The 115,343-nt window shown below is 54.2% G+C and carries 100 protein-coding genes, 1 tRNA gene, 6 rRNA genes and 1 pseudogene (2 of these 108 cut by a window edge); 78 read left to right on the top strand and 30 right to left on the bottom strand.

The features are described from left to right. The 3 genes from rpsF to rplI form a co-directional block, all read left to right on the top strand. On the top strand, positions 1-211 hold the 3' portion of the coding sequence (gene rpsF / locus CFELI_RS13050; RefSeq protein WP_277104269.1) for a 30S ribosomal protein S6. 77 nt of this gene lie to the left of the window's left edge; the window shows 211 of its 288 coding nt (coding positions 78-288); its start codon lies off the left edge, out of view; its stop codon occupies positions 209-211. 193 nt (positions 212-404) lie between these two features. Next, positions 405-998, top strand: a complete 594-nt coding sequence (locus CFELI_RS13045) for a single-stranded DNA-binding protein (protein WP_277104270.1) — start codon at positions 405-407, stop codon at positions 996-998. Positions 999-1,156: 158 nt separating this feature from the next. Next, the gene (rplI, locus tag CFELI_RS13040; protein WP_277104271.1) at positions 1,157-1,609 is read left to right on the top strand and encodes a 50S ribosomal protein L9; all 453 of its coding nucleotides are present in this window, start codon (positions 1,157-1,159) and stop codon (positions 1,607-1,609) included. A 58-nt stretch (positions 1,610-1,667) separates the two neighbouring features. Here rplI and CFELI_RS13035 read toward each other — a convergent pair whose 3' ends face one another. Continuing rightward, entirely contained in the window at positions 1,668-1,802 is a 135-nt protein-coding gene (locus CFELI_RS13035) for a hypothetical protein (protein WP_277104272.1), read from the bottom strand. A gap of 631 nt (positions 1,803-2,433) precedes the next feature. Here CFELI_RS13035 and CFELI_RS13030 point away from each other — a divergent pair. From CFELI_RS13030 to CFELI_RS12995, 8 genes and pseudogenes are all read left to right on the top strand, one after another. Next, positions 2,434-3,102 carry a hypothetical protein gene (locus tag CFELI_RS13030; protein ID WP_277104273.1) on the top strand — a complete coding sequence of 223 codons (669 nt, stop codon included), beginning with the start codon at positions 2,434-2,436 and terminating at the stop codon, positions 3,100-3,102. Between the two features lie 95 nt (positions 3,103-3,197). Continuing rightward, complete coding sequence (locus CFELI_RS13025; RefSeq protein WP_277104274.1) at positions 3,198-3,584, top strand: hypothetical protein; 387 nt, start codon at positions 3,198-3,200, stop codon at positions 3,582-3,584. Between the two features lie 318 nt (positions 3,585-3,902). Then, positions 3,903-4,163: pseudogene (locus tag CFELI_RS13695) on the top strand (IS1634 family transposase); the annotation flags it as partial. An 846-nt stretch (positions 4,164-5,009) separates the two neighbouring features. Further along, positions 5,010-5,222, top strand: coding sequence for a hypothetical protein (locus CFELI_RS13015; protein ID WP_277104276.1), 213 nt, complete (start codon positions 5,010-5,012; stop codon positions 5,220-5,222). Between the two features lie 246 nt (positions 5,223-5,468). Next, positions 5,469-7,235, top strand: coding sequence for a glycoside hydrolase family 15 protein (locus tag CFELI_RS13010; RefSeq protein WP_277104277.1), 1,767 nt, complete (start codon positions 5,469-5,471; stop codon positions 7,233-7,235). A 29-nt stretch (positions 7,236-7,264) separates the two neighbouring features. After that, positions 7,265-8,836, top strand: a complete 1,572-nt coding sequence (gene dnaB / locus CFELI_RS13005) for a replicative DNA helicase (protein ID WP_374724707.1) — start codon at positions 7,265-7,267, stop codon at positions 8,834-8,836. Positions 8,837-8,874: 38 nt separating this feature from the next. Then, entirely contained in the window at positions 8,875-9,447 is a 573-nt protein-coding gene (locus CFELI_RS13000) for an META domain-containing protein (protein WP_277104278.1), read from the top strand. 32 nt (positions 9,448-9,479) lie between these two features. Then, positions 9,480-10,052: a hypothetical protein gene (locus CFELI_RS12995; RefSeq protein ID WP_277104279.1), complete on the top strand. Its 573-nt coding sequence runs from the start codon at positions 9,480-9,482 to the stop codon at positions 10,050-10,052. Positions 10,053-10,166: 114 nt separating this feature from the next. On the opposite strand, the gene CFELI_RS12990 is transcribed toward CFELI_RS12995, so the two are convergent. The 3 genes from CFELI_RS12990 to CFELI_RS12980 all read right to left on the bottom strand — a co-directional run bounded on the left by CFELI_RS12990 (position 10,167) and on the right by CFELI_RS12980 (position 14,524). Then, positions 10,167-11,489, bottom strand: a complete 1,323-nt coding sequence (locus CFELI_RS12990; protein ID WP_277104280.1) for an MFS transporter — start codon at positions 11,487-11,489, stop codon at positions 10,167-10,169. A gap of 352 nt (positions 11,490-11,841) precedes the next feature. Continuing rightward, the gene (locus CFELI_RS12985; RefSeq protein ID WP_277104281.1) at positions 11,842-14,109 is read right to left on the bottom strand and encodes a heavy metal translocating P-type ATPase; all 2,268 of its coding nucleotides are present in this window, start codon (positions 14,107-14,109) and stop codon (positions 11,842-11,844) included. 214 nt (positions 14,110-14,323) lie between these two features. After that, entirely contained in the window at positions 14,324-14,524 is a 201-nt protein-coding gene (locus tag CFELI_RS12980; protein ID WP_277104282.1) for a heavy-metal-associated domain-containing protein, read from the bottom strand. A 149-nt stretch (positions 14,525-14,673) separates the two neighbouring features. On the opposite strand from CFELI_RS12980, the gene trxA reads away from it, so the two are divergent. After that, positions 14,674-15,036 carry a thioredoxin gene (gene trxA, locus CFELI_RS12975; RefSeq protein ID WP_277104283.1) on the top strand — a complete coding sequence of 121 codons (363 nt, stop codon included), beginning with the start codon at positions 14,674-14,676 and terminating at the stop codon, positions 15,034-15,036. Positions 15,037-15,131: 95 nt separating this feature from the next. Continuing rightward, entirely contained in the window at positions 15,132-16,013 is an 882-nt protein-coding gene (locus tag CFELI_RS12970; protein ID WP_277104284.1) for a PspA/IM30 family protein, read from the top strand. A 116-nt stretch (positions 16,014-16,129) separates the two neighbouring features. On the opposite strand, the gene CFELI_RS12965 is transcribed toward CFELI_RS12970, so the two are convergent. Beyond that, entirely contained in the window at positions 16,130-17,623 is a 1,494-nt protein-coding gene (locus CFELI_RS12965; RefSeq protein ID WP_277104285.1) for an NYN domain-containing protein, read from the bottom strand. 325 nt (positions 17,624-17,948) lie between these two features. Between CFELI_RS12965 and CFELI_RS12960 the strand changes: the two genes are divergently transcribed. The 10 genes from CFELI_RS12960 to rrf (CFELI_RS12915) all read left to right on the top strand — a co-directional run bounded on the left by CFELI_RS12960 (position 17,949) and on the right by rrf (CFELI_RS12915) (position 32,484). After that, positions 17,949-18,323, top strand: a complete 375-nt coding sequence (locus CFELI_RS12960; RefSeq protein ID WP_277104286.1) for a GntR family transcriptional regulator — start codon at positions 17,949-17,951, stop codon at positions 18,321-18,323. A 13-nt stretch (positions 18,324-18,336) separates the two neighbouring features. Beyond that, entirely contained in the window at positions 18,337-19,236 is a 900-nt protein-coding gene (locus tag CFELI_RS12955) for an AAA family ATPase (protein WP_277104287.1), read from the top strand. Then, the gene (locus CFELI_RS12950) at positions 19,233-20,381 is read left to right on the top strand and encodes a hypothetical protein (RefSeq protein WP_277104288.1); all 1,149 of its coding nucleotides are present in this window, start codon (positions 19,233-19,235) and stop codon (positions 20,379-20,381) included. Before CFELI_RS12955 ends, CFELI_RS12950 begins: the two co-directional genes overlap by 4 nt. A gap of 493 nt (positions 20,382-20,874) precedes the next feature. Continuing rightward, positions 20,875-22,391 (top strand): 16S ribosomal RNA (locus tag CFELI_RS12945). Positions 22,392-22,776: 385 nt separating this feature from the next. Continuing rightward, positions 22,777-25,863, top strand: a 23S ribosomal RNA gene (locus CFELI_RS12940). A gap of 106 nt (positions 25,864-25,969) precedes the next feature. Then, positions 25,970-26,086: ribosomal RNA gene (gene rrf / locus CFELI_RS12935) — 5S ribosomal RNA — on the top strand. Positions 26,087-26,381: 295 nt separating this feature from the next. Next, positions 26,382-26,690 (top strand): hypothetical protein, encoded by a 309-nt coding sequence (locus tag CFELI_RS12930; protein ID WP_277104462.1) that lies wholly within the window; start codon positions 26,382-26,384, stop codon positions 26,688-26,690. A 579-nt stretch (positions 26,691-27,269) separates the two neighbouring features. Further along, positions 27,270-28,791: ribosomal RNA gene (locus CFELI_RS12925) — 16S ribosomal RNA — on the top strand. A 386-nt stretch (positions 28,792-29,177) separates the two neighbouring features. Next, positions 29,178-32,264 (top strand): 23S ribosomal RNA (locus tag CFELI_RS12920). Positions 32,265-32,367: 103 nt separating this feature from the next. Then, positions 32,368-32,484: ribosomal RNA gene (gene rrf, locus CFELI_RS12915) — 5S ribosomal RNA — on the top strand. The 16S, 23S and 5S rRNA genes sit together here, the layout of an rRNA operon. Positions 32,485-32,569: 85 nt before the next feature. On the opposite strand, the gene ltrA is transcribed toward rrf (CFELI_RS12915), so the two are convergent. Beyond that, positions 32,570-33,892 (bottom strand): group II intron reverse transcriptase/maturase, encoded by a 1,323-nt coding sequence (gene ltrA / locus CFELI_RS12910; RefSeq protein ID WP_290258975.1) that lies wholly within the window; start codon positions 33,890-33,892, stop codon positions 32,570-32,572. Between the two features lie 632 nt (positions 33,893-34,524). After that, a complete protein-coding gene (locus CFELI_RS12905) occupies positions 34,525-35,547 on the bottom strand; it encodes a pseudouridine synthase (RefSeq protein WP_277104233.1) in 1,023 nt (340 codons plus the stop codon). Between the two features lie 134 nt (positions 35,548-35,681). Here CFELI_RS12905 and CFELI_RS12900 point away from each other — a divergent pair, with 134 nt between their 5' ends. From CFELI_RS12900 to CFELI_RS12885, 4 genes are all read left to right on the top strand, one after another. Further along, positions 35,682-35,837 (top strand): hypothetical protein, encoded by a 156-nt coding sequence (locus CFELI_RS12900; protein WP_277104232.1) that lies wholly within the window; start codon positions 35,682-35,684, stop codon positions 35,835-35,837. A gap of 338 nt (positions 35,838-36,175) precedes the next feature. Further along, a complete protein-coding gene (locus CFELI_RS12895) occupies positions 36,176-37,069 on the top strand; it encodes a universal stress protein (protein ID WP_277104231.1) in 894 nt (297 codons plus the stop codon). 513 nt (positions 37,070-37,582) lie between these two features. Beyond that, complete coding sequence (locus tag CFELI_RS12890; RefSeq protein WP_277104230.1) at positions 37,583-37,840, top strand: GlsB/YeaQ/YmgE family stress response membrane protein; 258 nt, start codon at positions 37,583-37,585, stop codon at positions 37,838-37,840. A gap of 176 nt (positions 37,841-38,016) precedes the next feature. Continuing rightward, positions 38,017-38,649: a TetR/AcrR family transcriptional regulator gene (locus CFELI_RS12885; protein WP_277104229.1), complete on the top strand. Its 633-nt coding sequence runs from the start codon at positions 38,017-38,019 to the stop codon at positions 38,647-38,649. A 48-nt stretch (positions 38,650-38,697) separates the two neighbouring features. Here CFELI_RS12885 and yidC read toward each other — a convergent pair whose 3' ends face one another. Then, on the bottom strand, positions 38,698-39,930 hold the full coding sequence (gene yidC, locus CFELI_RS12880; RefSeq protein ID WP_277104228.1) for a membrane protein insertase YidC: 1,233 nt from the start codon (positions 39,928-39,930) through the stop codon (positions 38,698-38,700). A 159-nt stretch (positions 39,931-40,089) separates the two neighbouring features. Here yidC and CFELI_RS12875 point away from each other — a divergent pair, with 159 nt between their 5' ends. Together CFELI_RS12875 and CFELI_RS12870 are read left to right on the top strand one after the other, a co-directional pair. After that, positions 40,090-40,953, top strand: coding sequence for a class E sortase (locus CFELI_RS12875; protein WP_290259056.1), 864 nt, complete (start codon positions 40,090-40,092; stop codon positions 40,951-40,953). Beyond that, positions 40,953-41,105 carry a hypothetical protein gene (locus CFELI_RS12870; protein ID WP_277104226.1) on the top strand — a complete coding sequence of 51 codons (153 nt, stop codon included), beginning with the start codon at positions 40,953-40,955 and terminating at the stop codon, positions 41,103-41,105. Before CFELI_RS12875 ends, CFELI_RS12870 begins: the two co-directional genes overlap by 1 nt. A 62-nt stretch (positions 41,106-41,167) precedes the next feature. On the opposite strand, the gene CFELI_RS12865 is transcribed toward CFELI_RS12870, so the two are convergent. Next, the gene (locus CFELI_RS12865; RefSeq protein WP_277104225.1) at positions 41,168-41,767 is read right to left on the bottom strand and encodes a DUF2020 domain-containing protein; all 600 of its coding nucleotides are present in this window, start codon (positions 41,765-41,767) and stop codon (positions 41,168-41,170) included. A gap of 85 nt (positions 41,768-41,852) precedes the next feature. On the opposite strand from CFELI_RS12865, the gene CFELI_RS12860 reads away from it, so the two are divergent. Together CFELI_RS12860 and CFELI_RS12855 are read left to right on the top strand one after the other, a co-directional pair. After that, positions 41,853-43,085 carry a sensor histidine kinase gene (locus tag CFELI_RS12860; RefSeq protein ID WP_277104237.1) on the top strand — a complete coding sequence of 411 codons (1,233 nt, stop codon included), beginning with the start codon at positions 41,853-41,855 and terminating at the stop codon, positions 43,083-43,085. A gap of 256 nt (positions 43,086-43,341) precedes the next feature. After that, positions 43,342-43,980, top strand: coding sequence for a LuxR C-terminal-related transcriptional regulator (locus CFELI_RS12855; protein WP_277104224.1), 639 nt, complete (start codon positions 43,342-43,344; stop codon positions 43,978-43,980). Between the two features lie 225 nt (positions 43,981-44,205). Here the strand turns inward: CFELI_RS12855 and CFELI_RS12850 are convergent, their stop codons facing one another. Together CFELI_RS12850 and CFELI_RS12845 are read right to left on the bottom strand one after the other, a co-directional pair. Then, positions 44,206-44,526 carry a histone-like nucleoid-structuring protein Lsr2 gene (locus CFELI_RS12850; RefSeq protein WP_277104223.1) on the bottom strand — a complete coding sequence of 107 codons (321 nt, stop codon included), beginning with the start codon at positions 44,524-44,526 and terminating at the stop codon, positions 44,206-44,208. 593 nt (positions 44,527-45,119) lie between these two features. Next, positions 45,120-45,749 (bottom strand): DUF6474 family protein, encoded by a 630-nt coding sequence (locus CFELI_RS12845; RefSeq protein ID WP_277104222.1) that lies wholly within the window; start codon positions 45,747-45,749, stop codon positions 45,120-45,122. A 94-nt stretch (positions 45,750-45,843) separates the two neighbouring features. On the opposite strand from CFELI_RS12845, the gene CFELI_RS12840 reads away from it, so the two are divergent. Further along, positions 45,844-47,385 (top strand): TM0106 family RecB-like putative nuclease, encoded by a 1,542-nt coding sequence (locus tag CFELI_RS12840; protein ID WP_277104221.1) that lies wholly within the window; start codon positions 45,844-45,846, stop codon positions 47,383-47,385. A 55-nt stretch (positions 47,386-47,440) separates the two neighbouring features. On the opposite strand, the gene msrA is transcribed toward CFELI_RS12840, so the two are convergent. Beyond that, complete coding sequence (gene msrA / locus CFELI_RS12835) at positions 47,441-48,100, bottom strand: peptide-methionine (S)-S-oxide reductase MsrA (protein ID WP_277104236.1); 660 nt, start codon at positions 48,098-48,100, stop codon at positions 47,441-47,443. A gap of 579 nt (positions 48,101-48,679) precedes the next feature. Here msrA and CFELI_RS12830 point away from each other — a divergent pair. The 3 genes from CFELI_RS12830 to CFELI_RS12820 all read left to right on the top strand — a co-directional run bounded on the left by CFELI_RS12830 (position 48,680) and on the right by CFELI_RS12820 (position 52,707). Then, a complete protein-coding gene (locus CFELI_RS12830) occupies positions 48,680-49,282 on the top strand; it encodes a superoxide dismutase (protein ID WP_277104220.1) in 603 nt (200 codons plus the stop codon). A 245-nt stretch (positions 49,283-49,527) separates the two neighbouring features. Then, complete coding sequence (locus CFELI_RS12825; RefSeq protein ID WP_277104219.1) at positions 49,528-50,724, top strand: MFS transporter; 1,197 nt, start codon at positions 49,528-49,530, stop codon at positions 50,722-50,724. A gap of 120 nt (positions 50,725-50,844) precedes the next feature. Then, entirely contained in the window at positions 50,845-52,707 is a 1,863-nt protein-coding gene (locus CFELI_RS12820; RefSeq protein ID WP_277104218.1) for a cupredoxin domain-containing protein, read from the top strand. A 50-nt stretch (positions 52,708-52,757) separates the two neighbouring features. On the opposite strand, the gene CFELI_RS12815 is transcribed toward CFELI_RS12820, so the two are convergent. The 3 genes from CFELI_RS12815 to CFELI_RS12805 all read right to left on the bottom strand — a co-directional run bounded on the left by CFELI_RS12815 (position 52,758) and on the right by CFELI_RS12805 (position 54,730). Continuing rightward, entirely contained in the window at positions 52,758-53,453 is a 696-nt protein-coding gene (locus CFELI_RS12815; protein WP_277104217.1) for an HAD family hydrolase, read from the bottom strand. Positions 53,454-53,632: 179 nt separating this feature from the next. After that, a tRNA-Pro gene (locus CFELI_RS12810) sits at positions 53,633-53,709 on the bottom strand. 124 nt (positions 53,710-53,833) lie between these two features. Beyond that, positions 53,834-54,730, bottom strand: a complete 897-nt coding sequence (locus tag CFELI_RS12805) for a metallophosphoesterase (protein ID WP_277104235.1) — start codon at positions 54,728-54,730, stop codon at positions 53,834-53,836. Between the two features lie 96 nt (positions 54,731-54,826). Between CFELI_RS12805 and CFELI_RS12800 the strand changes: the two genes are divergently transcribed. Continuing rightward, the gene (locus tag CFELI_RS12800) at positions 54,827-55,288 is read left to right on the top strand and encodes a GatB/YqeY domain-containing protein (protein ID WP_277104216.1); all 462 of its coding nucleotides are present in this window, start codon (positions 54,827-54,829) and stop codon (positions 55,286-55,288) included. 174 nt (positions 55,289-55,462) lie between these two features. On the opposite strand, the gene CFELI_RS12795 is transcribed toward CFELI_RS12800, so the two are convergent. After that, entirely contained in the window at positions 55,463-57,841 is a 2,379-nt protein-coding gene (locus CFELI_RS12795; RefSeq protein ID WP_277104215.1) for a transglycosylase domain-containing protein, read from the bottom strand. 328 nt (positions 57,842-58,169) lie between these two features. Here CFELI_RS12795 and CFELI_RS12790 point away from each other — a divergent pair, with 328 nt between their 5' ends. From CFELI_RS12790 to CFELI_RS12775, 4 genes are all read left to right on the top strand, one after another. Further along, on the top strand, positions 58,170-58,520 hold the full coding sequence (locus tag CFELI_RS12790) for a WhiB family transcriptional regulator (RefSeq protein WP_277104214.1): 351 nt from the start codon (positions 58,170-58,172) through the stop codon (positions 58,518-58,520). 197 nt (positions 58,521-58,717) lie between these two features. Next, positions 58,718-58,873 (top strand): Sp36 family protein, encoded by a 156-nt coding sequence (gene sp36 / locus CFELI_RS12785; protein WP_277104213.1) that lies wholly within the window; start codon positions 58,718-58,720, stop codon positions 58,871-58,873. Then, positions 58,874-59,332, top strand: coding sequence for a RidA family protein (locus tag CFELI_RS12780; RefSeq protein WP_277104212.1), 459 nt, complete (start codon positions 58,874-58,876; stop codon positions 59,330-59,332). A gap of 82 nt (positions 59,333-59,414) precedes the next feature. Next, positions 59,415-60,227, top strand: coding sequence for an MBL fold metallo-hydrolase (locus tag CFELI_RS12775; protein WP_277104211.1), 813 nt, complete (start codon positions 59,415-59,417; stop codon positions 60,225-60,227). Positions 60,228-60,426: 199 nt separating this feature from the next. Here the strand turns inward: CFELI_RS12775 and glxR are convergent, their stop codons facing one another. Both glxR and CFELI_RS12765 read right to left on the bottom strand, forming a co-directional pair. Beyond that, complete coding sequence (gene glxR / locus CFELI_RS12770; protein WP_277104234.1) at positions 60,427-61,110, bottom strand: CRP-like cAMP-activated global transcriptional regulator GlxR; 684 nt, start codon at positions 61,108-61,110, stop codon at positions 60,427-60,429. Between the two features lie 239 nt (positions 61,111-61,349). Further along, positions 61,350-61,523, bottom strand: coding sequence for a hypothetical protein (locus CFELI_RS12765; protein WP_277104210.1), 174 nt, complete (start codon positions 61,521-61,523; stop codon positions 61,350-61,352). 43 nt (positions 61,524-61,566) lie between these two features. On the opposite strand from CFELI_RS12765, the gene nth reads away from it, so the two are divergent. The 4 genes from nth to CFELI_RS12745 all read left to right on the top strand — a co-directional run bounded on the left by nth (position 61,567) and on the right by CFELI_RS12745 (position 64,955). Further along, on the top strand, positions 61,567-62,340 hold the full coding sequence (nth, locus tag CFELI_RS12760; protein ID WP_277104209.1) for an endonuclease III: 774 nt from the start codon (positions 61,567-61,569) through the stop codon (positions 62,338-62,340). A 40-nt stretch (positions 62,341-62,380) separates the two neighbouring features. Beyond that, on the top strand, positions 62,381-62,980 hold the full coding sequence (locus tag CFELI_RS12755) for a TlpA family protein disulfide reductase (protein WP_277104208.1): 600 nt from the start codon (positions 62,381-62,383) through the stop codon (positions 62,978-62,980). Continuing rightward, positions 62,977-63,678 (top strand): NUDIX hydrolase, encoded by a 702-nt coding sequence (locus CFELI_RS12750; protein WP_277104207.1) that lies wholly within the window; start codon positions 62,977-62,979, stop codon positions 63,676-63,678. Before CFELI_RS12755 ends, CFELI_RS12750 begins: the two co-directional genes overlap by 4 nt. 98 nt (positions 63,679-63,776) lie before the next feature. After that, a complete protein-coding gene (locus tag CFELI_RS12745) occupies positions 63,777-64,955 on the top strand; it encodes a MarP family serine protease (RefSeq protein WP_425551786.1) in 1,179 nt (392 codons plus the stop codon). 158 nt (positions 64,956-65,113) lie between these two features. On the opposite strand, the gene CFELI_RS12740 is transcribed toward CFELI_RS12745, so the two are convergent. Beyond that, positions 65,114-66,040 (bottom strand): alpha/beta hydrolase, encoded by a 927-nt coding sequence (locus tag CFELI_RS12740; RefSeq protein ID WP_277104205.1) that lies wholly within the window; start codon positions 66,038-66,040, stop codon positions 65,114-65,116. A gap of 277 nt (positions 66,041-66,317) precedes the next feature. Continuing rightward, the gene (locus CFELI_RS12735; RefSeq protein WP_277104204.1) at positions 66,318-66,818 is read right to left on the bottom strand and encodes a phage holin family protein; all 501 of its coding nucleotides are present in this window, start codon (positions 66,816-66,818) and stop codon (positions 66,318-66,320) included. Positions 66,819-66,899: 81 nt separating this feature from the next. On the opposite strand from CFELI_RS12735, the gene CFELI_RS12730 reads away from it, so the two are divergent. From CFELI_RS12730 to CFELI_RS12710, 6 genes are all read left to right on the top strand, one after another. Next, positions 66,900-67,631: a hypothetical protein gene (locus CFELI_RS12730; protein WP_290259055.1), complete on the top strand. Its 732-nt coding sequence runs from the start codon at positions 66,900-66,902 to the stop codon at positions 67,629-67,631. Between the two features lie 432 nt (positions 67,632-68,063). Beyond that, positions 68,064-69,173, top strand: coding sequence for a transposase (locus CFELI_RS12725; protein ID WP_290259054.1), 1,110 nt, complete (start codon positions 68,064-68,066; stop codon positions 69,171-69,173). Then, positions 69,103-69,576 carry a transposase gene (locus CFELI_RS13660; RefSeq protein WP_353959546.1) on the top strand — a complete coding sequence of 158 codons (474 nt, stop codon included), beginning with the start codon at positions 69,103-69,105 and terminating at the stop codon, positions 69,574-69,576. The genes CFELI_RS12725 and CFELI_RS13660 overlap by 71 nt, the downstream gene beginning before the upstream one ends. A gap of 234 nt (positions 69,577-69,810) precedes the next feature. Next, the gene (locus tag CFELI_RS12720; protein ID WP_277104333.1) at positions 69,811-70,521 is read left to right on the top strand and encodes an ATP-binding cassette domain-containing protein; all 711 of its coding nucleotides are present in this window, start codon (positions 69,811-69,813) and stop codon (positions 70,519-70,521) included. Between the two features lie 382 nt (positions 70,522-70,903). Continuing rightward, complete coding sequence (locus CFELI_RS12715) at positions 70,904-71,641, top strand: hypothetical protein (protein WP_277104330.1); 738 nt, start codon at positions 70,904-70,906, stop codon at positions 71,639-71,641. A 9-nt stretch (positions 71,642-71,650) separates the two neighbouring features. After that, on the top strand, positions 71,651-72,223 hold the full coding sequence (locus tag CFELI_RS12710; RefSeq protein WP_277104329.1) for a hypothetical protein: 573 nt from the start codon (positions 71,651-71,653) through the stop codon (positions 72,221-72,223). A 93-nt stretch (positions 72,224-72,316) separates the two neighbouring features. Here CFELI_RS12710 and CFELI_RS12705 read toward each other — a convergent pair whose 3' ends face one another. Continuing rightward, the gene (locus CFELI_RS12705; RefSeq protein WP_277104332.1) at positions 72,317-73,123 is read right to left on the bottom strand and encodes an HAD family hydrolase; all 807 of its coding nucleotides are present in this window, start codon (positions 73,121-73,123) and stop codon (positions 72,317-72,319) included. Positions 73,124-73,900: 777 nt separating this feature from the next. On the opposite strand from CFELI_RS12705, the gene ssd reads away from it, so the two are divergent. From ssd to CFELI_RS12670, 7 genes are all read left to right on the top strand, one after another. After that, positions 73,901-75,046 carry a septum site-determining protein Ssd gene (ssd, locus tag CFELI_RS12700; protein WP_277104328.1) on the top strand — a complete coding sequence of 382 codons (1,146 nt, stop codon included), beginning with the start codon at positions 73,901-73,903 and terminating at the stop codon, positions 75,044-75,046. A 240-nt stretch (positions 75,047-75,286) separates the two neighbouring features. Then, entirely contained in the window at positions 75,287-76,417 is a 1,131-nt protein-coding gene (locus CFELI_RS12695; protein WP_374724750.1) for a TadA family conjugal transfer-associated ATPase, read from the top strand. Beyond that, positions 76,414-77,268: a type II secretion system F family protein gene (locus tag CFELI_RS12690; RefSeq protein WP_277104326.1), complete on the top strand. Its 855-nt coding sequence runs from the start codon at positions 76,414-76,416 to the stop codon at positions 77,266-77,268. The genes CFELI_RS12695 and CFELI_RS12690 overlap by 4 nt, the downstream gene beginning before the upstream one ends. After that, on the top strand, positions 77,265-77,861 hold the full coding sequence (locus CFELI_RS12685; RefSeq protein WP_277104325.1) for a type II secretion system F family protein: 597 nt from the start codon (positions 77,265-77,267) through the stop codon (positions 77,859-77,861). Before CFELI_RS12690 ends, CFELI_RS12685 begins: the two co-directional genes overlap by 4 nt. A gap of 37 nt (positions 77,862-77,898) precedes the next feature. After that, a complete protein-coding gene (locus CFELI_RS12680; RefSeq protein WP_277104331.1) occupies positions 77,899-78,090 on the top strand; it encodes a DUF4244 domain-containing protein in 192 nt (63 codons plus the stop codon). 19 nt (positions 78,091-78,109) lie between these two features. Beyond that, entirely contained in the window at positions 78,110-78,424 is a 315-nt protein-coding gene (locus CFELI_RS12675) for a hypothetical protein (RefSeq protein WP_290259052.1), read from the top strand. Positions 78,425-78,435: 11 nt separating this feature from the next. After that, a complete protein-coding gene (locus CFELI_RS12670) occupies positions 78,436-78,765 on the top strand; it encodes an Rv3654c family TadE-like protein (RefSeq protein WP_277104323.1) in 330 nt (109 codons plus the stop codon). On the opposite strand, the gene CFELI_RS12665 is transcribed toward CFELI_RS12670, so the two are convergent. Next, complete coding sequence (locus tag CFELI_RS12665; protein WP_310127953.1) at positions 78,762-81,152, bottom strand: DEAD/DEAH box helicase; 2,391 nt, start codon at positions 81,150-81,152, stop codon at positions 78,762-78,764. The two genes, CFELI_RS12670 and CFELI_RS12665, sit on opposite strands and share 4 nt — an antisense overlap. 381 nt (positions 81,153-81,533) lie before the next feature. On the opposite strand from CFELI_RS12665, the gene CFELI_RS12660 reads away from it, so the two are divergent. The 4 genes from CFELI_RS12660 (at position 81,534) to CFELI_RS12645 (ending at position 88,084) form a co-directional block, all read left to right on the top strand. Continuing rightward, positions 81,534-81,737, top strand: a complete 204-nt coding sequence (locus CFELI_RS12660) for a cold-shock protein (RefSeq protein WP_277104321.1) — start codon at positions 81,534-81,536, stop codon at positions 81,735-81,737. A 591-nt stretch (positions 81,738-82,328) separates the two neighbouring features. Continuing rightward, positions 82,329-85,271 (top strand): type I DNA topoisomerase, encoded by a 2,943-nt coding sequence (gene topA / locus CFELI_RS12655; RefSeq protein WP_277104320.1) that lies wholly within the window; start codon positions 82,329-82,331, stop codon positions 85,269-85,271. 405 nt (positions 85,272-85,676) lie between these two features. Then, positions 85,677-86,315, top strand: coding sequence for a DUF3558 family protein (locus tag CFELI_RS12650; RefSeq protein WP_277104319.1), 639 nt, complete (start codon positions 85,677-85,679; stop codon positions 86,313-86,315). Continuing rightward, positions 86,312-88,084: a hypothetical protein gene (locus tag CFELI_RS12645; protein WP_290259050.1), complete on the top strand. Its 1,773-nt coding sequence runs from the start codon at positions 86,312-86,314 to the stop codon at positions 88,082-88,084. Before CFELI_RS12650 ends, CFELI_RS12645 begins: the two co-directional genes overlap by 4 nt. Before the next feature lie 64 nt (positions 88,085-88,148). On the opposite strand, the gene CFELI_RS12640 is transcribed toward CFELI_RS12645, so the two are convergent. Further along, positions 88,149-88,580 carry an NUDIX hydrolase gene (locus CFELI_RS12640; protein ID WP_277104465.1) on the bottom strand — a complete coding sequence of 144 codons (432 nt, stop codon included), beginning with the start codon at positions 88,578-88,580 and terminating at the stop codon, positions 88,149-88,151. Positions 88,581-88,951: 371 nt separating this feature from the next. Here CFELI_RS12640 and CFELI_RS12635 point away from each other — a divergent pair, with 371 nt between their 5' ends. From CFELI_RS12635 to CFELI_RS12605, 7 genes are all read left to right on the top strand, one after another. After that, positions 88,952-89,905, top strand: coding sequence for an L-lactate dehydrogenase (locus CFELI_RS12635; protein ID WP_277104466.1), 954 nt, complete (start codon positions 88,952-88,954; stop codon positions 89,903-89,905). 267 nt (positions 89,906-90,172) lie between these two features. After that, the gene (locus CFELI_RS12630; RefSeq protein WP_277104467.1) at positions 90,173-90,394 is read left to right on the top strand and encodes a PspC domain-containing protein; all 222 of its coding nucleotides are present in this window, start codon (positions 90,173-90,175) and stop codon (positions 90,392-90,394) included. A 143-nt stretch (positions 90,395-90,537) separates the two neighbouring features. Continuing rightward, a complete protein-coding gene (locus tag CFELI_RS12625; RefSeq protein WP_277104468.1) occupies positions 90,538-91,278 on the top strand; it encodes a glycerophosphodiester phosphodiesterase family protein in 741 nt (246 codons plus the stop codon). 62 nt (positions 91,279-91,340) lie between these two features. Further along, positions 91,341-92,252 (top strand): DUF5926 family protein, encoded by a 912-nt coding sequence (locus CFELI_RS12620; protein ID WP_277104469.1) that lies wholly within the window; start codon positions 91,341-91,343, stop codon positions 92,250-92,252. 433 nt (positions 92,253-92,685) lie between these two features. Further along, the gene (locus CFELI_RS12615; RefSeq protein WP_277104470.1) at positions 92,686-94,182 is read left to right on the top strand and encodes an alanine/glycine:cation symporter family protein; all 1,497 of its coding nucleotides are present in this window, start codon (positions 92,686-92,688) and stop codon (positions 94,180-94,182) included. A 208-nt stretch (positions 94,183-94,390) separates the two neighbouring features. Further along, positions 94,391-95,383: a permease gene (locus tag CFELI_RS12610; RefSeq protein WP_277104471.1), complete on the top strand. Its 993-nt coding sequence runs from the start codon at positions 94,391-94,393 to the stop codon at positions 95,381-95,383. After that, positions 95,380-96,084, top strand: coding sequence for a hypothetical protein (locus CFELI_RS12605; RefSeq protein ID WP_277104472.1), 705 nt, complete (start codon positions 95,380-95,382; stop codon positions 96,082-96,084). The genes CFELI_RS12610 and CFELI_RS12605 overlap by 4 nt, the downstream gene beginning before the upstream one ends. A 235-nt stretch (positions 96,085-96,319) precedes the next feature. Here CFELI_RS12605 and CFELI_RS12600 read toward each other — a convergent pair whose 3' ends face one another. From CFELI_RS12600 to CFELI_RS12590, 3 genes are all read right to left on the bottom strand, one after another. Further along, complete coding sequence (locus tag CFELI_RS12600; RefSeq protein WP_277104487.1) at positions 96,320-97,645, bottom strand: LCP family protein; 1,326 nt, start codon at positions 97,643-97,645, stop codon at positions 96,320-96,322. A gap of 85 nt (positions 97,646-97,730) precedes the next feature. Further along, a complete protein-coding gene (locus CFELI_RS12595; protein ID WP_277104473.1) occupies positions 97,731-98,474 on the bottom strand; it encodes a CPBP family intramembrane glutamic endopeptidase in 744 nt (247 codons plus the stop codon). Further along, on the bottom strand, positions 98,462-99,685 hold the full coding sequence (locus CFELI_RS12590) for an amidase (protein ID WP_277104474.1): 1,224 nt from the start codon (positions 99,683-99,685) through the stop codon (positions 98,462-98,464). Before CFELI_RS12590 ends, CFELI_RS12595 begins: the two co-directional genes overlap by 13 nt. 42 nt (positions 99,686-99,727) lie before the next feature. On the opposite strand from CFELI_RS12590, the gene pheA reads away from it, so the two are divergent. Then, complete coding sequence (gene pheA, locus CFELI_RS12585) at positions 99,728-100,666, top strand: prephenate dehydratase (RefSeq protein ID WP_277104475.1); 939 nt, start codon at positions 99,728-99,730, stop codon at positions 100,664-100,666. Between the two features lie 224 nt (positions 100,667-100,890). Here pheA and CFELI_RS12580 read toward each other — a convergent pair whose 3' ends face one another. Further along, entirely contained in the window at positions 100,891-102,087 is a 1,197-nt protein-coding gene (locus CFELI_RS12580) for a Fic family protein (RefSeq protein WP_277104476.1), read from the bottom strand. A 371-nt stretch (positions 102,088-102,458) separates the two neighbouring features. On the opposite strand from CFELI_RS12580, the gene CFELI_RS12575 reads away from it, so the two are divergent. Together CFELI_RS12575 and CFELI_RS12570 are read left to right on the top strand one after the other, a co-directional pair. After that, positions 102,459-103,136 carry a histidine phosphatase family protein gene (locus CFELI_RS12575; protein WP_277104477.1) on the top strand — a complete coding sequence of 226 codons (678 nt, stop codon included), beginning with the start codon at positions 102,459-102,461 and terminating at the stop codon, positions 103,134-103,136. A 227-nt stretch (positions 103,137-103,363) separates the two neighbouring features. Further along, positions 103,364-103,981, top strand: a complete 618-nt coding sequence (locus CFELI_RS12570) for a hypothetical protein (protein ID WP_277104478.1) — start codon at positions 103,364-103,366, stop codon at positions 103,979-103,981. 11 nt (positions 103,982-103,992) lie between these two features. On the opposite strand, the gene CFELI_RS12565 is transcribed toward CFELI_RS12570, so the two are convergent. From CFELI_RS12565 to CFELI_RS12555, 3 genes are read right to left on the bottom strand one after another with little or no spacing between them, the layout of a single operon-like run. Next, positions 103,993-104,340: a metallopeptidase family protein gene (locus tag CFELI_RS12565; RefSeq protein ID WP_277104479.1), complete on the bottom strand. Its 348-nt coding sequence runs from the start codon at positions 104,338-104,340 to the stop codon at positions 103,993-103,995. A gap of 22 nt (positions 104,341-104,362) precedes the next feature. Then, the gene (locus CFELI_RS12560; protein ID WP_277104480.1) at positions 104,363-105,385 is read right to left on the bottom strand and encodes a septum formation family protein; all 1,023 of its coding nucleotides are present in this window, start codon (positions 105,383-105,385) and stop codon (positions 104,363-104,365) included. A gap of 11 nt (positions 105,386-105,396) precedes the next feature. Further along, entirely contained in the window at positions 105,397-106,146 is a 750-nt protein-coding gene (locus tag CFELI_RS12555; protein ID WP_277104481.1) for a GntR family transcriptional regulator, read from the bottom strand. A 113-nt stretch (positions 106,147-106,259) separates the two neighbouring features. Here CFELI_RS12555 and serS point away from each other — a divergent pair, with 113 nt between their 5' ends. The 7 genes from serS to CFELI_RS12520 all read left to right on the top strand — a co-directional run. Then, complete coding sequence (gene serS / locus CFELI_RS12550) at positions 106,260-107,519, top strand: serine--tRNA ligase (protein WP_277104482.1); 1,260 nt, start codon at positions 106,260-106,262, stop codon at positions 107,517-107,519. A gap of 169 nt (positions 107,520-107,688) precedes the next feature. Continuing rightward, positions 107,689-108,543 carry a lysophospholipid acyltransferase family protein gene (locus CFELI_RS12545; RefSeq protein ID WP_277104483.1) on the top strand — a complete coding sequence of 285 codons (855 nt, stop codon included), beginning with the start codon at positions 107,689-107,691 and terminating at the stop codon, positions 108,541-108,543. 45 nt (positions 108,544-108,588) lie between these two features. Further along, entirely contained in the window at positions 108,589-109,404 is an 816-nt protein-coding gene (locus tag CFELI_RS12540) for an HAD family hydrolase (protein ID WP_277104484.1), read from the top strand. After that, complete coding sequence (locus CFELI_RS12535) at positions 109,397-110,224, top strand: helix-turn-helix domain-containing protein (protein ID WP_277104485.1); 828 nt, start codon at positions 109,397-109,399, stop codon at positions 110,222-110,224. The genes CFELI_RS12540 and CFELI_RS12535 overlap by 8 nt, the downstream gene beginning before the upstream one ends. A gap of 160 nt (positions 110,225-110,384) precedes the next feature. Then, positions 110,385-110,795, top strand: coding sequence for a VOC family protein (locus tag CFELI_RS12530; RefSeq protein WP_277104486.1), 411 nt, complete (start codon positions 110,385-110,387; stop codon positions 110,793-110,795). A gap of 284 nt (positions 110,796-111,079) precedes the next feature. After that, a complete protein-coding gene (locus CFELI_RS12525; RefSeq protein WP_290258967.1) occupies positions 111,080-112,633 on the top strand; it encodes an IS1380 family transposase in 1,554 nt (517 codons plus the stop codon). Between the two features lie 266 nt (positions 112,634-112,899). After that, on the top strand, positions 112,900-115,343 hold the 5' portion of the coding sequence (locus CFELI_RS12520) for a DUF5979 domain-containing protein (RefSeq protein WP_338078740.1). 607 nt of this gene lie beyond the right edge of the window; only the first 2,444 of its 3,051 coding nucleotides appear in the window; it begins with the start codon at positions 112,900-112,902; its stop codon lies beyond the right edge, outside the window.

Raw genomic sequence — 115,343 nt, 5'->3', positions numbered from 1 at the left:
CTTAGAAGTTGTCCGCAAGGAAAACGGCACCGTGGAAAAGGTTGACATCTGGGGTAAGCGCCGTCTGGCCTACCCAATCGCTAAGAAGGACGAGGGCATCTACGCTGTCGTCAATCTGAACTGCGAATCCGCTACCGTTCAGGAACTTGACCGTGTTCTGAACCTGAACGACGGTGTTCTGCGTACCAAGGTTCTGCGCGGCGACAAGTAAAACACGCACCCACCCACACAACGGTGCGCAAAGAAAAGCGAAAAATTTCATTTTCTGCTCATGAATTTGCCACTAGGGTGGTTGGTGACTTGTTGTTCAACGCAACACCTTGAAAGCGTAAGAAAAATTCACCGTAATCCACTTACGCACCACTTTTCACGTAGATTGCACCAAAGAAAGGCAGTACAAAACCATGGCACAAGGAGATGTCAACATCACCATCGTCGGCAACGTTGTTGCTGACCCGGAACTCCGCTTCACCCAAACCGGTGCGGCGGTAGCGACTTTCCGCGTTGCGTCCACCCCACGCCGGTACGACTCACAGTCGAACCAGTGGGTTGACGGCGAAGCCATGTTTATGACCTGCAATATTTGGCGCCAAGCTGCCGAGAACGTCGCCGAAACCCTGTCGAAGGGTATGCGCGTGATCGTGACCGGCCGACTCCGCCAGCGCTCCTACGACACCCGCGAGGGTGAGAAGCGCACCGTGATGGAGTTGGAAGTTGATGAAGTGGGACCATCCTTGCGTTATGCAACTGCGCAGGTGAACCGCAATCCTCGTGAGGGCGGCTACAACCAACAACAGGGTGGTTATGCCCAAGGTGGAAACGCTGGCGGAGGTTTCTCCGGCGGCGGCGGATTTAATCAGGCGAACAACCACAGTGGTTTCAGCGGCGGCCAGTACGGCGGCGCTGCACCACAGCAATCCGCTCCTGCCAATGATCCATGGAGCAGCGCACCACCAGCTGGTGGATTTGGGGGCGCAGATGATGAGCCACCGTTCTAATAATCATCACGGTTAGAACTCTTGAAAGCTCATTGTGAGCGCCTGAAAAGAAAACCACAGATATAAATCTTTCCTACTTCCCACTGTGTGAACTAATACCGCGCTACTTCTGTGGCGTTGTGTGGGGGTGGGGTTAAAAACCACGAAAGGCAGGGATCATGAAGCTGATCCTCACCGCTGCCGTTGAGAACCTCGGTGTCGCAGGCGACATTGTTGAGGTTAAGGACGGTTACGGACGTAACTTGCTGCTTCCTCGCGGCCTGGCCATCGTTGCCACCCGCGGTGCAGAGAAGCAGATCGAGGGCATCAAGCGTGCCCAAGAGGCTCGCGAAATTCGCGACCTCGATCACGCTCGCGAAGTCAAGGCACAGCTGGAGGCACTTGAGGGTGTTTCCGTTTCTGTGCGCACCTCTGAGAAGGGTAAGCTCTTCGGTTCTGTATCCACCGAAGATATTGCTGCAGCTGTGAAGGCAGCTGGCGGCCCTAACCTGGATAAGCGCAACATTGTACTGCCAAAGGGCCTGGTTAAGGCTACCGGTAAGTACAAGGTAGATGTGAAGCTGCACTCCAACATCGCAGCATCGGTGAACTTCGAGGTCGTTGCTGCCTAATTTTTAGGCATACAGCAAGCAACGACGGTCACACATAGGTGACCCAACGACAACAGCATTAAAGAAGCGAAGGTATCTTACCCACTTTGTGTGGAGAAGGTAGCTTCGCTTCTTTGTTTTTAAGATCAACACCGGTAAAAGCTTCGCGGTTTTTCATCCCCTGTTGGGCAATACTGATGGCATTATCAGCCACTACTGGGGATGGTTGTGAGTAACTTGCTTGGCACTGTGGATAAAAGGGTGGTCTGATGTGGGTTTTCACTCTCGACTGGGTGAAAAACCTGTGTAAAGCACGGTTTCTGGCACAATTTTTCAACCACGAGCGATAAGATTTTCACAGCCCTGAAACAGGCGATAACCTGCAGTTTTCAATAAGCACTTCACATTTTATCCACAGCTTTGCACAGTTTATCCCCATCTTTTTCTTGTTGTGCACAGCCGATGAACAGAGTTATCCACAACCCCCTGTGGATAACTCGCTTATGGCGGGTGTTTTCCCTGCCGTACATCCGGTTTTCACCGATTTTTACTTCCTGCGCCTAAGTGCTCGTCGGGGTTCAGTTCTTTTAAAATTTCACGAGTCGCTGCTAACTAAACCCCCACACACCAACTTCCGGCGTTACTCACAGGAGTAGTTGTTGTGGAACTTGAGCACAGTTTTCTCTCAACGACGGTTGTGCTGCAATTGTGCCGATCATACAAGACTCACGGGCAACGAAGTGAATATGATCACCATTGGTGATTTCTAAAGTTAAATAAAATATAATACTTTTATGTAAAAACATTGGCTCCGCGCACTTGTAGGTTTCATTACGGTTGCCTTTATGCTTGCCCCTCCAGCCTTTGCGCAGGCTCAGAACATGGAGGATTCTCACGTCGTTGAATTTGATATGGACGACGACGACATTTCATTCGAGGACTTTGATGCCGATTTCGAATTTGTTGCAATTGCCTTAGTCCCTGAAAGTGAACTGGTTGAACACTCACAGTTTGGGTTACCGCCTAATGTTCAACTTCCCAAACTCCCTTCATCCTCTATTCCACATGTGGGAGCTTTGGGTGAGGCATTGACAAAACTTGCTAGTGGCTCGTCGAACGTAAAAATTCCTGATGCCCTTGGGAATTATCATGGCTATCGGGAGGTGCCAGTACACTGCAAAGGCATTTTAGATCGGCCTCACCAGTCTTTTCATAAGCCCAAGACGATCAATACGCAGGCCAGGGTAAAATTTGATAGAACAATGGCGGAAATCTCCGGTGAGGTCACGCTGACAACAGTAGGTGTTGGATCAATTTCTTCTGGTGTGAGAACTGTACACGATCGCCGGAGGTGGAAGCACAATGTTGCTCGTTCATGCGATTACGTGACTCGGGATTACCGTTCGACTGTCCGCATTAAGTGGCGAGCTCATGCACCTGGACGTCCACGGGAAGGCACACTTGAATATTCTGAAGAAGCAAGTATCGCGTGCAAGACCATTTTCGACCCATAAGGGGATGAGAATGTTTCATGGAGTAGCGAGGCGGCGTGATAATCTCCAAAGAATTATCACCTATCTAGCGCCAATCCTGAGTGGAAGGAAGAACAATGGCTTTAACTGTTAAGGATTATGATCCAGATCAGCTCAAGTCCCCTTTTGAAATTCACCCGTACCGCGAACCCCACTATTTGGTGGTGTTTTGGGAACTGCGGGATGATCCCACAGGCTTTGGGGACAAATACTGGCATGAATTCATGTACCTTGTCAGTGGTGCAAAAAATGTGCTTGAGGTCATCGAGTGGGAGAAAGCGCATGCGGATAATCGCCCCTCCGCAACCTTTGGGCTATTCCGTGACGATATTATGACTTTGCCAATGGGGAGAGAATGGACACCTGTGGAAGGGCAGTCACTTGGTCTTGATCTCACGCTGTTGCTTCATGGTGAAATTCCCGTTGGGCGTCGGCTGAATGAGACAAATTTCTTCGAGTTTTAACAATGGGTGTGGCACGTGGAAAGCCACCAGCGTTGATGCTTCACAGAAAGGTTTGCGCTGGGTAGGCATTCCACGTGCTTTTATCGTGAGGTGAGTAAACGCATACCGCGAATGTTAGGCGAATCTGTGTGGCCTGACTTGTGACATTTTGGTGTGTTGTATTTCGTATTGACACTGTGGCCTTGGTGTTTGGTTGTGGGGTGGGGTGAAATTCCTGACTAATCGGGTAGTTGTGGGGGTAGTCGTAAACTGTTGAGTATGTCACTGCCGAGGATTCGTATTGTTCCGACTGCTTCTGGGGCTTCAGCGGTGTAGGTTCTGTGGCGGTATGTTGATAACAAGCCGGTGTTGGATCATATTGGTTCTGCGCATACGCCTGAAGAGCTTGCGTTGTTGAAAAGCCAGGCTCAGCGTTTGATTGATGGTGATCAGTTAGGGCTGGATTTTGGTGTTGCTAGTGGGGGCACAGGTGGGGTGGATGATCCTGTGCCTGTGATAGGGCAAAAGGCTGGGGATTTGTTAGATGCGATCCGGTCTGCGTTTGTTCATCTAGGTTTGGATGCTGCTACTGGAAGGGATCTATCGGGACACCACTACCGCCAGAAATCACCAGACTGCTCTATAGAATCTCGAAACCTGACTAAAATGTCACAAGTCTGGAAGAAGCACGTGTGGAGTGCAAGAACATTCTCGATCCATAGTGTGTGAGCATGTTTCTTAGAATGATGAAGTGAAACGGCTTGATTATCATGCAGGATTATCACCACATTGACCGAAAAACCTGAGTGAAAGGAAAAACCATGGCTTTAACTGTTAAGGATTATGACCCGGATCAACTCGCCTCTGTTGCGAACGTGTAATTCGTAGCGGTGTGGTAACTATCGTGTAGCGCTTGGGTGAGGATCGCGTAGCGCTTTTCATCGCCAGTGATGTGACCTTTGGAGTAGCACCCAGCAACCCGGTTGCACGCGTTACATAGAAAGTTGCCTACCGTGATTCTTAGCAGTTGCTCAGGGCGTTGCTGTTACAAGGCATGTCTTACTGCGACATTATTGCCTGAACTCGCGCATCACGTTGTGACGGAGTCTATCTTGAAAAGGCTCATCGGTGTGATGATCCCAACATGCGCCTGAAACCGACAAGCCACAACTAAAGCAAAATCACCCTTAAGTCACCGCGGAACCTGACCCCGTTTAGTAGATCCAAAGGTGTCTTGAGGGTGCTACGCGATACTCACTCTGGCGCTACTCGATCGTTACCACACCGCTACGAAAAGCTCGTCCGGAACATCGCCTCAGTTTTTGAAATCCACCCGTACCGTCAACCCCACTATTTGGTGGTGTTTTGGGAACTGCGGGATGATCCCACAGGCTTTGGGGACAAATACTGGCATGAATTCATGCACCTTGTCAGTGGTGCAAAAATGTGCTTGAGGTCATCGAGTGGGAGAAAGCGCATGCGGATAATCGCCCCTCCGCAACCTTTGGGCTATTCCGTGACGATATTATGACTTTGCCAATGGGGAGAGAATGGACACCTGTGGAAGGAAAATCACTTGGTCCTGATCTCACGCTGTTGCTTCATGGTGAAATTCCCATTGGGCGTCGGCTGAATGAGACAAATTTCTTCGAATTTTAATAATGGGTGTGGCACGTGGAAAGCCACCAGCGTTGTTGCTTCACAGAAAGGTTTGCGCTGGGTAGGCATTCCACGTGCTTTTATTGTGAGGTGAATAAACGCACACCGCGAAAATTAACTGGATGGGTGTGGGGGTAAGAAAAAGGTGTGTGGGTTCGCATCAGCACAGCGTGGACAGATAGGGTTGAGCACCACAACACACAGCATCCACACGTTTCGTGGGCGACGGGAAGGGGAATTGAGTAGGTGCCAGCAATCGAAGATTATGCCCTCATCGGCGCAGGTAACACACTCCTGTTGGAAAATCGCAACGGCAGCATCGACTGGCTATGCGCACCTTATCCCCACAGTGCGGCAATCTGTGCCGCACTGCTGGGCACCCGTGAACACGGATACTGGCAGATGAGAGTGGATGGACAAGTGGAAACCACGCGCCGCTACACAGATGCTGGCATGGGCGTGGAAACAACCTGGATTACTGATAATGGTGTGGCGAAACTGCATACCCACATTCGAGTGGAAAGCGGAAGTGCTGTGCTTGAGCGCAGCATCGAATGTATGAAGGGTGAGTGTCATGTTTCCAGTATTTTTCACCCCCTAGGTGGGTACGGATCAACACCGGCGCAGATCACCACCCGTGAAAACGGTAGCTATCAGCTCAGTTTTGCAGAAGGACTCACCACGGATTTCACAGCACCGAAAGCCACGCAGTGCAATGAGGGAGCCCTTGAGACACATGTGCGTTTAACAGCGGGGGAGAAGGCCAGTTGGGTGCTGTCCTGGCAGTGTGATTCAGCGCAGTCGGATATTCCTGTGTCAGCTGTCGGCCAGGCCATGAATAGCCAAGTACCCACGCGCTGGGCGCAGATGGTATCCCGTAGCGTGCAGGTATTGACACAACTGTGCCAACCTAGTGGTGCGATTCTTGCCGCGCCCACCACCTCCTTGCCGGAGTTTTTCGGCGGGGTGCGTAACTGGGATTACCGCTACTGCTGGCTGCGCGATAGCGCTTTGACGGTTGAAGCGCTGCTTATTGCGCGGCACTGGGGCTTTGATTGCACGGACTATGCCATAAGGTGGCGTGAGTGGATCACCACCCAAATCCTTAACGATCCCGAGAATATTCTCATCATGTATGGGATTAACGGGGAGCGAGAACTTGAGGAAAAAGAACTCGCGCACCTGCCGGGCTTCGCCCACTCACGCCCCGTGCGCATCGGCAACGGAGCCTGGAATCAGTATCAAGCCGATGTTGCCGGTGAAGTGCTGTTATGCTTCGCGCAGCTGCGGCACGCAGGGATTATGGACACCCCACAAAGCTGGCTAGCGCAAAAATACTTAGCTGATTTCATGTGCGCCCACTTCGACCGACCCGATCACGGTATTTGGGAAATGCGCGGGCAACTTCAGCACTTTACCCATTCACGGGCAATGATGTGGGCAGGTTTTAACCAGCTACTCCACGCGGTCAGCGCGTATCCCGATACCCCAAGCGAGCAGATTCACCAGTGGGAGCTGTTTCGTGATCGACTTGAAGAAGAGATTCTCACATTCGGCGTGCACCCCACGCACGGCTATTTCACCCAAACCTTCGGCGGGGAAGAAGTCGATGCATCCTTATTGCAACTACCCCACACTGGGCTTATAGCTTGGGATGACCCACGCATGCGCGCCACAATTGAACGGATTGAGCAGGAACTCGGCGACGATAACGGCTTTATTTGTCGCTACCATACGCAGGTGGATCAGGCTGGAATTGATGGGATTGCTGGTGGCGAGTACCCGTTTGTGATCTGCAATTTTTGGCTGGCCGAAGCTTATGCGCACAGTGGTGAGATGATGAAGGCTCAGGCGCTCGTGGACAGGCTGTGTGATTGTGCGAACGATCTCGGGTTGTTAGCTGAAGAATATGATCCTGAAACACAGCGTTTAGCGGGCAATTTCCCCCAAGCGTTCTCCCATGTGGGCTTAATCAGGGCAGTTGCCGCCTGTGCGATTAACATGGGAGAGTGAAATTACGCATCTTAATTGGAGGGTTTTGAGTGAGTGACGATTTTTCGGCGGCAAGTTTCGACGACGCCCCCGCACAGCCGGTGTATTCCCAGGCTGTGCCGGCACCGGCGTTTGAAGATTTCGCCCTCGAAGACTACATCCCCCCTGAGCCCCACGACGAACCCGTGGGTGAAGATGTTGCGCCTCTTATCGCACCGCCTGTTGCGGCTTTTGGGGGCGGGAATTCGGCGTCGACACGCAAAAAATACGACGATAAGCACAAGCGCTACGACGATTATCGCCAGCCCCCGCACGATAATGAAGCGGAGCAAGGCGTGCTCGGGGCGATGCTGCTCAGCCCCAACACCGTGGTCGACATTATCGAAGTGCTCAGCCCCGACGATTTCTACCGCCCCGCCCACCAGTTGATTTACACCGCAATCATCGACCTGTTCTCCGATAATAAGGAGATCGACCCCGTCATCGTTGCTGCCCGGCTTGACCGCAACAATGACCTCGAACGGGTCGGCGGCGCACCCTATCTGCACACCCTGATTTCCTCCGTGCCCACCGCGGCAAACGCCGTGTACTATGCCGAAATCGTCGCCGAAAAAGCGATCCTACGCAAGCTTGTCGACGCCGGAACCAGGGTGGTGCAGCTGGCTTACGAAGGCACCGAAGGCGCCGAAATTGATGCCGTGATCGACATGGCACAGCAGCAAGTCTTCGCCATCGCCCAAAAAAGCAGCACCGAAGACTACGCTTTGCTGCAAGACCTGCTGCAGCCAACCATGGACGAGCTGGAAAGCATCGAAACCGGCGGTGGGCTCGCCCAAGGTGTGCCCACCGGCTTCTATGAGCTTGACCAGCTCACCAACGGTTTGCACGGCGGACAGATGATCATTGTTGCCGCCCGCCCGGGTGTGGGTAAATCCACCATCGCCCTCGACTTCGTGCGCTCCTGCGCTATTAAACACAATAAAGCTGCCGTCATTTTCTCTCTAGAAATGTCCAAGAGCGAAATCGTGATGCGTATGCTCTCCGCCGAAACCGAAATCAAACTCTCAGACATGCGTGCTGGACGCATGCAGCCGGGGGATTGGGAAAAACTCGTCAACCGCATCGGGCAGATCGAACAAGCTCCCATCTTTATTGACGACTCCGCGAACCTCACCATGATGGAAATTCGCTCCAAAGCCCGAAAGTTGAAGCAAAAGCACGACCTGCAGATGATCGTCGTCGACTACCTCCAGCTGATGAGCTCCGGTAAGAAAACCGAATCCCGCCAGCAAGAAGTCTCCGAATTCTCGCGTTCCTTGAAGCTTCTCGCCAAAGAGCTTGACGTCCCACTCGTGGCGATCTCGCAGCTCAACCGTGGACCCGAGTCCCGCACTGACAAACGCCCACAGATCGCTGACCTGCGTGAATCCGGCTCCCTTGAGCAGGATGCCGACATGGTCATGCTGCTCTATCGCCCCGACTCCCAGGAGAAGGAAGACCCTCGTGCCGGCGAAGCAGACGTCATCTTGGCAAAGCACCGCGGCGGGCCCATTGACACCGTCACAGTGGCACACCAGCTCCACTTCTCCCGATTCGTTGACATGCCACGACACATGGGGTAGTAAATTACCTATAGTTTAAGATTTCTAAGGAGTTTCTTGTGCTCACTAAACTTTTGGCACTGATCGTTTCAGTTTTTAGTGCGATCGCCGCTTTCTTAGGCGGCACCATCGGACCAGTCATCCCGTCCAATCCTGCCCTTGCAGGCTCCGCTAAGTTCATTGACAACTACCATGTGGGTTCACCACTTGAGGTGACACTTCCTGCCGACGCGCAACCAGTCGATGCTGAAAACCTTGGCAAAGTACGACGTGGCACCTGGATTTCCACCCAGCGCCCCACCACAACCGCGATCAGCTTCGAGGAAATCGGCGATGTGGACACAGACGGAATCAAAGAAGAACTGAACAATCAACTGCCCGCAGACCTCCAGCTGATCACCGGTGTCACAGGCTGTAACAGCGGGTACCGATTCGTCTGGTTCGACAACGCAACCCTGCGCATGAGCACAACCGGCATGCTCACCGATAAAGCCTGCAGCCCACTTGAAAACGCACGCCAGAAAGAACTCTTAAGCTTCCTCGAAGCACGACCTGTCGCGCACCTCGATGGACAAGGCACCTTGTACCTGGTGCGTCCTGATGGTGTAGCAACCTCTTTTGCGCGCCGTTAAAGTCAGCCCTGGAGTACTTAGGAGATAACTTGTTGGCAAAAATCATTGCGTTGATTGCTTCTGTTTTAAGTGGTCTTGCAGCGTTGTTGATTCCCATCATCGGAAGTGATCTGGCGGAGAAGAGTGGCCTTGCAGGGTCCGTGGCGCGGGTAGATAAATTCCATGTGGGTAAGCCACTGGATGTACCACTTCCTGCCGATGCTACTGTTGCTACCGCCTTGCAGTTGAAGGAAGCGCGCGTGGGTAAATGGGTATCCACCCAACGCCCCAACGTGACGTACATTGATTTTGGCGAGTACAGCCAAGGAATCAACGGCGACCCAATCGCGGAGGAGTTTGAGGGTTCTATCCCTGAGGATTTCCAGCTCATCGGTGGAATCACCGGTTGCAATGTTGGTTATGGCTACGTGTGGTTTGAGGGTGCAACCCTGCGCCTGTCAAAGAATAATTTCAGCACGCTGATGGCATGCGGAGGCTATGATCATGCACGACGAGTAGAGCTGATGGGTTACCTCAAGGCCAAGCCTGAAGTGCGTTTCGACTCGCAGGGAATCATGTATCTCGTTCGCCCTGACGGTAAGGCCGCTGCTTTCCGGCGCGCATAACCACTACTGCAATACAACAAACGATGGTCTTGGGCCATCCCCATAAAAACGCCACAGCCTTAAGATATTCTTTCGGCTGTGGCGTTGAGGTTAAGCAGTGGTTTTCTTTTTGTGTTAGTCGAGTGCCTTCGAGCGTTGTTCGGGGAGGGTGAAAGCCGCGAGAGCGGCAATAGCGAACGCGGTACCAAACAATGCAAACAAGCCACCGGTACCGGCTACAGCAATGACCGGGGGAACGATCAGTGGGGCAATGATAGAAGCGATGCGGCCAAAGCCAGCAGCCGCACCGGTACCCCGGCCACGGATCGCAGTGGGGTAAAGCTCCGGCCCGATCGCATACAACGCGCCCCACGCGCCCAAGTTAAAGAAGGACAAAATACAGCCGGCAGCAATAATCAAGGTGGGGGAATCGGCAAAGCCATACAACCCTGCTGCACAAGCGGAACCGGCAAGGAATACTGCTAGTGTGATGCGCCGACCCCACTTCTCAATCAGCCACGCGGAAACTGCATAGCCTGGCAGTTGGGCGAGGGTGATAATCAATGTGAATTGGAAGCTCTTGACCAGGGTGAAACCGTCGGCAACCAACAGGGAGGGGATCCAGATAAACGCCCCGTAGTAGCTTAAGTTGATGCAGAACCAAATGGTCCACAAGGCGGCGGTACGACGGCGCAGTTGGGAAGACCATAGCGAGTTTTCCGCACCCACGCTATCGTGTACCACGGTAGTTTCGGCAGCATACAGGCGTTGGAGTTCTTCTGCCGGGACGTCCTTTTCAAAGGTTTTCAAAATCGTTTCGGCTTCCTCGTGGCGTCCCTTTGATTCGAGGAATCGGATGGATTCTGGCAATCCCATGCGCACATACAAGGCATAGATTGCCGGGACGCAGCCGAGTGCAAGCGCCCAGCGCCAACCATTTTCACCGGTGGTGACAACGAAGAAACCGATCAACGCCGCCATGATCCATCCCAGCGCCCAAAACGCTTCGAGGATGACCACCATGCGGCCGCGGACAGCGCGTGGCGAAAACTCCGATACAAGGGTGGAGGCAACGGGAAGTTCGGCACCAAGGCCAAGGCCAACAATAAAGCGCAGTGCCATTAAGGCGGCAAGCCCACCAACGAGGGCGGAAGCGCCGGTAGCAAGGCCATAGACAATCAAGGTGAGGGCGAAGATGTGGCGGCGGCCGAATTTGTCGGCCAAAAGCCCACCAAAGGTTGCGCCCACAGCCATGCCCACGAAACCAATGGATGCGAGCATGGAGGTGTGGCCAGGTTCTAAGCCCCAGTGGGTAATCAGGGCGGCCATGATGAAGGAAATCAGGCCGACATCCATGGCATCTAGTGCCCAGCCGATACCGGAACCGACAAGCATCTTTTTGTGGGCGCGGGTTAAGGGGAGCCGATCCAAGCGTTCGTTTCTGCTTAAACTTGTCATGGTGTGGGGAATCCTCCTGTGGGTGAGGGGGTGATTTTTGTTTCTGCCATGGTAAAACACGCTGTTGTGCCCTCGTCAACACGGGGGTGTATGTAATACACTAAGTAGTTCGACGAAAATGCTTCCCACATGCTAAAAGGTGTGAAAATTACACTAACTGCGGGGGTGCTGAGGTGAAGCTGTGAGGGCCGATGGGAAACTATCAGTTAGAGATAGAGCACGTGCTACCTGCAAAACCGCAGGTCAGATTTTGCCCACTGTGCTGAAACTCTAACTATTAAATATGAATCAATCTCGACGCATTCATAGGCACATAGATATTCAGGACAAGGGGGGGGATCCCCCCTGCCGATTAGGCAACAACGGTGGGCTTAAAGGATCTCAACCGCAATGAATTGCTCACCACAAACACCGAAGACAAAGCCATGGCAGCACCAGCCAACATGGGATTGAGCAAGCCCATGGCAGCAACAGGAATAAGCACAACGTTGTAGGCAAAAGCCCAAAACAGATTCACTTGAATGGTGCGCAATGTAGCCCGCGAGAGACGGATAGCATCCACAATGCCCAAAGGCTCCGAGTGCATCAACGTAATATCGCTGGCTTCGATCGCCACATCCGTGCCCGCGCCCATCGCCAGCCCCAAATCCGCCTGAGCGAGTGCCGCGGCGTCATTAATGCCATCACCGACCATCGCCACAATCGTGCCCTGCTGCTGCAGCTTGTTCACCGCAGCAACCTTCTCAGCAGGCAATACGTGGGCTGTGACATCCGATTCCGCAATACCGACCGCGCGGGCAACGGCATGCGCGGCACCAGCGTTATCGCCTGTGAGAAGAAGCGGGCGAAGCCCGAGATCTTTCAGCGCGGCGATAGCCTTTTTCGCGGATTCTTTTGGCTGGTCCGCAAGCACAATCATGCCCGCTACTGCACCGTCTAGGCGCACGAGCACGCAGGTGTGTCCAGCAGCTTCCGCAGCGTTAACGGCGTCTTTCATGGTGTCTGGCTGGGTGGGTTTGCCCACCATAACCCGCCTGCCCTGAACCGTGGCGCTGATCCCAACACCTGGGGTGGTGGAGAAATCAGTTGCTTCTTGTAGCACGTTCTGGCTGCGCGCATGAGCAACGATCGCCTGTGCGATAGGGTGTTCCGAGCCGTGCTCCACCGCAGCAGCGAGCCCGAGAAGCTCATTGGCGCTCAGCGGCGAATTGGTGGCTGGGACAACATCGATAACACTCATGGTTCCGGTGGTGATGGTTCCGGTCTTATCCAACACAATGTGGGTGACACGCTTTGTGTTTTCCAGCACCTCAGGTCCCTTAATGAGCAAACCTAGCTGGGCACCGCGCCCAGAGCCCACCAGCAGCGCAGTGGGGGTTGCAAGTCCCAACGCACATGGGCATGCGATGATCAGCACGGCAACAGCTGCGGTAAAGGCATCCGCGGTCGGGGAAGCGAACACATACAGGTGGGTGAGCAGGGTGGCTAGTGCAATGAAAACGACGGCGGGCACAAAGAACTGGGAGATGGTATCGGCAAGTTTCTGCACAGGTGCTTTCTTCGATTGCGCTTCCAGTACCAGCTTCGCCATCTGCGCCAAAGCGGTATCGGCCCCCACTTTGGTGGCACGCACCTTCAGCAACCCTGACGTGTTCATCGTCGCCCCAAACACCGTGCTGCCCTCAGTGACCTCCACTGGCACCGATTCACCGGTGAGCATCGATTGATCCACGCCGGATGCACCTGCGATTACGACTCCGTCGGTGCTAATTTTCTCCCCCGGGCGCACGACGAAAACATCGCCCACGTGCACCTGGTCGATCGGGGTGAGCTTTTCGACGCCGTCGACAAGCACCCGCGCCTGCTTCGCGCCGGAGTCTAGCAGCGCCCGCAGCGCCTGGGAACTACGCCCTTTTGCGCGTGTTTCAAACCACCGTCCCAGCAGTAAAAACACCAACACCATGGCGGTGGATTCGAGATAGATTTGATCGGTGCCGGCGTGGGCGTGCGCGGAGAAGCTCATGTGCATCCGCATGTGATTGTCGCCAGCAGTGCCGAAAAATAGTGCCCAGACGCTCCAGAAAAATGCCGCGGAGGTGCCCAACGACACCAAGGTGTCCATGGTGAAGCTGCCGTGGCGAAGGTTTTTTAGCGCCGCAGTGTGAAATGGCGCGCCCCCGTAGAAAAACACAGGAGCGCTCAGTGCGAAGCACAGCCACTGCCAATTATCGAATTGCAGTTGGTGGAACATTGACAACAGGAACACCGGCGTGGCGAGCAGTGCGGAAATGATCAGCCGCTTCTTGATGCTGTCTGCGTGCGCATCGCGGGCTTGATCCTGCTCACTCACGGTATCGGGGGTCGCATCGACAGTGTCGGGGAGTTCGGGGCTGAGCTCGAAGGCATCGTAGCCGGCATCCTGAATGACGTGGATGAGCCGAGCACGATCGATGAGCTGAGGGTCGAAACGTACAAAGGCGGTTTCTGTGGCGAAGTTGACGGTTGCCTCAACCCCCTCCAATTTATTGAGTTTGCGCTGCACCCGGCTAGAGCAGGAGGTGCACGTCATGCCTGTTACCCCAAAATCGGCCTCGTCAAAGGCCTGAGTCGTGGTGTCCATGTAGTCCTTTCGCACATCGGTTTATTACAACCGGCACTTCGGTCACTGTACTGAATAAATCCTAGACTCAAAGCACAAAGCCACCGCACAACCATCCCCCCCGCAGCAGCAATGCTGCGCACCTAGAGGGTTGTACGACGGCATTGTGGGGAAACAGCGCATGCCCACATGAGATGCCACAAGCGCGAAATAAATGTGGGTTGTCACACCTGTCCTACTGCTTCAAACTGAAACCAGCCTCAGTGACTGCGGCAAGAACATCAGCGTCCGAAAAATCTTCGCCGGTGATTGTGACTCGGCCCGTTTCCAAATCCACATCAACGCCTTGAGCGCCGGGAATCTCGTTGATTTCCTCGGTAACCGAAGCGACGCAGTGCTGGCAGGTCATGCCCTCAACGTAGTAGTTTTTGGTCATAATTGATAACGTCCTTTCACGTTTTAGGGATTACGTATCCCCTTCAGGGGTGGAAGCAGTTCTGCCCACACGCCCACTTTTAGAATATGCTTAGGGCTGTGTTACTGAATTAGAACACAGAAAAGTACGAAAAAGGAGTTTAATTCCCAATGGCACTCATTGATGTAACCGAAGACACATTTGAGGCAACTGTTGATGCCCCAGGTATCGTTCTCGTGGATTGCTGGGCTGAGTGGTGCGGGCCGTGCCGCAGTTTCTTGCCTATTTACACCAAGGCTGCGGAAAAGCACGAGGACATTACTTTTGCCAAGCTCAACACTGAAGAAAACCAAGGTTTAGCTGCAGCATTACAGATCATGTCCATTCCTACTTTGATGATCTTCCGCGATGGTATTTTGGTTTTCCGCGAGTCCGGTGCGCTGCCAGCAGCGGCCCTGGACGATTTGATCGCGCAGGTACGCGCTCTTGATATGGATGAGGTCCGCCGCCAGATCGAGGCGGAGCAGCAGTAACCCCGTGTGGAAAAATGCCCACCCCCTGTGGGCATTTTTGCTATTAGACTTGGGGGTACATATGCCCACGAGTTGAAGAAAGTAGGCCGCATATTATGGCAAACCCATTAAGCAAGGGCTGGAAGTATCTCACCTCAGCATTGGACGCGAAGATTGACGAAAACGCCGACCCGAAGGTGCAGATCCAACAAGCCGTGAATGCGGCCAAGCAAGCGCACCAGGAAATCGCTAAGCAAGCCGCAGCTGTGATTGGTAACAAGAATCAGTTGGAAATGAAACTGAATCGCCTGATTCAGGATCAGCAGAAGCTGCAGGAAAACGCACGCCAGGCTATTACGTTGGCTGATCAGGCGCAGGCTGCGGGCGATAGTGAGAAGGTGGGAACGTTCACTCAAACAGCTGAGGTGTATGCCACCCAGTTGGTCAGTGTGGAAGAAGAGCTGGAAAATACTAAGGCTTTGCATCAGCAGGCTGTTCAGAATGCGGAAGCCGCGAAGGTGCAGCTGCAGCAGTCTGAGGCGCGTTTGACCCAGCAGTTGGCCGAAGCTGAGCAGCTGATGCGTCAGGCGCAGCAGGCGAAGATGCAGGAGTCTGCCACCAAAGCTATGGATCATATGGCGGAATTTACGGTGGATGATAATGTGCCCACGCTTGATAGTGTGCGTGCAAAGATTGAGTCCCGTTACGCTCATGCCCTCGGTGCCCAGGAATTGATGGAGGGCAGCATGGGCGAGCGTATGGCTGAGATCGATGCTGCTGGTACTGATATGAAGGCGAATGCTCGTCTTGATGAGATCCGGGCGCAGATGGCAAGTGAAACTAAGCAGTTGGAAGAAGACAAGCGCCAGCAGGCTCTTGAGGCTGCGGATGAGGTTCTAGCTGAGGCGAATGCCGAGCAGGAGGCAGCGGCCGAGTCTGACGCGGATGCACCAGCTCAGGCTGAATCGCAGGAGACCAACGAGTCTAAGGAATCTTAATCCCTCGCCATATCCCCCCTCATGCATGTCAAACGCCTTGCGGTGACTGCCCCCATACATTCCCACTTTTCATGGTGGGAAGTGACGGGGAGTGGTCACCGCAAGGCGTTCGTGTTTTAGTTGAACTTATTGTTGATTAATACCCCGCGGATTCCTGAGTGGAAACCATCGCGGAGGTTGACGCGCTGGGTTTCGGTCAGGGTGTATTCGTGGAGTGTTTCGCAGGCGAATTGCAGCAGTGGGCGATCGATTTCTGGGGGAAGCCCGCCACCGGAGAGTAGATGTGCGGAATCGCGCTGTTCACTGGTGGCGGCGTTTTCGTACCACCAGATTGCGTATTGCTGTCCCACATCGAATGGTGTGAGGAATCCTGCAGAGGTCCATACTTCGTTGGGGAGTGGGACGTAGCGGGAGCGCAGCTTACGCCGTGGGGCCATCATGGATGGGTTTGGTGCGGGGCGCTTTGGCTGTGTCTCTTCGCATTCTGTCACCGATACGTGGGTGATTTCTTCCACCGTTGTGCTGGTGACAGTAATGGAGTGAACGGTTTCGCATTCTCGCTCCGTGTCCGCTGCCGCTACCGGTGTTGGTTTGGGTGTAGGCGTTGGTTTCGGTTCGGCGCAGTGTTTGTGTTGCGTATCCGATTGCGTCGATTCTTTGGAGGCTGATTTGGCCATATCCATGGGGGTGCGGGCAACGACGGTGGAGTCGGTGCTGTTTACCCTGTGGAGGTTGTTTGGTTCGGGTTTTGGCTCTGCTTTCTGCTGTTCGCTCAGGCGAGGCAGGTCGGCAGGTGTGACTGTGCGTGCCGGTTTGTGTGCAGTCGCTTTCGGTTGTGGTTGCGTGGTGCGTTCGTCGGCAGCAGGGCATGAATCGATTGCTTCGCCCTCGTCGTCCTTGCGGGTATCGCATGGGGTGTCGCAGTCGTCGTTGTCCAAGGAAGATTTGGGGACAACAACAGCGGAGGAGTCGGGGAACTTTGGTTTCTCCAGTTCTTCCAGCGCTTCGAGGTCTTCGACGGTTTCGAGGTCCTCGTCGGTGGGAATCCGCGGAGGGAGGGGTCCTTCGAGAACTTCGATCTGCATGCAATCTTCGAAGTCGAGTCGCGGGTCGAGGATATTGGTGGAGTCGCAGGCGTGCCTTAAGGCAGAGGACATGGAGTCCCAGCCGAATCCGTAGAGGTGTACTCGGATTCCATGGTTGACGGCTTCTTGTACGCCGGGGATCATGTCGGCGTCCCCAGAGACGAGAACGATGTCGGTGACGTCGCGACGAACGGCTGAGAGCACCATGTCGGCGACGAGTCGGGTATCGACTGCTTTCTGGGTGCGGCGTTCCCCCCATTCGATGAGTTGACCTGCGCGAAGTTGTACTCCGTCGCAGGTGCGTAGTGCGCGCTGGTAGCGGTGTGGGCCGGTATCGGGGATGCCGTCGTACCAGTATTGGCGGTGGACTGGTTGCCCTAAATGTTGTTGCACCATGCTCCCCAAAACACGAACGACTTCGGGAAGGTCAATTTCTAATTGCGCGCGTGCTCCTGTCTCCCATGAGTTGTAAAAGCTCGCGAGGAGATAAGAGGTGTCAACATAAATGTGTGTGCGTTCAAGCATGGCTCCTGATATTTCTTTCGTTTCATATGGTGATAACTAATGTTTGTTCATTATCAAGAATGCCTTATTACAGGGTGGAAGTCGATACAGTTCGATAAACCGGCTGTTGATTGGGGGTGTAAAAGGTGGGGTTGAGGCCTGTGCGGTCGCTGTGGGGGTCGAGGGGAGTGGCTGTATGGGTGTGTGTCTTCGGTGATGTGCGGATTTTTCATATGCAGGCGTTGTTAGCGTTTCGACGCCGGTGCTATGGTTGGTTACATAAGTAACGAACCTACGAACCTAGGTTGTGTTGCTGACGCGAAGGGAAAGGAGGTGCCATGCGCTGATGGACGAGCAAACAGCACCCTTGTTTCGGCAAATTGCCACATTTATTGAAGACGCCATCGTCGACCGCTCCCTCAAGCCGGGGGAGCGTGCGCCAAGCACGAATGAATTGGCACGTTTCCACGCCATTAACCCCGCCACGGCCCGCAAGGGTTTGAGTTTGTTGGTGGAGATGAACATTGTGGAAAAGAGGCGGGGGTTGGGCATGTATGTCACCGCGCAGGCACGGGAGATCATTCTTGCTAGGCGGTCGGAGAGTTTCGCCGCTGACTATTTGGCCCCACTGGTGGATGAGGCTGTAAAGCTCGATATGTCTAGGGCTCATCTGCACGAATTACTTGATCGAGTTGCGGAAAGCCGCGGCCTTTATTCTTAGGAGTTGTTTTTTCATGACGAACACCAACCCGTGCATTGCAGCCCGTGCGGCATCGGTCGGCTATGGGCGCACTGTGGTGGTCAAAGACCTGAACTTGAGCCTTGACTATGGGCTGGTCCATGGGCTTATTGGTGCAAATGGTACAGGTAAAACCACAGTGTTACGTGCGCTTGCAGGCCAGATTGCAACCCAAGGCGAACTGACAGTGTTTGGTGAGAATCCCTTTGATAATCTGCGGGTGCTTGATCGCACTGTGCTGATGGGCATTGATGTTCCGCTGCCGACAGGCTGGCGAGTGGGCAAGATCTTTGCGCTTGCCAAGGCGCGGTGGTCGACCTGGGATGAAGACTATAAGGACGAGTTGGTCCATCTTTTCGAAATCCCGACAGATAAGCGCTACTCGCAGCTGTCGCGGGGGCAAAAATCCTGTGTGGGTATCGTGGTTGCGCTGGCCAGCTGCTGCGAACTCGTGCTGTTAGACGAACCCTATCTGGGGCTTGATGTGGACAAGCGCAAAAAGTTCTACACAGTCCTCGGCGAACACGCGGAGCGCACACGCTGCACTGTTGTGATCTCCACGCACCATGTCAATGAGGCGCAACCATTGCTCGATACCGTCACGCTTCTGGGCAGTGCACCGCTGAGCGGAATGGTCGGCGATATCGCAGAGGCATTCCTCGAAGTCAAAGGCACCGCCGCGCAAGTGCACAGCCTGTGCCAGGATGTGGGCATTGATGCCGACGTCGATACGCAGTCAGGTTTAGCAAAAGTTGTGCTCGACTTGCGCGGCGACCAGCAGCGTATCGACGCCGTCTACACCCACGCCGCCACCCTCGGGCTGCGCGTGAACCCCGCCAGCTTGGAACAAGCAGTGCTCACCGTCAGTGCCGATGAAGGGCAGAAACACCCATGAACACCACCTATATCCACCCAGATACCGGAAAACACCCACGTCTGCGCGCCCGCGCACCGCTGTCGCTGGCTATAAGCGGCAACGACATCTGGTACCTAGTGTTTTTGCCCCTGTTTACTGCCTCCATGATGATGCAAGATAACTGGCTGATCTACGGCGCACTCGTGATGCCGCTGTTCGGCCTCAGCGCCGCCATGGTTGCTCCCACCTACTACCGCAGCTTCGGATTCGGTATCGCAGCATGGCGACGCCACAGCACAATAAAAGCAACCTGTGCACTGCTTGTCTACCTGCCCGTCATAGTGCTGGCAGTCTACCTTGACTGGCCAGGGCGCTGGATAGGTCTAGCAGGACTCATCTGTGCCGCTGTCATGATCGCCTTCGTCGGCAAACCCAACCGCTACAGCGACTACAACTGGGAAGATAACCTATTTAGTGATGAAGAAGGCGAGACCGAAGACAGTGAGGAAGAGGAGCAACGCCTCAAGAAAGAACTGCAGCAAGCAGCAACGCAAAGCGCAGCAGAACTGGTGCTGCGCCCCATGCTCACCACTGTTTACCGCATACCGCTAATCGTGATTGCCTGCATGTTTGCACTACTTGCGTGCTGGGAGCTCATTCTCGTGGGCTTTGGTGGGCACGCGCCGGGTGCAGGCTTGGATAAGTGGGGTGCGTGGGCTGTGGTGTGGATCGTCATGATGGGCTTGCCACTGGCGGTAGATGAGCTGGCGACAAGCCTGAATACGTGGGTGGCATTTGGCGGCACGCGCGAGAAGTGGGCGAAAGCGCACCAACGCTGGTCACTGGCTCCAGCACTGGCAGGTGTCGCCGTGTGGGCGGTCTTCATGGGCTTGGAGCGGTTCTACCTCTCTGAACTCTATGCCGGCTTAGGCACGATGATTGGCAACGTCTACTTTATTGTGGGGTTTTTGTACGCGCCTGCGATCATGACCGTTCTGCGTATTTTCCCGCACCGGCGCTGGTTGGCGTACGTCGCTCTGATTGCGGTGGTGGTGCTGGCGAGCGGGCTGGGGTTTGTCCTTGGCGCGTGGGCGGGGCAGGTGTTTGTGGTTGCGCTGTATGTGTTGTGGTGGTTACGCGCATGCAAGATAAGTACATCAATGCCGGTGCTTAGTCTTTCTTAAGCGTGTCGACGGCGGGGTTGTTGTGGTCCCCAGTGTCATGGTTTCCTGCTGTGAGCTGGGGGTTTGTGTTTGTGTGGTGGGGTGTGTAAATTAATTCGAGTCGCCAAGAGCGACGGAAACAAAAATCACAGGTTGGTCTTAGGATTTTATGTGGTTTGTGTTGTTTGAGAACTCAATAGTGTGCCAATGTACTTTTGTTTTTTGTTTGGGTTGTTGGTTTTGTTGTTTGATGGTGGGTTTGGCCGGCAAGTGTGGCTTGCTTGTTAAATTGTTTGCTGTTGGATGACGGGATTGATGATTCGATTCTTTTGCCTTCCCCGTTTTTTGCCCCGTCGGGTTGGGGGAGGTTGTTGTCTTTTTTTGTTTTTTTCAATCATTTTCGCATGGTGCCTGGCTTTTGGGTTGGGTGTTGTGTGGGCTGGTTGTTTGTTTTTTTGCCGGTTTGGTTGGGCTTTTCACGAGCCTTGGGCAGGAATAGTTTTTGTTCTTGTTTTTTGTGGAGAGTTTGATCCTGGCTCAGGACGAACGCTGGCGGCGTGCTTAACACATGCAAGTCGAACGGAAAGGCCTCAGCTTTTGTTGGGGTGCTCGAGTGGCGAACGGGTGAGTAACACGTGGGTGATCTGCCTCGTACTTCGGGATAAGCTTGGGAAACTGGGTCTAATACCGGATAGGACCATCATTTAGTGTTGGTGGTGGAAAGTTTTTTCGGTACGAGATGAGCCCGCGGCCTATCAGCTTGTTGGTGGGGTAATGGCCTACCAAGGCGTCGACGGGTAGCCGGCCTGAGAGGGTGGACGGCCACATTGGGACTGAGATACGGCCCAGACTCCTACGGGAGGCAGCAGTGGGGAATATTGCACAATGGGCGCAAGCCTGATGCAGCGACGCCGCGTGGGGGATGACGGCCTTCGGGTTGTAAACCTCTTTCGACAGGGACGAAGCTTTTGTGACGGTACCTGTATAAGAAGCACCGGCTAACTACGTGCCAGCAGCCGCGGTAATACGTAGGGTGCAAGCGTTGTCCGGAATTACTGGGCGTAAAGAGCTCGTAGGTGGTTTGTCGCGTCGTCTGTGAAATACCGGGGCTTAACTCCGGAGCTGCAGGCGATACGGGCATAACTTGAGTGCTGTAGGGGAGACTGGAATTCCTGGTGTAGCGGTGGAATGCGCAGATATCAGGAGGAACACCGATGGCGAAGGCAGGTCTCTGGGCAGTAACTGACGCTGAGGAGCGAAAGCATGGGGAGCGAACAGGATTAGATACCCTGGTAGTCCATGCCGTAAACGGTGGGCGCTAGGTGTAGGGGTCTTCCACGACTTCTGTGCCGTAGCTAACGCATTAAGCGCCCCGCCTGGGGAGTACGGCCGCAAGGCTAAAACTCAAAGGAATTGACGGGGGCCCGCACAAGCGGCGGAGCATGTGGATTAATTCGATGCAACGCGAAGAACCTTACCTGGGCTTGACATATACAGGACGGCTGCAGAGATGTAGTTTCCCTTGTGGTCTGTATACAGGTGGTGCATGGTTGTCGTCAGCTCGTGTCGTGAGATGTTGGGTTAAGTCCCGCAACGAGCGCAACCCTTGTCTTATGTTGCCAGCACGTTATGGTGGGGACTCATGAGAGACTGCCGGGGTTAACTCGGAGGAAGGTGGGGATGACGTCAAATCATCATGCCCCTTATGTCCAGGGCTTCACACATGCTACAATGGTCGGTACAACGCGTTGCCAGCCCGTGAGGGTGAGCGAATCGCTGAAAGCCTCAGTTCGGATTGGGTCTGCAACTCGACCCCATGAAGTCGGAGTCGCTAGTAATCGCAGATCAGCAACGCTGCGGTGAATACGTTCCCGGGCCTTGTACACACCGCCCGTCACGTCATGAAAGTTGGTAACACCCGAAGCCAGTGGCCTAACCTTTTGGGAGGAGCTGTCGAAGGTGGGATCGGCGATTGGGACGAAGTCGTAACAAGGTAGCCGTACCGGAAGGTGCGGCTGGATCACCTCCTTTCTAAGGAGCTTTTTGTTTCACACAGTTGTGTGAGCTCTATATTTTTTATAAATCCGGGTGGAGCAAACCCGCTTTGTGTGTGATCAGATATCACACGGGGTAACAAAATTGTGATACTTCAAGCAAAAAAATTATATGTGTGTGTTGGCATGCTGTTGGGTGTCTGGGATGACATGTGTGTTTTCCTGGTGGCCGATATCAGTAATTGCTGTGGCTCCTTGTGGGGGTTGTGGTGGTGGTTGGTGTTGGTGTGTTGTGTGAGAACTGTATAGTGGACGCGAGCATTTTTATCTTTATTCTTAATTTTTTTTGATGACAGATGTTCACACACTCTCTTTTTTGTGTGTGGTGTTTGTTTGTCTTAGTGTTTTTTGTCATTTTGGTGTGTTGTTTGAGTAAGAGCACACGGTGGATGCCTTGGCATGCTAAGCCGATGAAGGACGTGTAAGGCTGCGTTAAGCCTCGGGGAGTTGCCAATAGAGCGTTGATCCGAGGGTGTCCGAATGGGGAAACCTGGCTGCAGTTATGTGTAGTTACCCACTAGTGAATTCATAGCTGGTGTGGGGGTTTACGCGGGGAAGTGAAACATCTCAGTACCCGCAGGAGAAGAAAACAATTGTGATTCCGCTAGTAGTGGCGAGCGAACGTGGATGAGGCTAAACCGTATGCGTGTGATACCTGGCAGGGGTTGCGTGTGCGGGGTCGTGGGGTTTGACTTTCTAGGTGCTGTCACACCTGGGCATAATTTATGATGTGTTAGCGGAAGTGGTGTGGAATCGCCCACTGTAGAAGGTGAGAGTCCTGTACGTGAAAGCATGTTGTGTTGTGTTGTTGGATACCCGAGTAGCAGCGGGCTCGTGGAATCTGCTGTGAATTTGCCGGGACCACCCGGTAAGCCTAAATACTTAGTGTGACCGATAGCGGATCAAGTACCGTGAGGGAATGGTGAAAAGTACCCCGGGAGGGGAGTGAAATAGTACCTGAAACCGTGTGCTTACAATCCGTCAGAGCCTGATTTGTTTGGGTGATGGCGTGCCTTTTGAAGAATGAGCCTGCGAGTCAGCGGCATGTCGCGAGGTTAACCAGTGTTGGGTAGCCGTAGCGAAAGCGAATCCTAATGAGGGTGAGTTAGTGGCATGTCCTGGACCCGAAGCGGGGTGATCTACCCATGGCCAGTGTGAAGCAGCAGTAAGATGCTGTGGAGGCGCGAACCCACTTAGGTTGAAAACTGAGGGGATGAGCTGTGGGTAGGGGTGAAAGGCCAATCAAACTCCGTGATAGCTGGTTCTCCCCGAAATGCATTTAGGTGCAGCGTCGTGTGTTTCTTCCTGGAGGTAGAGCTACTGGTTGGTTGAGCGGGACCACAATCTTAGCAATGTCAGCCAAACTCCGAATGCCGGTGAAGTTAGAGCACGGCAGTGAGACTGCGGGGGATAAGCTCCGTTGGTCGAGAGGGAAACAGCCCAGATCGCCGGTTAAGGCCCCTAAGAGTGTACTAAGTGGGAAAGGATGTGGGATCGCGAAGACAGCCAGGAGGTTGGCTTAGAAGCAGCCATCCTTGAAAGAGTGCGTAATAGCTCACTGGTCGAGTGGTTCTGCGCCGACAATGTAGCGGGGCTCAAGTACACCGCCGAAGCCGCGGCAATCAACTCCTTTTGGGGTTGGTTGGGTAGGGGAGCGTCGTGCACGTGTTGAAGCACCCGGGTAACCGCTGGTGTGGAATGTGTGCGAGTGAGAATGCAGGCATGAGTAACGAATGACATGTGAGAAACATGTCCGCCGGATGACTAAGGGTTCCTGGGTCAAGCTAATCTTCCCAGGGTGAGTCGGGACCTAAGGCGAGGCCGACAGGCGTAGTCGATGGACAACCAGTTGATATTCTGGTACCCGTATATGCGCGCCCAATGATGAATCCATGATACTAACCACCCACAAACACACTGATTACTACTTGTAGTGTTGGTGTGCGCGTGCGTGGGATCTGAGTGGGTAGTAGTCAAGTGATGGGGTGACGCAGGAAGGTAGCCAAGCCACTTAGTGGATTGTGGTGTAAGCGTGTGGCCCGCAGAATAGGCAAATCCGTTCTGCATAGAAGGGTGAGGCGTGATGCGTACCCACATGTGTGTGGGGATGTTGGTGATCCTATGCTGCCGAGAAAAGCCTCTAGCGAGTGCATATATGGCCCGTACCCATAACCGACACAGGTGGTCAGGTAGAGAATACTAAGGCGTTCGGGTGAACTGTGGTTAAGGAACTCGGCAAAATGCCCCCGTAACTTCGGGAGAAGGGGGACCACTGCTGGTGACAAACTGGTTGAGCTGGTGGTGGTCGCAGAGAATAGAGGGAAGCGACTGTTTATTAAAAACACAGGTCCGTGCGAAAACGTGGAAGTTGATGTATACGGACTGACGCCTGCCCGGTGCTGGAAGGTTAAGAGGACCTGTTAGCAACACTTGTGTTGCGAAGCGGAGAATTTAAGCCCCAGTAAACGGCGGTGGTAACTATAACCATCCTAAGGTAGCGAAATTCCTTGTCGGGTAAGTTCCGACCTGCACGAATGGCGTAACGACTTCCCTGCTGTCTCAACCACAGGCCCGGTGAAATTGCACTACGAGTAAAGATGCTCGTTACGCGCGGCAGGACGAAAAGACCCCGGGACCTTCACTATAGCTTGGTATTGGTGTTTGGTTCGGTTTGTGTAGGATAGGTGGGAGACTAGGAAACCGCATCGCTAGGTGTGGTGGAGTCGTTGTTGAAATACCACTCTGATCGGATTGAGCACCTTAACCTTGGCCCATGATCTGGGTTGGGGACAGTGCCTGGTGGGTAGTTTAACTGGGGCGGTTGCCTCCTAAAAAGTAACGGAGGCGCCCAAAGGTTCCCTCAGCCTGGTTGGCAATCAGGTGTTGAGTGTAAGTGCACAAGGGAGCTTGACTGTGAGAGTGACAACTCAAGCAGGTACGAAAGTAGGGACTAGTGATCCGGCACCTACGAGTGGAAGTGGTGTCGCTCAACGGATAAAAGGTACCCCGGGGATAACAGGCTGATCTTCCCCAAGAGTCCATATCGACGGGATGGTTTGGCACCTCGATGTCGGCTCGTCGCATCCTGGGGCTGGAGTAGGTCCCAAGGGTTGGGCTGTTCGCCCATTAAAGCGGCACGCGAGCTGGGTTTAGAACGTCGTGAGACAGTTCGGTCTCTATCCGCCGCGCGCGTTGAAACTTGAAGAAAGCTGTCCCTAGTACGAGAGGACCGGGACGGACGTACCTCTAGTGTGCCAGTTGTCACGCCAGTGGCATAGCTGGTTAGCTACGTACGGAAGGGATAACCGCTGAAAGCATCTAAGCGGGAAGCCTGTTCTAAGATGAGGTTTCACTTGAGGTGCCCGGAAGACTACCGGGTTGATAGGCCAGAGTTGCAAACACAGCAATGTGAGAAGACGACTGGTACTAATACACCAACAAACAACCCCCAAAACAAAACACAAAACACAACAAACAAAACACAACACCGCGTCCACTACACAGTCACTGACACAACACAAACACCCCAAAAACACACACAACCCAAAAAAATGTGTCGGTGGTCATAGCGTCGGGGACACGCCCGGTCCCATTCCGAACCCGGAAGCTAAGCCCGACAGCGCTGATGGTACTGCAAACGGGAGTTTGTGGGAGAGTAAGACACCGCCGACCAAAAACTTCACAACAAAAGCCCACCCCCACCAAAGGGTGGGCTTTTCACATATCCACTATAAAAACATCAGACGACTTAAAATCGAGTGCACATTACCCCCGCACTCGATTTTTCCGTCTGAGAAAAAATATTTAATAGAAAATGGGATAGCCACTTACTCTAATAACATTCTTATTTCTTTTTGTTTGGTCTCTCAATTAATTCGGGGGTGAAAAATAATGTGTGACACAGACACATATGTGGAAATAGGTAGGCTGCATGGCACCTGCAGTCAATCAAGGAATGGAGGAGAGAATGAAGAAGCTCTCAACCCTTTTCGTGTCCATCGCAACTGCTACCTCTTTGGGTTTCGCTGCCGCGCCAGCAATGGCTCAAGAAGAACCAGTGGCAGTTGAGCAAACCAGCAAGGACCGTTCTTCGGCCCGCGGTTCCGCTGATCGGAACTTGAGCTCCAAGTTGAGTTCGACTTTGTCTGATAACCCTACGAGCGCTCGCCTCTCGGCAAGCAACTCGTCGGTGATTCGATTCTTCGATTTCATTACTAAGAAGGTTCGCGAACTGATCAACAAGGTCATCAACTGGGTCCAGGGCAAGTCGTCCTAGCGGTTTTGTAAGTATCGCCATGCGCCTTTCTGCATAAGCAGAAAGGCGCATGATCTGTTTCACCACCTTTTAACGCTTTGACCTTTGTGTTTGTGTATGTGTGTTGGGGTGTGTAGATTAATACGAGTCGCCGCGACAGACGGTATCTTCCAAGTTGGTGAAGATAGTTTGTTTGGTTGTGGTGGTTGAATACGATTCCATTGTTTAACAGCTTCCTTGTGTGGGGGTTGGTTGTGATGGTTTGTGTTGTTTGAGAACTCAATAGTGTGCCAATGTACTTTTGTTTTTTGTTTGGGTTGTTGGTTTTGTTGTTTGATGGTGGGTTTGGCCGGCAAGTGTGGCTTGCTTGTTAAATTGTTTGCTGTTGGATGACGGGATTGATGATTCGATTCTTTTGCCTTCCCCGTTTTTTGCCCCGTCGGGTTGGGGGAGGTTGTTGTCTTTTTTTGTTTTTTTCAATCATTTTCGCATGGTGCCTGGCTTTTGGGTTGGGTGTTGTGTGGGCTGGTTGTTTGTTTTTTTGCCGGTTTGGTTGGGCTTTTCACGAGCCTTGGGCAGGAATAGTTTTTGTTCTTGTTTTTTGTGGAGAGTTTGATCCTGGCTCAGGACGAACGCTGGCGGCGTGCTTAACACATGCAAGTCGAACGGAAAGGCCTCAGCTTTTGTTGGGGTGCTCGAGTGGCGAACGGGTGAGTAACACGTGGGTGATCTGCCTCGTACTTCGGGATAAGCTTGGGAAACTGGGTCTAATACCGGATAGGACCATCATTTAGTGTTGGTGGTGGAAAGTTTTTTCGGTACGAGATGAGCCCGCGGCCTATCAGCTTGTTGGTGGGGTAATGGCCTACCAAGGCGTCGACGGGTAGCCGGCCTGAGAGGGTGGACGGCCACATTGGGACTGAGATACGGCCCAGACTCCTACGGGAGGCAGCAGTGGGGAATATTGCACAATGGGCGCAAGCCTGATGCAGCGACGCCGCGTGGGGGATGACGGCCTTCGGGTTGTAAACCTCTTTCGACAGGGACGAAGCTTTTGTGACGGTACCTGTATAAGAAGCACCGGCTAACTACGTGCCAGCAGCCGCGGTAATACGTAGGGTGCAAGCGTTGTCCGGAATTACTGGGCGTAAAGAGCTCGTAGGTGGTTTGTCGCGTCGTCTGTGAAATACCGGGGCTTAACTCCGGAGCTGCAGGCGATACGGGCATAACTTGAGTGCTGTAGGGGAGACTGGAATTCCTGGTGTAGCGGTGGAATGCGCAGATATCAGGAGGAACACCGATGGCGAAGGCAGGTCTCTGGGCAGTAACTGACGCTGAGGAGCGAAAGCATGGGGAGCGAACAGGATTAGATACCCTGGTAGTCCATGCCGTAAACGGTGGGCGCTAGGTGTAGGGGTCTTCCACGACTTCTGTGCCGTAGCTAACGCATTAAGCGCCCCGCCTGGGGAGTACGGCCGCAAGGCTAAAACTCAAAGGAATTGACGGGGGCCCGCACAAGCGGCGGAGCATGTGGATTAATTCGATGCAACGCGAAGAACCTTACCTGGGCTTGACATATACAGGACGGCTGCAGAGATGTAGTTTCCCTTGTGGTCTGTATACAGGTGGTGCATGGTTGTCGTCAGCTCGTGTCGTGAGATGTTGGGTTAAGTCCCGCAACGAGCGCAACCCTTGTCTTATGTTGCCAGCACGTTATGGTGGGGACTCATGAGAGACTGCCGGGGTTAACTCGGAGGAAGGTGGGGATGACGTCAAATCATCATGCCCCTTATGTCCAGGGCTTCACACATGCTACAATGGTCGGTACAACGCGTTGCCAGCCCGTGAGGGTGAGCGAATCGCTGAAAGCCTACTCTCAGTTCGGATTGGGTCTGCAACTCGACCCCATGAAGTCGGAGTCGCTAGTAATCGCAGATCAGCAACGCTGCGGTGAATACGTTCCCGGGCCTTGTACACACCGCCCGTCACGTCATGAAAGTTGGTAACACCCGAAGCCAGTGGCCTAACCTTTTGGGAGGAGCTGTCGAAGGTGGGATCGGCGATTGGGACGAAGTCGTAACAAGGTAGCCGTACCGGAAGGTGCGGCTGGATCACCTCCTTTCTAAGGAGCTTTTTGTTTCACACAGTTGTGTGAGCTCTATATTTTTTATAAATCCGGGTGGAGCAAACCCGCTTTGTGTGTGATCAGATATCACACGGGGTAACAAAATTGTGATACTTCAAGCAAAAAAATTATATGTGTGTGTTGGCATGCTGTTGGGTGTCTGGGATGACATGTGTGTTTTCCTGGTGGCCGATATCAGTAATTGCTGTGGCTCCTTGTGGGGGTTGTGGTGGTGGTTGGTGTTGGTGTGTTGTGTGAGAACTGTATAGTGGACGCGAGCATTTTTATCTTTATTCTTAAATTTTTTTTGATGACAGATGTTCACACACTCTCTTTTTTGTGTGTGGTGTTTGTTTGTCTTAGTGTTTTTTGTCATTTTGGTGTGTTGTTTGAGTAAGAGCACACGGTGGATGCCTTGGCATGCTAAGCCGATGAAGGACGTGTAAGGCTGCGTTAAGCCTCGGGGAGTTGCCAATAGAGCGTTGATCCGAGGGTGTCCGAATGGGGAAACCTGGCTGCAGTTATGTGTAGTTACCCACTAGTGAATTCATAGCTGGTGTGGGGGTTTACGCGGGGAAGTGAAACATCTCAGTACCCGCAGGAGAAGAAAACAATTGTGATTCCGCTAGTAGTGGCGAGCGAACGTGGATGAGGCTAAACCGTATGCGTGTGATACCTGGCAGGGGTTGCGTGTGCGGGGTCGTGGGGTTTGACTTTCTAGGTGCTGTCACACCTGGGCATAATTTATGATGTGTTAGCGGAAGTGGTGTGGAATCGCCCACTGTAGAAGGTGAGAGTCCTGTACGTGAAAGCATGTTGTGTTGTGTTGTTGGATACCCGAGTAGCAGCGGGCTCGTGGAATCTGCTGTGAATTTGCCGGGACCACCCGGTAAGCCTAAATACTTAGTGTGACCGATAGCGGATCAAGTACCGTGAGGGAATGGTGAAAAGTACCCCGGGAGGGGAGTGAAATAGTACCTGAAACCGTGTGCTTACAATCCGTCAGAGCCTGATTTGTTTGGGTGATGGCGTGCCTTTTGAAGAATGAGCCTGCGAGTCAGCGGCATGTCGCGAGGTTAACCAGTGTTGGGTAGCCGTAGCGAAAGCGAATCCTAATGAGGGTGAGTTAGTGGCATGTCCTGGACCCGAAGCGGGGTGATCTACCCATGGCCAGTGTGAAGCAGCAGTAAGATGCTGTGGAGGCGCGAACCCACTTAGGTTGAAAACTGAGGGGATGAGCTGTGGGTAGGGGTGAAAGGCCAATCAAACTCCGTGATAGCTGGTTCTCCCCGAAATGCATTTAGGTGCAGCGTCGTGTGTTTCTTCCTGGAGGTAGAGCTACTGGTTGGTTGAGCGGGACCACAATCTTAGCAATGTCAGCCAAACTCCGAATGCCGGTGAAGTTAGAGCACGGCAGTGAGACTGCGGGGGATAAGCTCCGTTGGTCGAGAGGGAAACAGCCCAGATCGCCGGTTAAGGCCCCTAAGAGTGTACTAAGTGGGAAAGGATGTGGGATCGCGAAGACAGCCAGGAGGTTGGCTTAGAAGCAGCCATCCTTGAAAGAGTGCGTAATAGCTCACTGGTCGAGTGGTTCTGCGCCGACAATGTAGCGGGGCTCAAGTACACCGCCGAAGCCGCGGCAATCAACTCCTTTTGGGGTTGGTTGGGTAGGGGAGCGTCGTGCACGTGTTGAAGCACCCGGGTAACCGCTGGTGTGGAATGTGTGCGAGTGAGAATGCAGGCATGAGTAACGAATGACATGTGAGAAACATGTCCGCCGGATGACTAAGGGTTCCTGGGTCAAGCTAATCTTCCCAGGGTGAGTCGGGACCTAAGGCGAGGCCGACAGGCGTAGTCGATGGACAACCAGTTGATATTCTGGTACCCGTATATGCGCGCCCAATGATGAATCCATGATACTAACCACCCACAAACACACTGATTACTACTTGTAGTGTTGGTGTGCGCGTGCGTGGGATCTGAGTGGGTAGTAGTCAAGTGATGGGGTGACGCAGGAAGGTAGCCAAGCCACTTAGTGGATTGTGGTGTAAGCGTGTGGCCCGCAGAATAGGCAAATCCGTTCTGCATAGAAGGGTGAGGCGTGATGCGTACCCACATGTGTGTGGGGATGTTGGTGATCCTATGCTGCCGAGAAAAGCCTCTAGCGAGTGCATATATGGCCCGTACCCATAACCGACACAGGTGGTCAGGTAGAGAATACTAAGGCGTTCGGGTGAACTGTGGTTAAGGAACTCGGCAAAATGCCCCCGTAACTTCGGGAGAAGGGGGACCACTGCTGGTGACAAACTGGTTGAGCTGGTGGTGGTCGCAGAGAATAGAGGGAAGCGACTGTTTATTAAAAACACAGGTCCGTGCGAAAACGTGGAAGTTGATGTATACGGACTGACGCCTGCCCGGTGCTGGAAGGTTAAGAGGACCTGTTAGCAACACTTGTGTTGCGAAGCGGAGAATTTAAGCCCCAGTAAACGGCGGTGGTAACTATAACCATCCTAAGGTAGCGAAATTCCTTGTCGGGTAAGTTCCGACCTGCACGAATGGCGTAACGACTTCCCTGCTGTCTCAACCACAGGCCCGGTGAAATTGCACTACGAGTAAAGATGCTCGTTACGCGCGGCAGGACGAAAAGACCCCGGGACCTTCACTATAGCTTGGTATTGGTGTTTGGTTCGGTTTGTGTAGGATAGGTGGGAGACTAGGAAACCGCATCGCTAGGTGTGGTGGAGTCGTTGTTGAAATACCACTCTGATCGGATTGAGCACCTTAACCTTGGCCCATGATCTGGGTTGGGGACAGTGCCTGGTGGGTAGTTTAACTGGGGCGGTTGCCTCCTAAAAAGTAACGGAGGCGCCCAAAGGTTCCCTCAGCCTGGTTGGCAATCAGGTGTTGAGTGTAAGTGCACAAGGGAGCTTGACTGTGAGAGTGACAACTCAAGCAGGTACGAAAGTAGGGACTAGTGATCCGGCACCTACGAGTGGAAGTGGTGTCGCTCAACGGATAAAAGGTACCCCGGGGATAACAGGCTGATCTTCCCCAAGAGTCCATATCGACGGGATGGTTTGGCACCTCGATGTCGGCTCGTCGCATCCTGGGGCTGGAGTAGGTCCCAAGGGTTGGGCTGTTCGCCCATTAAAGCGGCACGCGAGCTGGGTTTAGAACGTCGTGAGACAGTTCGGTCTCTATCCGCCGCGCGCGTTGAAACTTGAAGAAAGCTGTCCCTAGTACGAGAGGACCGGGACGGACGTACCTCTAGTGTGCCAGTTGTCACGCCAGTGGCATAGCTGGTTAGCTACGTACGGAAGGGATAACCGCTGAAAGCATCTAAGCGGGAAGCCTGTTCTAAGATGAGGTTTCACTTGAGGTGCCCGGAAGACTACCGGGTTGATAGGCCAGAGTTGCAAACACAGCAATGTGAGAAGACGACTGGTACTAATACACCAACAAACAACCCCAAAACAAAACACAAAACACAACAAACAAAACACAACACCGCGTCCACTACACAGTCACTGACACAACACAAACACCCACAACACACACAACCCAAAAAAATGTGTCGGTGGTCATAGCGTCGGGGACACGCCCGGTCCCATTCCGAACCCGGAAGCTAAGCCCGACAGCGCTGATGGTACTGCAAACGGGAGTTTGTGGGAGAGTAAGACACCGCCGACCAAAAACTTCAATCGAGTAGGGTGCCGGGTTTCCCGGCAGCCCTCTCACACCACCGTACGTGCGGTTCATCGCATACGGCGGTTCCTTACACCAATACAGAGTATTGACTGTGCTTATAGTTCCAATACGCCACGGCTGATACGAGGTTCTGGTCATTCCAATACGCATTAGTAAGCGTGGTTGTAAGCACCCACGAGCCAGCGATACGCCAGTAGGACTTACTGGTATTAGCCCACTCATAGGCCTTTTGTTTATCCACACCCAAGCGGCAGAGGTTCCGTATCCGCGTTCGGATACGTTTCCACTGCTTCCATACGCACATCCGCAGTCGACGACGAAGATGCTCATCCAGCCGGTTAAGAAACACCTTCGCATCCGCCAACGCGAAATAACCAAGCCATCCACGCAAATATTTGTTTAACCGGTCAATGCGATACTCCATCGACACCGACCACGATCTTGCCGTAAGCTCTTTCACTCGGGCTAAAACCCTCACCTTCGTGGCCTTAGTAAGTCGAAACCGATACTGATCACCACGAACCAGATAGAACCCATAGCCTAAAAGCTCCGCCTTAATCGCATGACAAATAGTGGACTTCTCCTGATTAACCCGCAGCTTTAACTTCCCCTCCAGAAACTTCCCAGACTGGGCAAGCGCACGCTGCGCAGCACGCTTGGAACGAACAAAGACCCGAATATCATCAGCATAACGAACAAACTTCGTGCCCTTAGATGCAAGATAATGATCAAAATCATCCAACATGATATTGCTCAACAACGGCGATAACGGTGACCCCTGCGGAGTCCCTGCATCACTACACCGAACAACACCATCAGCCATAATCCCAGCGTTTAAATACGCCCGAATAAGCTTCAACACGCGCTTATCGTCAACCTTACGAGCCACCCTCGACATCAACATGTCGTGATTAACCGTGTCGAAATACTTCGACAAATCAACCTCAACAACCCACACATACCCCTCGTTAAGAAACCCACGTGCGGTCTTTAACGCCATATGTGCGCTACGTTGAGGCCTGAAACCAAAAGACACAGGCACAAACCCCACATCAAAGATAGGCGTAAGTACCTGCGCGATCGCCTGACAAATCACACGATCAACAACAGTCGGAACACCAAGCATACGCCAACCACCCGAAGGCTTTAGGATCATCACCTCACGAACCGGCAACGGCTTATACGTTCCCGCGTCAAGACGCTCACGAATGCCACTCCAGTGTTCACGCAGATAAACGTCAATATCCTCAACACCTACCCCGTCCACACCAGCAGCACCCTTATTCGTCTTAACCCGCTCTAATGCAGTGCGGAGATTGCCACCTGAAAAGACTTGATCCCACAGATCAGCACCCGCACCAGTTGACACTTCCCCTACATCGGCAGACACACAACTAAGCACACCATGGCTATCGTCGGGATTCACCCTATCCTCCCCATAATGCCCACACACACGTGGTTGGCAGCTTTCACCGTTATGCATAACTACAATCCAGGTTCCATACTCAACAATGTAAAGTTCAGTCCTTCCTCGCTCACCCACCATAAGGGCTACCGCGGACCGCGGTGTCTCCCACGAGTACTATGACCTCGGCTGACTCCTACCACACCAACCCACAACAGGGCTTACCACACCTACTTGGCACAGTCTGTGACAGGCCTCCCCGATTAAGAACATGCTCTTTCCTCCTACAACCGCCACATCTACACACTAACCACTTCGATGGAACAGGCTTCGACTTCTTCGGCAGCCTTACCCAGATCAGCGCGCCTTATATGTGATTCGTATACCTCGGTGCAGGATTTCGCTTGAAGCTTCCTCCCCACAACACCTCACGATGCTGCAGTTGCCATCAGCTACATAGTTAAACCACCTTCACTATCAGGGACTCACACCCTTAAGAACATGCCCATGTCGGGCGAACCAACAAAAGCCCACCCCCACAAAGGGTGGGCTTTTGACATATAAACAGTGAAAAAATACTCAGCGAAGGCGCTAAGGCCTTCGCAACAGCAACAAAACTACGACACAGCCCACGACGTCGACAAGCTCAAATCTCGCGATGAACAAAACACCCGCTGCTGACCCGACAACGGATCAGTAAAACGCAACTCGCGGGAAATCAAATGCATCGGCGTAGAAAAATCCTCATAATTCTCCGGCAACACAACAGGATACGCAGGATCGCCCAAAATCGGAACACCCGCCGCCCACATATGAATCCGCAACTGGTGAGTACGCCCCGTCAACGGCTTCAGCTCATACACCGCCTGATCCGGGATATCACCATGCATGCGACGCAACTGAGCCATCATCGACGCATCACACTCAGTCACAGACTCAACCCGCGTAATCGCATTTACCTCACCGGGCACAATCTCACCCTGTACCTGACCGGCAACCTTCTCCATCCGGTGCTCCCACACCGTGCCAGCAGCAACATTAGAACGCGCAGCAACAGCAACATAAGTTTTCTGCGCTAAACGCTGCGCAAACAACTCCTGATAGGGTCCGCGCGCCGCAGCATGCTTGGTAAACACCAGCACGCCGCTGGTGAGACGATCAAGACGATGCGCCGGGGCAAGGTCATTATTTCCTGTCAAACGACGCAACTGCACTGTCGCAGTCTGCGTAATATGCTTTCCGCGCGGCATCGTTGCAAGATACGGGGGCTTATCGACGACGTAAAGATGCTCATCTTCAAAAATCAGCTCACAGCGATACGGCACCTCCACCTCAACCGCAGGCATTCGGTAAAACCACACATCAGTACCCGCCTGCAGCACCTCCTGCGGCGAAAGCGGTTGATCTTCAGGGAAGAAATTGCGGCGCACCTCGCCACGACGAAACGCCTCCAGCAATTCCTCCTGGGTATCGTCTGGATGCTGATGACGCTGAGTAGTTTTGAGCATCCACACAAAATCAAAGGCAGATACCCCAGCATATTCCTCAGGAACCCTAGCCCTCGTTGGATTTAAACCCTCCCTCACGGGAAGGGGTGGACGGCGACGGGGGCGCTTAGTGCGCGCGGGATTTTCCTGCATAAATAATAATCGTACACACCCACCTTGATGCCAAAAATCGTAACAAATATCCCCAGAAACCAGATAAAGTTTTTAAGAAGTATTTCAGATACGCACGCGTACGCATACAGCTGTTTCGAAGGAGCTATGAACCCATGGATATTAATGCGATGATCGAACCGATCCTCAAATTTTTCTCCGAAGGCATCGGGGCCGTTATCGCCTCCATTGCCAAAGCAATCTACCAAGCGCTCTACCCAGCGAACGCACCTGCTGCTACCACTGATCTGGCAGCAAACCCACCTCGTTAAAAGCCCTGCCTATCACCGGTTATCTCTTTTTAACCTCGAGATAACCGGTTTTCTTATACCCGATGTTAGTCATGCAGGCAGAAATGAAGCGGGTACACTGGGTAGTGAATGACAATTGAATACGGGACAACCGGTTCTTTGTTCGCGCACGTTAAACGCATAAGACAAGTGTTGAGTAGGGTCACAATCATCACTGCTGTGTTCCCCTTGCGCGAAAGGGGGGAGATTGACAGTGAAACCTACCAAAACAATGCGTGATAGGGCAGACTAAGATGCGTGCATGCGCGCGGAATTCCGGGGAATTCCTTCCAGCTGTTCACTATGAGAAAGGTAAGCACATGACCACCGAAAACATCGTCGTTGTTGCTGTTGATGGCTCCACCGCCGCCACCAACGCAGTGCGTTGGGCGGCAAATACCGCCGCGAAACGCGGCGTACCGCTACGACTAGCCTCCAGTTACACCATGCCCCAGTTCCTCTACGCTGAAGGAATGGTGCCTCCTCAAGAGCTATTCGAGGAATTACAAAAAGAAACCATGGACATCATCGAAGCAGCGAAAGCAGTTGCTCTCGAAGTGGCCCCCGACATTAAGATCGGATACACCGTTGCTGAGGGCACCCCGATCGATATGCTGCTTGAAATGAGCGAGTCGGTTTCTATGATTGTTATGGGTTCCCGAGGCCTTGGCGGACTATCCGGCATGGTAATGGGTTCGGTTTCCGCAGCTGTAGTCTCCCACGCGAAGTGCCCAGTCGTGGTCGTTCGCGAAGACAATATTGTTACCGAGGAATCGAAGTACGGTCCAGTCGTTGTGGGCGTGGACGGTTCGGAGATTTCCCAAAAGGCCACCGATTTCGCCTTCGCTGAAGCTCAGGCACGTGGCGCAAAGCTGATTGCAGTCCACACTTGGATGGACATGCAGGTACAGGCTTCGCTTGCGGGTCTTGCTGCAGCCCAGCAAGAGTGGAACGTGGTGGAAGATGAGCAGACCAAGCTGGTGGAAGAACTCCTTGCTCCTAAGCTGGAGAAGTACCCAGACGTGGAAGTGGAAATGGTGATCACCCGCGACCGCCCCATTCGCGCCTTGGTGGAGGCATCCAAGGGCGCGCAGCTTTTGGTCGTAGGCTCCCACGGCCGCGGTGGTTTCCGCGGTATGCTGCTTGGCTCCACTTCCCGTGCGCTGCTGCAAAGCGCACCATGCCCCATGGTCGTGGTACGCCCAACAAAGTAGTTTCCTTAAAAAATCTTGATTACTTGCCCATTCCCCTCACGTGAATTTTTATTTCAGTGAGGGGAATGCGTGTGTGAGCAGTGATTCCACCAACGAAAGGCGCAGGGGAGGGGGATTTCGTGGAAAGTGGGGGTGTGCAAGGCGGTGAACACGTGTTCCTTTGGGGGCGTATTCGAAGATTTTGACGTCCACTGTGCCGACACCCGAGGTTGACATGAGTGTGTGTTTGTGTGGGGAGGTGTAAAAACGACAAAAATTACTGAATGAATTTAAATGTTCTATGGTGGGGTTTCTGTGAAAAAGAACACCTTTTCATTAATTGTTATCAATTTGTTGTCGCAATCACGAAAGAAGCACCTTTAGAGTGGGGTTAATCCATGCGCGGGGCTAACCACGCTCAGTGCATCTACTCTCCACAATTCGTGGGCACTGCAATCGAGATGCGGACTATCCACATCACGGGCATGGAGAGAAGGAAACGAACATTTGTACACAAAGGAGAAGTAGTACATCATGCCTACTCTAGGGCTCATTGGCTGGATCGTTATCGGTGGACTTGCAGGTTGGGTTGCCTCCAAAATTAAAGGCACTGACGCGAGCCAAGGCATTATCTTAAATATTGTTGTTGGTATTCTCGGTGGCTTCTTGGGCGGCTGGATCTTAAGTCTGTTTAATGTTGACGTTGCTGGCGGTGGGCTGATCTTCAGCTTCCTCACCTGCCTTCTGGGTGCGGTCATCTTGCTCACCATTGTGCTGAAGCTACGCAAATAGTTCACAGCGAACCATTCTTAGTCCGGGGAGTTGCGCTAATCACGCGGCTCCCCGCGTTCCGTCTCATGGGATACTGGGCTGGGCATTTCGCAAAAAATAGACTAATCTGTTCAGTTGGAGAGTGCGAACTTAAGAAAGCACTCAGCGACTGACATCTAAAGGAGCTTTTTCAGGCAATGCCTACTGCAAAGTCAACGGGCGCGAAGGCGGCGGGGCGACGACGCAACCGCCCCACCCCACGGCAACGACTGCTCGACAGTGCTACACATCTTTTCACCACTGAGGGTATCCGTGTGATCGGTATCGACCGGATCTTGCGCGAAGCTGACGTTGCAAAAGCATCACTGTACTCACTGTTCGGTTCAAAAGATGCGTTGGTGATTGCGTATTTGGAGGCAATGGACGACAAGTGGCGTGAAGAATACGCACAGCGCACAGCGCATATGCACGATCCGCAGGAGAAAATCCTCGCCTTTTTTGACCAGTCGATCGAAGAAGAACCCGGCAAGGAGTTCCGTGGTTCGCATTTCCAAAACGCGGCTACCGAGTATCCCCGCCCCGAAACGGAAGCTGAGCATGGGATTATTCACGCAGCCCGCCAGCATCGAGAGTGGCGTTTGAATACGCTCACGGAGCTGCTGACAGAAAAGAACGGTTACCCTGGTCGCAATCAGGCGCATCAGTTGCTTGTGCTTCTCGACGGCGGGCTTGCGGGTGCGCGACTCACCCACAGCGTGGAGCCACTCAAACTAGCCCGCGATTTAGCGGTACAGCTACTGGCAGCACCTCCTGCCGATTACGCTATTTAAACTATTCTCGCCCTTGATACTTATGGAAGTACCAAGGGCGAGAAGTTTTTAATCCTGTGCTTTAGCTTCGGAGCTGTGAGAAGACGATCCGCTGGATTCTTGAGTGCGTTCAGTTTCACCAGCTTCGGTTGTTGGTGGTGTTTCGGCTTCTTGTTCCGCCGCGCGCTTTTCTGCAGCGAGTTTTTCTTTGTGTGCTTTGGCTGCGGCCTCGCGTTCTTTCTTGAGCGCTTTGGCTGCGGCTTTTTTCTCTTTTTTCTCCGTAGCCGCATCGCGGAAGTATTGCCGTGAGGTGTGCCAATTATTTTGGTGTGTCTCAAACTTCCAGGGGGCGAGGATGAATCCGAGTACTGCGAGACGACCGAGCCAGCGCATTGTGCGTTTCTGCTTGGTATTCGCGATGCGCTGTGCGCGCTTTTCTAGCTGGAAGTCGATGAGTTCCTGCTCGTAGGGCAGCACACGGCGCAAAATGATGTAGATGACGACGTTTTGGATGAGTGTCCAAAAGTTATTGAGCACCCAATACATAGCAATAGCTGCGGGGATGGGGCCAGTCACACCGACAAAGATCAACATGATCGGGGTGAGCATGATGAATACCACCATCCAGCTCAGCATGGAAGCAGCCAACTTGGAATCATGGTCCATGGAAAAACGGTTGCGTACCGTCGAAATCGTAATATTGATTGAGGTGACCAAACCGGCGAGCACGATCAGGGGGAAGTTAAAGTTATTCACCGCGTAGGCGGTGGTTCCTACGTGTTCTAATTGCTCTGGGGTCATGGCGATATAGGCGGGCAGGCCGACGTTGCCAATTTTGGCTTCGAGGAAGCTTGAGACATCCGCGCTTGTGAGCAGCCCAATGGGGGCGTGTGTGGTTGAATCGAGACCTTCGGCGGGCCGGGCCATGCGCAGCAGTACTTGGTACAAACCCAAAAATACGGGGATTTGAATAAGTGGCGGGATGCAGCCGGCGGATACCTTGTACCCGTAGTCTTTGCGCACCTGTTTTTGTCGCGCAGCCATCTCTTTGAGTTTTTCGGGATCGACTTCGGTGGCGTATTCCGCGTTGATGGCTTCGACGTGCGGGCGCATCATGGTGGAGATGCGACCTGATTTGAGGATCATCCACTGGAGGGGGGCAATAATTCCGCGCACAACCACGATGAGTCCCACGATGGAATAAATCCATGCGGCGGAATCGTTGAGTCCAAGCAGGGAGTGGAAAAACAGGTGCCAGAGTTTCATTACTCCGGAGACGGGATAAATGAAAATCTCAAGCATGTTAGATGAAAGTATCCTTCTAAAAGTCTAAATGTGGTGGTTATCGTTGGCAGTAACTACACTATCGGTATTGATGGTACGCGTTGGAACGAAGCCGTGAGAAACACCGCAGCGGAAAACCTTCCCATGCGTGCACTGTGAGAAAAGTAAAGGAGAACCATGGGTAGACACTCGGCCCCGGCGCAGCCAGCCGCCCAGAAGGGGAGGCGGGGGGAAGCAAAGCCCGAGAAACCTCGCTCACAGCGAGGGTTAAGCTTTTCGACAGTGCTGGGTGAAATCTTACTCACTGTAGGTGTCCTTGCTCTCCTATTTGCTTTCTACGAGTCCTACTGGACCAATATTGCATCAGCGAAATTACAAGCTGAAGCAAGCCAGAAGCTGGATGACGAATGGAAAGAAGAATCCATGCGGGCAAACCCGCGCCAAAAACTCCAGCCGGAACTTGGTACCGCTTTTGCCCGCATGTACATTCCCACCTTCGGCAGCGATTTTAATTTCGCCATCGTGGAGGGCACAGCTGACGCCGACCTCATCGCCGGCCCTGGCCACTATGCGGACACCCAAATGCCAGGCCAGCCAGGAAACTTTGCGGTGGCAGGTCACCGAGTGGGCAAGGGTGCGCCTTTTAACGATCTGGGGTCGTTGAAATCCTGCGATGCGATTGTGGTGGAAACCGTTGACACCTGGAACACCTACCGGATCTTGCCGATTGGGGTCGACGGTGATGCGCGTCGACAAGCTGCGCACGAATGCTTAAGCCCGCAGCAGGCAGAACGGGTCGCAGCGGGCGACTACTCCGACGTCCAAGGGCGCTACATCACCCTGCCAAGCGACGTGTCCACCATCGGGGCGAAACCAGGAATCTTGGGGCACCAAGCAAGCCCCGACCTCGAATCGATGATGACACTGACCACCTGCCACCCCCAATTTTCGAATGCTGAGCGCATGATCGTGCACGCCATGCTTGTCGAAAGCCACCCCAAAGACGGAACCTACCGCCCAGCAGCATTGGAGGAAAGCTAATGTACGGACTTTTATGGCGCGCACTGCCAGGGCCGGTCTGGGTGAAAGCACTGCTCGCCCTGATCATTCTGGCTGCCGTGTTCTTGCTGTTGATGGAAGTAATCTTCCCCTGGATCTCCCCGATGTTGCCTTATAACGACGTCGCCGTATAGCCCTAGACAAAACACCGCCCGCAGCAGAACGACTCCATGCTGCGGGCGGTGTTATTTTTAACTTATAAACCCAGATTCTTGATCGCTTCTTGGGCAATCAGCTCTGCTTTAAGCGACTGATCTTGATTGCTCCACACAATGACCGCCACCTTATCTTTTTGCACCGCATACACTGAACCGTCAGCATGTCCGCGGCGTCCCCCAGACCACCCATTGTCTTCCACCGGTTCAGTATCGGCAATCGGGGCAGCCCAATCCACCACATCCGTGGCCGAAGAAATGCTCTGCATGTTCCGCACAATCACCGTCACCTGTGGTTCTTCAGGATAGGACCAGAAAACGCAGGCTGGGGTATCGAAACGAGTATCAATTCCCTGACCGACCATGCGCTGGCCGTTTGTTTTAGCCACCCACTCTGAATCCAAATACGGGCAGTCGCTAAAACCGTGACGACCCTCAGCAACCTCCGGCAGGGCGTCGATAGGCAACCCGCTATCAAGTACAGGGGACTGCTCGGTTGTTGGCGCGGCAACAGTCGACGTATCAGGGGCAGCGGATGGTTCCGGTGTGCAGGCAACAAGGGTGCAGGAAGCGACAACAGCAACACCAACAGCGCAGCAATAGGCTGCACGGGAGCGAAAACGAGGTAATGTCACAGTCATGGATTCCAGCCTAGAGTCTCACGTAGAAGGTATCGAACCCAACACGCAGGGCACACACGACGCCTTAACCCGCGCAAAAAATCGCATGAAAAACACCGCCTCCGCCACACTCACGAACATCGCCGCCGGAGACGTCAACACCTACGATTCACAGCCCGGTGCCGCAGCTTATCGCCGCGCCATGACCGTGCTCACCGTCTTCTTGCTCGTGGCAGCACTCGCCGACGCCACCCGGCTGGGGCGTAACGACGCCATCATCGCCGTCGTTTTCAGCGCACTGTTCGCATTCGCCTACGCCATGGCCGTCACACGTGCCGACGACTCACTCTGGCTGAAACTCACCTGGCTTGCCGCCCTAACCATCGTGTGGGTGCTCATGCTACCCGTGGTGCAAGTCAGCGTCTACCTCGTCTTCCCCCTCTTCTTCCTCTATCTGCGCGTACTGCCAGACTACCGCGGCATGATCGCCGTACTCGGGGCGACCGCCGTTGCCATCTTAAGCTACCGCAGCCACCTGACCTACGGTGCCGTGATGGGGCCTGGCGTATCCGCGCTGGTTGTCATCGGCATCCACCTTGCCTTCCAAGCACTCTGGCGCGGGGCTAGGGAACGTGAAGCACTGATCGCGGAGCTGATCGAAACGCGCAGCCAACTCGCCGAAACTGAGCGCGCCGCCGGCATTGCCGCCGAACGCCAACGCATCGCACACGAAATTCACGACACCCTTGCTCAAGGCTTGTCCTCCATCCAGATGCTGCTGCGCGTCTCCGAGCAAGCAATCAACAAATCCTCCATGACTGAGGACGAAAAAATCGCACCCCTTAAACACATCGGGATCGCGCGACAAACAGCAGCCGACAACCTCCAAGAAGCCCGCGCCATGATCGCCGCACTCCAACCAGCAGCGCTGAGCAAAACCTCCCTCGAAGGTGCATTGCTGCGCGTGGCCGAAAGCTTCGTCGGGCCGGACTACACCATCACCGTCGACGGCGATGAACGGCAACTACCCATGAAAGTCGAAGCCGCCCTACTGCGCATCGGACAAGGAGCAATGGGCAATGTGGCCAAACATGCCTCCGCAACCCGCTGCGCAGTCACACTCACCTACAGTCCCGGCGAAGTACGACTCGATGTGGTCGATAACGGGGCCGGATTCGACCCCGCCGCAGTGGAGGATCGCCCAGCCGGTCTCGGACATATCGGCGTGAACGCGATGCGCCAAAGAGCAGCTGAACTGGGCGGAACTGTGGAACTGGAATCCGCGCCGGGCCAAGGAACTGCAGTCAGTGTCGCTATCCCCATTCCGGAAGAAAACTAACACATCTATGATGAATGGAAAGTTCTATCTTCAAGCCGTCGAAGGAATGGGCTAGAATCTCATACGAAGGTTAAGCTAAGTTTGGGTGGAGTAAGTTTTACGCTTCCCATGAATTCTCGCTTTGCCGAGAAAAATATGCTGAGCGCCGTGCTCAATGGGGGTGCCTCATGGATACCATGTGCACGTCTTAGTGTGGCACACGCTTGTGCCCATATAATCACCCACTCCTGTGCGATGAAAGGTCGGAAAAGAAGGTATGATTCGCGTTTTGCTAGCCGACGATCACGAGATTGTCCGTCTGGGGCTGCGAGCAGTGCTCGAAAGCGCCGACGATATTGAAGTGATCGGTGAGGTCGCTACAGCTGAGGCGGCTATTGCCTCGGCTCAAGCCGGCGGCATTGACGTGATCCTCATGGACCTGCGTTTCGGTGCGGGTGTTGAGGGCACGCGTCTGGCCACCGGTGCTGATGCCACAGCCGAAATTAAACGAACAATGAAGAAACCACCACACGTGCTGGTGGTGACCAACTACGACACCGACGCCGATATTTTGGGCGCTATTGAAGCCGGTGCACTAGGCTACCTGCTCAAAGACGCCCCACCGGAGGAGCTGATTGCAGCTGTCCGTTCGGCCGCCGAAGGGGATTCCACCTTGTCGCCGACGGTAGCTAATCGCCTCATGACGCGGGTGCGCACCCCGCGCACCAGCCTGACTCCACGCGAATTGGAGGTGCTGAAGCTGGTTGCTTCCGGTTCCTCTAACCGCGACATCGGCCAGATCCTACTGCTGTCGGAGGCGACCGTGAAAAGCCACTTGGTACATATTTATGACAAGCTTGGGGTTCGTTCCCGCACCTCAGCAGTCGCTGCAGCCCGCGAGCAAGGCGTGCTCTAAAACTACGGAAAGTTATTCCGTAGTAGGCAGACATTGAGATCTGAATTTCAGGTCAAAAAATATCAAGGCGTTTTCCTACCTCATCTGAGGAAGGAAAACGCCTTGATATACATTCACCCCTCGCGATTATTTACACCTCAGTGACGGGGAGGAAAGTCACCTCCACAGCACGGTGGCTGTGACTGTCGCAAGTAAGGGGGGATTGATAAACCGGCTACTGCTGGTTTATGGATTAGCAGCCAGGTAATCGTCGATGATCTGCTGAGATAGCTTGCCTCGCTCTGCTACCACAATGCCACGAGCGGCAGCCCACTCGCGCACAGCCTTCGGGCTGTAGTTTTGTGGCTCACGACGCTGGTTGGTGTCCTTGCGAGCATGAGCGAGGAATTCGGAGATGGACTCACGGAATTTCTCACAATTTGCAGAGGAAACATCCATGACATAACTGGAGCCATCAATGCTGAAACGAATGACGTGCACATCGTTTTCGTCTAACGGCTTGTTGTCAAGATCGTCGAAGACTTGGGTAATTTTACGGCGAGCCATGTGAATTCTCCTTCTATAGTATTTTGTTCCACAATTTATGCGCTGCACGAGCTGATCTTTTTTGTTTCTCTTTGAAGCCCTCCCCAATTGGGGCGCTTCCACAGTATACGTGATAGCAAATTCCGTGGAGGGCTAAAGACAACACAAAGGCCGAGAAAGTTGTATCTTGCAATAATTCAACCAGCTCTTATGACTATACCTTCGGCGTGAACCTAGGCTGTATTGGTGCCGGTGCAAATGATTCCAATACGCATTAGAAATTATTGAATTAAAGCACTATTTTTTTATCTCGATTAAGAGATACCGCTTAATAGGGCATCAAGGCAAAACATGGGTGTACTAAAAGGGGGTACTTTGTTGATGATAGTTGGTGATTCTTGGAGCAACCTGTTAAAAGTGCGGCGGAAATTGCTAAGAAATCCCAAGGTTGAACCAAATGAGGTCAAAACCGACGGTAGTGGGGGGAGGGGATATGCGAAAAAATGAAACCCCCCTTCATTATCTGTCATTTCTTTGATGGATCATTCATTGGAGGTGAATGTGGACAAAGAAAACAGTGCATTGAAGGAGGGGGGGATCAATCCCGTGTGCTTTTAAAGGCTACGGGAAAGTACTTCTTTGTTCAGTTCTTCAAGATCTGAATCAATAGCGCGGTGCGCACGTTTGCGTTGATCAGTGGTCATAAACTCGGCATTATCTACTGCGGCACGCAGCTCGTCGAGGCGATTATGCACATCTTTGCGATACCCGGCGGGTAAACCGAATTGGTCCACGCTTTTACGAAGCTGCGCAATCCGTGCCTTCAGTTCAGCGCCGTGGCCGGAGAATGCCGACAATTCATCCACGCTCACACCCAGTTTCTGGGCGCGGGATTGGTTCGCGCTTTCGCGAAACGCCACCACTGCGCGATAAATCAAAGGCAAAGCTAAGGGAGCTAATGCACGAATTGCGGCGGAATAGCGCAGTACTTTCTTGGCATTAAAACGGCCTTCGCGTAGCTGGTCAACGGCAGCTTTTGCCATCTTTTCTTCGTGCTTGCGGCGAGCCTGGAGGGTTTTGTGTTCGTGCTTGAGTAGTTTGCGTTCGTGGTTGGCGAGAAGTTTTTCCTGCTGCAATTTCAGCTGTGCGCCCCGTTTCACTTCTTCTCGTGCTCGCACCTTAGCAGCCTTGATGATGGCTTTCTTTTCGGCGCGGGCGCGACGGATGGCTTTGAAAAATCCCATGAGTTGTTTTCGAGCTTTCTTTTCTTGGATCGTTCCACCTTGTGACAGGTCTGATTCCACACTACCTTGCCGAGTCGCTTAGGCTTTGTTAGTTGTGGAGATTCGACGCACCTTACACCCGCAAGATTTGGTTGGCTGCCGCTATCGGCGCGTGCTCACGCACGTCTTGCCTGATATCCCGCCGACCGATGCGTCTGTGGCACGCCGTCTTCGGCTGGAGCACAGCAGGGCACAGATTATGGCTTTGCTGCCTACTCGCCCAGAAAAGGGGGATAATCGCCACTTTAGGCGCATCGATCTTGAGCCTGCGTCGGTGGAGGAGCGCTGGTTTGCCACGCTGGAGGCGATTGTGACTGGCGCGCATGTGATTACGAACGCGGTGGTGTCCGTGGTGGTCGATGATCAAGAAATTGTGGTGGAGATTGATGCGTTGGTGCGCCACGATTCTGTTGGCTATATGCCGGTGTTGATTACTAATCACCGGATTGCGCGTGCAGATGAGCATAAGACGATGAATGTGGTGGCTACCCGCCGGCTGGGGTTGGGGCGTGCGCACCGAGCGAAGTATCGACTCAAGCATCATGCAGCGGATACGTTTTCGTTGGCTGCTGCGGCTCGGGCTCTTGATGCGCTGGGTGTGGGCTGTCAGCGTGCGATTATTATTGGCCAGGATTTTGAGCGCGGCTTTGTTGTAGATACTGATTTGTTTCAGCAGGGTTTAGATCAAGCGCTCGCTCAGCCGGTTCCTTTTGCTCCGCATCGGGTGAAGGAGTGCGGTCATTGTCGGTACTGGCCGCAGTGTGAGCAGCAGTTGCTTGCGGTGGATGATATTTCGTTGCTGTTTTCTGGCGAGAAGTCGTGGGAGTTGAAAAAGCAAGGTATTGCTACTGTTGCGGCGCTCGCGCAGTGCTCCTCCCCGGTGGAGGATGTTGCGCTTGCGCGTGCTTATGTGGGCAATCGCAAGTTGTTGAAGAAGCAGGATGCGGTGTCTGCCCCGCGTTTTGATGTGGAGATTGATATTGATGTCGAGGCGTATTTAGATCGCGGAGCCTACTTGTGGGGTGTTTTTGATGGCAGTTCCTATCATCCTTTTGTGACGTGGGATGAGCTGGGTTCGGAGGCTGAGGCGAGAAATTTCGCCGAGTTTTGGCAGTGGTTACGCGAACGTATCAGCAAGGCGCGTGCGGCTGGGCAGTCGGTGGGTGTGTTTTGCTATTCGGCGAACGGGGAGAATCACTGGTTGCGGTTTTCTGCGAAGCGTTTTGCCCAGTTTCGTGCGTCGATTCCTGGTGTTCCCAGTGAGGAGGAGGTTAGTGAGTTTATTTCTTCGCCGCTGTGGATTGATGTGTTTGCGCTTGTGCGCCGCCAGTTGCTGGGCACGCATGGGTTGGGTTTGAAAACGGTGGCGCCGGTGGCGGGTTTTTGTTGGCAGGTTGATGATTTGGATGGGGAGGCTTCGGTGAATCTCTATTTAGAGGCGACCCGTGCGCTCACATCCGCGCAGGGGGCTGATGCTGCTCGTGAAGCGTTGCTGACGTACAACAGTGATGATTGCCGTGCGACTGCGCGGGTGCGGCATTTTCTTGCCGACGGCGCGCCGGGTGTGTCGACCTGCGCCGAGTTGTGCATGGATTAGGGCAGCAAAAAGCGTTGCGACGACCACACGTGGCGACGTCGCAACGCTGCGGTTGTTAGTTGATGCCGCATGCCACGCCGGTGGAGTGGTGCGGGCAGTAGCCCTGAGGATTCTTGTGGAGGTACTGCTGGTGTTCGTCTTCGGCGAGGTAGAACTCGCCCGCCGGGGTGTTGCTCAAAGTCTCCACCTCGGTGGTGATGGCGCCAAAGCCTGCGGCGGCGAGTTTGGGCGCGTAGTCGGCAATGATCTCGCGTGCGCGTAGTGCCTGCTGATCGGTGCGGGTGTAGATTGCGGAGCGGTATTGGGTTCCCACATCGTTGCCTTGGCGGAAGCCTTGGGTGGGGTCGTGCGCTTCTAGTGCGCGGGCGATGACCGCATCGAGGCTGATGATCGAAGGATTGAATACGACTTGGACTACCTCGGTGTGATTGGTGCGCCCGGTGCATACTTCGCGGTAGGTGGGGTTTTGGGTGATGCCTCCGGCGTAGCCGACTGCGGTGGATTCCACTCCGGGGGTTTCCCAGAATATTTTTTCTGCACCCCAGAAGCAGCCCAAGGCAACATAAATGATTTCTTGATCATCTCGCCAGCGCCCGGTGATGGGGGTATTGAGTACCGCGTGTGGGGCGGGGTTTTTGAGCACTGCGTGCTTTCCGCCGCGAAGTGCTTGTTCGTCGCTGACGAGTTCGCGGGGTTTGCCGAAGAGGAATCCCATAGTGTTTTTCTTCATCCTTTCATTGCTGTGGGCTTTGCGCCGAGCGTACCAGTGCCGGGGTTTTATGCTCACCAACACGCGATACTCAGGGGCACACACTGTATGACAGTGCGGTTTATGGCAGTGTGCTTAATGACAGTGCGCTTACTATTCGTGTGCTGTGTTTCAACGATGAGCACCGACGACTTTATTCCCAGTGCTACTTCGCCCTTGGTTGTAGGGGTCAGGCACGTGTGGTTTTCTTCTGTGCGGGCTGGCTGTGGTTGCCCCACCGTGTTTGTGGTGGTCCTAGGGGGTTTGATTTTTTAGTGTGGTTTGTCATTGGTGAGGCTTGGTGGTGGCCAATCGTTGCGTAAATCGCATTCTGGCTTATCATGGCTATAGCGCGCCATCCGTCGCATCTGGGAGTGTGTGACTGCCGCTTCCTGTGTTTTTGTGACATGTGTGTGAAAGTTTTCCACCCTAGGGCTTTGGCATACAGGTGTTGGACGCACAGTAGTGTGCGTGAAGGAAGCTGGACATTTCCAGAATGTTTGCGGTTGTGTGCGCGGGAGTTATTAACAACGAAAGGACACCTGCATGGCTAAGTATGAACTTCCTGCGCTTGAGTATGCTTACGACGCACTCGAGCCACACATCTCGGCTGAGATCATGGAACTGCACCACACCAAGCACCACCAGAACTACGTCAATGGCGCAAACGCTGCCCTTGAGAAGCTGGCTGATGCTCGTGCGAACGGCTACATCGGTGTTGCAGTGACCGCACTGTCGAAGGATCTGGCATTCAACCTTGGTGGCCACACCAACCACTCTTTGTTCTGGAAGAACCTTTCCCCGAATGGTGGCGGTGTCCCAGCAGGTGAGCTGGCAGCTGCTATCGACCGCGATTTCGGTTCCTTCGACCTGTTCAAGGCGCACTTCAACGCTGCAGCTTTGGGCCTTCAGGGCTCCGGCTGGGCTGTGCTGGCTTACGACAAGGTTGGTGAGTGCCTCGTGATTGAGCAGATGACCGACCAGCAGGGCAACCTGTCCATTGATTTGGCTCCGCTGTTGCTGCTCGATATGTGGGAGCACGCTTTCTACCTCCAGTACAAGAACGTCAAGGCAGACTATGTTGAGGCTGTCTGGAACGTCTTCAACTGGGATGAAGTTGCCGCTCGTTTTAACGCTGCAACCAACTAATTCACACACACCACCTCATTCGGTGCGCCACGCTTTCAGGGTATAAGCGCACTGACTTTGCTAGCGGTGGACATAATTCCCCTGTGTAGAGCAACGTTACGCAGGGGAATTGTGCTGTTTGAAGGGCTTATCACCACAGGTATTTCTTGAAGCACCATGTAAAGTTGCAGGTCATTATTGCTAAGTTGGAAGGGGTGTAAACAACAAGCAATGCACACACCATGGTGTGCAGAGAGCAGGCGGCAATGAACCAGCCGAAAGGGCTGACAGCAGGTACCCACCAGTACCGGATGGCGGTTGCTGCCCTCCTATGTGCAGGTCTGGCCACGTTCAACTCGCTGTACACCACCCAAGCGCTGATGCCTCGACTGGTGCAGGAATTTTCAGTCAGCCCCTCACTCGCCGCCCTGACACTATCGGCAGCCACAGGCGCATTGTCGCTGGCTGTGGTGCCCGCGAGCGTGCTCAGCGAAAAGATCGGCCGGGGTCGCATGTTGGTCGGATCAGCGATCCTTGCCACGGTGGTGGGGCTGATGGTGCCGGTGGCGACGTCGATAAGCATGCTGATTGTGCTGCGCGCACTGCAAGGCGTGTTCATCGCCGGGGTGCCCGCAGTAGCAATGACCTGGCTCAGCGAAGAGATCACCCCCAAAGACCTCACCAAAGCAATGGGGCTGTATATTGCGGGCACATCAGTCGGCGGCATTAGCGGACGCCTCATCCCCAGCGTGGCGCTGACCTGGGTGAGCTGGCAAACCGCGCTCGTGCTCAGCGCCACCTTCGCCCTGCTCGCAGCCGTACTCATGGCTGTTCTTCTGCCCGCCCAACGCAACTTCACTCCGCACCGCGTCACCTTCACCGGCGAGTTCCGCGCCATGCTCACCCACCTACGCACCCTGCCCCTGCTGCTCATGTTCGCCTCAGCATTCCTGTGCATGGGAGTGTTCGTTTCCCTCTACAACTTCGTCGGCTTTCGCCTCATCCACCACTTCGGGCTTGACGACGCCCACGTCGGCCTCCTCTTCCTGCTCTACCTCTTCGGCACCCTCTCCAGCACACTCGCTGGGCGCGCAAATAGCCGCTTCGGCCACGGGATCACCGCAACAGCAGGCAGCATACTCATGGTCATCGGCCTCGCGCTCACCATGGGGTCTATCATCAGCCTGACCATTGGGCTGGTCATCTTCACCGCCGCATTCTTCCTCGTGCACTCCACAGCCTCCGCCGCGGTTGGACTGTTAGCCTTAACCCACCGCGCCGAAGCCGCCAGTATGTACGTATTCAACTACTACATGGGCTCCTCCATTCTCGGCTGGATCTCAAGCTTCATTTTCGACGCCTTCTCCTGGTACGGATTCACAGCCTGGCTCATGGGATGGACCACCCTTCTTGTCGGCTGCTGCATCGCAACCCTCATACTGTGGCCCAAACCCACGCGCTAACACACCTGGCAGCACACACCTTCAATTCATGAGCGAACATGGCTGGATTAAAGTAGACACCAGCGAGTTTTTGATGCGCACCACGGTTACACACACTTCTTCACATCATGTTTTCACATCATGACTACCACTGATTCTGCGAACGCCACCGAAGACGACAACACGAACACACCACCTGCCGCACCCTCGACAACAACACCCGCGGCGGCGTCGACACGCACTCAGCGTGTACCACGCCACCACTGGAACCGGCGCGCCCTGCTGCCCATCACAGCCTGGATGATCGCACTCGTGCTCGTCTCACTCGTGCACTGGGCAATCCCCGGGCATCGCTGGCTGCTCATCCACATGTTCACCCTCGGCGTGCTCACAAACGCAGTGCTTGTATGGACGCACTATTTCACCGAAAAATTCCTCCACCACCGCCACGCCGACACCACGCGCCGCTGGCATAAGCGCCGCATCATCGCCTTCAACATCGCCATCAGTGCCACCCTTATAGGGCAGATACTCACACCCAGCTGGGCGCCCGGGTGGGCCATCACCGCCGCCGGATCAGGCGGCATCGGACTCGTCCTCATCGCGCACACATACAGCCTCAGCAGCCACTACCGCGCACAGCATCACGAGCAACGCTACGCAAGCGCCGTACTCGCACACATCTACTCCACACTCTTCTTGACCCTCGGGGTGGGCGTGGGCGCGATCGCGGCGCACGATATGGGCGACCCCCTCCACAGCCAGCTGCGACTAGCGCACCTAAACTTAAGCATTCTCGGATTCATCGGACTCGCCGCGCTTGGAACCCTCACGGTGCTCTTCCCCGCGATCTGGCGCACCCGCGCACCCGCCCCCACAAACGGCGGCATCAGCATCCTCGCCCTCGGTGTGGTGATCGCCGCAACCGGCTTCCTGCTCGGGCACAGGATTGTTGCAGTCGCCGGACTCCTGCTCTACCTCGCCGGGCTTTTCGACGCCGCCCTCGGCTGGTCCCGCTGCATCAACATCATTGTGAAAGACCCCCGCGACCGCATCACCTTCGCCGCCTCAAGCACCCTGTGCGCACCGCTGTGGCTGATCGGCGCACTCATCACCTTGATCCACAGCACCCTCACCGCCGACACCATCGCCACAATCACCCTACCAACCACCAGCGTGCTCGTCGGATTTGCCGCCCAACTACTCATCGGTGTCATGAGCTACCTGCTCCCCACCACCCTCGGCGGCGGACCCAAAGCCGTGCGCACCGGGCAGACAGTTTTCAACCGCGCCGGGCTGTTTCGCAGCACCCTGATCAACATCGGCCTCATCATCTGGCTTGTCACCGACAATTCGTGGCTGCGGGTCGTCTCCTCGCTGCTCGTCTTCGGATCACTAGCCATCTTCCTCATCCTGAGCCCACTAGCCGTGCGCGCCCAGCATGGCGTAGTTCGGGGCACACGTCTACCACTCACCCTGCCTGCCACACCCCGCTGGGGCCAGATCACCGCAGCACTCGCCGTTCTTGCCTTCATCATCGCCAGCTTCGGCGGCCTTCAAGCCCCTATCACCAGCGGCCCACCAGCACCGGCGACAAACGGCACCGCACATACTGCCGCGCGCACCGAAATCGCAGTCACCATGGGGGATATGGAATTCCAACCATCAGAACTAGCAGTACCCAAAGGTAACGAACTTATCCTCCACCTGCACAACACCGACACCCAAGCCCACGACCTGAAATTTACCAACGGTGCCAGGTCAGGACGCATCGAAGCGGGGGAAACTAGCACTCTTTACGTCGGTGCCATTACCGACACCACCGAAGGCTGGTGCACCATCGCCGGCCACAAAGCTCAAGGCATGACCCTTACTGTGAACCCCACAGCACCTCCCGCAGCCAGCGACGCGCCAACCAGCCCACAGTCACAGGTCGCACACCCCGACACCGTGCCCGTCGACAACGGCATCAACCCCACACAACAACCCATCAACAGGCGCTGAACCCTCTTAAAAACCACTACGCCCCATCACAAAGGAGGGGTGTGTGCGCACTAGCGCACCATATCCAATGTGCTCACCCGCCGATAACCCGGCACCTCAAAAGGTAGATCACTCGACTCAGGACCACGGTGAATATGCACAGCATTCATGCCAGCCTGAAGCGGACCCAGCACATCGTTGGGCACACTATCACCCACAACCAACACCTGATCAGCCGGGCACTGAAGCACACCCAGCACAATGTCATAGCAACGCTCCTGCGGCTTAGCCACCCCCAATTCCGCCGCCGCCAACATGAGAAAACGATCATCCCATAACCGTGCCCGACTCATCTTCGCCTGCTGCAAAGCACCTGTCCCATTAGTAAAAATCCCCACCCGTGCCCCCGACGCCACAGCCCGCTCCAACACCCCCGGCGCATCCGGGAAAGCCACAATCGATTCCTGATACAAATCCAAATACCGCTGATACATATCAAGAGCGTGCGCCGGATCTACATCAGGCTGGTGAAGAAACTCGCGGATACGAGCAACCCGCTGACCATCATAAGAAACAGTCCCCAACTCAAACTCACGAAACCACTTCGCCTCCAACTGTTTCCAACGCTCAACATCAGGTTCAATGCCCAACTCGTGCGCGAACTGATACGAAGCAGTCACCATCGCCTGCGTGTGATCAATAAGGGTATCGTCCAGATCAAACAAAATAACTGAATAATCCGCCAAGGAAGAATCACAAGAATACATAGAAACACCCTATCTGACCCACACACCCCACCACTTTCATTTCACCCACCCCCACCCACACACGCGCACACCTACCCTACTCATACACGCGCGCACTCAAAGCTGGGCATACAACAATAAAAGCCTGCTTGGAGCAAGCGACCCCTCACATGAAGGATCACCTGCCCCAAACAGGCACATGGTCGGGATAACAAGATTTGAACTTGCGACCTCTTCGTCCCGAACGAAGCGCGCTACCAAGCTGCGCCATATCCCGAAAGCTGCAATCACAGGTTAGTCCTTCAAACCCGCAACAGTAAAGCAAAGCCCCACAAAAACTGGGGTAAGAAATCTCACACCCAAAAGAACACCGCACAACTACTACACACAAGCGCCGAGAATCACGCGGATTTCTCCACCACTCGAATCACAGTCGCCGACGGACGGCAGAAAAAGCGGAAAGGCACAAACTTCGACCCACCCAAACCATTAGACACATGCATAAACATGTTCCCAAACCGGTGCAAACCCTGCACACGAGCACGATCAATACCGCAATTAGTCACCAACGCGTACGAACCCGGCAGACAAAACTGCCCGCCATGGGTATGCCCGGACAATGACAGCTGGTAGTTGTCGGCGTCGAAAAGCTCCAACACCCGAGGCTCAGGCGCATGCACCAACGCCAAAGACAGATCAGCATCCGGATTCGGCGCACCCGCAATCAACGAATAATCATCCAAATCATGATGCGGATCATCCACCCCAGCAGCAGCAACCCGCACACTGCCCACCTTAAACTCATGCCGCGCATGCGTGGCATCCAACCACCCATGCTCCATAAACGCCGCACGCATATCCGACCACGGCAACGCCACATCAGACACCTTGCGCTTCTTCCCCAACACATACACAAACGGATTCACCATACGCGGGGCAAAATAATCATTCGACCCAAACACAAACAACCCCGGGCGACGCAACAACGGCTCCAACGCCCGCAACACACCCGGAACCCCCTTGAGATCCGACAAATTATCGCCAGTATTAACCACCAAATCCGGATCCACCGACGCAAGCGAACGCACCCACTCCTGCTTCGCCACCTGGCCTGGAACCATATGCACATCCGAAATATGCAAAATCTTAAAACACTCCCGACCCCGCAACACCCCAGGTTCAAGAAGAGGAACAGTCACCTCCTTCAACTCAAAACGACGAGTCTCACGCCAACCCCACACAGCCCCTACAACACCCGCAACACAACTTGCGCCAACAAACAACCCAAAACGCTTCATACACTTGCTCACGCCTACCCACACTACACACCACACAAACCCAAAACACCCCAACCCCCACCAGCACCAAACCACCTGTGCGTAAGATAGAAAATTATGAGTGAGTTGAAGGCACAAATCCGACAAGACATGACCACCGCAATGAAAGCACGCGACAAACAGCGCACCGGCGCACTCCGCATGCTCCTAGCAGCCATCCAAACCGAAGAAACCGCAGGCACCAAGCACGAACTCAACGACCAAGAAGTGCTGAAAGTCATCGCCCGCGAAATCAAAAAGCGCAAAGAATCCGCAGAAGTCTACGCCGCGAACAACCGCCAAGAACTCGCCGACAACGAACTCGCCGAAGCCGCAGTGCTGGCCGAATACCAGCCCAAGCAGCTCAGCGACGAGGAAGTCACAGCACTCGTTGCCGTAGTAATTGACAACGTCCGCGCCGAACACGGCGAAGCCACCATGAAACAGATGGGGCAAATCATGGCCCAAGCCACCGAAAAAGCAGCAGGCGCAGTCGACGGCAAACGCCTCTCCAGCGCAGTACGCGCAGCGCTGAGCTAAAACCCAGCCACCACCCACACGCACACCCCATGCGTGTCACCACAAAATCCCTACCTATGTCCTCCACTTTCCCACCACACCACCTGCACCTTCGTGCAAGCGGTAGCGGAAGAAAAGTCGCGGAAAGGTAGGGATTTTTTGCGCAGCTGCTAAGAAAACCAACCAGAGCTGTGTTTAAGGAGAAGACGGTTGCGTGCCACCGAGCAAACTCAACAGCTCATCAGTCACCCGATCAATCTCATCAGCAATCTGCGAATCACGACCCTCAAACAACTCTTCCTCAAACACCGGTGGGGGAGCCGTGCCATCGGAAACATGCACCACAACCGTAGCGCCTTTACGAATCGGAGCCTCAACAACCACCCGCATCACAGTCCCACGAGGCGCACCATTACCGGCAACCATCTGCTGCAACACATTGAAGTTCTGCTTCTCCAGATCCTTCTTCACATCCTCAAACTTGCGGCCAATAAACTCATTGCCAAACGTCACCGAACGGCCCTGATTAAACCGCGGATCATAAGCTGGCAGTGCACCTGCACCCGCATTCAAATTACTTGCCGCACTAAACCACGTACGCGCAGGCTCAAAACCACCAAACAAACTGCCATCAGGACACTGACGCACAGGGGCAGTACACAGCGGGGAAATAGTGGTGCCATCATTGTAAATGTAGGTTGCGGCAGCAAAACGATCATTGAAACCCAAAAACGCCGCCGACTGGTGCGATTCCGTCGTGCCGGTCTTCGCCGCCATTGGCGAGTTCCAGCCCACCGCTGCCGCAGCATCCTTCGCTGTACCCTTCACGGTATCAGCACTCATACCCCCAGCAAGAGCATGGGCAATTTCCGGGGCAACAGCCTGCTCACAAGCAGGCTTTTCAATAAATACCTCGCGGCCATCCCTATCAAGTACCTGCTCAATCGGGGAAGGTTCACACCACATGCCATCAGAGGCAAGGGAAGCAGCAACATTGGACAACTCCAAAGGATTAACCGCCATCGGGCCTAAAGTGTAGGAACCCAAATTATGGGATTTCACATAATCCGCAATGGAGTTCGTCCCATCAAAACTGCCCTTATCAGTATAGGAACGCAAACCCAAACGCACCGACAAATCCACCACCTGCGGAACCGTGACCTTCTCAATCAAGCTCACAAAGGTGGTGTTGGGCGAATGCGCCAACGCTTCCCGCAAAGACATACGCGGGGCATAAGAACCAGCGTTCTCCACACAATACTTCCCCGGTGGGCAGCCACGCGCACCACCATCACCCATACCGGAAACCTCTAAACGACGCGGAACATCCAGCTGAGTATCCAAACCATAGCCCTGCTCCAATGCCGCAGCAGCAGTGAAAATCTTAAACACCGAACCGGCACCATTACCCACCAACGTGGCAGGCTGATTCAACACAGTTTGGCCCGCGTCCAAATCCAAGCCGTAATCGCGCGAGGAAGTCATAGCCAAAATACGGCGGGAATCCTTCCCCGGTTCCACAATATTAAACACCTCGGACACCCCAGGGGTTTGGGAGCTGACCTGGGAAGACACTGCCGCATGGGCGGAATCCTGCACCTTCGGATCCAAGGTTGTGCGGATAGTGAAGGAACTCTTGTGCAAATCATCGAGCGAAATGCCCTTAGAATCGAGATAATTAAGCACATAATCGCAGAAAAAACCTCGATTACCAGTGGTAATACACCCATTGGGCAAACCGCCGGGGCTTTCCAAAACCCCCAACGGCTCCTGCTGGAATGCCGCAGCCTCCTCAGGGGAGATCGAACCTGCCGCCGCTAAGGAATCCAACACTGTATTACGACGCTGCGTCACGCCCTCAACATTGGTATAGGGATTAAGAAAACTTGACGATTGCACCATGCCCGCCAGCATGGCCGACTGTGGGATGGATAGCTGCGAAGCGGGAATACCAAAATAGGTTTGCGATGCCGCCTCAATGCCATAAGCCCCGTTACCGAAAGGAACGAGATTGAGGTAGCGAGTCAGGATTTCATCCTTCGTTAAAGCATCATCAATACCCGAGGCCATACGCATTTCGCGCAACTTACGAGGAATAGAGGTTTCCACCGCAGCAGCCTGCTCATCTTTATTACTCGACTTCACCAGAAGCAAATAGTTTTTCACATACTGCTGATTAATCGTGGAGGCACCCTGCTCAACGCCGCCGACGAGGAGATTGCGCACCATAGCGCGGAAATTACCTTGGATATCAACCCCGTTGTGCTCATAAAAACGGCGGTCTTCGATCGCAATGATGGCATCTTTCATTGACTGAGCAATGTATTCGGAAGGGACGTCGTACCTTCGCTGGGAATACAGCCACGCGAACGGAACCCCATCTTTGTCGGTGATGGTTGTCACCCCAGGGGTCATCCCAGAGGTGAGATCTTGCAGGTTAGACTGCATTGTTTCGTTGGTACGCGCGACTGCAATGCCCCCGAGTGCAGCGATAGGGGACAGCGCAATGGCACAGGCGGCTCCCGCTGCGACGGTCGCGCCGACGATTCGGGAGAGAGATTTCCATACAGACACGCTCTCTACACTAGCGAGGTTTCCTATAAAGGGGGAATGGCAGATCACCCCTCAATGTGTGATCCATTCGACTTATGTTTGGTGCTGTGAATAGACTTACATCAGACAAGTCTGCTGCAAATCGCTTGCGATAGCATATGTGAAGTACGGTCATTGTTGCGATTGACCGTGTTTTTACTATCGGTGTCTGCGATCGTGCGTGATCGTTGATGTCTTGTTGGCGTGGCAGCGCTACCTCCCCACCCTGTGGGGGAAAGGGGAGTAGTGATAGTGCTTGGCTTTCCTAAGAAGAAGTAGAAAAATTGGACGTCGGGAGGTATCTCTAAAGATGACTTCATCACTTGCTGATAAAACACGTAATCCTTTTGTGAATGCCACCGACTTATCTGATTTCACAAGCTCTTTGGAGCGCGGCGATTGGGTTACCCAGGCTAACTGTCGTAACGGTGACCCAGATGCTTTGTTTGTGCGGGGTGCCGCGCAGCGTCGAGCGGCTGTGATTTGTCGCCAGTGCCCAGTGCTGATGCATTGCCGGGCGGATGCTTTGGACAATAGGGTGGAGTTTGGCGTGTGGGGTGGTTTAACGGAACGCCAGCGCCGCGCCCTACTGCGGAAGAATCCACACATCCAGTCTTGGGCTGAATATTTGGCAAATGGTGGCGAGCTGGTCGGGATCTAGCTCCTGCCTTGGCGCACGAGTGCGTGTCGACGCCCACTTCATGCCCGCCATATCGATGCCGGGTACGCACTGTGGCGGCGTCGATACGCTTATGCTCTGTGGCGGTGTGGGGTGATGTGCCAGGATCTGTGGCGGTGTGGGGTGAATGGGGGAAGAAGTTCCTATTCTTCCCCTTCTTTTCGTCTACAGTGTGAACCATGAAGAAATGGGAATATGCAACCGTGCCTCTGCTTGTGCACGCAACCAAACAAATCCTTGACACCTGGGGCGAAGATGGCTGGGAACTCGTGCAGGTCATGCCAGGCATGAACCCAGAAAACGTGGTGGCCTACATGAAGCGCGAGGTCGAATAAATGTCGCATTCAGCTCGCCTCGCACAGCTGGGCATTACCTTGCCCACTGTTGCGCAGCCTGTGGCCGCATATGTTCCCGCTGTCCGTGTTGGCAATCAGGTATGGACCTCCGGCCAACTTCCCTTCATTGATGGGCAACTGCCCGCAACCGGCAAGGTGGGCGCTGAGATTTCCGTGGAGCAGGCGGAAGGTTATGCCCGCCAATGCGCTTTGAATGCTCTCGCTGCCGTGGATGCGCTGGTGGGTATTGATAAGGTCACCCGCGTGCTGAAGATTGTGGGCTTTGTGGCTTCCGCGGAAGGTTTTTCGCAGCAGCCTGCAGTGGTCAACGGCGCTTCCCACCTGATGGGTGAGATTTTTGCCGAGGCTGGCCAGCATGCACGCTCCGCAGTGGGGGTTGCTGAATTGCCGCTGAACTCCCCTGTTGAGGTGGAGATTATCGTCGAGATCGCCGACTAATAGTCCCCGCCTGGGGTGGGGGCGATTTTGACTTCGCGATTCCCTCGTGTTCGCGGATAGGAATCGGCTAAGCTTTAAAACCATGGAGCATCCCGCTTACAGTCAGCTGCGACCGGTTACCCCGTCTGCATCCGTTGTCTTGTGTCCCAACCCAGGCTATGCCGCCCTCGAAGGAACCAATTCGTGGGTTATCCGCGCCCCTGGGGATCCTCGGAGTATTGTTATCGATCCAGGCCCTGCTGATGAGGGGCACTTGAATGTGCTCAATAACAAGGCCAGTGAAGTAGGTTTAATTCTTCTCACCCACCGCCACCATGACCATGCGGATGGGGCACATCGTTTCCGCCAGCTCACTGGCGCTAGTGTGCGTGCTTTCGATAAGCCGTACTGTTACGGTGCTGAAGCCTTAACCGATGGTGAGATCATCAGCATCGAAGGCGTGACCCCCCAGGTGGAAGTTGTGCACACCCCAGGCCACACGGCTGATTCTGTGTGTTTCTTCATCTGGTCTGGTGTCCCCCATGAATCAGAGCTTGAGGGAGTTGCCACCGGCGATACGATCGCTGGACGCCACACCACCATGATTTCCGAAACCGACGGAAACTTGGGTGATTACCTCAACACCCTTGCGTTGCTGGAAGCCCGCGGGAAAGGGATTCGTCTCCTGCCTGGACATGGCCCCGATGCTGAGGATGCGGCGAGTTTTGCCCGCTGGTACACCGAGCGCCGCGAGCAGCGCCTCGATCAGCTGAAAGCTGCCTTGGACAAGCTGGGCGCCGACGCACCACTGAAGGCCATCATTGATGAGATTTATGATGATGTTGACCCAGTACTGCGCGGGGCTGCTGAGCAATCCACTCGCGTAGCGTTGCGTTACTTGGATCAGGCGAAATAAACCCCACCTGTTCCACCCTCCATGCGAGGCACTGAACTTTTTGTGTACACATCTGCCCTCCACATGCATGTATCACATGCGTGTGGAGGGCAGTACTGTTTATGCACAACCAAACCCCCGTGCCGTGAGGGTGGGTACATCAGTGGGCGATGATGTACCCCCTCGTTGTTGGCACGGGGGTTAAAAGTGGTGAACGTGTTTAGCGGGCGCGCTTAGCCAAGTGCTCAGTATCAACGATGAGTACGGACTTGCCTTCCAAACGGATCCAACCACGATGGGCAAACGTAGCCAGAGCCTTATTCACAGTCTCGCGGGATGCGCCCACAAGCTGGGCGATCTCTTCCTGAGTCAGGTCATGGTTGACGCGAAGAGCGCCACCCTCCTGGGTGCCGAAGCGGTTGGCCAGCTGCAGCAGGGTCTTGGCCACACGGCCAGGAACGTCGGTGAAGATAAGATCAGCCAAAGCGGAGTTGGTGCGACGCAGGCGACGAGCCAACACGCGCAGCAGCTGCTCAGAAATCTCTGGGTGATCGGAAATCCACTGGCGCAGCATCTCAGAGTTCATGGTGGCGGCATGAACTTCAGTCACGCACACAGCCGAAGAGGTACGAGGGCCTGGATCGAAGATGGACAACTCGCCGAACATATCGGAAGGACCCATCACGGTCAGAAGGTTTTCGCGACCATCTGGGGCGTGGCGGGCAAGCTTCACCTTGCCGGAAGTGATGATGTAGAGGCGATCCCCTGGCTCGCCTTCTTCAAAAATTGTTGCGCCGCGAGGGAATCGGACAGATTCCAAATCCTCAATGAGGTTAGCAACGGCGATAGGATCCACGCCCTGGAAAATACCAGCTCGGGATAGAATGTCTTGCACGCCTTCCACGGTAAAAGTACTCCTCATACTCTTGGGTGAGTCTAGCCAGTACTTCTCACGGTGAAACAGGATTGATTCCCACACATTGATCGAAGTCAAGGTATGCAGTAGGAAGACTGGCAGCATCAGGATGCTTAGTAACTATTGTCACAGACTACCTTACTATGCAATACGTCACTTAAGCACCTCGGAAACCAGAATTATCACAAGGGGTAATATTTGGGGGTGTTTAAAGGGGGTGGGTAGGGCTAATTCTCGTCATTTCCCACATGATCGGGCGAAGAGGTAGTAGTCTCAACCGCCCCCGAATGAGCGGATTCTAAGGCTTCGCGAGGGGTAAGCACAGCATTTTCTAACTTATCCATCCACATGGGGAACAGGGCAAAAACAACCGGAACCACTAATACGAGCAAAATCGTCATACCATTTACCTTAACTGCTGTTACTGATTATAGGGTGTTGGTTATGAAAAACACGCAGCTGGCACGCGTGCGTCGCGCACGAAAGCTCGCACGCGAACTCACACGCGGCTACCCAGAAGCACACTGCGAGCTCGACTTCACCACGCCACTTGAGCTTCTCGTCGCCACCGTTTTGTCCGCACAATGCACAGATGTGCGCGTCAATCAGGTCACCCCCGCGCTTTTCGAGGCCTACCCAAACGCCCTCGCCTACGCGAATGCGGATATCGAGCATCTCCAAGAAATGATCCGACCCACTGGCTTTTTCCGCGCCAAAGCCAGCAACCTCATTGGGCTCGGACAGCTACTCATCTCCGATTACGGGGGAGAAGTACCTCAAGCCATCGAAGACCTCGTGCGCCTACCAGGGGTGGGGCGCAAAACCGCACACGTCGTGCGCGGCAACGCCTTCGGATACCCCAGCATCACCATAGACACCCACTTCGGACGATTAGCCCGCCGATTCGGACTAACCGACAGCACCGACCCCGTGAAAGTCGAACACGAAATCGCCGCCATGCTGCCGAAAAAAGAATGGACACTATTCGGCCACCGCATTATCTTCCACGGCCGCCGCATCTGCCACAGCCGCAAACCCGCCTGCGGCATCTGCTACCTCGCACCCCTATGCCCCAGTTATGGGGAAGGAGAAACCAACCCCGCCAAAGCAATGGACATGATCAAAGCACAAGACGATGAACGCCAGCACCTCATCAGCTTGTGGGAACAACTCAACCCACCCGAACCCACACAACCTGCGAATAGCCCAAAACAATGACAAAACCAGCACCAGCAGAAACGAAAGGTGAGGTGTAACAATGAAGAAAACACTCGTGAGCTCCCTGTTCGTCTTCGCGCTCATCCTCGGAATACTCCTATGGGTTCTTATCCGCACCACTACCAGTGGCACCACCGACGCCACTAGTGCCACCACCAGCACAGCCACGCCACACCCCGAATCCCACTTCACTCCCGTCGCGCACCTACCCGCCTGCCCCACGCCCCGCATCGGTGGCGTAGAACTACCCTGCCTCGGCCAAGGCCCAGCCACAAACACCACCACAACCCCAACCAACATCACCGTGGTCAACCTCTGGGCATGGTGGTGCGGACCATGCCGCGACGAGCTCCCGGTCGTCGAAAAGCTTGCAGCAGCACACCCAGAATGGACCGTCGTCGGGGTACACGCCGACCCCCAAGCCCACGCCGGGGCAAACATGCTGGACGAACTGGGCGTGACATTGGCGTCGTATAGCGATACGAAAAACCACTTCGCAGCCACGTTGGGACTGCCGAACGTTGTGCCCGTCACCGTCGTTTTGCGCGGTGACACGGTAATCAAAGTACTCCCGCAGGTGTTCCACACCGTCGACGAACTCGACGCCACCATCACCCAGGTGTTGAAAGAAAACCCATGACCCACTTCGCAGCCCACGCCGCACCGCGCTGGATGACACCCCTACTTCACTCCATCGACGACGGCAGCCTCCACCGCACCCTCGACAAAGCCCTCCCGCCCGGCATCGGCCCCGACCCAACTAAACAATCAGCAGTACTCATGCACCTGTGCGGCAACCCCACAACCAGCACACTGCCTGACGACGCCGCAGTCTTGCTCACCCACCGCTCACCGCGCATGCGCAAACACTCCGGACAAGTCGCATTCCCCGGCGGACGCGTCGACGCCACCGACCGCCACCACCTCGACGCCGCACTTCGGGAAGCATGGGAAGAAACCGGCCTGCAACGCAACACCATCACCCCCATAGCCCAACTCGGACAAGTGCACATCAGAGTCACCGGATACCCCGTCACCCCCATCCTCGCCTACAGCGAAGAACCCCAAGAAGTGCACATCGCCAGCCCCGCAGAAGTCGACGACGTGTTCTACTTCCCCCTGAACGAACTCGCCAACCCCACCAACCGACTACTCGTGCACCGTGGGCAATGGCGCGGACCCGCCTTCAAAGTACACGACTACCTCGTATGGGGATTTACCGCCGGAGTGCTCCACGCCGTACTCCAGCACGCGGGATGGGAAATTCCGTGGGACCGCCGAACACACTACGATTTATCTGAGATGATTGCGCTTTCACGCAACAATGAACAACACTGAACAACACTGAACACCAGCGATAGTGCCACGCAACCAGCATTAGCGCCGAAAACACCAGTAAGGGATAACACGTTTTGGAACACTCACCAGGTCTTTGGGTGGACATTATTGTCGCACTCGGACTGATTGTCGCAATCTACACTGGGTGGCGCCAAGGAGCTTTCGCATCAGTACTCTCAACCATCGGAGTCATCGCCGGGCTTATCTGCGGCGCAGCGCTCGCGCCCGCCCTTATGAGCTTCACCGACCAAGTTGCCCTTCGATTCTTGCTCGCGCTCGGTGTTATGGTGCTGCTGGTGGGGCTTGGAAACCTCATCGGCGGCATGCTCGGCTCAGCGCTACGCGACCGCATGCGCTGGCGCTCCTCCCTTCTCCTCGACTCCGTTGTGGGTTGCGTTTTCCAATCCTTTGCCACCCTGGTGGTCATGTGGCTGGTTGCCATTCCACTCGTCGCCGGACTACCAGGACCTGTGGCAAACACTATCCGCAACTCCCACATCTTGGGCTACGTGGACTCAGTAGCACCGCCAACACTATCTACCCTGCCGACAAAAATCTCCGCCATGCTTTCGGAAACAGGGCTGCCACCACTGATTTCACCATTTAGTGGACGCGAATCTGTGGCCGTGGCGGCACCGGCCATCGAAGTAGAAGACGTCGCATTAGTCGAACGCCTCCGCCCCTCTGTCATCCATGTTCTGGGCGAATCCCAAGCCTGCGCACGCCGACTCATGGGCTCTGGCTTCGTCGTGGACAACCGCCACGTGATTACCAACGCACACGTGGTGGCTGGCACCGAGACGGTACAACTCGATACCGTGCTCGGCACATTCAGTGCCAGCGTCGTATTCTACGACCCGCAGCTTGATATCGCGGTGCTGCGCTCGGATGAACTCAACATCCCGCCACTACGCTGGGCACAACGCATGGCCACTAGCGGTGAAGACGCCATTGTGATGGGCTTCCCCGAATCAGGGCCGTTTGAAGCCTCCCCTGCCCGCGTGAGCGACCAACTCACCATCGCAGGCCCTGATATTTATGCCCACGGGCGCGTCGAACGCGAAGCATATACCGCCCGCGGCTCCATCCGCCAAGGAAATTCCGGCGGGCCAATGCTTAACCTCGATGGCGAAGTCATTGGTGTTGTGTTCGGTGCCAGCGCCGACGAATCCGATATCGGCTACGCCTTAACCGCACAAGAAGTGCAACGCAAGGTCGGCGACCTCAATGCGCTAAACACCCCAGTGGACACGCAGGAGTGCGTCATCCGGGGCTAAGACGAAGGCTTGTGAAAACGAAAAAAACAATTGCGGGCGGGAAACACACTCAATCATGGGTGCGTATCCCGCCCGCAGTCAATAGATGCCCAACGTAAAAGAGACGTAAACACCGCGATGAAAAGTGCAATCGCTGCTGCGAAAACCACTCACCGTGTTTAGGAAGCGTGGTCTGCTTTCGAGTCAATTGCGTGGGCAAAAGCGGTAATAGCGCTTATGAAGTCCTTCGGGTTTTCCAAATGCGGGCGCAGTCGTGTACCTGAAATAACCTGTGTGCGGATTCCCAACGTGGCACGGCTGCGAGCTGCGGGCACAAGCGCTGCCGACTGATGGGAATTGTCAATCAACATGTGCACAGGCACATCCACTGTCGCAGCCGCCCACTTTGGCGGGGCTACTGCGAGGAATACTCGCGAAGTGCGAATAATAGCAACTGTGGAGCTTGCAATTGATGCGGTTGTTTCCCGCCACCGCAGATTCTGAGCGAACTGCTCTGAGCACTGGAAATCCAAACTGGTGTTATTGCGCAAATCCCGCCGAATGAGAGGTTTCTTGTGCCGCCATGCTTTCGCAACCACTGAACTCGGCAGCATAAAAAGCGCGGAGGTAGCCACAAGATTGCTAAAAAGCCATGGCTGGCGCATTACAAGTTTGCGCATATCAGTAGGGTGAATGGCCCCGCAGGTGGTGATGGATTTCACGTGGTTGGGGTGGCTGGTGGCTAATGTCCACGCAATCGTGGCCCCAGTGCCCATGCCCACAATGTGGGCTTTGTCGTGCCCGAGGGTGCGGATCGCCCCTGACAGATCTCCAGTCAAGTGTCGAAGGTCGTGCCCGGTGGGTGGTTTATCGGACATGCCGTAGCCGCGCATGTCGAGGGCGACTGCGTAAAACCCTTGGGCAGCAACGCCAGGGAGGATATGCGCGAAGTCGACCCAGCAGGTGAAGGAATCGTGGAGGAAAATGATCAATGGGTCGGTTGGTTTTCCGGCGACCACGGCGTGGAGTCTGATCCCGCGGGTATGCAGATCGAGATGGTCGAAGTCGCCTTCGAGTGCTACTGCAGTGGGACTTAGTTCACGCACGATTAATCTTGACATTCCTTTGAACAACGTCGTATGGGTTTTCCCGCCTAGCACTGGTTTCTAGTGAACTGCGCCTGTGTGGGAGCCCATCGGGGAAGGGGGGAAACAAAACCCTCACCCTGCGTTGCGCCGTGGGGGAGTTTGCGCCCGTGTAGCACCTAGGGTACAGTGGTTTATTTTCTCACTGTGCGCGTGGTGGGTATGAAGGGGGGTAAACGGTGGCGGCGAGGAGTGACGCGGGGGAGGGCAATGAGGGGGTGGATGTACTGTGCAGCGGTTAGCTGTACATGCCGCGGTTTTTCTTCTCCAAGGCTTCGGTGGCTTTGCCAGGCACGAGTGCTTTAAGTTCGTTGACTGAAGCGATGGTTTTCTTCGGTGCGCTAATCTTCTTGACCTTTTTGTAGCCGAAGAGTGCGAGCAAACCGGCGACGACAAGCATGGCGAGGAAGACGATGAGGAATGCTGCCCAGCGGTCGAGGAAGACCGCGAGAACTTCCGCGAGGAAGAAGAAAAAGAAGAAGGAGGAGTACAGGGCGATTGCGCCTGCTACGCCAAAGAGGCCGCCACCGATGACGCCCTTTTTCACTTCGCTGCGCATTTCGGTTTTTGCGAGTTCGATTTCTGCCCGCACGAGGGTGGAGATTTGTTCGGTGGCGTTGCCGACAAGGTCCCCGATGCTTCCTTGGGTTCCGGTGTCAACGTCGGAGAGGGGGATGGAGTTGACCTTGGATTCAAAGGTTTCGGCGCGGTTGGTAAACAAGCCGTTGTCGTTGCTCACGGGTGGGGTTTCCTTAAAATAATCATCAGTGACGTTAATCAGATACTGCCAATCGTGCCACGAATTGGGTCTAAAGGTGAATTGGTTGGGGGTATTGTTGCTGATTTGTTGTTTTTAGTGGGTATTCTCGCAGGGAGTATGGATCCTTTTGCCTTTATTTTGTCCCAGCCCTCTGTTGCTCAGTGTCGTGATGTTGCGGTGAAGAAGGTGCGGGCTGTGCATCGTCGCCCGGTGAGTTTGCGTAAGAGCGATATCACTTCGGCGGAGTCGGTGCTGCGCGCTGCGAAGATTGTGCCTGCGTTGTCGCCTGCCCCGTTGAGTCTTGAGTGTTGTGTCAGCGGGTTGAGTGTGTTGGCTCCTGCGCAGCGTGAGGCGAGCGCGGGGTTGTTTGTGCGCGCCCCGTTGCAGTTGCTTGCGCGGGTGGATGTGTTACTGGGTGGTGTGGGGCGTCCGGTGGATGCGTCGGCTGCTGCGTGCTTGTCGACGCTGGCTGCTGTGATCACGAATCCACGCGCACAGCAGGAGTTGCTGCCCGCCGTTGTGCACGCAACGATCGTGCGCGGTGCGGTGTTTGGTCCGCGCAGAGTGGCGGTGGCGGTGGTTGCATCGCGGGTGGCCGCAGTGGCGGTGGGTTTCGATCCGCTGGGTTTGTGCGTGCCGGAGGTGTTTTTCAACCGCCATAAGAAGACTTATGCCCAGTTGTTGGCCAACTCAGATTCAGCTGAGGGGATGACCAAGTGGTGCGAGTTCTATTTGGATGCGATGAGCGCCGGCGCCGATGAGGCTGAAGGGATTGCCGCTGCTGTTAGTTAGGCTGATCGAAAGATCTAGGCACAAGGGGGTGTGTTCACAGCAGGAGAAAGTATCGGGACGCACCGCAATGATCCAAGTCAGCGCGCAGCTGCAAAATTGACCTGCGGTTTTGCATATAGCACGTGCTCTATGGCGAATCAATATTTCCCTTACCTGTGACCCCTAGCCACAAGCTGTGGATGTGCCGAGCTATGTTCTGACAGAAGGATGTTGAGATCCTAGAAACTGTAGGCATCTAACAGCTACAAAGCTTACTGCTACGGTTGGTTTTTATAATGAAAACTAGCCCGGATTTTTCATGGGGTGGGGCTTAAAAGGTGTGTAAAAAGTAAAGAAAGTGCTTCTTGACCTGCTAGAATAGAGATGTTGTTAAGCCTTTATTCCAAGCAGAAAAGGAGCACTTTCATGGTGAAGACTACTACATACACCCCTATGATGGCCAGCTGCACCCGTCTTGTTTCCCGCGCGGGGGTGTTACCCTTTGCTCATGTAGCTCAATTAGTCGGGATTGGTGCCAGCCTTGATCGTGTTTTCTCACGGCAACGGTTAACACATACTTTTGGTGATGCGTGTACTGGGTTAGCGTTATCGTTAATTGCTGGTGGTGACGATGTTAAAGACATCAACTTGTTAGATTCTGTTTCGACAGCATTATCGTCTCAGCCATTGCCGTCGGTATCAACCCTGTGGCGGCGACTGACAGAGCATAAAGACACCAGCGATAAAATACGTGAAGAATTCCTTCACGCGATCAAATACGCCCGTAGCACACTATGGAACCTGCTGGGCGATCAAGCCCCACATAAGCTCGCTACAGTAGACAAACCCCTGATAGTAGATATTGATGCGACACTGATCTGTGCGCATTCTGGCAAGGAAAAAGCCGCACCTACCTATAAGAAGGGGTTTGGTTTCCACCCATTATGTGCTTTTATCGACTACACCAGCGTAGGGTTAACTGGTGGGGAATTTTTAACCTGTCTGCTTCGCCCAGGTAACGCGGGAGCAAACACCGCTAATGATCATTGCCAGCTTGTCAAAGAAATCCTGACCGCTCTCCCCGATCACAGCGATGGCAAACCTTGGGGCAAACGACTTGTTATCCGTGCTGACAGTGCTGGTGGGACAAAACAATTCCTTAGCTCCTTAGACGACCATGACCTCGGTTATGTTGTTGGCTTTTCACCCTCACCTACAGCAAGTATCCTCCTCAATGAGCACATCAGATCCGGTAACGAAGCAACTAGTCACACAGATTATCGATCATTACGTAACACCCGTGTGCCAATTGTGCGTGGCAATGGGGATATCAGCTTTGATGACCAACACTTCCTTGAAGACATCACCGGACTACTACAAACCGCACACCTAGAAGATGACAAACCACTGGTGAACCTTCTTACTGATTACCCCACCACGATGCGCGTGATCGCACGGATAGAATCCCCCCCACGCAGGGTGCCAACACAGCATTTTCAATCAACTCGGCATACGCACCCAATTATGCGCAACAAACCTCAACTGCAATATTCAACGCATTGACCAGTACTATCGCCAAAGATCACTATGCGAACAACACATCAAAGACGCCAAAGATCAAGGCCTTGCAAAACTACCGTTTTGCCAGTTCAAAGCTAACCAAATCTGGTGTCTCATCATAACCTTAGCCCACCAACTTCTCACCTGGACAAAACTACTCGACCATCACTACAACAACCACAACAGCGGCAACAACAAGAAACGAAATCAATCCGACAACCCGTGGTGGACATGGGCACCAAAAACCATTCGAGCAAGGTTTATTGCAATCTCTGCAAAAATCACGACAAGCAGCAGGCGCATATACCTCCACCTCGATCAACAAAGCACACACACCCCCACACTGGTGACACTTATGGAATACACCCAAAACCTCCTACGCCCCCTTAAAAAACGAAAAACCTAACCCCCTCAACCACAACACGCAGCAGACCCCACCACCGGCAGCCAACCGCAGGCACCCCACCACAAAACCCCACCACAAAAACACGGACGTACACCTTGCCATTGAAAACCACAACCAAAGGCGAAGGTGCCCCAACCAACCCCACAAACACACCACCCCAACCCACCACCACCAAACCCACCCCATGAAAAATCTGGGCTAGTGTACGGTCAAGTAGATGAAGGTCGTTTATTGATGAGCATTACTATTGAACAACTGAAAGTCACCCGTTCGCACACAACCACACTCGATATCCCATTTTTAGAGTTTGACCAGCGACCTACTCTGCTTTTAGGTGTTAATGGGGCAGGGAAAACAACGCTATTTTCAGTCCTTGGTGGACATCTCAAACCCTACAATGGGAGCGTGCGCACGCGTGGGAAGATCGCGATTGTGGAACAGCATTTCCGCCCCATTGTGGGGTTTAACTGTGCAGAATACTGCGCGTATGTTGCCTGGTTACGTGGACAAAGCTGGAAACAAGCACAACGAGATGCCATCTCGTGGTTGAACTTTGTTGATCTTCAACCCCAAGCACAGCAACGCTGTGAAAAACTCAGTGGCGGTCAACGTGCGCGGTTAGCGATTGCTACTGCGCTGAATTCCGGCGCGGATACACTTGTCCTGGATGAACCAAGCGCATCGCTAGACCCCATCAGTAAACAAACGATCACTTCCTTGTACTCACGCATTGTGAACCAAGGACGGTCATTGATAGTCGCCACCCACGATAGTGCAGAATTGCAACCACCTTTTAGTCGAGTAGTTGTCCTCCATGCAGGCCAAATTCATTTCGATGGTGATCGCGCAGCTTTCCACCAGTTAGCTTTTGATACGGGCAACTCCCCAGCGCACGTGCTTGCCCGCGCTTTTCGGACGCGAGGCGGGGAGGAAGCTGATGTGTAAATTTGGATTAGCACACTGGGCTCGACGTCCATCATTATGGATATGCGTCGGTGCCATCGTCCTATGCCTACTCCCGCTTTCCTCCTTTTCACTTGCCAGTTACACCCCATCGATTCTGGGGCATGCCGCTTTGTCTTTGTATATTGTGGTGCCCGCAACAACTGCAGCCGTGGCATGGGAGGCTTCCCGCTTTCAATCCTGTGCCACCTTAGGCAAGGGGGCGGTGCGCAAAATCATCACGGACAGGATTCTTCTTTTCACAGTTTTTCCTCCCCTAGGGTACGTGGTGGCCGTTGGATTCCTCGGGCACGGAACATCTGCATTCTTTTCATCCACTTTTTATTTGATGTTCGCCTACACATGGGTCGTGGGGATAAGTTGGGTGGCACTGGGAAGTGCATTGGGGTTTATACTCAGGCCGGTTATATCAGTCACCCTAGCGGCTGTGCTGGCCTATGCCTGGTATGCAGTGGTGCCTTCCGCCACTGAACCTGGGGTTATACGAGTGCTTCTGGGTGATTTCTTAGACTGCTGTAGCCCTGATGCCACTCTTGATCCACGGGCAATTGCTGTTGCGGCAGTCGTAGTAGTGGCAGCAACCTCCCTAGCTACGGGGATAGTGCTGAGTGTGAAAACACCCCACAGTGGATTAGCAACGATTGTCGTTGGTGGACTTCTTCTCACAGGGGGTGTGATGATGAATGCCTCACGTAGCACCAGTGTGGTTGATCGTGACCGCGCTGCACTGGTGTGTACTGATCAGGTGTGTGCGTGGCCTGAAATTCCAGAGAAAAATCGTGAATTGAATGCGCAAGCCCGTGAAATTTTTGCCCGTATCGCACCTGCTGAATGGGCGCACTATGCCAACAAGCCGGTGGTCTGGGGTAGTACTGGCGTAGACGCACTGGAATTTAGTGCACAACACACAGTCGAAGGTGTAGTGGGTGATTTCGTGGACTATGTTGGCTCAGTGGAACTAGCCCGCAGCGGGGTTGAACTCTGTGGTGTACCTGCCTCTGAGTTGGGGGTGGTGCGCAGTCATCTCCCGTGGGATACTCAAGTGCCAATCGATAGTGCTCAGGTAGAACAACGCCTGAGCCATGCGTTGTGCGGAATGTAAGGCGGTGGCATGCGCTCACGTTTCGCACTCTATTGTTGCGGGCACAAAATGTGGTCTGCTGTGTTGCTCACCTGCGTGGTTTGTGCAGTGGTCTTTGGTGCTGGCAATCAGAGCGTTCGCGTACCCTGGATTCTTAGCCCACAGGCTGTCACCCTCAGTGGAATAGCTGGCCTGCTGTTTTCTCTTAATGGTGTGTTACTTTTCCGCAACGAACTCTCACGCCTCGAGTTAATGTCATCGCGCCAGTGGCTGTGGTCGCATGCAGTGGTGCTGGGCATTGTAGGGTTGATTCCGTGGCTGATGGTGCCTGTTGCCGATGGTGGGAGTCGTTTTGCGTACGTGGCTACTCTTACATTCTCGTTGTGTGTGGCACTCGGGGTGTTTTTACGCACGGATACGCTCGCATTAGTGCTCATGGTTCAATTCCTAGCCCAAACCCTTGTGTGGTCGAGCCTCGAGCATACAGTGTTCCGACATGTTCTTTTTGCTATTGACCAGCCTCCCACACCAGTGGCTGCTGCGCTCAGCGTGGTGGCGTTGGTTACCAGCTTCGCTGTGTATGCATGGCGCTACCGTTCGTAACTGCGTGGGGGCGCGAGAATACATTCTTAGTCTGAGGATAATGAACGCGCGGCTCGGCTTTTAACTCACGCAATTGAGCATAGTTGGACTGGGTTAGCTTGAATCGGTGGGGCGTTTCATCCACCAGAAAATACCCATGGTCACGGCAGCTAAACCAGCCAACACGCCAGTGCCCACGGTGAGTTCTTTGCCACTGGGCAAAGGGAAAAGGGGCACGGGGTTTTTAAAGCTGCGAATCTCCCACCCATTTTCCACAGCAACCTTGCGCAATGCCCGATCCGGATTTACTGCTACAGGATTGGCTACAGCTTCTAACATAGGAAGATCTGTGATCGAATCGGAATAGGCAAAACTTGCGCAAAGATCATAGCCTTTTTCTTCCGCCAGCTTTTTTAGCGCCTGCGATTTAGCTTCCCCTTTGCAATAAAAGACAATTTCACCGGTGAATTTTCCATCTTTTTCACCCAATACAGTGGCGATCACTTCCTCCACACCCAGCTCCTCTGCAATAGGTTCAACCAAGGTGGAGGCGGAAGCGGAAATGATCACAACATCGTGACCGGCGGCGCGGTGGGCGTCGATAAGCTCCCGTGCCTCTTGGTAAATCGTCGGCGTCACGGTGTGTGTGAGAGTATCGCGTGCGATCTGCGTAATCTGCTCAACATCCCAGCCAGCAACCATCTGTGTGAGCTGATCGCGCACACTATCCATCTGTTCACTGCTATGCCCACTAAACATGTAGGAGGCTTTCGCCAGCGATAACTGCACCGCAGTAGCGGGCGAAATTAACCCAGAATTTAAAAACTCTTTGCCAAAAACATAGGCCGATGAGGTGGCGATAATTGTTTTATCCAGATCGAAAAATGCTGCCACCTTGCCGTGGCTAGTAGGTGCCGCCATTTCCTCATCGTGCCCAACACACGTAGGTTCGACCCCTTGGGTATGTCCCAGCGTAGGCAGCTGAGAATCCCCGCAGGGGCTGTGAGGTTGCTGCTGCGGGTGGGGTGCGGGCTGCTGAGAAGAGTTCGAAGACATGTCAGGGTTCAAGCTTAGTTGTTCAGGATCGTTTTCGGCTGATACCGCCCCGCCCTTAGCACTTCGCGGCGACATCATGGGTGAAATTGGTTGATGCGAATTGTTTGTGTCATAATAGGCACTGCAAGGCCCCGATATACAGTGTGGCCTGCCCCGGCCGAACACCCCCCCCTTTATGGCCGGGTTGGCGGCTCGTGCAACACCCCCCCCTTTAGCACGAGCCGCCCCTAAACTTTTATCCCCCTCATGCACTCGGCGCACTAATGCCAAAAGCGCAGTTCAGCTGTGAAAATATGGTCACGCACGCAGGAGGGTGTGGTGTGCGGTGCGACTGGGGGCGGCGTCGATAAGCACAGGTTGCGGTTGCGCCAAGAATATGGTGGGTCCCGCCTGTGCATGGTGGGTGCTGCGGTTGTGTTTTGTTCAGCGGTGGTTTTTAGGCGGGCGTTACTCTGAGCAGTTGCGTGGGGCACGTTCGACGCCCGCCCAGCCTGTTACAGAAGTGATGATTGTGACAGATGTGAATAGTTGTCCACAGCATAGGGGCAGTTTGTGACATAACGAAATCCAAATTCCACAGAAAAACATGTCGCAGCTTCACATCGGTTGAGAGGTTCACGCAGTGGGCTGAAACTAGGAACTATGACGGCTACACACATTCTCATCGCAGTCACCGATCCTGGACTACACCCCGAAGCAATCAATATTGCTGCCGCATCTGGGCTCGATGTTTTCGACACCACCGACCCGCGTGACATCGCACGATTCGCGCGCAAAGCACAGATTATGCTTGTCGACGCCGTCACCGCACACCACGCCGCGACAGTCGCGCACACAAACACCTTGTTCATCCTCTTCCCCGAACCAGGCCCCCTAGATACGCAGCTACTCGACGACACCGCAGCCGACGGCGGATTCTTCCTTCCCGCCCAAGCCAATGATCTACTCAAAGCAATCGGCGAGCACCTTCACTCCCACAAAGCGCACACCCCAACCAGCAGCGATCAGCAGCCCCACACAAGTACTCACGCGCACAAACGCCTCGACTCCGATGAAACACGCCCGATGAACACACGCGCGGCAAACTGGGGCAAAGTCTTGTGCGTCAGTGGCGCAGTCGGTGGGGCAGGAGCCTCAACATTTGCCGCCGCACTCGCACTTGCCGCCCACAAAGAACACCCCACCGTGCTCATCGAAGCCGACCCCAACTCAGGCGGCATCGACCTCTTAGTAGGAATAGAAAACACGGCAGGGTTGCGCTGGAACGACATGAAATTCACCGAGGGCAGCATCGATGGAACCCAACTCTTTCACGCCCTCCCGCACACAGCAGAAGGGCTCGCCGTACTCTCCATTGCCCGCAATGGTGATATCAGCGGAATCACCGAAGAAGGATTACTTATAGCCATCACTGCGCTGAAAAGCACGTACACAGTGGTCATTGATATGCCCAATTACATGCGATTTTTCAGCACAGTAGCGGAACAATCAGACTGCACCATCATCCTTATCCCCGCCGAAGTACGTGCCGCCGCCGCAGCCGCACGCGTGCTCGCGAAACTGCGCGCCAGGCGCGTGGATACCTGTGCGATCATGCGCCACCGTGGTTGGTCAGGGCTACGCCGCAAAGATCTCCCCACCATCATCGGATGCCCCGTAGCAGCGGAAGTATTCCTCGATAAAAAACTTCCCCGGACCGCCGAACTCACTGGTCTTGGCAACATCGGTACCAGCTCACTACCCAAAAGCCTTACCCACGCAGTACGCACAGTGCTGGAAGAAACCTAGAAACAAACACTGTGGCGAAGAAAACGCTGAGGAAAAAATTAGCGATGCAAAACACGCCACAACAACCATTGACCCACCTAAAAAAACACGGCGCACCAGCAGGAAGGAGTGATCATGAACCTACGAACCGCGACGACTCAAACCTCCAACACGCTCACGGCTCACACAGTTGCGCGCGCAGAGTCTGTGAATGAGGACCGGGATCAACGCCTTGCGCACCTCGTCAATCACGTTCAAAGGATCATCTCCAGTACCGAAAACCCACACGAACTCACCCCGAAAAACATCGCCGACCTTATCCGCCGTGAAGCACCCAGCGTGATGAGCGATGTAGATGTATTACATGTCATGCGCAAACTCAGGTCCGACTCCACAGGCATCGGAATCCTCGAAGATCTCCTCCGCATCGACGGCATCACAGACATCGTTGTCAACGGACCGAACAGTGTCTGGTTTGACTGCGGCGCAGGGCTTGAACAATCCACAATCCGTTTCAACTCCGAAACACAGGTACGACAACTAGCCACACGTCTCATGGTTACCGCTGGGCGCAGGCTTGACGACGCCCAATGCTACGCGGACGGAAAAATTCAGCCCGATTCTGGGCATCAACTGCGCATCCATGCAGTCTTAAGCCCACCGGCCGAAGGGGGTACCTGCATCTCCATTCGTGTGCTGCGCCAAGCCGAAGCCACCATTGAAGGCCTCGAACACAGCGGCACTTTTGATGCGCACACCGCAGAAATTCTGCGAGTCCTCGTTGCTGCCCGGCGGTCCTTTCTTGTCGTTGGTGGGACCGGCAGTGGAAAAACCACACTGCTGTCAGCACTGTTAGCGGAAGTCAGCGCACGCGAACGCATTGTGTGCCTCGAAGATACCAGTGAGCTAAAGCCCAACCATCCGCACGCCATCACGCTGGTTACTCGTGGAGCTAATACTGAAGGCCAAGGCGAAATCACCATGTCTGTGCTGCTCAAACAGGCACTGCGCATGCGCCCGGATCGAATTGTTGTTGGTGAAATCCGTGGCGCGGAAGTCGTAGACCTACTTGCCGCACTGAATACCGGACATGAGGGTTGCGCAGGCACCGTTCATGCCAACTCCATCTACGAAGTACCTGCTCGACTTGAAGCGCTCGCAGCCACAGGGGGAATGCCCCGTCAAGCATTACTCTCGCAGTTAGCTGCAGCCCGCCCCGTCGTGTTGGTGATGCGCCGAATGGACGGCAAAAGAGTGCTGTGGCAAATCGGGGCGATCGAAAGCTCACGAGCACAGGTAAAAATCCTGTGGGAAAAAGACTCCCCACACTACACCGGGCACAATCTGCATCAAATCGGTTCTTGGCAACGCAGCGAGGAGGAACACCGATGAACACAATGGCCAGCGTGTTTGCGCAGTTGAAACCCAATCTTGGTGTGTTCCTAGTGCTAGTGGCCTGTGCGTTCGGGGTGGAGCTTGTTCAGCCGATCAATACCAAGGTGCGAATCCGCGAACTCAACCCACGAACCCCAAAGGGCACAGGATGGAAGAATCCGCGAAACCCAGTGATTATCGGCCTGGGACTTGTCGGTGGTGTAGTGGTGCTGCTGGCGCTGCGCACGCATCTCCTAGTTCTAGTTGCCCTAGCACTAGTCGGGTTTACCGCCATCACAGTGGTTAAAGACATCATCGCTATGCGAGCGCACACGCGAATATTCCACGAATGCGCGCACGCGCTAATGGTCTTAGAAGGCGAACTGCATGCTGGCGCAAGCATGCGCGAAGGACTGAAATCAAGCAGCGCAGTGATCCGTGACCCCACCGTGCGCCAACTCGTGGAAACCGCCTCCTTAAGAGCCGAAATGGACAGCGAGTACGCGGCCGAAACACTGCGCGAAAGCACCATCGAACCCCTGCGTTATTTAGGAGCCGGGTGGATGCTTTCCCAACGCCACGGCATGTGCTTAAGCAGCATTATTGCCCTTACCCGCGCCCGAATCGATGCACGAATCACCGTGGACCGAAAGATGAATGCCGCACTCCAAGGCCCCCTTGTCACCGCAGGAGTACTTGCCTGCCTCCCTCTCCTCGGCATGGGATTAGGCCTCGTCATGGGCATCAATACCTTAAATTTTCTGCTTAACACTTTCCTCGGAAACGTTATCTTCCTCCTCGGGGTCAGCGCCGAATGCGCAGGAATTTTCTGGTCACGCCGAATCATCACAGGAGTAAAACAATCATGAACACCACAATCGCCGTGCTCCTTATCAGCATCGCACTTTTACTTCCGCCACCGGAACTCATCCAACGCCTCGGACTCCACCGAGCGCGCGACGGGCCAGGAGCATACCTGTGGCGGCGAGTACGCGTCGATAAGCCTCGAACACCCACACACAAACCCCAAGACTTAGCCCACGACCTCGAACTATGCGCAGCCTGCTTAAGCTCCGGAATGAGCTTGGCGCAAGCTGCAGCCGCAGTCGCTGAAGGATCACCGCTGAAAGAATGGGGACACAGCGCCTACATGCTCGCCCTTGGCGTCCCTGTGGAACGCGCATGGGCACACATGACGGACATCGAAGGACTCGAAGAACTAGCCGCACTAGCCAAAAGCAGCGCACGCTCAGGAGCAGCACTGGCGACAGGGCTTGGCAGAATCGCCAGCCAGCTGCGTGAAACCGCACAGTTTCACACCGAAGCACAAGCCGAACGCGCCGGGGTGTTCATCGCCCTGCCCTTAAGCCTGTGCTACCTGCCTGCATTCATGCTCCTAGGACTCGCCCCCGTGGTCATCGGCCTAGGCATGAACATTTTCACCACATCACTTTCACCCTAAGGAGAACACCATGTTCAACCACACACTCACCCACCTCATGCAGCATCTACGCAGCACAACTGTGCGCTGGGTAGAAGACGACGAAGGCATGACCACCATCGAATACGCCATGGGCGCACTCGGTGCGGCAGCACTCGCAGGTGCCCTCTACTTGGTCGTATCTTCGGGGGCGGTATCCAACGCACTGGAATCAATCATCACCAATGCGCTTAACTCCACCCCGAACTAAACACCCACTTCTTATTACAGTGCGTCGTTGGGCTGCAGACGAGCACGGGTCCACCACCATTGAAACCGCACTAGGCTTCAGCAGTCTCGTACTCATCTTCAGCCTCCTGTTGGCAGGTTTAATGACCGTGGCCACCTATATCTCTGCCATCGACACCGCTGGGGCGGCTGCCCGTGCAGCCGCCATCGGCGAACCCTACACGCCGAGTAGAGGGGAAGTCATCATCGAAGAAAGCGGGGCGAAAATCACCGCCACAGCAACCATCCCCAGCTTCTTTGGAGCGATAAGTGCACACGCCGTTTTTGTCAATGAACAATCGCTTACCCAACCCTGAAAGGAGTAATAATGCAACTGTGGCACGAGGAGCACGGCTCAACCACGGTGCTCACCGCAGGAATTATCGCCATACTTGCGCTGATCAGCGTCGTGTTCTTCAGTCACAGTCACACCACCATCGATGCCCACAAAACCCGCAACGCCGCTGACCTTGCCGCAGTCGCAGCAGCCTACGCCCACCACACAACTGGAGAAGGATGCCATCTAGCAGCAGAAATAGCCAGCGACAACGGTGCAACCCTGACACACTGCCACATCGATGGCGGGGATGCTTACGTCACAGTAGAAGGCCTAAAAACGACGGCACGCGCCAGAGCAGGGCCCATGGGGGTTGATTAATCCTTTCCCGCAAGCATGGACACCATCGCCCCCAGAAGCGTGTGCGCCCCCTGTTTATCCAGCGGATTATTCCCATTTCCACACTTCGGGGACTGCACACAGCGCGGGCAACCAGAGTCGCATTCGCAGGAGTCAATCGTGTCATAGGTACGGCCAATCCACTCAGCAAACCGACGGTAGCCCTCATCGGCAAAACCCGCACCGCCGGGATAACCGTCGTACACAAACACCGTGGGCAACAGCGTGTCTGGGTGCAGCGCAGTAGACACACCACCAATATCCCAGCGGTCGCAGGTCGCAATCAAGGGAAGCAACCCAATGGCGGCGTGCTCGGCAGCATGTAGCGCACCAGGGATATCCTCAATACCTAGAGCGGTAAAAATAGTCGGATCGATTGTATACGCCACGCTGCGCGTCAGTAGCACATTCGGTGGTAAATCAAGGGGCACTTGGTTAATAATGCTGCCATCAAATCCCTTGACCATATAGCCGACAACCTGGGTGGTTACCTCCACATCCACGTTGGAAATCCACAGGCCAGGTGCTGGATTAGACACCTGTACTGGATCGTCCACGATCCTAATATCCGTGGTGCTTCGTGCCACAGTGTAGTAGTCAGGGGCCTCGGGGTGAACCAGAGCGAGACGCCCATCAAGGTCGAGTTCATCCACCACAAAGTGCTCACCCTGGTGAACGTAGACTGCGCCGGGGTGGATGTGGCTGTGTGCTTGAGTGGCGTCGATAGTGCCGAGTAGGCGACCATCGGTGCTATCAACGATGCGGATTTGGTGTCCGCTGCCGCGCAGGTTGAGTCGTTCGTGGCCGTCGAGTCCGGGTTTAAGTTGGGCGTACCAGCCGTTGGCACGGCGTCTCAGAAACCCTGCTTCGATGAGGCTGTGGAGTGTTTTTTCGGCGTTAAAGGTGGCGATGTCGGCCTCGTTGAGGGGTGTTTCGAGGGCTGCACAATACAGGTGGCCTGCGAGGATGGTGGGGTTGTGGGGGTTGAAGACGGACTGTTCGATAGGTGTATCCAAAAGTGCTTCGGGGTGGTGGAGTAGGTAGTTGTCGAGGGGTTCGTCGCGGCCGATGAGTAGGGCGAGGGAGGACTGTCCGCGGCGTCCGGCGCGTCCGATTTGTTGCCAGAAGCTGGCGATGGTGCCGGGGTATCCGGCGCAGATGACGGCGTCGAGTCCGCCGACGTCGATGCCGAGTTCGAGGGCGTTGGTGCTGGCGAGTCCGATGAGTTCGCCGTTGTCGAGGGCTTGTTCGAGTTGGCGTCGGTGTTCGGGCAGATATCCGGCGCGGTAGGAGGCTACGCGGCTGGCGAGGTCTGCGCGGTGGTGGCTGCTGAGTTGTTCTTGGCAGGCTAGTGCTGTTAGTTCGGCTTGTGTGCGGGAGCGAACGAAGGTGAGGGTACGTGCCCCTTCGGTGATGAGTGTGGCCATGATGCTGGCGGCTTCGGTGGTGGGGGCGCGGCGGATGGGTGCGCCGTTTTCGCCGGTGGTGTCGGAAAGAAGTGCGGGTTGCCAGAGTCCGATGGTGCGGCTGCCGTGGGGTGAGCCGTCGGTGGTGACGGCGCTCACGTCGGCGCCGATGAGGGTGCTGGCGTGTGCTGCGGGGTTGGCGGTGGTGGCGGAGGCGAGGATGATGCGGGGGTTTGCTTTGTAACGGCGTGCTAGGCGTATGAGTCGGCGTAGTACGAGTGCGACGTGTGCGCCGAATACGCCGCGGTAGCTGTGGCATTCGTCGATGATGATGTAGTTGAGGTTGCGCAGGAGGCGTTGCCAGTGGGTGTGGTTGCGCAGTATTCCTGCGTGGAGCATGTCGGGGTTGGTGAAGATGAAGCGGGATTGTTCGCGGATGGTGCTGCGGGCATCGGTGGGGGTGTCGCCGTCGTAGGGTGCGGGGTGGATGGTGCTGAGGCCGTCGACGTTGTGGATGAGGCGGCTAGTGTTGAGAAGTTGGTCGTTTCCGAGTGCTTTGGTGGGTGTGAGGTAGAGGGCGGTGGCTGTGGGGTTGGTGGCGAGTGCGGTGAGGGTGGGCAGTAGGTAGCACAGTGATTTGCCGGAGCTGGTTCCGGTTGCGATAACAACGTGGTTGCCGTTCCACGCGAGGTCGGCGGTGAGAGCTTGGTGGCTGTAGGGGGAGGTGATGCCTTGGGCGCTGAGCTTGTCGACGAGCGGCTGGTGTGCCCAGTTCGGCCAGGGTGCGTAGGTGGCTGGTGTTGCTGGGAGGGTGCGGCTGTGGGTGCAGGTGGAGTCGGGGTTGGTTTCGGTGAGGGTGTGGAGTAGTTCTTCGGCGGCTGTGGGCGTGTGTGGGGCTGTGGTGGTGTGTGTTTTGTGCACGTCTTGTGTGTGTTTTGGGTTGTGTGGGGAGGAATTTTTCATCTTTTTTCTTTGCTTTGACCTGCGGGAAGTTGTGGGTAGAAGATTCTTCGCCTCACACTTTCTTCTAATCTGTGAAAGACTTGATGCTAGGTCGCCTTGTGTAAGGATTTATCCTTTGAGGCTTTTTCGCAGCGAGGTAGTGAACCTTTTCAAGCTTAAACCGCTTTTAAAGTCTTTGATCGCCACACAGCCTAAAGTGAATGAACAGCCATTCAGACCTGATCTTCAGTTATTCAGCATTTTCCTCCTTTGCAATCGGCAAAGAAAGTTGTGTTTCTTCTGCGCACGCATCCGGTGTGTGTGGGGGAAAGTTCGTTGGAATTTTGTTTCAAACGCGCATGAGTGTGGGTGCTAAGTTTTACATTTTTTAAAGGAATTAATATGGCTAAGGGCACTGTAAAGTGGTTCAACGCTGAGAAGGGCTTCGGCTTCATCTCTCCAGAAGATGGCTCCGCTGACGTCTTTGTTCACTACTCTGAGATTGAGGGCAACGGTTTCCGTAGCCTCGAAGAGAACCAGCTCGTCGAGTTCGAAATTGGCGATGGCGCAAAGGGCCCACAGGCTCTCGGCGTGACTGCTGTTTAAGATCTTCGTTTGCACCGAGTCGCAGCTTCGCTCTCATTGTGGGGTATAAGTTGGGTCTAGTGGGTGTAGGGATTCATCCCGTTTTTCTGTTTGTGGAAAAACGGGATTTTTCTTTATGTGTATGCTGGGCGGATTTTAGGGGCCGTGGAAGCACCTGATGTGTGTTCGTGCTGTTGTGGTGGGTGTAGCAGTTGCGTTGCGTAAGTTTTGGGGGTGAAAGTCATGGTCATGGCTGGTGTTGTGCTCAGGTTTGTTGCTTGTTGTGGGGGGATGGGTTGCCCCTAAAAAGTGTGGTTTTCAGGCGGGTTGGACAAAAGCGCGGGATAGACCCGTATTATAAGGAGCGATTGCATCCCTCTAGTTTTGTCGCGCGTGGCTGTAGTGTGTGTTGTTTCTATGGTGTTTTGCGTGGGTGCTAGGGTGAGCATGCTCATACGTATTGGCTCTTTCGCGCTGGTGCACCTTGATTTGTGGGGTGGCTGGGGTTGAGGGATCTATGGCTTTGAGGCTCGCGGTGGCTGTGTCGGTTGTGTGCCGGTGTGGCTGGTTGGGTTTTGGGGCTTTTCAAGGAATTGAGGTTCTTGTAGTTTTATGGCTGAACGCAGCGGTATTAAGCGCCTTGTCATCGTCGAGTCGCAGACGAAGGCAAAGAAGATCGCCCCGTACCTCGGTAGCGATTACATCGTGGAAGCTTCGGTGGGGCACATTCGTGATTTGCCGCGGGGTGCCGCTGATGTGCCAGCGAAATTCAAGAAGGAGTCGTGGGCTCGTCTTGGTGTGAATGTTGATGATAATTTCACGCCGTTGTACGTGGTGAGCCCGGACAAGAAGAAGAAGGTTTCGGATCTTAAGGCGAAGCTGAAAGATGTTGATGAGCTTTTGCTGGCAACTGACCCCGACCGTGAGGGTGAGGCGATTGCGTGGCATTTGCTGGAGACGTTGAAGCCGAAGGTGCCGGTGCGCCGCATGGTGTTCAACGAGATCACTAAGCCGGCTATTCTTGCTGCTGCGGAGAACACTCGTGAGCTGGATGAGAATCTTGTGGATGCGCAGGAAACTCGCCGTATCCTCGACCGTTTGTACGGTTATGAGGTGTCCCCGGTGCTGTGGAAGAAAGTGATGCCGCGCCTGTCGGCGGGTCGTGTGCAGTCGGTGGCGACTCGTGTGATCGTGGAGCGTGAGCGCGAGCGTATGGCGTTTAAGTCGGCTGAGTATTGGGATATTAAGGCTCAGTTTGATACTGGTAAGCCTGCTACTGATGGTAATCCGCGTACTTTTGATGGGCGTTTGAGTGCTGTTGATGGTGCTCGCGTGGCTACGGGTCGTGATTTTAATGATCACGGCGAGCTCACAAGCGATGCCACTGTTATCAGTGAGCAGCGTGCGAAGCAGCTGGTGGATGGCTTGCAGGGTCAGGATATGGCTGTGTTGAGCGTGGAGGAGAAGCCGTATACGCGTCGTCCGTATGCGCCGTTTATGACCTCCACGTTGCAGCAGGAGGCGGGGCGCAAGCTGCATTACACGTCGGAGCGTACGATGCGTATTGCGCAGCGTTTGTATGAAAACGGTCATATTACGTATATGCGTACCGATTCCACGACGTTGTCGGAGCAGGGTTTGAAGGCTGCCCGTGAGCAGGCTATTTCGCTGTATGGTCGGGAGTATGTTGCAGATTCAGCGCGTCGTTATGACCGTAAGGTGAAGAATTCCCAGGAGGCGCACGAGGCGATTCGCCCAGCGGGTGAGCGTTTTGCTACCCCTGGTGAGTTGGCGGGTGTGTTGGATGCTGAGGAGTTTAAGCTTTATGAGCTGATTTGGCAGCGCACTGTTGCATCCCAGATGGCGGATGCGAAGGGTACGTCGCTGAAGGTGACGATTGCGGGTAACGCCAGCGATGGTACTGCGTGTGAGTTTTCTTCGACGGGGCGCACTATTACGTTCCAGGGTTTCTTGCGGGCGTATGTGGAGACGTCGAAGCTTGCCGACGGCCGCGACGTTGCTGATAATGCGGAGTCGCACCTGCCGCGCCTGGTTGAGGGCGATGAACTGGGTACGAACCGGTTGGAGGCGGAGGGGCATTCGACGAATCCTCCTGCCCGTTATACGGAGGCGTCGCTGGTGAAGAAGATGGAGGATTTGGGCATTGGCCGTCCTTCCACTTACGCCAGCATTATTAAGACGATTCAGGATCGTGGCTATGTGTATTCCCGTGGTAATGCGCTGGTGCCGAGCTGGGTTGCGTTTGCGGTCGTGGGTTTGATGGAGAAGTCCTTCGCCGCGCTCGTTGATTATGATTTCACTTCCTCAATGGAGGATGAGCTTGATGAGATCGCTGCTGGTAATGAGAACGGTGCTCATTGGTTGGCGGGTTTTTATTTCGGCGATGCGCAGGCCTCGGATGCGACGGCGGAGTCGATTGCTCGCCAGGGTGGTTTGAAGGCGCTGGTTGGCGATAATTTGGAGCAGATTGATGCGCGTAGTGTGAATTCGCTTCCGCTTTTCGACGACGCGCAAGGTCGCCCCGTTTTCGTGCGCGTGGGCCGCTACGGGCCGTATATTGAACGCCAGGTTGGTGTGAAAGATGGTGAGCCGGAGTATCAGCGTGCAAACTTGTCTGATACCACCACTCCAGATGAGTTGACTTTGGAGTTCGCGGAGAAGCTTTTTGCTACCCCGCAGTCGGGCCGTGAGTTGGGTGTGAATCCGAAGAATGGTCGCATGATTGTGGCGAAGGAGGGTCGTTTCGGCCCGTACGTCACGGAGATCATGGGTGAGGATGAGAAAGAGAAGGTTCTCGTTAAGGCTGAGCAGATTGTTGCTGAGGAGCGTGCTGCTGAGGATGCGCAGCGTGCTGCTGAGGGTAAGCGGGTGAAGAATTGGGAGACCAAGACTGCTGCTGCTGCTAAGGAGAAGCGGATTAATCAGATTATTGAGGAGACGCTGAAACCTGCGACTGCGTCGTTGTTTAGCACGATGGAGCCTGCGACTGTGACGCTTGAGCAGGCGTTGCAGTTGATGTCTTTGCCTCGTGAGGTGGGTGTTGATCCTACTGATGGTGAGGTGATTACTGCCCAGAATGGTCGTTATGGTCCGTATTTGAAGAAGGGTACGGATTCGCGTTCTTTGGCCAGTGAGGACCAGATTTTCAGCATCACTTTGGATGAGGCGCGCCGTATTTATGCGGAGCCGAAGCGTCGTGGCCGTGGTGGTTCGACGAGCCAGCAGTCCATTAAGGAGCTGGGTGATAACGATGTGTCGGGTAAGCCTATGAGTGTGCGAGATGGTCGTTTTGGCCCGTATGTGACTGATGGTGTGACGAATGCGTCGTTGCGTAAGGGCGATGACCCGTTGACGTTGACGGATGCTCGCGCCAATGAGTTGTTGTCTGAGCGTCGTGCCAAGGAAGCTGCTGAGGGCGGCCCCGCTAAGAAGGCGACCAAGAAGGCTGCGAAGAAGACGACAAAGAAAACTACCGCGAAGAAACCTGCTAAAACCACCAAACGTGTGGTCAAAGCTGGTGGCCGCAAGAAGTAGCTGAAGTTTCCAAATCTCACGCAGATCACTGCCCCTTAAGGTGTGGTCTGCGTGTTTTTTGGTTATCCAACATGGGCACGTTTTTGAGTGCATTGGGGGTAGGGGACGAATGCTAAAAGCGACCTTGATTGTTGTCAATTACTTGTGAAATTGTGGGGCTGAATTTTACTCCTCTGGGAACGTGAATGGGGGTTTTCCCGGTCTTATATGAATAAAGAGCTGTTTCCCGTAGTTTTCGTCCTGTTGTGTGGTTATGAGTGATTTTTCCCCTGTGACAGCAGCGGGGGTAATTGGGGCTACCCCCGTTTGGGAACGCAAAAGGTGTTTTTTCAGTCTCATATAAATAGAGGCGTTTTGTTGTCGCCTCGGCCCAGACAAGTGATTTCTACTTGGAGAGGAGAATACGTGAATCTACGTACAGCCTTTATCCCAGTGCTTGTTGCTACGTGCGTGTTTACATCTGGCTGCGCGGATAACAACGTCAGCACTGATGCTGGCGCAGCATCGACTGTTGCGCCTGAAACACAGCAGCCAGCGTTGCCATCTGAAACAACACAGCCAGCGTCGGTGTCTTCCATGATCCCGCTTCCACCAGATCGTGAATACGTCGAAGCTTTCGATCCGACTGATCGAACACAAAAACTCTATAACCCCTGCGATGAATTCACAGCTGAAGATCTCGCGGAACTAGGGCTAGAAAAAGTGGGTCGGACACGTCGCAATGGGACGTCGTTGATCGATTGTGGCATGCAAGTCCCTCATCAATTCGGTGTGTATAACATCGACACGCATTTTGCGACTTTTGAAGGGATTAAGTCGCGTGGCTTGATGATTGATGCGACATTCCCGGACGCGGACGATCGGGTCTACTTCAATGAGATTGGCAATGAAGATAAGCACTGCAATGCTGCGGTTAGTACCACCCATGGCCGTTTGAGCGTGGTTTATACCAATGCTTGGGAAGAGTCACTTGGGCGGGATGAGCTTTGCCGCAGGGCTTTTGAAGTCCTACAAAAAATTCGAGTTAAAGGAGGATACAAATGACATCACTACATATTGATGTTCAGCAACTCGTCGAGAGTATCGACGCGTTGGGATCTATTCACGACTTTGCAGCAATGACTTCAGCATTTAAAGATGTTGGTCTGCTTGATGGTTTTTCTTCTGTGAGTGGTTTGGATCAGATGGGCCGCTATCATGGTCAGGTACTGGAAGGCTCTGTTGGTAGCGCAAAAGAGATGATGGCCGCCTTAAAACGCCAGGTGCAGTGGTTGGGGCGGAATCTTCACGCGAATTTAGATGCGTTATCTGGGATGGATCGGTTTTTCGCTGAAGCAATTGATGCTATTGAAAATGGTGGCACACCTAGTACTTCTGGGGTTAGGTATCCGGTACGCCCAGCACTTGGTTTTGAAGCCTTTGATTTCCCTACGCCTGTGACCTCACGAGCCTCATCGCTACAGGAGCTATTATCAGGGCTGATGTCAACGAACAACGCTGGGGCATTGGATGCTGCAGCTACATGGGCGAACCTGTCGAGTCGAACATTGGATATGAGCACCAAGTTACGGCAGGTTGCTACTGATATGACCGCATCAAACCGCGGAGAGGTATTTGATGCCGCTGCACCACGAATCATTGAAATGGCGAATGCCAGTGCAAATTTCGCACATAACGCAGGACTGATGTCACAATCAGTAGCACAGCTTGCCATGATCGCACCCTCATTTACATCCGCTGTCGGGGCAGCTATCGCCTCCCTTGAAGCAATGCAAACAACCCAAGTGGGTGCATTAATAAAAAAGCAAGCCGAAGAAATGTATCTGATTGGGTTCAAAGAAGCACTATCAACAAGCATCACAGCAGCGATGCCGGTAATCCGCAATCTCATGGAACCTGCATCTGCCGGTGCCGGTGGTGGTCAATCACCCGCTGCAATAAGCCAAGGACACGCAGGAGGAGGAATCACACGAACCTCACAGACTGCTACAGGGATGGGCATTGAACCACAAGTACTAGCAGAACAAGTACTAGATACTGTCGCATCACAACAAGCCACGCTCGGGTTTGACCCGAATGTGGTCAACCCCTTGAATATGCATCAATACCCCGGTGGGGCAAACAGCCTCGGCGCAAGCACCACAAGCTGGGGACCAAATACCGGTGGACCAGGTGGAATGAACCCCATAGCAGGTGCCGGTGGACTAGGTGGAGTGAATACTGCTGGTAGCCAGTCTGGTGCGTTCAACCAGCATGGTACTGGCGGTCGTGGCACCAGTGCTGGAGTCGGCTCAGGTACAGGCTATGGTGTTGGGGGTGCACCAGTTGCAGGTGGGCATGGCTCATCAGGCGGAGTGGGAGCTGGCGGCAGTAACAGCGGTGGTGGTTCTCGTTCCGGTGCAGGTGGTGCATATAGTACTGGTGGGCTTCGCGGAAACGGGACTGGTTCAGGATCTGGTTCTGGTTCGGGTTCGGGTCGGGGCGGCCATGTAGGTGGTGGAGGAACAGGTTCGGGTACAGGGTCGAATGCTGGGCAGGGGTCGTCGGGGGCTGGTGCTGCTGGTTCTTCAGGCCGGGGCTCAACAATGATGGGTGGGGCACCCATGGGTGGTACTGGTACTGGGGGTGCCGGTGGTGCTGGGGGTCGTGAGAATCGTCGGCGGACTACACCACGCACACGACGCGGAGGAGTGAAAGGGATCCTGCAGCAAGCCGAGCGGGAAGGGAATTTGCGTGACCTTCTAGGCGATGCACCCAAAGTAGTCCCACGCGTGATCGGCGCGGACGTATTCAAACCCCGCGACCAACGCTAAAAACACACCTGTGGTTGGGAAACAAACCCCTAACCACAGGTGTTCACCTTAATCTTTTTACCCACTACCTGCTGGGGTCGCGGTCTTCCTTCACACAATGGTGATACAACAAAGGGGTGATCCATGGGTAGGTGAGTTCTTGGTCAGAAGGGAGCTGGTCACACCACCTTACTTCCGCTATTTCAGAGTCGGGTAGTGGCTGGATGGTGTCCACGGTGGCTAGGTATGTTCGTCCCCAATTCGTGGTCCCATCAACACTGACGCGGTGGTCGCAGACTGCTTCTAATGTTTTTGGTTTCACCCCAGCTTCCTCAAATAGTTCGCGGGCGGCTGCCTGATCCACGCTTTCCCCTTTTTCCACATGTCCGCCTTGGTTTTCCCAAGTGTGCCGATCGCGGTGGCGGCTCAGCAAGATGCGGGTGCCGTCGAGGGTGATGATGAGAACGTAGCGATAGTTGCTACCGGTACCCACAGGATGGAGAGAAACATTAAACATATTCACTGGAGAAAAACTCTTAGGTTTGAAAAGGCTGAATGGAGATCAGTATAGAAATATCTTAGGGAAGGTGTGGTGAAAGTCGGGGACAAAATAGCAGAGTCGGGCGTGAAGTGGGCATAAGAGTGGGATATTTGCCACAGATACCGTTTTCAATCGGGCATATCACCAACACTTCGGGCATACTGGAGATGGTGGCTTCGCGCGGGATTACCTCTTCGGAAGTGTCGGCTCACCGGTTTGTGGTGGGCGATTTTCACAAGTGTTGAGGATAAACAGCGTGGGGGCGCTGTTTTAAAAAAATTCCACTACATCACCAGCCCCTGATTGTGTTCAGTGTCTGGGGGCTTCGAGGAAGAAGAGTTCGCACTATGAAAGATATTGTCGGAAACAAGGTTGTTCTCATCGGCGCTGGTGATGTTGGCGTCGCTTTTTCCTATGCGTTGGTCAATCAGGGAATCTGTGATCATCTTGCCATCATTGATATTGATGAAAAGAAGCTTGAGGGCAACGTCATGGACTTAAACCACGGTGTGGTGTGGGCTCCTTCGCGTACCAAGGTAACTAAGGGCAGTTATGAGGATTGTGCTGATGCTGCCATGGTGGTTATCTGCGCGGGTGCTGCCCAAAAGCCAGGCGAGACTCGCCTGCAGCTGGTGGATAAGAACATGAAGATTATGAAGACCATCGTGGATAACGTGATGGCGCAGGGCTTCGACGGTATCTTCCTCATTGCTTCTAATCCGGTGGATATTCTTACCTACGCTGTGTGGCGTTACTCTGGTCTGGATTGGCATCGTGTGATTGGTTCCGGCACTGTGTTGGATTCGGCGCGTTTCCGCTACATGCTGGGTGAGCGTTATGAGGTTGCGCCTACTTCTATTCACGCCTACATCATTGGTGAGCATGGGGATACGGAGCTTCCTGTACTTTCTTCCGCAACTGTTGCTGGTGTGAGTATGCGTAAGCAGTTGGAGAAGACTCCTGGCTTGGAAGAAGAGCTGGAGAAGATCTTTGAGGAAACCCGCGATGCGGCGTATAAGATCATCGATGCGAAGGGCTCGACATCCTATGGCATCGGCATGGGCCTTGCTCGTATTACCCGTGCTGTGCTGCAGAATCAGGACGTAGCGTTGCCGGTGTCGGCGTTGCTGCAGGGTGAGTATGGCCAGGAGGATATTTATATTGGCACTCCTGCGATTATTAACCGTCGTGGTATTCGTCGTGTGGTGGAATTGGAACTTTCTGATCATGAGAAGGAACGCTTTACTCATTCCTGTGATGTTTTGCGTAGCATTCAGAAAGAGTTTTTTCTAGACTCCTAGGTTCACGCATTGCGACGTCTTCGTGGGTTTTCACCACGTTGTAGTCGATTAGATGCGGGGGGTTTGTGGGAAAAGACATCGGTTTCTTCATCTTGGGTAAAGGCAAGGTGAAGAAACCGTTTGTGCGTGGTGCTGCGAAACGTAGGCGTGAATGAAGGGGGCATTTCATGTGCGGTGTAAGGGGGTGAAAGCGTAGCGTGATAGTAGTCGCTTGGTTTATTTTTACTGCGACTTTTCACTGAAACGACGATGAAGGGTAGTGGTGAAGTGGCACGGAGGGGCGAGTTTTATAAAGTCGAGGACGGCAAAATTATCGGTGGTGTGTGTGCAGGCGTTGCCGAGTATTACGGGATGAATCCTTTAACTGTGCGGTTGCTTTATTGTGGGGCGCATTTTTTCGGGCTGCCGATGGTGGTGGTGTATGCGTTGCAGTGGTTGGTCTACCCGAGCAAGCAGGAGCATGAGCGTCGCGCGAAAGACATGTGGTGAGTGCGTGGGGGCGGTGTTGTTGTCCGTGATAGTGGTGGATTTTGGGGGTCGCGCTAGCATGAGGGTGGCGAAGTTGAAAATAATTGTTGTTTCTATTTTCTTGCATACTCTGTGTGGGGTGTGGGGGAAAGTGAGGAGAAAACGTGGAATCCCTGATCATTGCGCATCGTGGTTTTAATGGGGTTTATCCTGAAATGACGAGGTTGGCGTATGAAAAGGCGCTGGAGTTGCCGGGGTTGCATGGGGTGGAAACTGATGTGCGGCTATCGGCTGATGGTCAGGTGATGTGCACTCATGATGCGAATACGTTGCGCACAACGGGGGAAAAACGGTGGGTGTCGATGACGAATGCTGCGCGGTTGAAGTCGTTGAACTGTGCGCACGGCACGAGGTGGGCGTCGCAAAGCATGTTGACGTTGGATGAGCTGATTGAGCTTGTGTTCGCCCATGATGATAAGCATTTATATATTGAGGCGAAGCACCCGCACCGGCATGGCCGGATGTTGGAGGAGCAGGTGTGTTTGCGTTTGCGTTACCACGGTTTGTTAGACAGTGAGCGGGTGCACGTGATTTCGTTTTCGCATGCGGCGATCAGGCGTATCGGGAAGTTGGCGCCGGCGTTGGAGACTTTTTATTTGCGCCGCAACTACGAGCAGTTTTTTGATAGCGCCCGAATGGGCTGGTCGCGCCCTAGTGGGTACGGGATTTCGATTGCGCACGCGAAGCTGCACCCTGAGCGTATCGACGCCCCCACAGCGCCGACTTATATGTGGACGGTGAACGAGGAAGAAGATATTTATTTCGCCCTTGAGCAGGGTGTGCGGGTGATTTCTACTGATTTCCCCGACAGGGCGTTGGCGATCAAGGCGGGTTTTGAAGCGTAGCGTAGTTGCGTGTGCGGTTGGGGGAGGGGTGTTTGTATCGCCTGTAAGGTAAGTTTGATCCCATGGCTAAAAAGAAGAAGAACGCTGAACAACTCCCTGAGGGGATGAGCCGCCGCCAGGCGAAGCTTGCTGCCCGTGCCGCTGAGCGCGCCGCTTTTGAGCGCGATCCTCGCCCCTTTGGCGAGTTGTCCTTTGAAACTGACCTGATTGCTGTCCAGGCTTTCGTCCCGTCGGCTAAGGCAAAGGTGCAGGTTGCTGGCATTGATCGCCCAGTGTATCTGTGCACTGTGCTGCCTGGTGGTGCCGCAGCTGTGGTCCGCGAGGATGCTGAGGGTGAGGTTGCGTTGGTGGCTTTGCAGCAGTACAAGCCTTCCCGTAACCCTAACCGTGATCTTGCTTTCGCCTTGAACTGGGTGAAGAGCGCACAGGTTGGTGAAACTTTGGAGAGTTCGCACGCGGATGGCACTGAGCCGAAGCTGGTGGATGTGCTTGATCCGAAGCAGGATGTTGTGTTCGAGGAATTCGATAACTTCAACTGGTGGATTCCTGCCGGTATGCAGGACAATGCGGAGTATAAGCGCGCTATTGAAGCTGCGAATGAGACTGTGTTGCCTTCGGCTAAGGTTGAGGCGGAGATTTCTGGTACTGCGTGGTGGATTAATCCAGGTGAGAAGGCTCATATTCGTTGGGTGCGCCCAGAACATGAGGATAAGGTGCTTCATGCTTTGGCTCGTATCGCTGCTCGCGGTGAGCTGAAGTTGGGTGAGGAGTCGAAGTTTGCTGGTGTATTCCGTACTCACGGTATTGTTGTGCCTGTGTGGGATCTTGATCCGCAGCGTGCTCCTGAAACCTACCCTGCTGATCTGAAGGCACTGGATGCCAAGATTGTTGCTGAGTTGGATAACGATGCCCCGTTGACTGCGGATGAGCGTCGCCAGTTGGAGAACATTAAGTCCCGCCAGGTGACTTTGTAAATTCTTTGCGCTTGTGCGCAAAAGCCGAACTATAAGCTGCCTGATTACGTGTGATGAGGCTGTGCTTATGGTGCGGCTTTTTCATGTGCGGGGGTGTAGTCGTGGCGGTTTGTGGGGAATGTGGGTGGTGTTGTGGGGGTGGTGTTGTGGAATGTGGCAGGTGGGAGGGGGTGTGTAAAGGGGGTAGGGGTGGAAGGATGCTGTGGTGTGGGGGTTGTGGGTGAAAAGCGCCCCTCTACTGGGAAATATGCATCCGGTTGAATAATCTTCGATGGCTGTGGTGGGAAAAATGTGTGGTTGCTCTTTATTTTTTCCCACCAATGACTAACAATTTTTTCTCAAGAATGACTAACATTCTGTGAGTAATGGTGACGGCAGTCACAAGGCAGGGTGGTCATGGGACCACTTGCTTCAAGTAGGAAGGTTGTCCACGATGGCAAACATTATTGACTCACTGAATTCGGTGATCTGGTCACCGGCTTTGGTGTTCCTGTGTCTTGGTGCGGGCGTATTCTTCACCATCGCTACGGGTTTTCTTCAGATTCGTTGCATTCCCGATATGGTGCGACAGATCCGCACGGGTGAAAAATCCGATTCGGGTGTTTCCTCCTTCCAGTCCCTGATGATCTCCCTCGCAGGCCGCGTAGGTGTCGGAAATATTGCTGGTGTTGCTACCGCAATCGCGTTCGGCGGGCCGGGTGCAGTGTTCTGGATGTGGGTGGTGGCTCTGCTGGGTTCGGCCACGAGCTTTATTGAATGTACTCTTGCCCAGATTTATAAAGAGAAGGACCGCGATACCGGTGAGTATCGTGGTGGTCCTGCCTACTACATTGAGAAGGCGTATAAGCACACTGCTGCTGCGCCGTTCATGCTGCTGTACGCCATTGTGTTTGCCGTGTCGATGATCCTCGCAACTTCCTACTTCCTGCCCGGCATTCAGGCTAATGGTGTGGCTGCCGCTGTTAATAATGCGTGGGGTATTGATTTCAAGATTTCCGCGGCGATTTTGGGTCTGTCTCTGGCCGCGATCATTATTGGTGGCATTAAGCGCATTGCTAACTTCGCCGCCACCGTGGTTCCGTTCATGGCGGTGCTGTACATCATTGCTGCGCTGATCATTATGGCGGTGAACTACGACCGTATCGATGATGTATTCTCACTGATTTTCCGTTCCGCTTTCGATCTTGAGTCCACTTTCGGCGGCATGCTGGGTGTGGCGATCATGTGGGGTGTCAAGCGTGGCATTTACTCCAACGAAGCTGGTCAGGGTACCGGCCCACAGTCCGCTGCTGCTGCTGAGGTCTCCCACCCAGCGAAGCAGGGTTTTGTGCAGGCCTTTGCTGTGTACATTGATACGTTGTTTGTGTGCTCGGCTACCGCGTTCATCATCATTTCGACCGACATGTACAAGGTGTTCCGTGGCGAGAGTGAAGATGGTGAGTTGGCCTATGCTGGTGCGCTTCGCGACGGCGTTCCGGTCGGCCCCGGTTTTGTCCAGGAGGGCTTGAACAGCTTCGCTTCGGGCATTGGCCCAAGCTTCGTAGCTCTGGCGATCATGCTCTTTGCCTTCACCACCGTGTTGGCTTACTACTACATGGCTGAGACGAACCTGGCGTACTTCAACCGCTGGATTCCAAACCGTGGCGTGCGTCGCGGCATTATTTGGTCGCTGCGTGTGTTGATCGTGATTTCGGTGGTAGTGGGTGCAACTACTACCCCAGGTACCGCGTGGGCGTTGGGTGATATCGGTGTGGGTGCGACCGCGTGGCTGAACATTGTGGCCATTTTGTTCCTGCAGATTCCGGCTCACAAGGCACTGTGGGATTACCACAAGCAGAAGAAGGCCGGTAAGGACCCTGAATTCGATCCAGAAGCTTTGGGCATTAAGAATGCTGAGTTCTGGGTTGAGCGCAAAAACGCACAGTCCTAAGTTGCTACTTGAGTGCGACTAGTTCCCCGCGCATCATGTTGTTGTTTGGCATGGTGCGCGGGGCTTTGTGCGTTAAAGATGCAGGTTATAGCTTGTGAAGGGTGCGTGCAGTTCGGTGTTTGCAGGTGCTTTTCACTAAAGTTGTGGGCGAAGAAAACACCCTCCATGGGCACGTGGTAGGTTGTGGCGTGGGTGACAGGAGTAGAAGGTGGGCATTCGTTCGTTTTTTCAGCCTCTCCCCATTCTTGTGATGGTGCTGCTGGCAGCGTTTATTGTGGTGGTGTTGCCCACCACGCTTGTTGATGCGGCGGCGGGAATCTACGCACATTACCCGCGCATCCACCTAGGGCTCACGACCTTTGCCGCTTTGTGTATCCAGGCCTTGCCGCTGGTGGTGCTGGGTTCGTTGGCGTCAGCCACTGTGGGTGTGGCGATGACTCCGCAGCGGTGGGCTAAGGTGTTGCCCTCGCACCCGGTGGTGGGTGTGGGGGCGGCTGCGGTGGCGGGCATGTTGGTTCCTAGTTGCGAGTGTTCCTCGGTGTTTTTGGCTCGCCGCATGATTGCATCCGGTGTGGCCCCAGCGACGGCGATGACATTCATGGTGGCTGCCCCTTCTGTTAATCCACTCGTTGTGGGGGCGACGTTTGTGGCGTTTGGGGGCTGGGAGATGGCGTCGGCACGCTTAGCTGCGGGACTGTTGGCTTCGCTGGGGGTGGGGTTAAGCGTTGCGCTGTGGGGTAAAAAGAGTTTTGCCCAGCTTGCTGATACGCAGCAGCACGACACGGTTGACCGGAGTGTGTATGGCTGGTGTGCACTCGTGCGTCACGACGCCGTGTCCGCGCTCACCTTCCTTGTGATCGGCGGGCTGATTGCCGCGATCGGCAGCGCGTTGCTGCCACGCCAAGCAACAGACATGCTCGCCGAACACCTGCTGCTTGGGGTTGTGGTGATGGCTGTGATCGCGGTGATCGTCTCACTGTGCTCGCTTGGCGACGCCTTCGTGGCCGCCTCCTTGATCAACCTACACCCCGCCGCCGCACTATCCTTCCTCACCGTAGGGCCGATCATCGACGTAAAACTCTTTAGCATGATGGCAGGAATCTTAGGACCTAAACCCGCACGACTAGTAGCTGTAGCCGGATTCGGCGGCGGTATTCTCGCAACTCTCGTCATCGCGCTGCTGTGGGGGTGGCTGCGGTGAAAAACTTCCTCACAGGACTCCTACTCGCCGTTGTAGGCGGGGGCCTGATTCGCGCCGGGTTGCGCGGGGATCACCTCGCCTGGGTGACACTTCCGACCAGTGTGGTGCTCAGCCTGGGTGCAGTCTTGGTGGTGCTCGCAGCCATGACCGTGAGCATCGCAGAAAGGCCAACGTGTGCAACCAGCTGCGGTTGCGGGGAGAAAAGCTCACCCCTGAGCCCACTAGCAATCGGGCTGCTTGCGCTCATCATCGTTGGGTTTTCGCCCGTGGCTCTGAACACCACACAGGTACAACAAGCCAACCACAGCACCCGCGTGAGTTATGTTGGCACCGATCTTGTGCCCGATCTTCCACCCGGGGTGCCGGAAATCTCACTGCGGGAAGCGGTGGTGCGCGCAGGCGAACCTGCCGATAATCGTCTTGTAGGGCGCGAAATCACACTCCACGGGCAAATACGTAGCACCGACCAAGGCGTCTATCTTTCGCGCGTATCCGTGATCTGCTGCGCAGCAGACGCCCGAACCTTCGAGGTGGAACTAGTAGATCCTGGCCTCAAGCTTGCCGAAATACCCGATTTTTCCTGGGTGAAGGTCATAGTCCACCTCGAACCTGGCTCCGCGAACGCAAAGCGCCAGTGGATTCCACTGGCGGAAGTAACAAGTGCACACATGACCGAAGCGGCTGGCTATGAGCGGGGATGACTTGTGCATTCAGCACTCGTTCACCCCGCAGTAAAAGCTAACAGTGAGAGATAGAGCACATGCTACTTATAAAACCGCAGGTCATTTTTCGGCTATCGTACTGAAACTCTCACTCTTATTTTTGAATCAATCGCTTTTCTTTGAGTCGGCACACAGTTCAAGGGCTGGCGTTGCCACCAGCCCTTGAATAATGTGCAGGCAAGACTGCCCACCACATGACGAGTAGAAAACCTCGTTAACGCAAAGAATCAAACAGCGCTTGGGCACCCTGCTCATCCCAGATCACGACGTTTCCGACATCATAATCAGCGAAACCAGCATACGGCACAGTCTCAGTCTTCATACCGCCGCGCATCGCAAGTGCCACACGCATCAAATTCCACACATGGTCACGCTCACCCACAGTGAAACTACCCGCCACCGCGTTGATCGTGGGCAACGCCCGCAACGGATTAACAAACGTCGACGTACTCGAAGCCTTATCAACCAAAGCGGAGAAGAACTCGCGCTGGCGCTGCACACGATCAAGATCACCCAAGGCAGTAGCACGAGTGCGCACATAACCCAACGCAGTAGGACCATCAGCCTGCTGGCAGCCAGCCTGAATATTCAAATTCGCCAAAGGATCATCAATAGGCTGATCAGGGCAAATCTGAATACCACCCACGGCATCAACCACATTCGCCAAACCACCCATGCCAATCTCGGCATAGTGATCAATAGACAAACCAGTGGCCTGCTCCACCGTCTGCGTCAACAGTGGGGCCCCACCAAAAGTAAAAGCAGCATTGATCTTATTCATCCCAAACCCAGGGATCTCCACATAAGAATCACGCGGCAAAGACACCAACGTCGACTGGCCCGTCAACGGAATATGCAGCACCATGATCGTATCGGTACGGCGCGAACCAATATCCCCACCAGTACCCAGACGCTGCACATCCTCCTCACTCATCCCCTCACGGGAATCCGAACCCACCAACAACCAGTTCGTCCCCGCAGTATCAGCAATCCGCACCTGTGGGGAAGCCTGCACACGATTCAACCGGCTATCCAACCACAACGTGCCCGCAAGACTGAGCACAAGAACAACCAACACCAGCATGCCCACACCCCCCAAGCAGCCACGTGGGCGCAAACGGAAACCACGCCGTCGCAACGCCTTAGCCCCAGTAGGAGCGCTCGGCGGATAATACTGACGTGGAGTTTGCCCCGCCACATGCGAACCCGCCTGGCTCGACCGCGGAATCCGCGTCGGGCGAGGGGCCTGCGACTGCGGGGAAGCAGAAGGCTGGGCCGGAATATCAAAACGCGTATGCTGCATTGACGCGCCAGCACGCGACGAACCCACACCACCTCCACCACGCGCCGGATCGACCAAGCCTTGCGAAGGCCGCGCCGAACCCCCCACGCTGCCGTCTCGCGGCGTACGCGCCGAGCGAGGCGGGATGTCAGAGCGCGATGAAGACGCACTCCGGCGCCGAATGGGCCTACCGAAGCGGTCGGTGATGAGTTTGCCCTCTTTGTCGCGGAGGAACTCGTCGCCGCGATTCGATCCCATCTGAGTCATGGTTACAACAGTAGTAGCCAGCGAAGAATATGTGTGAGAAAGGCAACCGCAAATACAGCAAATTCCCAGATAGTACTTAGAATCCAAGCAGTGTGTGCAGCTGCGAACCCAGCACACTCGAGCCAACAAAAGCCACGGCGTCGATAAAGAAATGCGCAAGAATCAACGGCCAAATCTTGCCCGTACGGTGGAAGAAATACGCAAACACAACCCCCATCACCACATTGCCCACACCCGCCGAAAACCCCTGATACAAGTGATAACTACCCCGCAACACCGCCGACGCTGCAACAGCCCAACCAGCATGAACCCCCAACTGCCGCAACCGCAGCAGCAACCACATCACCACCACAACCTCTTCAGCAAACGCATTCGCCGACGACCACAGCAACAACACCGGGATCTCCCACCACGCCTGATCAAACGACGCCGGAACAACCTGCTTACTCAAATCCAACGCCACAGACGCCAGATACAAACCCAAACCCGGCACACCAATCAACGCCGCAAGCCCCAACCCCTGCACACACCAACGCCGAAACTCACGAGCACTCATCTGAAAAATCGGCGTCTGAAGCAAAAACAGCGCCAAAAAACCCCACCCAAACAACACAGCCGCACTACACAACTGCAACCCAATATCAATCAACGCATGCGGGCTTTGCTGCGCATTCAACGTCACCGTCTGCGAACCCAACGGCTGCGGCGACAACACCGCATTGACCAGCCGCAACCCCGCTCGAAGACCAGACACACCAAAGGTGATCACCAAAACAATACACAGCTCAGCAACAAGCCGCGAGCGCACTACCGACTGCACAACCGCCCACCTTTCACACCCTCATCCAACTGCGCGGCAAGCGCAAACAGCTCCGCCGCACTGACCCGCAACGCCCCTAAATGAATCGGGGTGCGCACCGAAGCATAGGGGAAACACAACGCCGCCAAACCCGACATATTAAACATCGTCGCCCACGGCGTCCACTGTGTTTGGGCATAAAAATCCTCGTCCGGAGACATCGAAGAAAAGTGCCCAATCTTCGGCGGATCAAAAGCCAACATCGGACTTAACAGCACGTCGCAATCCCACGCCGCCAAGACTAAGGAACGCACCGACATAAAAGTCTCAACCGCCTGCTGGTGCGCACGATCACTCAAAGCTTCACCTTGCGCCCGCAACCACTCCACCAACGGTGAAGCAGGGCCCGGGATTCGACGCGCACGTGCACACAACACGTGCTGAAAAGCCAAAAACGGCCCATCCCCATAGGGGCGGGCAACCTCAACCACCTCATGGCCAACTGCAGACAAAAACCCGGCAGCCTTCTCCACTGCAGCCCCCATATGGTCAGCCACTTCAACGTCAGCATGCACTGGGGTGGTGAGCACCCCCACCCGCAACCGGCGTAACTGCCGCTGCGGGGTGATGCCGTGAACATAGGCAGAATCAGCCAGCGTGCTGGTTAAAAAGCCCTGCGCCACCGGATTGGCATTCGTTGTATCATGCGCTGGTTTAAAACCCACCAACCCCGTACAGGCTGCGGGAACACGAATCGACCCGCCACCATCAGTCGCATGCGCGGCACGAACGAGACCTCTGGCAACCATCACAGCCGCACCACCCGAAGAACCCCCAGGCGTGTGCCCAGGCTGCGTGGGGTTATCGGGATGCGGCAAACCTACCGGCTCGGTGTAGGCGGATAATCCCATCTCAGGGCTCAGTGACTTCCCAGGCACGAGTGCGCCTTGGCGCTGGTAACGAGCAACAAATGCATCAGTGTCAGCTGCGATGTACCTGCGTGAGGCATTGCCCATTGTGGTCGGCATTCCTGCCACATCGCTTAAATCTTTCGCCGGGATAATCCACCCCGACAACCTGAGGTTTTTCTCTTGCGGGCGGCGCTGGGTGGGCTGAGTGTGTGCCCCTGATAAACAGCTGGTGAGAATATCGGGGTCGAAATATGCGAAACCGTGTTCCTCAGGGCGCAATGACTGCACCTTTTGCACCAATGCCTCAAGAGAATCTGCCATGATGCCTAAGAGTACTCAAAAACTCCATTAAGCTTATGCTTCATGAACACCACTATCGCCTACCTTGGCCCCGCCGGAACGTTCACCGAAGCTGCACTCTGGGAATTTCACCGGCTTGGTCATCTCCCCAACAGCGATGATCACAGGATTACCCCACTACCGGTCGCCAGCCCCCGCGAAGCCATCGACCTCGTGCGCGAAGGCACGGCAGATTATGCGTGTGTGGCGATAGAAAACTCCGTCGACGGGCCAGTCACCCCCACATTTGATGCGATTGCTGCGGGTGAGGGGGTGCAGATCTTCTACGAGGTGGATCTTCCCATCGCCTTTTCAATGATGCTTGCACCCGGGACAGATCTTGCACAGTGCCGCACGGTCACCTGCCACCCCGTGGCGTATCAGCAGGTAAAGAAGTGGGTGTGCGACACCATTGGGGATCATGAGTTCGTGCCCGCTTCCTCGAATGCGGCGGGTGCGGGCTTAGTGGCTGAGGGGAAAGCCGATATTGCGGCCGCCCCGGCAGCGGCGGCAACACTCTACGGGCTGGATATTGTGGCGGATCAGATTGCTGATAAGGCGGGGGCGCGCACCCGCTTTGTGTTAGTGGGTAAGCAGGCTGCGCCCACTGCGCGCACGGGTGTGGATCGCACGGCGGTGGTGTTTATTTTGCGAAATGAGCCGGGTTCGCTGGTGCGGGCGCTGACTGAATTTTCACTGCGTGGGGTGGATTTGTCACGCATTGAGTCCCGCCCGATTGAAAATGGTTTAGGAACCTACCGGTTCCATGTGGATATCCACGGACACATTGCGGATCTGCCCGTGGCTGAGGCGTTGCGTGCACTGTATCTGCAGTGCGATCAGATCAGTTTCTTAGGCTCGTGGCCTGCGCATGACGCTTGTGAGCGGGTGCGGATGTTGGCTCAAGATCATGCCCGTCGCATCCAAGCCCAGGAGTGGGTGCAGGGTTTGCTTGAGCGCTAATCATGTTTGTGCGGACGTCGCTGCATAGAGAGATGAAGCACTAGTCACGAGGATGCCGTAGTACGGCTGATGAAAATCAAGAAGCGTTTGAGAACAGTGATAAATATTCGATCTGTGCAGAGATGTGCTGGGGATTTTTAGCAGAGTCCCCAGCACACCCAAGACAGTTTCCGCACTGTCAGCCGTGCGAGTCTGAAATGAAAAGGCGGAACCGCACGATTGTGCTATGTGGTGGTCATCGTATCCGGTAAAAATGCGGACATTAGCATTTTATTGGAAGAATACCCTTGTGCTCTTTCAACGATGAGCTTGAGATTTAGTAGTTCGTTGACATCACGCGAGAGGGTTCGACTTGTTGAATGCGCATAGAGCTCAGCGAGCTCAGGTGTCAGTCTGGTGAGTTCTTTCTTAGAAATTCCTCTCTTGTCTGGCCCGATATAAGGCATGGCAAGTGCTAGTGTTTTTCTCCGTTTTTGCGCAGGAGTGTGGTCTTCAGCAGCAAATACTTCGTGAATAAAATTCACCCATGCGATGTCTATTTGAATTCCTTGGATATATTTCACCTGATCGCGAAGCCCATCGAGAAGGCCGTCAACTGCGTATTCAATGAAGCCGAGCAATCCCTCTTGGAGATTAGCAAGCTTGCTGGCTCTTTCAAGTGCAAGGTAGTACTTAGCGCGGGTTCTGTTGTAGAAATCCGACAAAAGGTGTGCAGAAGGTGCTGGCAGTCCTGCCTCGAAGAGCAATTGGGTTTCAATAAGGCGTGCAGTGCGACCATTACCATCGCCGAATGGATGAATCCACGCTAGGTAGAGATGGGCGAGGATTGCGCGAAGGATGAGAACGGGCTTCTTGTAGTCTTCGTGATCTGTGACCAGATCGGTATTGATGAATTCAATGAACCGTTCCATGAGGTAATCAACGTCTTCAGGGGGTGCTCCTCGATAAACGGTACCGACAAGAACGTTTGAGTGCCTAAATTCACCAGGTACTACATCGTCTCTGAGGGGCTGTCCTCGAAGAATTAACTTGTTGAAATGCTTAATCTTTTCGATGCTGAGGGGTTGGGCGCATCCACTCGTGCATTCTTCCCTGATTGTGTTCAGTGCTTCGAGTAGATTATCGATTTCTTCACCTTGATACTCCAGCGATTGCGACAGCTCTAATTGCCCCTTAATGCGCAGTGCGACTTCTTCCTCGGAGAGAGTGTTCCCTTCGATACTGGTTGTCGCATGAATGCCTTTTGAGAGGTAGATCAAATTGAGCTTTTGTGCTGCAGTTGGTGCTAAAGGTGCTCCACACACATGGTCGTATTTCGAAACAATTTCCCCCAATTTCATCCACGTCACAGGAGACAGTTGAGATATATCAAGGGAGAAGCTAAGCCATGGGTGGGTCTTTTCATAAGTCTTATGTGCCATTGCTGTTCCTTGGTGCGTAGGTTAAGGTGATGTCCCTTGGATTGTCCAAAAAGTGTTCAGCTATCATAGCACTTCAATACCTAAATTCTTAGGAATTGTGCGGAAAAAAGACGATTCCATTGTCCATTATTTTTCTGGATAACTGTACAGTCTTTGTCACCTGCAATGTCGTGATTTCTCTCAACAGTAAGCCTATCGTTCACAGCTGCGAAAAGGCGACGTTCAGCGGTTGACCTAGGTGTCTGGCACTTTGATTACTTCACGGTGTGGTCAGTTCTTGTGGTGGGGTTTTGAAGTCGAACTGTGTGGAGTGGAGGCTTAAACTCAGATGCAGCTACATTTGTGATGTGCTGCTTGTTTTTGCGTGATTGATGGGAGTTGTTGTGGGCGGTCGGTTGATTGTAATGCGGCATGGGCGTACGCATGCGAATGCGCGGGCTATTTTTGATACGCAGTTGCCGGGCGCGGAATTAACGGTGATTGGCCGCGAGCAGGCTGTTGCTGCTGGGCGCCGGTTGGGTGAGGTGACGGGCAGGCTGGGGTGTGCGGTCAGCTCCTATGCGATGCGGGCGCAGCAAACGATGATGCTGGCGGTTGCGGCTTTTGAGGGGGTACAGGTTGAGGCGATTAGTTGCGGGCAGTTGCGCACGCCGGTGTCCTCTGTTGGGGGGATTCATGAGATTTTTGCTGGTGATATAGAGGGGAGTTCTTCGCCTTCGGCGCATCAGGTGTATATGCGGGCGATGCGGGCGTGGTTGTCGGGTGATTTCTCAGCCAGGATGCCTGGGGGTGAGAGTGCAGAAGAATTTTTAGGTCGCGCTGTGCCGACGCTGCGCTTGCTTGCCGACGCCGCCACAGCCAGCAATTCCGACACCCTCGTTGTTGCACACGGCGCTGCTATTAGGCTGATCGGGCGTTTTGGAACGGATGTTCCTGATGATGTATTGCGCAATACGTATGTGAATAATGCGTCATTGACTGTTATTGAACCCCGAGGTGATTTCGGCCAGTGGCACGTGAGCCGCTGGGCTGACACCCCTTTAGATTAAGTGACTTACGCGCATCTTTGAACGCACAGTCCTACCGCAAAACCAAACCCATGAACAGCCTCACGCGAGGTTACTCGACCTTTTCGCGCACAAGGTGGCTGGGAGTGGGGGAGTGTGATGGATTGGTCGAGTAAGCGCTCAAAGACTGCGAAAAATGTTTGGCACAAACACTCATGAAGGCAACGGTGCTTATGTACAATTCCGAAGGAACAAACAGGGAGGTAAAGGTGGAAAAACAACTACTGCAACGATTTGTGGAATGGGCTAAGCACAGCGATCTGAACGAACCAGTACGTATCACCGAACCCCGCGAACTTGCACCGCAACCACCCCTGTTTCAGGAGATCACAGGCGAAGTTGCTGAGTTTTACAGCGCAGTAACGTTCTCGTCTAACCTCTACCCAGGCTTAGGGCAATTTTTCGTCTTCGTGCCACTAGAATCCTCCCGTGCGCTGGCCGAAGGGTGGGCACTTGTGAAAAACCCAGAAACCGCCGAGTACGAACTCGACCCAGATTGGGATAGGGGAGAATGCGTATTCTTTGGGCACGAAGCAGGAGACGGAGCTGCGTTTGTGCACTGCGATACTGGAATTGTGTACGGGATGCTCACTGGTAGTAGCGAAAAAATGCCACTAGCGCCAAGCCTGAGTGTCTTCCTCCACGCCCTGTTCGACGTTGCAGACATACAGAAAGAAATCATGATCTGCAATGATGATGAGTATGAGGATGAGATCGGCCCCAAAAAAGTTTACCTCCGGCGCGCAATCGCGCACGCCCGGCCGCTGGTCGGTGAAAAATACTGGCCGGGATTCAGTGAATACCTTTGCCTAGAAATCTATGAGTAAAAACCTGGGTATTAGGCGTAGCCGAGGCGATCAAGATCATCCTCATCGAGGCCAAAATAATGGCCAATCTCATGCAGCACAGTAATCCGCACCTGCTCCACCAGCTCTTCCTCAGAAAAACACACCTGCTTGAGAGCCCCGCGGTAAATCGTGATCGTATCCGGCAAGAAACCAGAATGATCAAACTCCCGCTCCGTTAACGCCACACCCGTATACAGTCCAAGCGTATAAGGCGAGCCCTCGCAGAAATCTTCAATCAGCACAGCAACATTGGTGATGTGACGCGTAATCGAATCGGGGATGAGCGCAAGGGCGGCGTCGACAAGCTCCTCAAAGCGCTCATCAGAAACCTCAATCACACACACGCACCCCTTTCACACACTAACGATTCAGCTCTTCCAACGCCTCAGGATTCACAATCGGCGCACGCTCCGGGCGAGTTTCCGGCGGATTGCCATTAATCGTAAACGTTCCCTTCGCACTACCCTCCAACGTGGCAAAGCCGGGGCCTTCAACAAAAATCAACGAACAATTCACACTATGTGAACCACCACTCCACGAATTTGCGGGAATTGTTGTCCAAAACGGCTTCAACGTCGAATAATACAAAGGATCATCCCCACCCAAATAATCCCTAGCAGCCTGCGTGCAAGCCTTGCTGAGATGCTGATCTTGCTCCTCTAACGAAGGGGTATGGTTCGGGAAAACCTGCAACAAATCCACCACCGCTGTTGCCTCCAGCTGATGCGGCGCAGCACAATCCACCACCTTCGTTGCGCTCGTTGCATCCACAGCAACACACTGACCCGCATTGACCACCCGCGACTGATCTTGCTGCTTCGCCTTCCCCGACGTCGCCACAGCAACACCATTTTCATCTGTCGCCTGAATGCCGCACAACAACGTGCGATCGCCAGCATCCCACGACTCCTGTGGCGGTAAAATCGACGCCACAGAATACTTACCTAACTGGTCAAACATGCCCTCCATATACTGCATAGTGGGGGCTAAGCACAGCTCCTCACGCAGCTGCGCCTGACGTGTCTGATTCGGCATCTTCGCATTCGGGCCAAACTCCGAACTCGGATAAGTTGCCAAATTCTCACGGAACGACACCTCAAAACGGTGCGGAGCAGCACAATCTGTCTGCTCAAAATCCGTGATCTTATCCCCCTCAACCTTCCAGGTCACACAGGAACCAGCGTCCGCGGACGTAAACGACACCGTACGGTTTAAGGCATCACTAGCATCCGCCGCGGCACTCGACACCGGCGATGCAGAAACATTCTTCGAAGGCGACTGAGAACTCTTCACAAAAGAATACCCGCCCACAGCGGAAGTGGATGCCAAAGCAGCAACCAGCAAAACGCGGGTCGCCTGTGCGGAACGCCAAAAAGTATTCATAGTGCTTTCCATCATGCCTTAGTAATCAGCGTGCGCAAAGCATAACGATCCGTCCTATACACAGATGCACACCATTCGATCGGCTTATTTCCGCAGCGTGACAGCCTAATCACCTTTAATAAAGGAGTGGCTTCTGCAACATCTAAAAGTTGCGCTTCCTCCCGCGTTGCCGCAACCGCACTGACGATTTGCTCCGCATTATCAATAGCCACCCCATATTGATTCTCTAAAATCGCATAAACCGAATTATAAACATCGTTTTCTAATAAATCCGGGGCGAAACTGGAGTTGTACCAGCCATGATCAATGCAAAATGGGCGCCCATTACCCAAGCGCAACCGCGACAAATGTGTATGCGCCTGCTGCGGTGGAGTCTGGAAAAACGAACGTACTTCCTCCGGTGCCGGACGCCACGAAGAGGAAAGGATCTTCGAGGTGGAATCAATATTCTGCGCAGCCATCTCGTTAGAAAAGCTCGCCAGATGCAGCCTGGCTACCAGCGGGGCGTGGGCAACGAAGGTGCCCTTGCCGCGTGCGCGACGAAGTTTTCCGCTGGCGACAAGGTCGCCGATTGCGCGACGCACCGTTATTCGGCTCACCCCGTAGGTTTCTTCCAGAGCTCGTTCTCCGGGCAGCATGTCGCCTGGCTGAAGGTGGTTGGCGCAGTATTCTTCCAGAATTTCCCTGAGTTGTTGGTGTTTCGGAGTAGCGCTCCCGTCAGTCAGGGGCCTGGCGGGCATCTCCTTATGAGTGTCGGCCATATAAAACATATTACCCGCAGTGGTAATAACCAGTGGGGGTTTGGGGTTCTTTTCTTCAAGGTTTTCGGTTCAGGGTTCTGCCTCAACCCGTGCTGCAAGGTAGGCTGTTAGGCGTGATTGATCTAAAGTTCCTCCGCGAAAATCCTGATGTTGTCCGCGAGTCGCAGCGCACCCGCGGTGCTGACCCCGAGCTGGTTGATGCTCTTATCTCTGCTGATGAAACCCGCCGCGAGGCCATTCAGGTAGCGGACGAGCTGCGAAGCCAGCAGAAGGCTTTCGGCAAAAAGATTGGCCAGGCCGCCCCTGAGGATCGCCCCGCATTGCTGGAAGGTTCCAACGAGCTCAAGGCGAAAGTCAAGGAAGCCGAAGAAGCGCAAAAGGCTGCCGAGGAGCAGGTGTACCAGCTGCAGATGAAGCTGGATAACATTGTTGAAGGCGCACCTGCCGGTGGTGAAGATGACTTCGTGGTCCTTGAGCATGTGGGTGAGCCGAAGGTGTTTGATTTCGAGCCGAAAGATCACCTTGACTTGGGTGAATCCCTAGGGCTGATCGATGTCAAGCGTGGCACCAAGGTCGGTGGCGCACGTTTCTACTACCTGACTGGCGACGGCGCATTCCTGCAGCTGGGCATGCTCACCCTGGCTGCGCAAAAGGCCCGCGAAGCAGGCTTTAGCCTTATGATTCCCCCAGTGCTGGTGCGCCCTGAGGTGATGAGCGGTACCGGTTTCTTGGGTGAGCACTCCGAGGAGATTTACTACCTGGAGCGCGACAACCTTTATCTTGTTGGTACTTCCGAGGTTGCGTTGGCTGGCTACCACCAGGATGAAATTATCGATTTGAGCCAGGGTCCTGTGAAGTATGCGGGTTGGTCGTCCTGCTTCCGCCGTGAGGCGGGTTCGTATGGCAAGGACACCCGCGGTATTTTGCGTGTGCACCAGTTCGATAAGTTGGAAATGTTTGTGTATTGCAAGCCTGAGGAGGCTGCAGCGCAGCACCAGGCGTTGCTGGCTATGGAACGTGACATGCTCTCTGCTGTGGAGGTTCCATACCGCATTATTGATGTTGCTGGTGGGGATCTTGGTTCTTCGGCGGCGCGTAAGTTTGATACTGAGGCGTGGATTCCTTCCCAGGGCACGTACCGTGAGCTGACTAGTACTTCGAACTGCACCACTTTCCAGGCGCGCCGTTTGCAGACCCGTTACCGTGATCAGGATGGTCGTACTCAGGTGGCTGCGACGCTCAACGGTACGTTGGCGACTACTCGTTGGTTGGTGGCGATTTTGGAGAATAATCAGCAGGCTGATGGTTCTGTTGTTGTGCCTGAGGCGTTGCGCCCATTTGTGGGTAAGGAAGTGCTGGAGCCTCAGAAGTAGGGTGCGGCGTTTCGCAATTTCACCGTTTGTAGGCATAGGTGGTTGCTGACACTAAAGGGGGCGGGGTTGCCCCCTTTAGTGTCGGTGGTTGTTTTTGTGAGCGGTGGTGGGATGTTGTTGTTTTTGTTTTACTATCTTTTTCACCATTTTTAAGCACTAGGGGCGTTGTATGAACTTAAGCGGTAGGGAATTGCGTAATCACATTTTCCTTGTGGAGGAGAATTTAGCTCAGCTTCCTGCACACCCGGAGCGCAAGGAACCGGTGTATGGCTGTGTGATTCGTTTGGTGATCGCGATGCTGCGCGCCCAGGGCATTAAGGTGCATATTGATGGTGCGGAGAATATTCCTGCTGATGGTGCTGCGTTGTTGGCGGTGAATCATACGGGCTATTACGACTTTATTTTTGCGGGCACGGTTGCGCGTGTGCGGGGTGGTCGTTTGGTGCGTTTTATGGCGAAGAAGGAAATTTTTGATGTTCCGGTTGTGAATTTCCTGATGCGGAAGATGAAGCACATTCGTGTGGATCGTTCGGCGGGTGCGGGTTCTTTGGATGCTGCTGTGGAGAGTTTGCAGCAGGGGAATTTGGTGGGGATTTTCCCAGAGGGGACGATTTCGCGCAGTTTTGAGCTGCGGGAGTTGAAGACGGGTGCGGCGCGTATTGCGGATCAGGCGGGTGTGCCGTTGATTCCGATGGCGTTGTGGGGTTCGCAGCGTGTGTGGACGAAGGGTGTTCCGCGCAGCATTGGTCGGCATCATTATCCGATGTGGTTGAAGGTGGGTGCCCCGATTGAGTGTTCGGGGGATGTGGTGGCTGATACGAAGGCGCTGCATGCGGCAATGAAGGCACTGCTGGATGAGGTGCGTGCTGATTATGATGCTGTGTATGGTCCGTTCCCTGAGGGGCAGCGGTGGCGTCCGGCGTCGATGGGCGGTTCGGCACCAACACTGGAGGAGGCTGCTGAGATTGATGCGCGTGTGAAGGCGTTGAAGGCGGAGCGTAAGGCTGCGAAGAAGCGGCGCTGATCCGGCAAGCGTGGGTTGGTGCGGGTTGGTGTGTGAGGAGTTGTGGTGCGTCCGCGTTTGATTGTGAGTGATATTGACGGGACGTTGATTACGTCGGCGGAGCGGGTGACGCCGCGGCTGCGTGCTGCGTTGCTGAAGGCGGTGGAGCACGCTGATTTTGTGTTGGCGACTGGTCGCCCACCGCGGTGGGTGTATACGGTGTTGGATCAGTTGCCGATTCGCCCGTTGTGCGTGTGTGCCAATGGTGCGGTTGTGTATGATTCGGCGCAGGATCGGGTGATTATGCAGGAGTGTGTGCAGCCTGCGGCGATGGCGGAGATTGTGGCTCGTATTTCTGCGGTGTTGGATTGTGGTTTTGCGGTTGAGCGGGCAGGGGAGTCTGCTTTTGATCGCTGTGATGAGCTTTTTGTTGTCACTGAGGATTTTGTGCATGCGTGGGAGTCGGATGAGCATGCTGTTGCGTGCCTTGACGACGTCGTGTCGGCACCGGCTGTCAAACTGTTGGTGCGCAGTGATCGGCATTCGGCTGCGGAGATGTTTGCGTTGATTCGTCCGGTGGTGCCGGAAGAGTTGGGGCATGTGACGTATTCGATGGGGGAGGGGTTGATTGAGGTGTCGGCGCCTGGTGTGACGAAGGCGCGGGGTTTGGCGCAGGTGAGTGCGCTTTTGGGGGTTGATCCGGCTGATGCTGTGGTGTTTGGGGATATGCCGAATGATATTCAGATGTTTGAGTGGGCGGGGTATTCAGTGGCGATGGGTAATGCGGCGCAGCAGGTGAAGGATGTTGCTGATGAGGTTACTACTAGCAATGATGATTTTGGGGTGGCGCGCGTACTCGAGCGCATGTTTGGTGATGTCTAGTCAAAGGTGGGATGCGCAGGGTGGGGCGCATGAGGAGTTGCTGGATGAGTTGTTGCGTCTGGTGCGCCAGGGGGAGGCTGCCTCTTTGGAGGAACTTTCTCGGCGATCGTTTGTGAGTGAGTTTTATTTATCACGGCTACTGAAGCGACGGCTGGGTTTTCCGTTACGAGATTTTCTCTCTGCGGTGAAGGTTGACCGGAGTATTTCGCGGATTGTGGCTGGGGATTCGGTGACGCAAGCGGGTGTGGATTCGGGTTATGAATCTCCTTCGAGTTTTAGCCGGATGTTTTTAAAACACACGGGTGTAGGGCCGGCGAGATTTCGTGCCCAGTTGAGAGACTTGGCCCAGCTGTTGCGGGACTTGCAGTATTCAGGTGCTCGTTGGCGGGGGTTCTATCGGACTTTTAGTGTTGAAGACCATCGCCATGAATATCCGTTGACCATTCGGGTGGTTGGGGCGAGTGCAGGCAGTACGTTGTTCGTTGCTGTGCATTCAGATGTGCTGATTCGAGCCGAGCCGGTACTGGGCGTTGCGTTGCACGGAGTCGATGAGGTGCTGGTCGATGCAATTCCAGATGGCACGTATTACGTGATGGTCGTTGAGGTTCCGTGCGACCGGGGACTGGGGCGATATTTCCGCATGGCGGAGAACAGGCGGGCGTTGGCACGGGTTCCTGTGACTTTTCCTTTGTCACAGCCGCAGGAGGTGACCCTTGAGTTACGTGAGATTCTTGCGAATGATCCGCCAATTACAGTGAATTTGCCGCATCTATTGCGGGAAGGATTACGGCGTTCTGCGCTTGAGTGGTTTAGGTCCTAAACACTCTGCTTGCTTCGCATTGTTGTTTTCCCGTGATGTTTATATGTGTGTTTATTGAGGTGGGCGTGTTCACAGTTGAGCAACTGAGGACAAGCGTGAGCGTAGGCATTTTCCTAAAGTATTACTGACACTGTTGGACTTGTTCAAATAAGGAGAATACATGCCTACTCTTTCGACGTACATTCAATTTCCCGGCAATGCTCGGGAAGCTTTTGCCTGCTATCAGTCCATTTTTGGAGGTGAGTTGCAGCTTGAAACCTATGGTGACATGCCTGATGCGGATTTTCCATTTACACCACAAACGGAGCGTGTGGCGTGGGCGCAGTTGTCGATGCCTTCAGGTGTGATTTCTGGCGGTGATGATCCTGTTGGTGGACAGCCGCTTGTGAGTGAGTCGTTGAGTTTGTTGTATTCCGCTTCTGATGCTGATCAGGCGCGCAAAATTATTGCGGCTTTTCTAGAAAAGGGTGCAACAGAAGAAATGCCGTTCGAGATTGCTCCGTGGGGAAGCTGGTATGGACAAATCGTTGATCCTTTTGGTGTACGGTGGGCTTTCGACGCTACTATCTAGCCCTAACGAAGTTGTATGAAGCACGAAGGCCCTTTGCATGTGGTGATGCGAAGGGTCTTTTATGATTAAGCTTTGAGCTAATCGACGTCGGATACGCTGTGTGTAGTGTCGTTGCTGGTGCTCGAGGGGAATAATGCTTATTCGAAGTAGAATGTGCTCTTAACCCGGATTTTTCATGGGTGTGGGGTGAAAAGGTGAGCAAAAAGTAAAGAAAGTGCTTCTTGACCTGCTAGAATAGAGATGTTTTGAAGTCAATAATCTAGGCAGAAAGAAACACTTTCAAGGTGAAGACTACCACATACATTCCACGGGTTGCTAGCTGTTCTCATCTTGTATCCGGTGCGGGGGTGTTACCGTTTGCTCACGTAGCCGAATTGGTGGGAATAAGTGACTGCCTTGATTCCGCTTTGCCGCGTTCTGGGCTCACGCACACGTTAGGGGATGTGTGGGTGAATCTGGCTTTATCGTTGATTGCTGGTGGGGATGATGTCCACGACATCACCTTGCTTTCTTCTGTTTCAACCGCGTTAGCATCAAAATCGTTACCGTCAGTGACAACCGCATGGCGGCGGATCACAGAATATGCAGATACCAGCGAGCATGTGCGAGAAGGGTTTATCCACGCAGCGAAACAAGCTCGCACTAGGGTGTGGGATTTGTTAGGTGATCACGCTCCGCATCGGGTGGCAACAGTTGAACAACCACTGGTTATCGATATTGATGCCACGTTGATTACCGCACATTCCGATAAGGAAAACGCGACGCCTACCTATAAGAAAGGCTTTGGTTTCCACCCGTTATGTGCCTTTATTGATTACACCAGCATCGGTCTGCCTGGTGGGGAGTTTCTTAACTGCCTGCTTCGACCAGGAAATGCCGGGGCAAACACAATTCGTGATCACTGCCAGCTTGTTGACGAGATTCTTGCCACCCTGCCTGATCACAGTGATGGTCAACCCTGGGGCAAACGATTAGTCATCCGTGCTGACAGTGCTGGTGGGACAAAGAAATTCATCAGTTTCCTCAACGATCACAACCTTGGGTATGTTCTGGGTTATTCCGCCCCGCCGACAGCGCGCATCACCCTTGACCATCACCTTCAATCCCAACAAACAACCAACGCTGATACACAACACTTGGGAACCAGTGCTCACACAGGCAAAGACTGTGATCGGTGGGATACTCGGGTGCCGATTGTGCGTGCTTCAGGGGATCTGGTTTGTGATGAGAACCATTTCCTTGAAGACATCACCGGACTACTGCGCACCGCAAATATAGATGAGCACCAACCTTTGGTGAATCTTCTAGCTGACTACCCCGAGGATATGCGTGTTATCGCACGAATCGAACCACCCCACCCAGGGTGCCAACACAGTCTTTTCAACCAACATGGTGTTCGCGCCCAACTGTGCGTAACGAACCTTATTGGGAATATTCAACACATTGACTACTGCTACCGTAATCGGTCTTTATGTGAACAACACATCAAAGACACCAAAGACCAAGGCCTTAGTAAACTGCCGTTTAAACAATTCGGGGCGAACCAAATCTGGTGTTTGATCGTTGCACTATCCCACCAACTTCTTACCTGGACGAAACTCATCGACGCCTGCCACCACAAGGATCATTCACACCAAGAAACAAGCAAGCCTTGGTGGACATGGGTGCCGAAGACTATCCGTGTAAGGTTTGTTGCGGTTGCATCAAAAATCACCACAAGCAGCAGACGCATCATCCTCCAGCTTGACCAGCACAACCCCCACACCCACACACTGGTCACGCTTATTGGCTACACCCAGAGCCTTCTACAGCCACGCTGGAAGAAACGAAAACCCTAACACCCCTAGGCCCACACACGCGATCTGGCAGCCACACTGCAGGCACACCCCAACCCCCAAACCCCACACAACTTTATGGACGCACACCTTGCCCTAAAAACCACGAATCAAAGGGCGAAGGTGAACCAACCAACCCCACAAACACACCACCCCAACCCACCACCACCAAACCCACCCCATGAAAAATCTGGGCTAAGGGCCACGGTAGCTTTGAAGTATGGAAGAAGTTCGAAGGCGATTACGCCCAGAAATTCGATACTAACCAGGTGTTCCGCATCACTTACAAGACTCAGGCACCTGGTGAAACAGATTTCTCTGAAGCCAAAACGATTGAAATTCCAGCATTCAACAAGGGTAAACCAAAGGAAACTGAATTCCCGGTCAATACTAAAGTTTTGATTGAAGAAGCCCTCGTGGTCGGTTCACCCACAAGCCCCGAGCCCATTGATGGCAAACGCTATGTGTGGGCAACTCCTGTATTGAAGGTTGCCGGCAAACCTGTTGCAGACAATATCATCACGATCGAGGCAAAAAAGACCATTACTGCTGAAATGTTCAATAGACCTGAACCAGTAGCTAACGGCACTTTGTTCGTGCGCAAAGTTTTAAACGCGCAGCCTGCGCTTAACCCAGTGCCAGCGCATGTAGAAAACTTCAATTTTGATGTCACCTGTAATCAAGCAGCTGAAGGCGACGTTCTTGGAGGCGATGGTTCGTACAAAAAGACTGTGTCTGCCGCAGCTAATGGGACTGCTGTCAGCGTTGGAGTTTTCCCAGTGGGCACCGAATGCTCAGTTGTTGAACAAACAGCCAATATTGAGATTGAAGGCTACGACCGAGTGGCACCGACGATGGATCCCGCCACTGGTACTGTCATTATCGCCGCTGGCAATGCAGAAGATAACAACCTGGTCACAGTGACTAACACCTACACCAAGATCAAGACCGGCAAACTGTTCATCACAAAGAGTGTTGCCCCTGATTCTGCTGTAGCCGAAGGCTCCACCAAGACCGCACAGGTCACAATGAAATGCTCGGCAGCACCACTGGAAAAGCCAGCCGGTAGCCCAGAGATCACCCCGAATACTGCTTTCACCATCCCAGTGCCAGCCACTGGTGCAGATGTAGAAATCGGTACCTTCCCTGTAGGAACGGTCTGCAACGACGTAGCTGAAACAAACGCAGCTGAGCTGGGTATTGCGCACCACGAGTTGCCAACCCCGAGTTATAACACCCAAACGCACACCATCGTCGAAGGTGAAGCGGCCACCCTCAATCGCTTTGAGGTGACCAACACCTACGCACCTATCCAGTACGTGCCGTTTAAGGTGAAGAAGAACTTTGTTGGCCTTATTGGTGATGTCAAGCCTGCAGCGCTTAAGGCCACTGCTATGTGTAACGCTGCCAGCAAGGCAGGTAGGGCTGCCGATACTGCTATTGAGCTGCCAGTCAAGCTCGATGGCACCGATACTGTATTCGGTGAATTCCCCGTGGGCACCACCTGTAAAGTCACAGGTGAGATTGTTGATCCTGTGAACAACTACGCGTTAGTTAATCAGGCCATTTCCCCACAGGTTGTGTTGGCGAATAATGCGGATAATCGTTTGACTCTCACCAACACCTACGAGTTCAAGAAGGGTGCCTTCAAGTTCAAGAAGGTTGTCGCCGATACCGATTCCACCCTTCCAGCAGGCCAGAAGTTTGAGTTCTCCTACCGCTGTGAGCAACCAGAAACCAAGGCTGTCAATGAGAACAAGGTGTCCCTTGGACATAACGAGGAGCATGTTGTCACAGATATTCCTGTGAGCTCTGTCTGCCAGGTAGAAGAGGGTGCGAAGATCACCAAGGTTGTCGAGTGGACTGTTTCGACCGATAAGGAAGCAACGATCACTGTTGCGGAAAACGCTGAGCCTATTGTGACCTTCACCAACACTTTCACTAAGCCGTTGGGTGGTTTCACAATTGCCAAGGCGGTCTCGGTTGCTGATGCGCAGAAGAATCTGCCCGTCGAGGTGCCAAAGGACTTCACCTTCGATTACAGCTGTGAGTTGCCTGCAATCACTGGTAGCGAGATTGCATTCGATTTGGGTGCGCCAGCAACCGGTACTCTCACACTCAAGGCTGGCGAAACAAAGACAGTTTCTGGGGTTGTTGCAGGTTCGGCCTGTACTATCACTGAGAAGAATTCTGGTGCAGCTGATAGTAATGTCGCCACTGTCGTTACTGTTGACGGCACAGAAACTGCTGGTGTAACTGCCAAGGTCACCGTAGTAAAGGACGCACTAGCAAAGGTGTCCTACACCAACACCTATGCCGCACATGCTGGTGTAGTTGTGGTGAATAAGGTGCTGGATGGTTCCGCTAAGGAACTGGCTGCAGTGAAGGATCACACGTTCGCAGCAACCGTGGTGTGCACGAAGGGTTCGTTTAATAAGACTTATCCTGTGCAGCTAAAGGCTGGTACACCCGTGGAGATTCCAGATGTTCCAGTGGGTGCTGAGTGCAAGGTTTCTGAGACGTTGACCGGCAACGATATTGCTGGTGCTCGTTTTGATACTGATCCAGCCTCCGTTACTGATGTTGTTGTTCCTGCTATTACACATGGCAACAAGTCGGAAGTGACGTTGACTAATGTTTACACCGAGCTTGGCGCTGTGAAGATCACCAAGACTTTGGCGGGCATCTCCGCTGGTCAGGGCAAGGATAAAAC

Source organism: Corynebacterium felinum, assembly GCF_030408755.1.
In the GTDB taxonomy this organism is placed as follows: domain Bacteria; phylum Actinomycetota; class Actinomycetes; order Mycobacteriales; family Mycobacteriaceae; genus Corynebacterium; species Corynebacterium felinum.
This window is presented reverse-complemented; position numbering and strand designations above follow the sequence as displayed.

Excerpts from the sequence above, each read along its gene's own strand:
- CFELI_RS13045 (WP_277104270.1), top strand. The coding sequence starts at position 405 with ATGGCACAAGGAGATGTCAACATCACCATCGTCGGCAACGTTGTTGCT.
- rplI (WP_277104271.1), top strand. The coding sequence starts at position 1,157 with ATGAAGCTGATCCTCACCGCTGCCGTTGAGAACCTCGGTGTCGCAGGC.
- CFELI_RS13030 (WP_277104273.1), top strand. The coding sequence starts at position 2,434 with ATGCTTGCCCCTCCAGCCTTTGCGCAGGCTCAGAACATGGAGGATTCT.
- CFELI_RS13025 (WP_277104274.1), top strand. The coding sequence starts at position 3,198 with ATGGCTTTAACTGTTAAGGATTATGATCCAGATCAGCTCAAGTCCCCT.
- CFELI_RS12990 (WP_277104280.1), bottom strand. The coding sequence starts at position 11,489 with ATGACAAGTTTAAGCAGAAACGAACGCTTGGATCGGCTCCCCTTAACC.
- CFELI_RS12985 (WP_277104281.1), bottom strand. The coding sequence starts at position 14,109 with ATGGACACCACGACTCAGGCCTTTGACGAGGCCGATTTTGGGGTAACA.
- CFELI_RS12980 (WP_277104282.1), bottom strand. The coding sequence starts at position 14,524 with ATGACCAAAAACTACTACGTTGAGGGCATGACCTGCCAGCACTGCGTC.
- trxA (WP_277104283.1), top strand. The coding sequence starts at position 14,674 with ATGGCACTCATTGATGTAACCGAAGACACATTTGAGGCAACTGTTGAT.
- CFELI_RS12970 (WP_277104284.1), top strand. The coding sequence starts at position 15,132 with ATGGCAAACCCATTAAGCAAGGGCTGGAAGTATCTCACCTCAGCATTG.
- CFELI_RS12965 (WP_277104285.1), bottom strand. The coding sequence starts at position 17,623 with ATGCTTGAACGCACACACATTTATGTTGACACCTCTTATCTCCTCGCG.
- CFELI_RS12960 (WP_277104286.1), top strand. The coding sequence starts at position 17,949 with ATGGACGAGCAAACAGCACCCTTGTTTCGGCAAATTGCCACATTTATT.
- CFELI_RS12955 (WP_277104287.1), top strand. The coding sequence starts at position 18,337 with ATGACGAACACCAACCCGTGCATTGCAGCCCGTGCGGCATCGGTCGGC.
- CFELI_RS12950 (WP_277104288.1), top strand. The coding sequence starts at position 19,233 with ATGAACACCACCTATATCCACCCAGATACCGGAAAACACCCACGTCTG.
- CFELI_RS12930 (WP_277104462.1), top strand. The coding sequence starts at position 26,382 with ATGAAGAAGCTCTCAACCCTTTTCGTGTCCATCGCAACTGCTACCTCT.
- CFELI_RS12905 (WP_277104233.1), bottom strand. The coding sequence starts at position 35,547 with ATGCAGGAAAATCCCGCGCGCACTAAGCGCCCCCGTCGCCGTCCACCC.
- CFELI_RS12900 (WP_277104232.1), top strand. The coding sequence starts at position 35,682 with ATGGATATTAATGCGATGATCGAACCGATCCTCAAATTTTTCTCCGAA.
- CFELI_RS12895 (WP_277104231.1), top strand. The coding sequence starts at position 36,176 with ATGACCACCGAAAACATCGTCGTTGTTGCTGTTGATGGCTCCACCGCC.
- CFELI_RS12890 (WP_277104230.1), top strand. The coding sequence starts at position 37,583 with ATGCCTACTCTAGGGCTCATTGGCTGGATCGTTATCGGTGGACTTGCA.
- CFELI_RS12885 (WP_277104229.1), top strand. The coding sequence starts at position 38,017 with ATGCCTACTGCAAAGTCAACGGGCGCGAAGGCGGCGGGGCGACGACGC.
- yidC (WP_277104228.1), bottom strand. The coding sequence starts at position 39,930 with ATGCTTGAGATTTTCATTTATCCCGTCTCCGGAGTAATGAAACTCTGG.
- CFELI_RS12875 (WP_290259056.1), top strand. The coding sequence starts at position 40,090 with ATGGGTAGACACTCGGCCCCGGCGCAGCCAGCCGCCCAGAAGGGGAGG.
- CFELI_RS12870 (WP_277104226.1), top strand. The coding sequence starts at position 40,953 with ATGTACGGACTTTTATGGCGCGCACTGCCAGGGCCGGTCTGGGTGAAA.
- CFELI_RS12865 (WP_277104225.1), bottom strand. The coding sequence starts at position 41,767 with ATGACTGTGACATTACCTCGTTTTCGCTCCCGTGCAGCCTATTGCTGC.
- CFELI_RS12860 (WP_277104237.1), top strand. The coding sequence starts at position 41,853 with ATGAAAAACACCGCCTCCGCCACACTCACGAACATCGCCGCCGGAGAC.
- CFELI_RS12855 (WP_277104224.1), top strand. The coding sequence starts at position 43,342 with ATGATTCGCGTTTTGCTAGCCGACGATCACGAGATTGTCCGTCTGGGG.
- CFELI_RS12850 (WP_277104223.1), bottom strand. The coding sequence starts at position 44,526 with ATGGCTCGCCGTAAAATTACCCAAGTCTTCGACGATCTTGACAACAAG.
- CFELI_RS12845 (WP_277104222.1), bottom strand. The coding sequence starts at position 45,749 with ATGGGATTTTTCAAAGCCATCCGTCGCGCCCGCGCCGAAAAGAAAGCC.
- msrA (WP_277104236.1), bottom strand. The coding sequence starts at position 48,100 with ATGGGATTCCTCTTCGGCAAACCCCGCGAACTCGTCAGCGACGAACAA.
- CFELI_RS12830 (WP_277104220.1), top strand. The coding sequence starts at position 48,680 with ATGGCTAAGTATGAACTTCCTGCGCTTGAGTATGCTTACGACGCACTC.
- CFELI_RS12825 (WP_277104219.1), top strand. The coding sequence starts at position 49,528 with ATGAACCAGCCGAAAGGGCTGACAGCAGGTACCCACCAGTACCGGATG.
- CFELI_RS12820 (WP_277104218.1), top strand. The coding sequence starts at position 50,845 with ATGACTACCACTGATTCTGCGAACGCCACCGAAGACGACAACACGAAC.
- CFELI_RS12815 (WP_277104217.1), bottom strand. The coding sequence starts at position 53,453 with ATGTATTCTTGTGATTCTTCCTTGGCGGATTATTCAGTTATTTTGTTT.
- CFELI_RS12805 (WP_277104235.1), bottom strand. The coding sequence starts at position 54,730 with ATGAAGCGTTTTGGGTTGTTTGTTGGCGCAAGTTGTGTTGCGGGTGTT.
- CFELI_RS12800 (WP_277104216.1), top strand. The coding sequence starts at position 54,827 with ATGAGTGAGTTGAAGGCACAAATCCGACAAGACATGACCACCGCAATG.
- CFELI_RS12790 (WP_277104214.1), top strand. The coding sequence starts at position 58,170 with ATGACTTCATCACTTGCTGATAAAACACGTAATCCTTTTGTGAATGCC.
- sp36 (WP_277104213.1), top strand. The coding sequence starts at position 58,718 with ATGAAGAAATGGGAATATGCAACCGTGCCTCTGCTTGTGCACGCAACC.
- CFELI_RS12780 (WP_277104212.1), top strand. The coding sequence starts at position 58,874 with ATGTCGCATTCAGCTCGCCTCGCACAGCTGGGCATTACCTTGCCCACT.
- CFELI_RS12775 (WP_277104211.1), top strand. The coding sequence starts at position 59,415 with ATGGAGCATCCCGCTTACAGTCAGCTGCGACCGGTTACCCCGTCTGCA.
- CFELI_RS12765 (WP_277104210.1), bottom strand. The coding sequence starts at position 61,523 with ATGACGATTTTGCTCGTATTAGTGGTTCCGGTTGTTTTTGCCCTGTTC.
- nth (WP_277104209.1), top strand. The coding sequence starts at position 61,567 with ATGAAAAACACGCAGCTGGCACGCGTGCGTCGCGCACGAAAGCTCGCA.
- CFELI_RS12755 (WP_277104208.1), top strand. The coding sequence starts at position 62,381 with ATGAAGAAAACACTCGTGAGCTCCCTGTTCGTCTTCGCGCTCATCCTC.
- CFELI_RS12750 (WP_277104207.1), top strand. The coding sequence starts at position 62,977 with ATGACCCACTTCGCAGCCCACGCCGCACCGCGCTGGATGACACCCCTA.
- CFELI_RS12725 (WP_290259054.1), top strand. The coding sequence starts at position 68,064 with ATGATGGCCAGCTGCACCCGTCTTGTTTCCCGCGCGGGGGTGTTACCC.
- CFELI_RS12720 (WP_277104333.1), top strand. The coding sequence starts at position 69,811 with ATGAGCATTACTATTGAACAACTGAAAGTCACCCGTTCGCACACAACC.
- CFELI_RS12710 (WP_277104329.1), top strand. The coding sequence starts at position 71,651 with ATGCGCTCACGTTTCGCACTCTATTGTTGCGGGCACAAAATGTGGTCT.
- CFELI_RS12705 (WP_277104332.1), bottom strand. The coding sequence starts at position 73,123 with ATGGCGGCACCTACTAGCCACGGCAAGGTGGCAGCATTTTTCGATCTG.
- ssd (WP_277104328.1), top strand. The coding sequence starts at position 73,901 with ATGACGGCTACACACATTCTCATCGCAGTCACCGATCCTGGACTACAC.
- CFELI_RS12690 (WP_277104326.1), top strand. The coding sequence starts at position 76,414 with ATGAACACAATGGCCAGCGTGTTTGCGCAGTTGAAACCCAATCTTGGT.
- CFELI_RS12685 (WP_277104325.1), top strand. The coding sequence starts at position 77,265 with ATGAACACCACAATCGCCGTGCTCCTTATCAGCATCGCACTTTTACTT.
- CFELI_RS12680 (WP_277104331.1), top strand. The coding sequence starts at position 77,899 with ATGCAGCATCTACGCAGCACAACTGTGCGCTGGGTAGAAGACGACGAA.
- CFELI_RS12670 (WP_277104323.1), top strand. The coding sequence starts at position 78,436 with ATGCAACTGTGGCACGAGGAGCACGGCTCAACCACGGTGCTCACCGCA.
- CFELI_RS12665 (WP_310127953.1), bottom strand. The coding sequence starts at position 81,152 with ATGAAAAATTCCTCCCCACACAACCCAAAACACACACAAGACGTGCAC.
- CFELI_RS12660 (WP_277104321.1), top strand. The coding sequence starts at position 81,534 with ATGGCTAAGGGCACTGTAAAGTGGTTCAACGCTGAGAAGGGCTTCGGC.
- topA (WP_277104320.1), top strand. The coding sequence starts at position 82,329 with ATGGCTGAACGCAGCGGTATTAAGCGCCTTGTCATCGTCGAGTCGCAG.
- CFELI_RS12645 (WP_290259050.1), top strand. The coding sequence starts at position 86,312 with ATGACATCACTACATATTGATGTTCAGCAACTCGTCGAGAGTATCGAC.
- CFELI_RS12640 (WP_277104465.1), bottom strand. The coding sequence starts at position 88,580 with ATGTTTAATGTTTCTCTCCATCCTGTGGGTACCGGTAGCAACTATCGC.
- CFELI_RS12635 (WP_277104466.1), top strand. The coding sequence starts at position 88,952 with ATGAAAGATATTGTCGGAAACAAGGTTGTTCTCATCGGCGCTGGTGAT.
- CFELI_RS12620 (WP_277104469.1), top strand. The coding sequence starts at position 91,341 with ATGGCTAAAAAGAAGAAGAACGCTGAACAACTCCCTGAGGGGATGAGC.
- CFELI_RS12615 (WP_277104470.1), top strand. The coding sequence starts at position 92,686 with ATGGCAAACATTATTGACTCACTGAATTCGGTGATCTGGTCACCGGCT.
- CFELI_RS12600 (WP_277104487.1), bottom strand. The coding sequence starts at position 97,645 with ATGGGATCGAATCGCGGCGACGAGTTCCTCCGCGACAAAGAGGGCAAA.
- CFELI_RS12590 (WP_277104474.1), bottom strand. The coding sequence starts at position 99,685 with ATGGCAGATTCTCTTGAGGCATTGGTGCAAAAGGTGCAGTCATTGCGC.
- pheA (WP_277104475.1), top strand. The coding sequence starts at position 99,728 with ATGAACACCACTATCGCCTACCTTGGCCCCGCCGGAACGTTCACCGAA.
- CFELI_RS12580 (WP_277104476.1), bottom strand. The coding sequence starts at position 102,087 with ATGGCACATAAGACTTATGAAAAGACCCACCCATGGCTTAGCTTCTCC.
- CFELI_RS12575 (WP_277104477.1), top strand. The coding sequence starts at position 102,459 with ATGGGAGTTGTTGTGGGCGGTCGGTTGATTGTAATGCGGCATGGGCGT.
- CFELI_RS12560 (WP_277104480.1), bottom strand. The coding sequence starts at position 105,385 with ATGAATACTTTTTGGCGTTCCGCACAGGCGACCCGCGTTTTGCTGGTT.
- CFELI_RS12555 (WP_277104481.1), bottom strand. The coding sequence starts at position 106,146 with ATGGCCGACACTCATAAGGAGATGCCCGCCAGGCCCCTGACTGACGGG.
- CFELI_RS12545 (WP_277104483.1), top strand. The coding sequence starts at position 107,689 with ATGAACTTAAGCGGTAGGGAATTGCGTAATCACATTTTCCTTGTGGAG.
- CFELI_RS12535 (WP_277104485.1), top strand. The coding sequence starts at position 109,397 with ATGTCTAGTCAAAGGTGGGATGCGCAGGGTGGGGCGCATGAGGAGTTG.
- CFELI_RS12530 (WP_277104486.1), top strand. The coding sequence starts at position 110,385 with ATGCCTACTCTTTCGACGTACATTCAATTTCCCGGCAATGCTCGGGAA.